Raw genomic sequence first — 114103 nt, 5'->3', positions numbered from 1 at the left:
AGCAGCGCGGCGGTCCACCGCGAATCCCCTTCCAGCGCACGCAAACCCGAAACCCGTACGACCGGCAACTCCGCACCCGGGTAACCCTGGGCGCTGAGCAGCTCGCGCACCTCGAGCTCGATCAGGTCGAGCAGTTCCGGATCACCCGCGTCGGCCTTGTTGAGCGCGACCACGATGTGCTCCACCCCGACCTGACGCGCGAGCAGCACATGCTCGGCCGTCTGCGGCATGACGCCGTCCTGCGCCGAGACCACCAGGATCGCCCCGTCGAGCTGGGACGCGCCGGTGATCATGTTCTTCACGAAGTCGGCGTGCCCCGGCATATCGATATGCGCGTAATGCCGTGTGGCGGTTTCGTATTCGACGTGCGCGATATTGATGGTTATGCCGCGCAACGCCTCCTCCGGCGCCCGGTCGATCCGGTCGAACGGCACGAAGCTACCGCCGCCGCGCTCGGCGAGCACCTTTGTGATGGCGGCGGTCAACGTGGTCTTGCCGTGATCGACGTGACCCATGGTGCCGATGTTCAGATGCGGCTTGGTCCGCACATACGTCTTCTTGGACATGACTTTCCCTGACTTGGAAAAGATTTCCGGCGATATTGCCGTGGGACCTCTCTGCGACGGGCCACCTTCCCCGTCAGAGGTCCCGGGACATCCCGGGGAAGGTCAGCTTCGGGCGCCGTCGAAGTGCGCCGCAGCCACTGCTGCGAACGCTGCCAGGGCAGCCGCCATCGCGTCCGCGACCGCGGACTCCAGAGCGATGGTGTGGCCGAACATGCGCAGAACTGTACGGGCCGAGTGGAACCGGGCGCGAGCCATTTTCCGCGCCCGGTTCGGCTCTCAGTTCAGTGGGGCCGAGCGCCACCAGCGCAGGACCTTGTCCTGAGCACCCGCCAAACCGTCGGCGTACATGAGGAATTGGGCGCGCTTGCTGTCGCCGGTGAACGCGGTGACGATCTTCGGCCCGTCGTTGACGAACTTGTAGTTGGTGTAGGTTTTGCCGCCGTTGGTGTCGGTCGACTTGGTGGCGTCCGAAGGCAGGTTGCTCAGCGCCTTCTGCACATCGGAGGCATTCTTGTAGACGTAGATCGTGTAGAACGGGTCGTCGTTGTCACCGCCGCCGTAGCAATCCCACTGCGCGGCCCAGGCACCGAAGTCCGGCGTGCCCGGCGTGGGCAGCGTCAGGTCGCCGGTCTTGTGGGCATTGCATTTCGCGCCGTTGTAGCCGACCGAATCGGATTCGCTGGCGGGCACCATGCGCGGGAACTCCTTGCTGATCGCGGCCGCGGTCGCATCCATCGAGCCGCTGCCGCCGGTGGAGTAACTCGACGAGGTCGTCGTGCTGCCGCCACCGGAGTTCGACGAACCACCATTCGATACCACGCCGATGATCACGAGCACGATCACCAACAGGATCACCAGACCGACGCACAGCGCGACGATCAGCCCGACATTCGATTTGCGCTGCGGCGGTGCGGGCGGGCGCGGCCCGCTCATCGGCGGCCGGGGTGCGAATCCGAGCGGCTGCTGGTTGTAGGGATTGCTCGGATGCGGTTGCTGTTGGGTCGGCGCGGTCTGCACCGGCTGCGGACGCGGGGTGCCCTGCGCAGCGGGATTGACGGTCGTCGGCGCCAACGGCTGCGGCTGCACGGTGTGCGGTGCGCTCGTCTGCGGGTACGGGCCGCTGGTCTGCGGATATGGTCCGGCGGTCTGCGGGTACGGACCGTTCGTCACCGGATGCGGCGTACCGGTCACGGGCATCGGCTGCCCGGTGACCGGCCGCGGTGCACCCGTCACCGGAATCGCCGGTCCGGTACCCGGACGCGGGCCGACCACCGGCATCGCCGGGACGCTCGGATTGGCGAATGCCTGCTTGGCGGCTTGCGCGAACTCCGAGCACGAGGCGAACCGCTCATCGGGTCGCTTGGCCATCGCCTTCGCCAGCACCCCGTCCAATTGGAAGGGCAGTCCGGGACGGACGCTGCTCAATGCCGGAGGCGTGCCCTGCAGATGTCCCTGGATCACCGCCGCCGGATTGGTCGCGGCGAACGGACCGGACCCGGTGAACAGCCAGAACAGCGAGCAGGCCAGCGAATACTGGTCCGAGCGGTGATCGAGCGAAGCACCGGTCAGCTGTTCGGGCGAGGCATAGGCCAGAGTCGCGGTGAAGGTGCCGGTCTGGGTGAGGTGGCCGGTGTCGTCGCGCAGCCGCGCGATACCGAAGTCGGTCAGGTAGACCCGCTCACCGCGCCCTCCGCCGGAGCGGGCCAGCAGGATATTCGCGGGCTTCACATCACGGTGCAGTACGCCCATGCCGTGCGCGTAGTCGAGCGCATCGGCGGTCTCCTTGACGATCTGGACCGCGCGCTCCGGCGGCAGCGACTTGGGATCGACCGATGCGGCATCGATGCCATCGATGTACTGCATCGAGATCCACAGCTGCTCGTCCTCGAGGCCGCGGTCGTAGACGGTGACGATATTCGGGTGATCGAGCTGGGCGACCAGATCCGCCTCCCGCTCGAACCGCGCCCGCACCTCCTTATCGAAGAACATCTCTCGATTCAGCAGCTTCAGCGCCGTCATCCGCGGCAGTCGCGGATGTTTTGCCAGGTACACCGAACCCATGCCACCGCGACCCAATTGCCGATCGATGACATAACCGGCGAATACGTCACCGCTGGCCAGCATGTCTGCTCCACTTCCCGCCGCCCACCGGGACCCACCGATGAACGCGCGTACAGCATAAGAATGCGCGATCAGGACCTCCTGACCACGGAAAACATCGAAACCTTAGCAGGATTCGCTTAAGCCCTGGTTATCGTCGACTTATCGGTATCGACGTCGTTTCCGGCTATGGCGGAGGGCGCGGCGTGGGTCCGGGCGGCGTTCTGCCGGGGCGACGTGGGATATCGGGCAGGGCGATGGTGCCGGGTCGCGGCGAACGGCGCGGCGGCAGCGGCAGGCGCGGCTGGGACGTTCTCGGTGACTCGGGGGCACCGCGGCCGGGCGGCTCGGTCGGCCGGGCGGTTCTGCTGCTGCCGACCCGCTCGGAAGTGTTGGGAGGCACCGCGTTTCCGGACGGCACCGGATTTCGGGCCGGACCGGTATCGCGAGGAGGTTCGGTGCTGGGACGCGATTCGGGGCCCATCCCCGTCGGCGGGCGATACGGACCGTTCGCTCGAGGCGGGTGCGGCGCGGACGACACCAGCGCCCGCCGAGCCGCCACGGCGAATTCGGTGCAGCTGCCGAATCGGTCCGCGGGCCGTTTGGCCATGGCCCGCGCCAGCACCGCATCCAGCGCGGGCGGCACGTCGGGGCGATACCGGCGCAGCGACGGTATCGCCCCATACAGATGCCCGTTGATGACGGCCATGGGATTCGCCCCTTGAAACGGCCCGACACCGGTCAGCATCCAGAACAGCGAGCAGGCCAGTGAATACTGGTCGGCCAGGTAGTCCGGCGTACCGGTCAGTTGTTCCGGCGCGGCGTATGCCAGTGTGGCGGTAATGGTTCCGGCCGAACTCAGCGTGGACTCGCCGTCACGCATGCCCGCGATGCCGAAGTCGGTGAGCAGCACCCGTTCCGGCTGCCCGATCGGCGCCTTGGCCAGCAAGATATTGGCCGGTTTCACATCGCGGTGCAGTACGCCGTTGCCGTGTGCGAAATCCAGCGCGGCCGCGGTATCGACGACGATCTGCACCGCGCGACCCGGCGCGAGCACATTGACATCCGCGCAGGACGCATCCGCGCCAGGCACGAACTGCATCGAGATCCACAGCTGCTGATCCTCGGCGCCGCGGTCGTAGACGGTGACGATATTCGGATGGTCGAGCTGAGCGACCAGATCGGCCTCTCGCTCGAAGCGGTGCCGGATCTCGGCATCGGTATACAGCTCGCGCTTCAACAATTTCAGCGCGGTCAGGCGCGGAAGGCGCGGATGCTGGGCCAGGTAGACGGTGCCCATACCGCCCTGGCCGAGCACACGTTTGATCGTGTATCCAGCGAAAACATCGCCAGTTCGCAGCACAGTGGATTCACCCCCCGTATCGGGTCGAGCACCTGGATCCTACCGATGTATCTGTTCGCACGGCCCGGACGCAACATGTTCGTTGCGGTGGGCGAAGACGTTGTCGGTGGCACTCGTTAGGCTCGGCCCCATGCGCATTGGAGCACACGTCCGGCTCGACAGCGATCCGATCGGCTTCGGTGAGAAACTCGGCGCCGATGTCATCCAACTGTTCGTCGTCGACCCGCAGAGTTGGGACAAACCGACCCCGCATCCGCGGACCGAGGAGATCCTCGCCAGTCCGATCGATGTGGTGGTGCACTCGTCCTATCAGATCAATGTGGCGAGCCTGAACAATCGCCTGCGCATGCCGTCGCGCAACGCGGTCGCACAGCAGGCGAAGGCCGCCGCCGATATCGGCGCGTTCGGTCTGGTGGTGCACGGCGGACATGTCCGCTCCGACGGTGAACTGGAGACCGGAATCGATAACTGGCGCAAGCTGTTCGAGCGTCAGCAGGACAAGGGCGGCTTCGCGGTGCCGATCCTGATCGAGAACACCGCGGGCGGCAACCACGCCATGGCCCGGCATTTCGATTCGATCGCCCGGCTCTGGGACGCGGTCGGCGATTTCGGCGCGGGCTTCTGCCTGGACACCTGCCACGCCTGGGCGGGTGGTGAGGATCTCGTAGGCGTCGTCGAGCGGATCAAGGCCATCACCGGCCGCATCGACCTGGTGCACCTGAACTCCTCCCGCGACGAATTCAATTCGGGCGCGGACCGTCATGCCAACTTCGCGGACGGAACGATCGATCCGGAGTTGCTCGCCGAGGTGTGCCGGACGGCGGATGCCCCGGTTGTTCTGGAAACGCCCGGCGAAGGGGTTGCCGAGGATCTGGCGTACCTGCGGGAGCACGTCGGCTGACCCTCCCGCATCCGCCGCCTCCGTCCAGGTGTCAGCAAACCCAACCGAACAGCTCACCGGGGGTAATGGCCGGAAACGCCATCGGCAATCGCCATTTGACTACCGTCGACAAACGCTCGAGAACGCAACCACAGGTCGAATGGCGGGCTCTGCGACACGCCATATAACTCCACCCGGCGGGGCGTGGCGTTGCGATCATGGCGACGAAAACACTGGTCGGCGTGGGTGTTTCGGTGATGTGCTCCAGGAGCATCAACCGATTCAACCCAGCGAAGGTGATCTCATGACGGTCGACTACGCCCAGACAACCGCCACCGTGACCAAAATCGGCGCTCGCATCGGCGCCCAGGTCGACAATGTCCGGCTCGGCGGCGATGTGGACGCGGCAACCGTCGCGGTGATCCGGCGCGCGTTGCTCGAGCACAAGGTCATCTTCTTCCGCGGCCAGGACCATTTGACCGAGGACGGACAGTACGAATTCGCGCAACTGCTCGGCACCCCGACCACCCCGCATCCCACGGTCACCTCGCACGGCGTCAAGAGCCTGGCCATCGACTCGGAGTACGGCCGCGCCAATAGCTGGCACACCGACGTCACCTTCGTCGACCGGATCCCGAAGGCCTCCATCCTGCGCGCGGTCACCCTGCCGATCTACGGCGGCTCCACTACCTGGGCCTCTACCGTCGCCGCCTACGATTCGCTGCCGGAGCCGCTCAAGCGCCTGGCCGAGAGCCTGCGGGCGGTGCACACCAACCTCTACGACTACGCCGCCACAGACGTCAACCGGAGCAACGCGAATACCGACGCCTACCGTGCCGAATTCCAGTCCGACTACTACGAGACCGAGCACCCGGTGGTGCGGGTGCACCCGGAGACAGCTGAGCGCGCCCTGCTGGTCGGGCACTTCGTCAAGCGCTTTGTCGGGGTCTCCACCAGCGAGTCCCAGGCCCTTTTCCGCCTGTTCCAGGACCGGGTGACCCGGCTGGAGAACACCACCCGCTGGAACTGGCAGCCCGGTGACGTCGCCATTTGGGACAACCGCGCCACCCAGCACTACGCCGTCGACGACTACGACAACCAGCCGCGCAAGCTGACCCGGATCACTCTCGCCGGAGATATCCCGGTCGGCATCGACGGCGCCGCGAGCACCTCGCGCCACGGCAATGCCGAGCACTATTCGATCATCGAGGAAGTTTCCCCGCCGGAAGTGTGACGACGATCGCACGGCTGCCGCAGTACGCCGATTGTGCTGCGGCAGTTGAGGGGCCGTGCGGTTGCGGTCTCGGCATACGCCGAGGTACGAGGTCGGGCCGTTGCCGGGCGGCACGATAGTACAGACTGATGCCATGAGTATCAGCCCGCTGGACGGGGTTCGCGTCCTGGAACTCGGCAATTACATCGCCGCGCCGACCGCTGGTCGCATCCTGGGCGATTTCGGTGCCGAGGTCATCAAAGTGGAGCGCCCGAAGGTCGGCGACGAGCTGCGCAACTGGCGACTCTACAGCGGCGATACCTCGATGCTGTACCGCACCATCAACCGGAACAAGAAGTCGATCACGCTGGATCTGCGCACCGAGGCAGGCCGGGGCATCGTCCTGGATCTGCTCCGGCACTGCGATGTGCTGCTGGAGAATTTCCGGCCGGGCATGCTCGAGAAGTGGGGCCTCGGTCCGGAGGTGCTGAACGAAGTCAATCCGGATCTGGTGATCACACGGATCTCGGCTTATGGGCAGACCGGGCCGCTGGCCGCGCGCCCCGGTTTCGCCGCGGTCGCCGAGGCGGTCGGCGGGCTGCGCGAACTCGTCGGTGATCCGGATCGGCCGCCGGTGCGGGTCGGCGTGTCCATCGGTGATTCGATCGCGGGGATCTACGCGGCGTTCGGCACAGTGATGGCGCTGTTCCAGCGGCAACGCACCAACGAGTCGATCCCGCTGGGGGAACGCGTCATCGATGTGGCGCTGAACGAGGCGATCCTGTCGGTGATGGAATCGCTGGTGCCCGACTATCTCGCCTACGGCATCAATCGCGAGCGGGTCGGCGGGCGGATGGAAGGCATCGCGCCGAGCAATGCCTACCCGACCAGCGACGGTGCGAGCATCATCATCGGCGGCAATGGGGATGCCATCTTCCAGCGCTACATGGAGGTGATCGGCCGTCCCGATCTGGCCGCGGATCCGGAACTGCGGGACAACGCCGGACGCTGGCGCAATCGCGAACGGCTCGACGCGTCCATTGCCGAATGGACCGTGCGGCACACTCGCGACGAGGCGCTGAAACTGTTGGAGGCGGCGGCCATTCCGTGCGGCCCCATCTGCACCGCCGCCGATATCGTCGACGACGAGCAATACAAGGCGCGCAATATGATTCAGCCGTTCCCGGTGGATGTCGGTGCGCCGCAACCGAAGACGGTCGGCTTTCCCGGCATCGTGCCGGTGATCGGTGAAAAGTCCCTGCCGATCCGCAATGTCGGACCGGACCTGGGTGAGCACACGCGAGAGGTGCTGTCGGAACTGCTCGGAATGAGTGATGCCGATATCGCCGGATTGGAGGCGTGATGCGCGCCGGTATCGATGGAGTGGAGGCGGTATGACGCGACGGGTATACGGCAGGCGTCGACCGCCGGGGCGCGGTGCACGCGAAGTGAGTGCGCCCGGACACGCGCGCCCGACGGTGCATCCCACCCCGGCCACGAATGAAAAGCCCTGCGGCGGGGTGATGTGCGTGCCGATGCATGTGCGTCAGGCGCCGCCGACCCGGGATGCCCCGGAGGAGGAGTGATGCTACGCGATGTGACCTTGCGCGACGGGCTGCAGTTGACCGGAAAGGTGCTGCCGGTCGAGCGCAAGGTGGATATCGTGCGCCAGCTGCTGGCAGTGGGCGTGCCCGCACTGGAGATCGGGTCGATGGCGCGTCCCGATCTGGTGCCGCCGATGGCCAACACCATGGAACTCATTGCCGCGTTGAGTCCCGAAGAGCTGCAACACTGTTGGATCTGGGTGGCCACGCCGCGCCATGTGGAGAAGGCCGCCGCTGCCGGCGTGCGCAATTTCCAGTACTGCTTCTCCGCATCGGACGCGCACAACAAGGCCAATATCGGCCGCAGCACCGAGGACAGTGTCGCCGCGATGCCGGATGCCGTCCGGTTGGCGCGGGAGTCGGGCGGCGAAATCCAGCTCTGCCTCGCCACCAGCTTCACCTGCCCCTTCGACGGTCCCGTCGATCCCGAGCGAGTTCTGGCCATTGCCAACGACCCGCGCACCGAGGGCGCTTCCGACATCGTCATCGCCGACACCCTCGGCCAGGCCCACCCGACCCAGGTATCGGAGCTGATCTCGGCCGTGCGCGACCGAACCCCGCACCGCCGCATCGTCTTCCACGGTCACGACACCTGGGGCATGGGCGTCGCCAACACCCTCGCCGCCCTGCAGGCCGGAGCAACCATGGTCGACGGCTCCCTCGGCGGCCTCGGCGGCTGCCCGTTCGCCCCCGGCGCCAGCGGCAACACCTCCACCGAAGACATCCTCTTCGCCACCCGCCCCACCTGGTTCACCCCACCGATCCTGGCCACCCTGGTAACCCTCACCGAATCCCTGCTCGCCGACCTCGGCGAACCCAACCGCTCCCGCACCGCCGAAGGCACCCGCTCCAAAGCCTCCGCCTTCGAATGGGTCACCCCCGCCCCCTGACCGCCGCCCAGGCCGTGCGTACCTCGCAAAAGCCACAGCCTCTGCGAGGTCACCAATGCCTATGCCAGCTACTCGCTCAGTGCGGTTGCGGCCGAGGTGAATTGGTAATGCACGAAATCGCGGACGGGTTCGAAGCCGATGGTGCGGTAGATGTGGTTCGCGGTGGAGTTGGCGATGTCGGCGAAGAGGCAGACGTTCAGGTTGTTCCAGCGCAGGGTGCGGGATAGGTGGGCGGTGAGGATGCCAGCGTAGCCGTTGCCGCGGTGGGCGGGTGGGGTGTAGACGGGGCCGATTCGCGACCAGCCGAAGACCGGGACCTGGTGCGCGGCAAGGGAGACGGGCTCGCCGTCGCGTTCCCACAGCCACCAGCGACCGGTCGCGATCCGGTTCCGGATGGCGATGGCGGTCAGGGCCGGCGGCGGCATACCGGATTCGAGGCGCATTGCTTCGGCCCATTCGACGCACAGCCCGACATCGGAATCGGTTGCGCGACGGGCCGATCCGGCGGCCTTCGGAAAGTTCAGGTCCGCGAGCCGGTAGAGGCGGGTCGTGTACACCTCCCGGTAGCCGACACCGTGCCGTTTGCCCCAGCGCTCGGCGAATTCGGTGGCATCCGCGGTCGCGCCCTCGACCCCGCCCGCATCCGCGGCGACCTCGGCCATCGCATCGGCAGCGGGCACAACACTTCCCTCGGGCAACTCACCGAGATACACCCCGCGTCCGGCCGCACGCATGGCAACGCCGATCACCGTCGCGTCGTCGTCGTGGACGGACAGGAACCGCGAGCGGTCGGCATCGACCTGCATGCCCGTCACGTGATTGGCGATGCCCGTGGTGATCACCGTGTGCCGCAACGGATCACGTCGCAGAAACGGCTCGGTCAGCGACCGGAACCGTGCGGCATCGGCGGTGATCTCGATCCTCATGCCGAATTACGCTAGAGCCCGAAAGCCCTGCGCGCTCTCGATTTTCCGCGCCGCCGCGGCACGGTTCAGCTGGTTCGATCCGCGCGTAGCTTCAACAGCACCAGACCAGCTGTGCACGCCAGAATCAGTCCGGCGACAGTGATTTCGACGTGCAGTCCGGCGATGCCGAGCACGGCTCCGACGATGCCGCCGATGAAAATCAGCCAGGCCGTTATCCGCGACAAAATCGTGGACAGGGTGCGCACTGGCGGGTTCGACACGACTTGCTGCGAAGTTTCCGGGGCGGCCGATTCGTCGGCCGTGGCGGAGGCTCGCAACGGAGTTGTCGAGTAAGCTCCCATCATCAACTCCTCGATGACGCCGATCAGAGTATTGCCGTCGCCCGGTTTCCACCGCGCGTCTCTCATCTAGGTACTGGCGTCTCACGCGTAACTTTGATCACACACGCTACGGCCCCGGAACGGGGTTCGACCACGACACGTGCCCGCGACACGCCGAAGAGATCAATTCGATATCTGAGTCACCACTGTTTAATTCACGCTGGCACCGCACGTGCGCAAGCGTGCGCTCGTCTGGCCGGGTCGACCGGCCTCGATTATTGTGAGCTCACTCGAACGGACGAGGAGTGTTACCGATGGAGAGCAGCAGGGCCAAGATCGCCGGTCCGGTAATCGCCGCGGGCGCGGTCTCTCTCGGACTCGTTCTCATCGGCGCCTGCGGAATCGGCAAGCACGACACCTACGTCGCACCTCCGCCGATCAAATCCGCCAATGACGACGCCGTCCCGGCCGTGCGCTACGGCACCAGCACCTCGGCGGCGCCGAAGGTGTTCATCCCGCCGTCGCCGAGCTGGCAGGTCGCGCGCCCGGGACCGCCACGCAAGTCGGTCGATTTCACCGTTCCACCGTCGGCCCTGCCGGAATCCACGACGCGAGGGCCACAGAGCTCCCCGTCGTTCGCCGCCCCGACAGCCGTACCGTCACCCGCTTTCACCACCGAGATCGAGCTGCCGCCGACCACCCAGCCGCGTCCTGCCGTCGACCCGACCATCGAAGAGCCGCCGACGACGCGCCGCGTGCCGACGGCCACCTCGCCGGGCCTCAGCGACGACGAATAGCAAAACGGCGGCGCGTACCTCGTACGCGCCGCCGTTCGGAACTACCGGACCCTACAGCTCCGGCAGGTCGTAGTCACCGATCTGCGCACTGAGCACCCGCAGATGCTCCAGCCCGCCGCCGAGCGTGCGCTCGATCGCGGTGAGCCGTGCGACATAATGGCTCACCGGATACTCCGCGGTGACGCCGATGCCGCCGTGCATCTGGATCGCCTCCTGGCCGATATGCCGAGCCGACCGGCCGACCTGCAGCCGAGCCCGCGACGCGACGACAGGGTCGTCGGCGCCATCGGCCAGCGACGCATTCGCGTAGAGGCTCATGCTGCGTGCCAGTTCCAGCGAGACGTACATATTCGCCGCCCGCTGAGTCAGCGTCTGGAACTTCGACAGCGTGACGCCGAACTGCTTGCGCGTCTTCAGATAATCCGTCGTCAGCCGCAGCGCCTCCTCCATCGCACCGATGGACTCCGCGCACAGCGCGGCCTGGGCGTGCCCGATCGTGATCTGCACCGCCTCGGCGGCGTCGATATTGTCACCGAGCAATTCGCCTGGGACGTTGTCGAATTCGATCTGCGCGCCGCGCTGACCGTCGAGCGTCCGGTACGCCTTGCGCTGCACCCCGGCGGCATCCACCAGGAACAATCCGATGCCGCCGGTCGGCAGCACCGCGCTGACCACGAGCTCATCGGCGCTGTCGCCGTGCGGAACCGGATTCTTCAGACCCGTCAGCACCCACGAATCCCCCTGCTGCACAGCGGTGGTCGCGAGTTCGGTGGACGGCCAGCGCACGCCGGGCTCGGCATGCGCGAACGCCAGCAGTTTGGTGCCACCGGTCACCTCGGGCAGAATCCGCTGCCGCTGTTCGGCACTGCCGACCCGCGCGACCAGGCCGCCCGGCACCAGCACCGCATCCAGCAGCGGTTCGGGTGCGAGTCTGCGCCCGATCTCCTCGAGCACGACCATGGTCTCCACCGGACCGGCGCCGACGCCGCCGTCCTCCTCCGTGAAGCTCAGGCCGAGCACGCCGAGTTCGGCCAGCTGGTTCCAGACATCGCGGCTCCAGCCGAGTTCGGTGTCGGTGACCTTCAGGCGGGTCTCGGGATCGTAGTTGCGGGCGAGCAGGTCGCGAACCGTGTCCCGCAGCATGACCTGTTCATCGGTGAGTTCGAAATCCATGGCGGCGCCTCACAATCCGAGGATCGTGGAGGCGATGATGGTGCGCTGCACCTCGCTGGAGCCTCCGTAGATGGTGGTCTTGCGGTAGTTCAGATAGCTGGGGCCGCTGCGCTGTGCCCAACCGGGCGAGGCGATATCGTCGGCGTCGACCGGGAGTGCGTCCTGGCCCGCGATATCGAGCAGCAGCTCGGTCGTGGCCTGCTGCAGTTCGGAACCGCGCAGCTTGAGCACCGACGAGGCCGGATTCGGCTTACCGTCCGAGGAGTTCGAGACCACGCGCAACTGGGTCAGTTCCAGTGCGAGCAGTTCGTTCTCCAGTTCGGCGATGCGCGCGGCGAAGACCGGATCCTCGAGCAGGGTGCCCGAACCCGACTTGGTCTGGCGCGCGTAATCCTTCGCGACGCAGAGCTTGACCTTGGTACGACCGACACCGGTGATGCCGGTGCGCTCGTTGCCGAGCAGGAATTTCGCGTAGCTCCAGCCCTGGTTCTCCTCGCCGACCAGCTGATCGGCGGGCACCCGCACATTCTCGAAGAAGACCTCGTTGACCTCGTAACCACCGTCGATCAGCTTGATCGGGCGAATGGTGACGCCGGGAGACTTCACATCGAACAGCAGGAAGGAAATGCCCGCCTGCTTCTTCGGTGCGTTCGGATCGGTGCGGACAAGGCAGAAGATCCAGTCCGCGTACTGGCCGAGCGTGGTCCAGATCTTCTGGCCGTTGACGATGTAGGAGTCACCGTCGCGCACCGCGGTGGTGCGCAGCGAGGCCAGATCGGATCCGGCGTCGGGCTCGGAGAAGCCCTGACACCACCAGATATCCAGCGCGGCCGTCGGCGGCAGGAAGCGCTCCTTGATCTCCTGCGAGCCGAATTGCGCGATCACCGGGCCGACCATCTGGGCGTTGAACGTCAGCGGCTCGGGCACCGAGGCCAGCTGCATTTCGTCCTGCCAGATATGGCGCTGAATCGGCGTCCAGTCCTTGCCGCCCCAGGCGACCGGCCAGTTCGGCACGGCCAGACGGTTGTCGTTGAGGATCTTGTGCGAAGTGACGATGTCCTCGCGGGACAGTTCGTGGCCGTATTTGACGCGGTCACGGATGTCTGCGGGGATCTCGGTCCGGTAGAAGTTCCGCAGCTCGTCGCGGAAGCCCACCTCGTCGGGCGTCAGACTTAGTTTCATACACATCTCCCGGTGTGTCTCGTACGTCCGCGTCAAACCTACCCCCCGGTAATCTCTCACTGTCGAGTGGGTCACAAGGGCGGATCGGGTATGTGTCGCGAGTCGGCCTCAGCGGCCGGTGCGGTTGGTTGTGAGTCCCTGGGCGGCGTAAGCGACGAACTGGTACGTTGCTGCACGTGGGGCGGGGCTATCCCGGTGTTCGGTATCGAGGAGAACGAGTGAACGGCAGATCCATCGCACGCGCCGCCGCGGCAGTGACCTCTCTCGGCATCGGCGCGGTCCTGGCCCTCACCGGTACGGCGGTCGCCGAGCCATCCACCGTCGATACCGGACTCGAACAGCTCACCACCGACGCCGGATCCGATCCGGCCGCACAGGCGGGCGTCGGCGCGCTCAGCCAGTTCACGAAGCTGGTGGATATCGCCGAGCTGCGCAATGTCTCGGCCGCCTTCACCCCGTTCGCCTATGCCGCGCCGACCTTCGGCTGCGGCAGCATCGGCCCGGTCACCACGATCATCGCGGCGGCCTCCACCGACGGCTCCAACCCCAATGGCGCCGCGGACCCGCTGCCCGGCACCCTGCGGTTCAGCGCGACGCCCGCGCATTCGGGCGCACCGCTGTCCTCCGGGCTCGTCGTGGCCTGGCTGAACGTCAATACCGGTGCGAGCGGCCTCACCACGCTCGACGACCGGACCGAATACAACACGCCGACGCTGTCGAAGACCGTGACCAGTGGTCCCGGCACGGTCATCGCCTCCATGTGGGGCATGATCGACTACCCGTTCGCGCACTGCCTGATGACGCCGACGGTCGGGACGTTCTACGTTCCAGATCGTCCGGTGCTGCCGCCGGCACCGGCGCCCGAGGGCGCCGCACCGGCACCGGCACAGCCCGCCTCGACTCAGGAACCGGTGGCGCCCGCCGTCCCGAACCACGCGGACTCCGTATCACGGGACGAAATCGCGCACCAGAACAACTGATCGCTCAAGCCACCTTGCCGAAGAACGCCCGGATATCGGCGACGTGCATATCCGGCAGTTCCATCGGCACGAAGTGGTTTCCGGTATTGCCTTCGGGCCAGTGCGCGATGGTGTTGTCGCGCTCGGCGAGCCGCAGCATGAGTGCGGAACCGCCCGCATAGACGCCCGTCGGTACCGCCTTTTGGCCGGTAGGCCAGACGAATCCGCCGTCGCCGAGTCCGTTGTACATCGGCCAGGACGACGTCCCCGCGGTGTTGGTGAACCAGTACAGGCTGATGTTGGTCAGCAGATGATCGCGGTCCATGACGTCCTCGGCCAGTTCGGCCAACGGAGTGAACTCGTTGAATTTCTGCATCAGCCAGGCGAGCAGGCCCACCGGCGAATCAGTCCAGGCATGCGCGAAAGTCTGTGGCGCGGCACGCAATAGCACGTGGTGGTTCACTCCGCCCGACATCCAGCCCTGCATCTGATCCCATTCCGCGCGTTCCTCCGGCGTCATGGTCGGCACGTCGGCCTCGGTCGGCATGCCGATACCGCCATCGATATGCACACCTACCACGCGATCCGGTGCGATACGGGCGATTTCGGGTGCCACGTAGGCCCCGAGATCGCCGCCCTGGGTGCCATAGCGCTGGTAGCCGAGCCGGTCCATCAGCTCGGCCCACATCTGCGCCACCCGACGCACCGTCATCCCGGTCTCCTTCGGCCCCTCGGAGAATACGAAACCGGGCACCGACGGGACCACCACGTGGAACGCCTCCGCCGGATCGAGTCCGTGGGCGCGCGGATCGGCCAGCAGACCAATGGTTTTGGTGAATTCGACGAACGAATTGGGCCAGCCGTGGGTCAGGATCAGCGGCAACGCATCCGGTTCGGGCGAACGCACATGCAGGAAATGCACGTCCAGGCCGTCGATTTCGGTGACGAACTGGGGGAACTCGTTCAACGCCGCCTCCTGTGCCCGCCAGTCGAATCCGGTTCGCCAGTACTCCGCCAGCTCCCGCAGATAGTCGACCGGGACACCGCGCTCCCAGCCCTTGCCCGGCAGTTGCGCCGACCAGCGGGTGCGGGCCAGCCGGTCGATCAGATCGTCGATATCGGCCTGCGGAATGTCGATGCGGAAGGGGCGAATCTCGTTCATCGGGTTTCCTCCTAGCTCTTGGGTACGGCAACTACGTTAGGAGCCAACTAGGACAATCCAAGTCCTAGTTATCTGGAATCCTGAAAATCATGAACGACACCCCCGCCCGCCTGCTGCGGCTGCTCTCCCTGTTGCAGACACCACGGGAATGGCCGGGCAGCGAACTCGCCGATCGGCTCGGCGTCACCGACCGCACCGTACGCCGCGATATCGACCGGCTGCGCGAACTCGGTTATCCGGTCGAGGCGACAATGGGCGCGACGGGCGGTTACCGGCTCGTCGCCGGTACCGCGATGCCGCCGCTGCTGGTCGATGACGATGAGGCGGTCGCCATCGCGGTGGGGCTGCGCGCCGCCGCCGGATCGGCCATCGTCGGCATCGAGGAGGCCTCGGTCCGCGCACTGGCCAAGCTGGAACAGGTGTTGCCCACCAAATTGCGCCGCAGGGTGCGGGTGCTCGGCACCGCCCTGATGCCGCACACCGACGACGCCCCGGCGGTCGATCCCGAGGTGCTGACCGCGCTGGCCGCGGCCGTAACCAACAGGGAGCGGGTACGTTTCGCGTATCGGGGCGAATCCGGTGCCGAAACCCGTCGCCATGTCGAACCGGTCGGGCTGGTGCCGTCACGGCGCCGCTGGTATCTCGTCGGCCACGATGTGGACCGCGACGACTGGCGCATCTTCCGAGTCGATCGCATCGACCGACCGCAGCCCACCGGAGCCCGCTATAGCCCGCGAGCGCTACCCGCGGCGGATCCGGCCGCCTATGTGGCGGGTCGCCGAACCGATTGGGGCACGCCGTCCTTCCGCGTCCGCGTGACGATCCAGGCCCCGATCGGCCGGGTCGCGGGCCGTCTCGGCGACTCCCCCGGCGATATCGCACCCATCGACGACGACTCCTGCCGACTGGACGCCACCCGCGACGACGACCCGACCTGGTTGGCATACCGCCTGATCGAACTCGGCGCGGACTTCCGAGTCCACGAGCCGCCCGTCCTGGTGGAGCGGTTGCGCACGATCGCGTCCCGCATAACCGACGCCGTCACTTGATGGCCGACGAAGCGATGTGCACGATAGGAGTCCGATTTCCGAACCGGAGGCTGAACCGTGCTCGACGCCGACGACGTGCGCCGCATCGCGTTGTCCTTTCCCAAAACTGTGGAGAAGGAACGCTGGAACCATCCCACCTTCGATGTGGCGGGCAAAATGTTCGTCACCATCCCTGACGATCAGACCTCGTTCGCCATCCGCTGCCCCCGACACGATCGCGCAGAACTCATCGCCGCCGAGCCGGACAAGTTCTGGGTCCCGCCGCACGAGGCCTCCTCGTCCTGGGTCCGGGCCCGGCTGTCCGCCGTGGAAGATATCGACGAGCTGTGCGACATCCTGCTGGATTCCTGGCGTCAGGCCGCGCCCCCCGAACTCGTCGAGGACTGACAGATTCGCTCAGTGCGGCAAGCGGATCCGCAGGATCGTACCGCTCTCGGTACCGGCGATGAGTTCGTCGGAACGGCCGGGCACGGCGACCACCGATGTCATCGGTTCGCCGGTCAGCACCGCGCATGCGGTATTCGCGCTCGGATCGACCCGAACCAACTGGCCGGTCAAGGTGGTCACGTAGAGCACACCCGCGTCATCGATGACCAAGTCGTCTGCGAAATCCGGAATTCCGGGTGACACCGTCAAGTCGGCGATCACGGCGACGCGGTCCGGGTCATCGATCGGGAAGCGCACGATCCGGCCGAGCGGATTGCCGTTCATGCTCAGGTAGATCGAACCATCCCGCACCACAATCCCATTGGCGCCGGTGTACTTCGCCCGCGCGGTCCAGTCCGCGTCGACGCCGCCGTCCGGACGGATCCGGATCACGCCGAGGCTGGAGGCGACGTACAGGTTGCCCTGCGTATCGAAGGCGGCACCGTTTGGCATGGTGAATCCGGAGGCGAATACCGCTGGCCTTGGATCGTTGGGGTCGAAGCGCAACACGCCACCTGGACGCACCACGCTCGTCGGTGATACGCCGAAGACGACATAGAGCAGTCCGTCCGGGCCGAGCCGAATCGCGCCCGGGAATTCGACCGGCACCGTCGCGGTCAACCGGCCCGCGCTGTCGTAGCGCTGCACCTCATTGCGGTACAGCCGCGATACCCACAGGCTGCCCTGCGCGTCGTACCCCACGTTCTCCGACCAGTCGAGCACCGGCAGACCGGCGGGCACGGCCGTCGCCGACTGGGCCTGCGCGCATGCCGCGACCGCACCCGGCTGGGGCTCGGCCATGGCGGCCGACGCATCCACACCGGCACAACTCAGCGCGAATGCGGCGACCCACACTCGCACGTTCGGACGATAGGGCTTCCTCAAAGCGAACCTCGACTCTCTTGCCCGACCCTCGGCCGGGAGTCTATCCACTTTGTCAGTTATGAACTCACCAGTAGTTATGTCAGGAACTCGACTCCAACTCAGTGAGTTGCCAGTATTTACGGATGCCTTTCTTCGACGGCGCGCGGGGCCGGATGCACTATCGGCGATGGCCGGTCGGCAACCCGACGGCAGTTGCCGTGCTCTTGCCCGGAATGGGCCAGCACAGCGGTCACTATCACCGCTTCGCTCGCATCCCGAAATCCGCCGGGATCGAGGTGTGGGCGCTGGACACCGCGGGGCACGGGTTGAGCGAGGGCGATCCGAATAATCCCGGCACGCTGGTGGAACTGGTGGCCGATGCGATGCAGCTGATCGAGCTGGTCCGCGCGGAACTACCGGGTACGCCGCTGATCCTGATGGGCCACTCGCTCGGGGCCGTCACCGCCCTGGGCATCCTCGGCGCGGCGGTGCCGGATCAGACCAGTGCGGCCGACGACTTGCACGGACTCGAGGCCAAGTACCCGCTGCAGCCGAGCCTGCCGCCGAGCGAGCTGATCGGGTTGGTGCTGTCCGGGGTGCCGAAGCGAGCACTCGGTGGCGGCGCACCCGGTGCACCCGGCACGCCGTTGCCGAGCACCCTGCCCATCCTCGCGGTGCACGGCATCGAGGATCGACGGGCGCCGATCGATGCGATGAAAGTCTGGACTCGCCGCCACGATTGGGTAAGTTTGCGTGAGTACGCCGACGCCGGGCACGACCTGTTGCACGAGCCGGTGCACGCGCGGGTCGCTGCCGACATCGCGGACTGGATGCAGGGTGTCGTCGTGGGGTTGGCGCACCGGTGAGTTGATCACGGCTGCGCGGGCAGCACGACGAGGAAGGGGGCGGCGAGATGTCGGACGTGACAACTCTGAATCAAGCGATCGACGACGGCCAGCTCTGGATCGATGGGGTACTGGTCGCCGAAGGTGCGCACGAACAGTGCGCCAAGCGCTATGAACAACTCGCCGATGAGGTCGATGCGCAGATCGCCGTATTGGGCGGGGCCACTTCACTTCCCGGCTTCGGCGGCTTCGATTCCGGTGCGGCGCTGCGGCGCGGATTCGAAGACAAGGCCGACGGCGCGATCACCCGATTGCGCGCATACGCCGACGCCGCGCGGGCGCTCGCGCAGACCTTCCGCGCGGCCGGAGCCGCGTACGCCCAAGCCGATACGGAGCTGGCAGCCGCGGTCGGTCGGGTCGAGGTGGCGGGAGCCGCGCATGCGTAAGATGCCGCACTCCGGTGAGAAGACGCCCATTCGGTATGCCGACCCCAGTTATACGGACCCCAACTACGCGCAGAGCGTCGAAATCTTCGACAACCTGTCGCATCGGGAAATCCACGACGGTGTCCAGCTGATGAATCCGGTTGTCCTCGCCGCCGGACAGCAAGCGTGGCACGGCAGTTCGACCGGGCTCGCCACCGCAGTCGAGCAGGCGCACAGCGAGATTCGGGCCGCGATGGCCGACGGTTGGCGCGGTGCCGCGGCGGATTCCGCCGCCGACGCGGTGCGCGAATTCGAGCGGCAGGGACAGCAACTCGCGGATGTCATGGCCGCGGTGGGTCAGCGGCTCGGCCAAGCGGGCGATGCCGCCGAGGCACTGCGCGCGGCCGTTGTCGAACCATCCAGCCAGACAACGGATCTGGCTGGCGCACTGCTGGATCCGGCCAGGGCGACCGAGAACACCGCCACCCAGAAATCCGCCGACGGCAGCCGTCAGGATGTGGTGCAGGCGATGGACAGCATCTACACGAATGTGTTCATCTCGACCGGCTCCGGTGTGCCCGCCTTCCCGGACGCGGTGAGCGCCGATGTGCCGCAGCCGTCCGACACCACACCGGCCGCGCAGGTGGCCACGCTGCCTGTGCTCGACACCGGTACGCAAACCCTCACCACCCCAACGATTTCGACCACCGCGCCGGTGCCGACCACACCGCACACCACCGTTGAGCCAGCCGCCGCGACGACCCAACCAGCGGCTGCGCAGACCACCGTCACACCGGTGAGCACCGCTGCCGACACCGCACCTGCCGCAGCCAAACCCGTTGTGCCGACGACAGATTCCCCCGCATCGACCACACCCGCCGCAGCCACCACACCGGCGACCACACCGGATCGCCCCATGCGACCGGGTACCGCCGCGCCGGTGACCACCGCCGCGTCCACCTCGGTGGTCGCCCCGACCGTTCCCGGCACCTCGAACACCGACGACGAACGCAAACGCGATGAGCGCAAACGCGATGCGAGTGGCGACGCCATCAACGGCGTCGGCGCGGGCGCGGTCGGCGGACTCATGGGCGGCGCCATGGTCGCGGGTGACAGCCCGCGCTCCGGCATGAGCACCAGCGCGGCCGCCGCCCGCGCCCAGGCCCGCGAAGAGGACGAGTACGAGGACGATTACCACTTCTTCGACGACGATCTGACCTTCCTGGAACCGGCCGATGACGGCGGTGAGCTGATCGGCGATATGGATCCGACGACACCCCCGGTGGTCGGCGAATGGACCGAGCTGGAGTGAACTGGACGCTGACCCCGGACCAGTTCGCCATGGCCTGGGCCCGCACCGATGGCGACCGCATCCCCTACCCGCTCGCCGTGCGCCTCTCGGCTCGCGACACCGCCGAGCGCGCCGCGCAACTCCCCGCCCTGCATCGTTGGTGCGACGAGACTCTCGACGCCGATCTGGAGGGGGCACTGCGGGTGCTCGCACGCCCCACCGTGCGCATCGAGGTCATCGGGGAGCGCGGTTCGGCAGGGTCGTCGGCGGTCGATGGCGGGCCGAACGGCACGGTCGAGGCGACGGGTTTGGTCGAACAGACCGGTCCCGTAGTCGCGCAGCCGGGCGTCGCGGCCGAATCGCGTCCGGTGCGTGTACTCGGTGCGATCGCGGGGGATATCGCGGTGGTCGCGGCGCAACGTGCGGGTGCGACCACCGATCGCGGCGGCGATATCCGCCTGTTCGTCGATCGCGTGAAAAACCTTTCCGCACGGATTATTTCGGTGCTACCGGAGAATTCCCCCGGCACCGCACCGCAACTGACCGCACCGCTGGCCCGAGTCACCGAGGACAGCCGGGATCTGGTGACCGTGCCGGTGGCCGGACCTACCATGCCGACCCGGATTCGCAAGCTGCTCAGGCAATCTCGCGACGGCATCGGCCAGATCGTGGTGTCGGTGCGCCGAGCCGACGGCGAGTTGCGTCCGTTCGGCGTGCTGTGCTGGATCGACGTGATCGACGACGGCAGATACTCGGTGCGCACCGGGGTCGATGTCGATATCGTGCCGGTCACCGCGCAGCGGTTCACCGCACAGCTGCGGCCGATGGTCAACGCGGCCGAACGCACCCTCGCCTTGGCCGAACGCTGGTGAAGTTTGCCTACGTGACAACTGATTTCGCAAGCACATGGGTAACTCGTCGGGTACGCCCAAAAATTTGCGACAACTAGACCGCCAGCCCGCGACGAAACCGTCTGCCCACACGACGACCGGCAAAAGGCCCGGGGAGGCGGGGGAGCCCCGGGTCGATCCGACCGCGTTCATCGCGCCGACCGCGACCCTGATCGGCGATGTGCGCGTCGAGGCGGGCGCGTCCATCTGGTACGGCGCGGTGCTGCGCGCGGACCTGGCGCCGATCACCATTCGGGAACGTGCCAATGTCCAGGACAATGCGGTCCTGCACGTGCCGCCGGATGTGCCGATGGACATCGGCCCCGGCGCGACCATCGCCCACAGCGTGGTCTTCCACGGCGCGTCGGTCGGTGCGGAGGCCATTGTCGGCAATGGCAGCACGGTCCTCGACCTGGCCGAAATCGGCGCGGGCACAATGATCGCCGCGCACTCCCTGGTCCCGCCGCACGCCAAGATCCCCGCGGGCGTACTCGCCGCCGGTTCCCCCGCCGAGGTCAAGAAGTCCATCGAGGGCACCCAGGCCGAAGGCTGGGTCGAACTCAATCCGGGCTTCTACACCGAACTCGGCCAGCGCCACCGCAAGGGCATCACCGAAGTCCAGTCCTGACCCAGACGACGAGGCATCTCATGCAAGGAGCGCGGTGACCTCGTCGTCGTCCAGTTGATGGAAGTCGCGGTACGCCATTCCGACACCGCCGAGCGAGCGCGGCACCCACGGGCAGACCACCTCATCCGCCTCGGTGGCCGCCCGGCGCAACGCCTCGGTGGACGACACCGGCACCGCGACCACGATCCGCGTCGGCTGGTGCAGTTGGGCGACCCGGCAGGCGACGGCCATCGTCGCCCCGGTCGCCATGCCGTCGTCCACGATCACCGTGGTGCGGCCGGAGATCGGGATCGGCTTGGCATCACCGCGCCACATCTCGCGTCGGCGCTCGAGTTCGGCGCGTTCCGCATCCTCGATCGCGGCGAGCTGCCGCGTCGTTATCCCGGTGTGCGACAACACATCCTGATTGAGCACCCGGATCCCTTCCTCGCCGATCGCGCCCATCGCCAGCTCCGGCTGCCACGGCACACCGAGCTTGCGGACCAGCATGATGTCGAGATCGCCCCCGATGATTTCGCACACCGCGGCCGCCACCGGAACCCCGCCGCGGGGTAGTCCGAGCACCAGCGGTTGCATCGCACGCAGGTGGCCGAGTTCCAAACCCAGCGCGCGACCGGCCGCTGTCCGATCGGAGTAGATCATCAATTCGAACGCTACCGCATTGTGCGCCGGGTCACCGCAACTTATACTTCCGTGGTTCGATACTCGCCGCCGGGCAGGCGGAGAGGCTAAACGCTTGTGGAGCTGACGTAAGACTCGGATCCGTCCCAGCTGTCGGCTGTGAAGCAAGAACCCGTCGAGGGCAGCGCGAGCTGCCGGTAGAAGTGTCCGACACAGTCGGACATGGATGTCAATCCGGTGCGCGCTCGGTGATCGAGAACCGACGCAAGATCAAACTCGGGTTAGCTGTGCGCACCGCGACCAAGTGATCGAAGTCGATGGCCGCGGTGAGTACGCCGGGTTCGTCGCCGAGTTCGGCGAGGACGACACCGGTCGGATCGATGATCATCGATGCGCCCGCACCCCGTGGTGCGCACTGATCGGCGGCGGCCACATAGACGGTGTTCTCGATGGCACGCGCGCGCAGCAGCGTCGTCCACTGATCCACCTTCGCCGGACCGGGGATCCACTGCGCGGGCAGTACCAGCACCTGGGCTCCGGCGGCCGCGACGCGACGGCAGCCTTCCGGGAAACGGAGATCGAAACAGGTCTGCATGCCGAATGTCACAGCACCGACCGTGAAGGTCGCCGGGGCCTCGATCGCACCCGCCTCGACGACATCGGATTCGACATATCCGAACGCGTCGTAGAGATGCACCTTGCGGTACTTCGTCACCAGGTTCGCGTCGGGTCCGAGCACGACGAGGGTATTGCGGATCCGCCCGGCCGCCGCCACCTGCTCCACCGTTCCGGCGACCAGATACACCCCGAATTCGCGCGCGATTTCACCGAGACCGGTGACGAACGGGCCGGTCAGCGGTTCGGCGACGGCCACGACCCGCTCGTCGAGCCGGGTCACGGCAAACATCGAGTATTCGGGCGCTACCACCACCTTCGCACCCCGTTCCGAGGCCGCGCGAACGTGCGCGCGCAGGGTTTCGAGATTGCCGGACGGATCGGTTCCCGGCGCGAATTGGACCACCGCCACAGCCACCGCCGACGACTCCGGATCGTGATGCACGGACACGTTTTCGGGTTGCATACGTCTCACCGTATTGGCCCGGTGGCCGGGACGACCACCGCGAGGCAGTAAACTGCTGGTCAATGAGTACCAATCAGGTCGACAGCGTTCCTGGCGACAACGACAGGGACAACGACGGCCCGACCTTCGCCGATCTCGGCATCGATGACCGCGTCCTCGCGGCCATCGCCGATGTGGGCTATGAGTCGCCGTCTCCCATCCAGGCGGCAACCATTCCACCGCTGCTCGAAGGCGCCGATGTGGTCGGGCTGGCCCAGACCGGCACCGGCAAAACCGCGGCATTCGCCATCCCGATCCTCATGGGTATCGAGGCGACCGGCAAACTTCCGCGCGCCCTCGTGCTTGCCCCGACGCGCGAGCTGGCGATCCAGGTCGCCGAGGCGTTCGGCCGCTACGCCACCCATATCCCCGGACTGCATGTGCTGCCGATCTACGGCGGCCAGGCCTACGGCGTCCAGCTCTCCGGCCTGCGCCGCGGCGCGCACGTCGTGGTCGGCACGCCGGGCCGGGTGATCGATCATCTGGAGAAGGGCACGCTCGACCTGTCGCAGCTGCAGTATCTGGTGCTCGACGAGGCCGACGAGATGCTGAAGATGGGGTTCCAGGAGGATGTCGAGCGCATCCTCGCCGACACCCCCCGCGAGAAGCAGGTCGCACTGTTCTCGGCGACCATGCCCTCGGCGATCCGGAACATCTCCAAGAAGTATCTGCGCGATCCGGTCGAGATCACGGTCAAGTCGAAGACCTCGACCAATACCAACATCACCCAGCGCTGGGTGCAGGTCTCCCATCAGCGCAAGCTCGACGCACTCACCCGGATCCTCGAGGTCGAGTCGTTCGAGGCGATGATCCTGTTCGTGCGCACCAAGCAGGCCACCGAGGAACTGGCCGAAAAGCTGCGCTCGCGCGGTTTCTCCGCCGCGGCGATCAATGGCGATATCGCGCAGAACCAGCGTGAACGCACCATCGGCCAGCTGAAGTCCGGTGCACTCGACATCCTGGTCGCCACCGATGTCGCCGCGCGCGGTCTCGATGTGGACCGGATCTCGCATGTGGTCAACTACGACATTCCGCACGACACCGAGTCCTATGTGCACCGCATCGGCCGCACCGGCCGGGCCGGGCGCAGCGGTCAGGCACTGCTGTTCGTCGCGCCGCGGGAACGTCATCTGCTCAAGTCGATCGAGCGCGCCACCCGGCATCCGCTGACCGAAATGCAGCTGCCCAGCGTCGATGATGTGAACACCCAGCGCGTCGCCAAATTCGGCGATTCGATCACCGAGAACCTCAGCTCGACGAATCTGGCGCTGTTCCGCAAGCTCATCGAGGACTACGAGCGCGAGCACAACATTCCCCTGGTGGATATCGCGGCGGCGCTGGCGGTCAGCGGCTACGACGGCGACAACTTCTTCATGGAGCCCGAGCCGGAGCCGGTCGAACGCCCGCAGCGCGACCGCATGCCGCGCGGGGATCGGCCCGCCCGCCGGTTCGAGGGCGAGGATCGCGGCCCATCGCATCACCGCGGGACCGGAGCCGAATTGGCGACCTACCGAATCAGCGTCGGCAAGCGGCACCGGGTGGTACCCGGCGCGATCGTCGGCGCCATCGCCAATGAGGGCGGACTGCGCCGCAGCGATTTCGGCCATATCAGCATCCGTCCGGACCACAGCCTGGTCGAACTGCCCGCCGACCTATCCTCGGAGACGCTGGATGCGTTGCGGCGCACCAGGATCAGCGGCCAGCTGATCCAGTTGCAGCTGGATTCCGGTCCGCCCGGCGGACGTCCGTTCCGCGCCGGACCGCGTCGCGATCGCGACGGCGGCAAGCGACCGGAACGGCGTAAGCCACGCTCCTGAACCGGGGAGGGGTAAACCAAGGTCAACGCGGCTAGCTACAGTGTTGCCGTCCGTGTCCGGCGAAGACACAGGAGGCCGCGTTTGATCGTGTTCGGTGATCGTGTCGTCTGTTCCGCCGTCGACCTGGTGCGCGCGGCGCAGTGTGAATTCGAGTTGCTGCGTGCCCTCGATACCGAACTGGGCACCATCGCGGGCACGGCGGATGTGGCGCCGGATCATGCGCAGCACAGCGCATTCGACGATGCGCGCACACGCAGGCTCGCCGACTTCCGTGATCGGTTCGGCAGTCGGATGGTGGAGATCCATTGCGCCGCGCACGATCCGGCGGCCGAGCCCGAAAGCTATATCGCCGCGCTGCGGGCCGCCAATGCCGAGACTGTCGCGGCACTGCGGGCCGGTGCGCACGTGATCCACGGCGCCACCTTCTTCGACGGAAAATTCGTCTGTACCAGCGATTTTCTGATTCGGGCCGGTCATCGGGTGCGCTATACCGTGCACGGCACCGCGGCGGGACCACCGGATCGGATCGACGCCGCACTCGAACTCGCCGCCTGCGCCGACGCTTTGGACCGCAGCGGGGCGCTCACCGCTCCCCTGGTCCGGTTGTACCTGGACGACAACAGCGAGACCCTCACGCTTACCGATCTGCTGCCGGTGTATCTGGCTCGGCGCGGTCGGGTGGAACGGATCCTGGAAGACAAACTGAGCGAGTTGCTGCCGGCGCAGTGGGGCGATCCACGCTATCTCGCCTGCGGCCACTGCCCGACCTGCACCAGCGCGATCTCGGCGGCACGCGACCTGCTCCTGGTCGCCGGTATGCAGCGCACCGCGCGGGCTAGATTGCGCGAGGCCGGGGTGAGCACCATCGACCGGCTGGCGAGCAGCACCGCGACCGTGCCCGGCCTACCGCCGCGCACCTTCAGCGCATTGCATCGCCAAGCCGAAATCCAGCTGGCTCGAGAAGATTCCGGTCGGCCGACCCACACGCTGGTCGACGCGATCGCGCTGGGCGCGTTGCCGCCACCGTCGCCGGACGATCTCGCACTGACCATCGAGGAGGACTCGTCGGGTCGGCTGCTCGGTATCGAGGTGGGCGGCAACGGCACGGTCCATCTGGCCTTCCGCGCCCCCTTCGGCGCGGCGCGCGCACCGTATCGGGCGATGACCGATATCGCCGACGAGGAGGCCGGGCAGCGGCGTGCTTTGGACGAGGTGCTCGACTTCGTCGCGCAAAGGCTGCGGATGTATCCGGATATGCGTGTGTACCACTACACCTCCGGCGTGCGCTCCGCGCTGCTGCGGTGGACCGGTCGGTACGGGGTCGGTGAGGAGACCGTCGAGGATCTGCTGCATGCCGGTGTGCTCGTCGATCTGTATCCGATCGTGCGCAATGCCCTGCTGATCGGGGAACGTTCCTATCGGCTGAGCCGAATGCGGCGGCTGCTGCCGAATGCCGCGGGCCAGGAACGCGATTGCGTCACCGTGCTGCGGCTACGCGACTGGCTGCTGGATCGGGTGACCGAACGGCGCGTGGACTCGGATGCGGTACTCCTGGATCAGGCGAGTTCGTGGTGCCTGGTGCCGACTCCGGAGGAGCCCGATCCGCTGCCGCCGTCGCGGCCGTCGTCGATCGAGGCCGCACTCGCGGAATTCGCGGCGGCACAGCGCGAGCCACGCCATCCCGCGGCATTGATGGCGGCGGCGCTCGGCTATCACCGCCGTGAGCGGCAGCCGCTGTGGTGGGCACATGCCGACCGGCTCAGTCATCCGGTCGACGAATGGGCCGACGCACCAGGGGTATTGGTGGCCGATTGGGGCACGGTCGACACCAAATGGCATCGCAGCCCACACCAGCCGACCATGCGCAGATACCTCACGCTGACCGGACGGATCGGCATCGGCTGGGGCGGCAGCGATACCGCGGGTGGCGCCGCGACCGGCACGGTACTGACGCCGGGCGCCACCGTTTACACCTTCTACGATCAGCCGGTCGCCGCGGGGATGATCACCGCCGTCGGCCGACGCGCGACCGCCACCGCGACCGTGCTCGGCTGCTCGGTGGACGCGCACTTCGACGACACCGTGCGGCTGGAGGAACTGCTGCCGCACGGCTGCGAGCCCTACGACGAGTTGCCGACCGCGATCGCACCCGGCCTGCCCGCCTGGGACGAGAATATCGAGACCGCGGTCGAATACGCCGCCCAGCAACTGCTCATGGCGCTACCGGAGATCCCGGCGGGCGCGATCTTCGACATCCTCGCCCGCCGCCCCCCGCGCCTGCGGCGTGCCGAGCGGCTACCGGATGTGCACGGCGACCACTCGGCCGCCATCACGGCCGCGCTGTGCGATCTCGACGATTCCTACCTCGCGGTGCAGGGACCGTCGGGCACCGGCAAGACCTCCACTGTCGCCAGGGCGATCGAACGTCTGGTCACGAGGCACAAATGGCGCGTCGGCATTGTCGCGCAGACGCATTCGACGGTGGAGAGCCTGCTCGACATGATCGTCGCGATGGGCGTGCTACCGGAACTGCTGGCCAAGAAGGATGTCGAGGCGGTGGCGCCGGAGTGGTCGGTGATCGACGGCACGCGTTATCCGCGGTTCCTGGACAATGCGGTCAACGGCTGCGTAGTCGGTGGCGTACCGGCCGATTTCGCCGATGACGAGGTGGTGCCCGGCGACAGTCTCGACCTGCTGGTGATCGCCGATGCGGGCCGCTTCCCACTCGCCGATACCGTCGCCGTCGCGGTGAGTGCGCGCAAGCTGCTGCTGGTCGGCGATCCGGCGCCGTCCGCGGCGCGCAGCGCGCATCCGGAACCGGTCGACGAATCGGTGCTCGGCTGGCTCACCGAGGGTCGCGACACCCTGCCCGCCGACCGCGGCTATTTCCTGGACCGCACCTGGCGGATGCACCCGCGCGTCTGTGATCCGATCTCCCGGCTGTACTACGACAACCGGCTGCGCTCCAACGAAACCCTCACGCTCGCGCGGCAACTGGAGGGCATCGAACCCGGCATCGAGACGGTGCTGGTGGCACACAGCGGCGATTCGACCGAATCGGTGGCCGAGGCCCGCGAGGTGGTCCGCCGGGTGCGCGCCCTGCTCGGGGTCTCGTGGATGACCGGTGCGATGACGCGACGGCTGCATCCGCACGACATCCTCGTGGTCGCGCCCTACAGCGCCCAGGTCGGACTGATCCGAACGCTGCTGGCCCGGGCCAAGATCGAGGATGTGCTGGTCGGCACCGCCGAGCGATTCCGCGGTCGGGAGGCGGCGGTGGTGCTCATGTCGATGACTACCTCCAGTCCCGCCGACGCGCCCTATGGTATGCGGTTTCTGCTGTCGCGCAGTCTGGTTCAGGCGACGCTGTGTCGGGCCATGTGGAAGGCCGTCATCATCCGGTCGCCATTGCTCACCGAATATCTGCCGAGTACGCCGGACGATCTGTCGGATCTGGCGACATTCCTACGACTCAGCTGAATATTTCTTTCAGCATTTGCTCGATTCGTGACCGAAATATTCAGTCCGAACCGGTTGGTTCTTTTAGTGGAATTCGATCTTGAAATTGCGGTCACGCGCAATTCGCAATTAGCAGTCGGCTCAGCCGAAGCAGTTGCCCTCACCGCGATAAGTGGGCGCCGTTGTCCGCGTGCCATCCGCATCGACGAAGTGGACGTGGTTGAACCGCTCGCACAACTCCCCGGCCTTGGCATGCCGGAACCACACTCGATCGCCGATCCGCAGCTCGGTGGCACCCGAGAGCGGCGTCTGAACCTCACCCGCCCCCTCGGTGCCGAGCAGCTTCAAGCCGGTGGGCCACGTCGGCTTCGGCACCCGCGACGACCCGGTCGGACCGGAGGCGATGTAGCCACCCGCGAAAACCGTTGCGATGGACGGGGTCGGCTTGCGCAGCACCGATGTGGCGAAGAACAGCGCTGGGCGCGGGGTGAAGGCGCGGTAGTGATCGAAGAGCGTCGGCACATACAGCCCGGAGCCCGCGGTCACCTCGGTGACATCCGGATCGGTGACGCTGACCTCGATGGATCCCGAGCCACCGCTGTTGACGATCTCCAGCTTGCCGACCACCGAGCGCACCGCGTCCAGAACTTGCCGGCGCCGCTTGCCGATTTCGGCCGCCGAGGCCCGCTTCACCAGGCGCACAGCGATATTGGAGTCGGGCAGTCCGGCGATCTGCGCCTCATAGGTCATCACGCCGACCACATCGAATCCACGGTTCACGGCCTCGCGCGCGAGCGCGGCGGCCTGTTCGGGAGTACGCACCGGCGAGCGCCGAACACCCAAGTGCAGCGGTCCGATTCGCAGTGAGGCGTCCACATCGAGGCAGATCCGGGGCCGCGCCAGATCGGTGCCGACCGCGGCGCGGATCAGGTCCAACTGCGCGACATCGTCGACCATCAACGTAATGGATCGACGCAGCGTGTCATCGGTGCCGAGTTCGGCGAGCGCCGCGCGGTCGACGGTCGGATAGCCGAGCAGTACATCGCGCGCGCCGAGACGGACCAGCCAGACGGCCTCCGCCAACGAGTAGGACATGATGCCAGCGAAGCCGCCGGACGCGGTGAGCTCGGCGCCGAGCACCTCTTCGAGCACCGCACGGCAGCGCACCGATTTACTCGCGACCCGGATGGGCATTCCACCCGCACGACGGACCAGGTCGGCGGCGTTGGCGCGCAGCGCGGTCAGGTCGAGGGCAGCCAGCGGCGGGTCCAGCTCGGCCGTGGCCGCACGCAGTGCGACAATCGGCGACGTGTGTGTCACCGGACCCACTCAACCACCAAACTGGTCAAACGTCCAGTATTGCGGGAATCAGACTTCGGCGGCCCGGGCGGCCAGGCTGCTGACCAGGTCGTCGAGCACCACCAGCATCGTTTCGTCATTGCAATCCGCGAGCCAGCGCAGCACCGTGCCCTGCAGCATCGAGACCACATAGGCCGCGATGGCATCCGTCGGCTCCAACCATTGCGCGCCCGAACGGTCGGCGCAGAGATCCAGGAAGCTGGCGACCTCGGAGTCCATCTCTTGGAACAGAGCCGTGGCCTGCGGGTCGGCGACACAATCGGTCTGCGCCTCCCACCGCTCGGCCAACTGATGCGCGGTCGCCTCGTACCTGCGGGCCTGCTTGGCCGGAGCCGCCTTGACCAACGGCCAGTACGCACTCACACCGGCATGCAGCAGCACCCGAAGTGCTCGCACTCCGGTGAAATCGAGTGAGGCGGCCGCCTTCTCGACGGCCTCGCAAATGGTCGGCCGCAGCCTGACCGCCGCTATTTCTCCACGTACGCTCAACGACGACTCCCTCGAGGAAAGAACTCGCGCACCCTCGTCGGCACGACTCGCTGAACATGACAGGCTGCTCTCACGAATCCCGCGTCAGGGAATTTCCTGGATGCCCAGTCCAACATTCATCAATGGTAGAGGGTTTCCAGGGTTTAAGAACGGGTTCGTTGGGTATTTCCAGACTGGAAGAATGTTTTGTTACCCAACCGGAATCCCGCTGCGATCGAGCGGTCTTCACCGGAATCGCCTCCGAGGGCGTCACTCTCGCGTCTGCCCCACGCAAGATAGACCATCGACCAGACTACGGTACATAACGGTACCGCCCCGGGACCCTGTGGCGGATCCCACACCAATACCTCGCAAACTGGACGGCCGACGGTTCCGCGATCGACACCGTGCCGACACCGCGAGGTAGCTAGCCTGGACCGGTGACTCTCTCGCCCTCGGCTGACCAGTTCTATCTGACCGGCACGTTCAACTTCCGCGATCTCGGCGGTCTGCGCACCCTCGACGGTGCGCGGATCCGCTCCGGCGTGCTGTTGCGCTCGGCCCAGCTGAGCGGCCTCGATCTGCCCGGACACGCGATCCTGCGCGAACTCGGCGTCATCGACGTCTTCGACCTGCGCGGGCTGCGCGAGATCGAGCACATCGGCCACGACAACCTGCCCGAGGGCGTGCGACTCAATGTCACACCGTTCGACTCCCGGATGGCCGAGGCGCCGCCGCACGATGCGCAGACCGACGCCGCGTTCCCGCACATGCTCGACGTCTACCGCGACTTCCCGTCCCGGCCCGAGGCCAATACCGCGATCATCGCCATCGCCGAGACGATCGCCCACGGCGACGGCGCGGTGCTGGTGCATTGCGCGGCGGGTAAGGACCGCACCGGGTGGGCGATCGCGACTCTGCTGCGCGCGGTCGCGGTCGGCGAGGCCGATGTACTCGCCGATTTCATGGCCAGCAATGACGCCGTCCCCGCCCTGCGCGCCATGATGGCGCCGAAACTCACTGCGGGAGTCGAACTTTCCATCGATATCCTCGGTGTACGCGAGGACTACCTGCGCATCGCGACGGATACGGTGCACGAAAGCCACGGCGATTTCGAGACCTACCTGACCGCCATCGGATTCACTGCCGACCTGCGCGCGCGATTGCGCGACCGCATGCTCGAGTGAGTCACCCCGCCTGAACCTGCTCACGTCGGACCAGACCGTCGGCGTCGATGCTGACCTGATCGCCGGTGTGGAACCAGCTTCCGGTGAAGCGGTCCGCGGTGGTCTCCGGATCATTCCAGTAGCGGTGGGTGACATTCGGTCCGCGACACAGCAATTCGCCGTGTCCGGTCTGCGCCTGCGGCCCCCACAGCGCCAATTCGGTACCGCCGAAGGGGAATCCGAGCACCGGATCGGCGCCGGGCGCGGTGTCGGTGTCGTCGTCGACGACCAGACCGATGCCGCTGGTTTCGGTCGCGCCCCAGACCGACCACCGCCGCGCGGCCGGGAACATATCCCGCAGGGGGGCGGCCAGGTCCGCGGGATCGGTGGGAGCGGCGGCACGTTCGCCGCGATGGCCCGCATTGCTGACCCGGACAATGCCCTCGGTACACAGGCCCTCGGTGCGCAGCGCCGCGAGTTCGGGCAGCAGGCGGGCGAAGATGCGCGGTGTCGCGGAAACCATATCGATCCGTTCGGAGACAATGGTTTCCGCGAGACTGCGACTATCCGGCGCGAGAACCACGGTGCCGCCGACCGCGAAAGTCGGCAGCAGCTGGTCCACACAGCCGCTCGCATGCGCCAGCGGCAACAGCACCAGATTGCGCAGTCCATCGGTCGGCAGATCCAGCGCCGCGACGACGGAGCGGATCGCGGAGAGCAGATTTTCGTTGGTCAGCTCGACGCCCTTGGGCGCGACGGTGGCGTTGACCGGACACGGCCCGGTGCCGCTGGTGTAGCAGAGCAGCGCCAGATCGTTCAGGGCCGCACCGTCATCGATGAAGGCGGCGCCGTCGGGCAGTTCGTCGCTGCCACCGCCGAGTACGAAATCGGTACTGCTGTCCGCCATCACCCGCTCGGCCACCGCATCGGGCAGTCCGTCGTGCACCAGCACCGGGACCGCGCCGCTGAGCAGCGCCCCGAGGAAGGCCTGTACCCAGCGCGCGCCCGTCGGCATGTGGATGGCGACCCGGTCGCCGTAGCCGATGCCGTGTTCCTGCAGACCGCCCGCGATGCGGGAGGCAGAGTGCCACAGTTCCCGATAGCTCAGCCGGGGGCCGCCGATCTCCACAACCGCCTCCCTGGTCGAGAAGGCGTGCACCTGCAGATCCAATAGTTCGGTCAGCGCGGGGGTGAGATTGCCGTAGCGCAGCACCCCATCGGCGCCGCGGGCCAGCGGGGCGTCGCAAGCATGCGGACGGTTGAGTGGATATTCGACCAGAAACTGCGACATGGGTCCTCCGCACACGCCTCGAGCCTGCAGGCTCTTGCGACTATATGACGCGAGTCACATTTTCGCTGGCATAGGCGGTGAACTCGCCGACGCCCGTTCAAGCGCGGGGCTGATGGCGGACTTCGTCCGGCAGCGCCCGATCAGGTGACGAACGTGTCCTCGCCGTCACCGACCGGTGTAGGTCGCCTTTCCCGGTCCGGCCTCCAAGAAGCTGCGCACCGCGCCGCGCAGATCCGCGGTGTCGAACAGCGCACCGGACACCTCCGGCGTCACCGAATCCGCGTGCGCCACACCGCCGGATCGCCACGCCTCGATGATCTGCTTGGTCGCGGCATGGGCCCGGGTCGGGCCCTGGGCCAGGCGATTCGTCAAGTCCTTCGCGGCGGCATCGACATCGTCGTGGATGGCGTTGACCACGCCCCATTCGGCCATGGTCGCGGCGTCGTAGAGGTCACCGGTCATCACGAATTCGCGGGCGCGGCCCGAACCGGCGCGCTCGGCCAGTCGCTGTGGCCCGCCCATCGACGGCGTAAGGCCGACGACCGTCTCCACCAGCCCGAATTTCGCCTTCGGCGCGGCCAGGATGATGTCGCAGGCCAGGGCCATTTCGAAGGCGGCGGTCAGGGTCAGGCCGTGCGCGGCGAAAACCACCGGACACGGCAGCGCCTCCAGCGGATGGATGATCTGCGCGAACAGGGTGCGCCACAGCTCGGCGCCCTGGTCGACCGCTGAGGGGATGGCAGCCGACGGAGTCGGCGGGGTGGGTGAGAGGAGCCCGTCGAAGACGTGCACATCGACACCACCGGAGACCAGCTTGCCCTCGGCCCGCAGCAGCACCGCGCGCGGCGGATCGGCCGACAGCTCGGCGAGGTCCTCGACGAGCGCGTCGAGCATCGACTGGTCGAATAGATTCAGCGGCGGATTGGCCAGGGTGAGGGTCGCGACCTCGGCGCCGGCGTCGGTGGTTTCCCGGATCAGCCTGGTGGCCTTCGTATCACTCATGCGGCAAGGGTAAGGCGTCGATCTGCCAGACTAGGCGGGTGACCAAGTCGGTATCGGAAAACGGCTCCTACGTCGAGCCCGGTGAGTTCAACCGGGACACGAACTACATCACCACACGTATTACCGCCGACGGACGCGACGGGTATCCGGTCGAGTCGGGCCGCTATCGGCTGATTGCGGCGCGGGCCTGTCCATGGGCCAACCGCACGCTGATCGCGCGCAGGTTGCTGGGGTTGGAAGACGTCATATCGCTCGGGCTGTGCGGGCCTACGCACGACAAGCTCAGCTGGACCTTCGATCTGGATCCCGGTGGGGTGGATCCGGTGCTCGGCATCCCCCGGTTGCGCGACGCGTACCTCGCGCGGTTCCCGGCGTACCCGCGCGGCATCACGGTGCCCGCGATCGTGGACGTCCCCACCGGGCAGGTGGTGACCAATGACTACGCGCAGATCACCCTCGACTTCTCCACCGAATGGACCGAACTCCATCGCCCCGGCGCGCCGCAGCTGTACCCGCGTGAGCTACGGGCCGAGATCGACGAGGTGAACCTGGCCGTCTTCCGTGATGTCAACAACGGCGTCTATCGGTGCGGATTCGCTGGTACGCAGGAGGCGTACGAGGCGGCCTACGATCGGCTCTTCGCTCGGTTGGACTGGCTGTCCGAACGGCTCGCCACCCAGCGTTACCTGGTGGGCGACACCATCACCGAGGCCGATATCCGGCTGTTCACCACACTGGTCCGCTTCGATCCGGTTTATCACGGCCATTTCAAGACCAACCGCTCCAAACTGAGCGAAATGCCGGTGCTCTGGGCCTATGTGCGCGATCTCTACCAGACGCCCGGATTCGGCGACACCATCGATTTCGGGCAGATCAAGGCGCACTACTACGTGGTGCACACCGATGTGAACCCGACCCAGATCGTGCCCAAGGGTCCGGAGCTGACCAACTGGCTGACCCCGCACGGCCGAGAAGCGCTGGGCGGCAGGCCATTCGGCGACGGCACCCCGCCGCCACCACCACCGCTCACGGAAAGGGTCCCCGCCCTGCGCGAACCGGCGTGATCGAACCGACACCGGGCACACCCACCCCGCCGGCTCCGCCGGCTGCCATCCCCCATCGGGAACCCGGCCGACCGGGTACATCGTTGTCATGACGAGTTGATAGCGGCCGGTGCAATAAGGTCGTTCCGTACGGGCGGAAGAGGAGGATATCGCCGTGTTCAAAGGCACGTTCGAGAAGACGGTGGTCCAGCTACTCGATACCGGGTCCCGCCTGCAGGCTCCCGCGGTCGCCAAGTACGTGGACCGGCTGCGGCGTTCGCATCCGTCGGAGAACCCCGCGCAGATCATCGAGCGGCTGGAGCACCAATACCTGCTCGCGGTCACCGGCAGTGGCGGTGCGGTCGGCGCGACGGCCGCGGTGCCGGGGGTCGGCACCATCGCGGCACTCGCGGCGGTCAGTGCCGAGACGACCTTCTTCATGGAGGCGTCCGCGGTGTTCACACTGGCCGTCGCGGCCGTGCACGGCATCTCCCCGGAGGACCAAGAGACGCGGCGGGCGCTGGTGCTCGCGGTCGTGCTCGGTGAGAGCGGGATGGAGATCGTCGAGAAGACGGTCGGTCATTCGGCGAAGAACTGGGGCACGTTGTTCGCCAATAGGATTCCCGGCCTGTCGAGCATGAACGATTCGCTGCTCAAGCGATTCATCATCCGCTTCATCACCAAGCGGGCCGCATTGATGGCGGGCAAGGTGGTGCCCGCCGGTATCGGAGCGGTGATCGGCAGCGTCGGCAATCGGGCGCTCGGTAAGACCACGATCGGCAACGCGCGCAAGGCATTCGGACCCGCGCCGGTGACCTGGCCCGCCGATCGGCAGCTCGTCATCGACGCCGATCCGCTGCCCGCCCTGGATCCGGCCAAGCCGCAACCCCCGACCACGCCACGATGAGCGCGGGCCGACCGCTCGCCTTCTCCGTCCGCGGCCTGACCAAGCGCTACGACCTGGTCACCGCGGTCGAAAACGTGAGCTTCACCGTGCCTTCCGGCACCACCGCCGCCCTGGTGGGTCCGGCGGGCGCGGGTAAGTCGACGATCATGCGGATCCTGCTCGGTCTACACCAGCCGACCTCCGGAACCGCCGCGGTCGGCGGGCCGGGCTCGCGGCGGCGCGACGGATCCGCGGTCGTCGTCGGCGGCATGTTGCAGCCACGCGGGCTGCATCCGGCTCGAAGCGCGCGTGATCATCTGCTGGTGTATGCGGCGGCCGCGGGAGTCGAGGACGCGCGGGTCGACGAGGTGATCCAGCTGGTCGGCCTCGGTGAGTCGGCGAGGACACGGGCGGGCGAGCTGTCGGACGGATCGCAGACCCGGCTGGCCCTGGCGACCGCGCTGCTCGGTGATCCGCAGCTGCTGATTCTCGACGAGCCCTTGGCCGGTCTCGACGCGGCGGAACGCACCTGGCTGGCGGACCTCCTGCGGCGGCACACCCGTCGCGGTGGCTCGGCCCTGTTGTCCAGCGAGAGCCTCGCGAACGTGATTCCGATGGCGGACAACATCATTGTCGTGAGCGAGGGCTCGGTGGTCTATCAGGGCACCCCTGCCCGGATTCGGCGCGGCCACCCCGATCGACTGGTCGTCGCCGCATCGACCCCGATCGCACTCGCGACCATGTTGGCCGCACAGGGCTTCACCGATGCGGTGATCCGCCCCGACGGACGCCTCGCCGTGGCCGAAGCGACCGAAGCGCAGATTCGCGCGGCGGCGACAGCGGCCGGTGTGCGCGTGGACAATATCGCCGCCGACCAGATCCATCCCGACCGAGTGCTCGCCTCATTGGTCAAACCGGCCCGCCCGCCCCAGCCCGCCCCCTATGCCGGGATCGCACCGCAGCAACCGACCCCCCACGGGATTACACGATGATCGCCGTTCTGCCACCGGACCTCGTTCCGGCCGTCAACTCCGAGGTCCGCAAGGTCAGCACACTGCGCGCCAGCAGAATCCTGGCCGCGTTGATTCCCGCGGTCGCCCTCGTCGCGAGCGCGGTGACCGCACTGCTCGCCGGACCCGCCGATCCGAAATCCAATCCGGCCACGGGCGCGGCGACCATCGGGCTCTATATCGGTCTCGCGGTCGCGATCGTGCTGGCAGGCGCCTTCGGCGCGGCCGGTGCGGGAGCCGAATACCGTTACGCGACAATGCCGACCACTGCCCTGTTCACCTCCGACCGGGACCGGCTCGTCGCCGCGAAGTTCCTCGTCACCGCGGGTTTCGCCCTGGCAGCGACCTTCGTCGTCGAACTCATCGCCTTCGCCTGCCTGCTCGGTTTCGGCCGCGGCAAATTCGACTTCGGAGTGCGCTTACTCGCCGTCCTCGGCGGCGGGCTGCTCGCCGCGGTCTGCTGGTCCCTGATCGGCGCCGGCCTTGGCCTGCTGCTGCGCACCTCCACCACCGCGGTCGTGGCGATGCTCGGCTGGCTGGTGATCATCGAGCCGTTGATCTGGGTCGTCGCCAAGGCGATCGGTTTCGCCGGAGTGGTCACCGTCCTGCCCGGCTCCGCCACCGTCAGCACCGTCGCCGTCGGTTCCTTCAAAGACAGCGACTTCTTGGCCCCCACACCTGCCGCCTTGGTGGTCCTCATTCTCTGGACGATCGCCGCCGCGGGCGGTGCGTGGTGGTTGCTGCGCACCCGCGACATCTGATCCAGCCCCGGCCGCGGGGAACAAACAGCGGTGCGGCACGTGTCATTACCGTCGGTACCAGCACGACAAGACGGGGTGAGCAGCGGAGTGACCGAGCGCGATATGGGTTGGATGCGCAGACTGTGGACCGAGTGTCGGGGGCACCGGGGCACGGTCACGGGCATCGCGATCGCACTGGCGGCCGGAGCACTGGTCGAGATCTCCGCGCCACTGCTGACCAAGCGCGCGGTCGATGCGGCCGGAGTCGGTGACACCTCCGTCATCGGGACCATCGCGGCCCTGCTCGCCCTGGTCGCATTCGGCCGCTTCTCGGCGGCCTTCGGACGCCGCATGTTGGCCGGGCGGCTTTCCCTCGATGTGCAGCACTCGCTGCGTGTCAGCCTGCTCGCCTCGCTGCAGCGGCTGGACGGCGTCGGGCAGGACACGCTGCGCACCGGACAGGTGGTGTCTCGTTCGATCACGGATCTGCAGTTGGTGCAGGGCCTTTTGGCGATGACGCCGCTGTCCGGGTTGGCATTGCTGGAGTTCCTGCTGGCCGCCGCGGTGATGGTGTGGCTGTCGCCGCCGCTGGCCGCCGTCGCGTTGCTGGTGGTTCCGGCAATCGCGGTGCTGGTGTATCGGATGCGGCCCCGCCTCTACGCGGCAACGTGGTCGGCGCAGCAGCGAGCCGCCGAGGTCGCGCAACATGTCGAAGAGACCGTCACCGGCGTCCGGGTGGTCAAGGGTTTCGGGCAGGAAGCCCGGATGGTGCGGGTGCTGGAGAAGCACGGTCGCGTTCTCTACGCCGAGCGCATGCGCGCCGCCAAGATCAATGCGCGCTTCGCCCCCGTGGTGACCACGATTCCGCAAGCCGGACTGGTCGCGGTGATCGTTGTCGGTGGGCTGCTCGCCCTGCACGGCGTCATCGGCATCGGCACTTTTCTCGCCTTCTCCGCATATGTCACCACCATGACCGTCACCACCCGCACCATGTCGTCGGTGGTGATCATGGCCCAGCTGACCAGGGCCGCCGCCGAGCGCGTCTACCAGGTCATCGATGCCGCGCCCGAAATCGCCGACCCGCCCGTTCCCGCCGAGCTCCCCGATGGGCCACTGGGTATCGAAATCGATTCGCTGACTTTCGGATTCGAGACCTCGCAGCCCATTCTGCGTGACCTCGATCTGACCGTGCGGCCCGGCGAAACTGTTGCCGTCATCGGGCCCGCAGGCTCTGGAAAGTCAACGCTGTCACTGCTTCTCCCCCGCTTCTACGCCCCGGATTCCGGCACCATCCGCCTGTTCGGATCCGCGGAAACCACTGAGCAGGTGGATATCGCCGACCTGCGCGCATCCGATTTACGCAGCGCGGTCGGGGTGGTGTTCGACGACCCGTTCCTGTTCAGCGACACCATCGCCGCGAATATCGCGCTCGGTCGACCGGAGGCCACCGACGCCGAAATCCGCTATGCGGCAAAGCTTGCCGCGGCCGACGAGTTCATCGCCGAACTCACCGACGGCTACGACACCGTGGTCGGCGAACGCGGATTGACGCTCTCCGGCGGGCAGCGGCAGCGAATCGCGTTGGCCAGAGCGCTATTGGCGCGGCCACGGATTCTGGTGCTCGATGACGCGACCTCCGCGGTCGACGCGGTGACCGAGGCGGCCATCTTCGAGAAACTGCCCGATGCGGGCGGACGCACCACATTGATCCTGGCGCATCGGGAATCCACACTGGCCCATGCGGATCGGGTGATCCGGCTCCCCGGGCCGGTCTCATATGCCAACGATGAAGCCACAATCGCTGACATTCCAACGGCAGCCGGTTCCAGGCGCACCAGCGCTTTCGGAAGCGCCACCACCGATGCCGGACACGCCCCAGCCACCGATTCCAGAGGCACCGCCGCTACCAATCCCGGACGGGCCACCGCTAGCGGCCCCGGACGCACTACTACCAGTTTCGCCCGCACCACCACACCAACCAGCGGCCCGGGCGGATTCTCCGGCGCAGCCGCCGATCTCAGCGAAACCCCGGAACTGCGCCGCACCATCGAACGTCTGCCACCGGCCACCGAACAACCCGGCCTGGACGACGAACAGCTGCGCCAACCCGAACCCGGATTCCGGCTCGCCCGCCTATTGCGTCCGGTGCGCTGGCTGGTTCTGACCGTAATCACCCTGCTCGCACTGGACACCCTCATCGGCGTCGCCTTCCCGCCGATCGTCCGCTATGCCATCGATTCCGGTGTGAGCGGCCATGATTCAGGAGCACTCGCCCGGGCCGGAGTGCTCGGCGCGGTGCTGGTGGTGCTCGGTCTAGCGGTCGGCGCGGCGACCACCGTCCTCACCGCCCGCAGCGGCGAACGCGTCCTCTACGGGCTCCGCGTGCGCAGCTACGCCCATCTGCAACGGCTGGGATTGGACTACTACGAGCGCGAGCTGTCCGGTCGCATCATGACCCGGATGACCACCGATGTGGACGCACTCTCGACCTTCCTGCAAACCGGCGTCGCGACCACGCTGATCGGCGCACTCACCCTGGTCGGTATCGCGGTGGCACTATTGATCATCGATGCCTCGCTGGCCGCGGTGGTGCTGATCGCGCTGCCGCCGCTGCTGGTGGCGACGGCGCTGTTCCGTCGCGTGTCCTCCACCGCCTACACCGTCTCGCGCGAACACGTCTCGACCGTCAACGCCGATTTCCAGGAAAATGTCGCCGGACTGCGCGCCGTCCAGGCCAACCGGCACGAGCCGGTCGCCGCCCGCCGCTTCGCCGAATACTCCGATCGCTACCGCGCCAGCCGGATGCGCGCCCAGCGCGCGATCGCCATGTACTTCGCGTTCGTCATCGCCTGGGCGGATCTGGCGCTGGCCGCGGTCGTGTACTTCGGCGCGCGTGAAGTCGCCGAGAACACCACGACCGCGGGCACCCTCATCGCCTTCGTGCTCTACCTGCAACTGCTCTTCGGCCCGATCCTGCAGCTGTCCCAGGTTTTCGACGGCTACCAGCAGGCGCGCGTCGGCCTGCGCCGCATCGGCGACCTGCTGCGCACCCCATCCTCGATCGCCGCCGATCCACCGGACGCGATCGCGATCGACCACGGATTGCGCGGCGAGGTCGTCCTCGACGACATCCGATTCCACTATCCGAGCACCGAGAAGCCCGCCCTCGACGGAGTGTCACTGCGGATTCCGGCCGGATCCACGCTGGCCTTGGTCGGACCGACGGGCGCGGGCAAATCGACCATCGTCAAGTTGCTGGCCCGCCTCTACGACCTGCCCGGCGACAACCCGGGGGCGATCGCCGTCGACGACATCGACATCCGCGACTACCGCCTCACCGATTACCGCGCCCGGCTCGGCATCGTCCCCCAGGAAGCTCACCTCTTCACCGGCGACGTCGCCAGCAACATTGCATTCGGGAAACCTTCCGCGACCGAAGCGGAGATCGCGGCGGCCGCCACCGCGGTCGGTGCGGCGGACATGATCGCCGCGCTACCGCAGGGCATGCGTCATCCGATCGGCGAGCGCGGCCGCGGCCTCTCGGCGGGCCAACGCCAACTGATCGCACTCGCCAGGGCCGAACTGGTCCGTCCGGATCTGCTGTTGCTCGACGAGGCCACCGCCACCCTCGATCCGGAGACCGAAGCATCGGTGCTGGTAGCGAGCCGATCGCTGTCCCGCGGCCGGACCACTGTCGTCGTGGCGCACCGGCTGGGCACCGCCGCGCGAGCCGATCGGATCGCCGTCGTGGAACGCGGGCGAATCGCCGAAATCGGGCCGCACGAGACATTGGTTGCGGCTGGCGGCCGCTATGCCCAGCTCTGGGCGGCGGCCAGCGAAACGGGGGGAATATTCTCGGGTGAGGACGGGTCGTCATCTTTGGGATCGGGGTTGTCCGGCGGTCAGTCGATCCACTGATTTGCTGCTGGGCCTATCCTCAGAGAGGGCGCATCGGCGCGCATCCGCTGATCCCCGTGCCGGGCACGTCACAAACGTCGCAGCGCGAAGAACGAAATGAGGCGAACACCTGCTGTGAGCAGCTCAACTTCCCAGTTCGGACAGAACCAGTGGCTAGTCGATGAGATGTATCAAAAGTACAAACAGGATCCATCTTCCGTCGATGAAAGTTGGCACGAGTTCCTCGCCGATTACACGCCCGAGGTCCCGGGTGATTCCGGTAACAGCAGCGCCGCGCCCGCGCAGGTGGCCACCCCGGCACCGGCCCCCGCGCCGGTGAACGCGGCCCCCGCCGCTGCGGCCCCCGCTCCGGCAGCGCCCGCACCCGCCGCACCCAAGCCTCCCGCGCCCGCGAAGCCCACCGCCCGCGCGCCGCAGACGACGCCCGCGCCGACCTCGAATGCCGCGCCCACCTCCGGCGCGCCGAAGCCCGCCGACACCGCTGCCGACGAGGCAAAGGTTTTGCGCGGCCCGGCCGCCGCCGTGGTCAAGAACATGTCCGCGTCGCTGGCCATCCCGACCGCGACCAGCGTGCGCGCCATTCCGGCGAAGCTGATGATCGACAACCGCCTGGTCATCAACAACCACCTGGCCCGCACCCGCGGCGGCAAGATCTCCTTCACCCACCTGCTCGGCTACGCGATCGTGCAGGCGGTCAAGTCGTTCCCGAATCTGAACCGGCACTTCGCCGAAATCGACGGCAAGCCGAACTCGGTCACTCCGGCGCACACCAACCTCGGTCTCGCCATCGACCTGGCGGGCAAGGACGGCAGCCGCTCGCTGGTCGTCGCGGCCATCAAGGGCTGCGAGGCCATGACCTTCGGGCAGTTCCACACCGCCTATGAGGACATCGTGCGCCGCGCCCGCGACGGCAAACTCGGCATCGACGACTTCACCGGCGTCACCATCTCGCTGACCAACCCGGGCACCATCGGCACCGTGCACTCGGTGCCGCGGCTGATGCCGGGCCAGGGCGCGATCATCGGCGCGGGCGCGATGGAGTACCCCGCCGAATTCCAGGGCATGAGCGACGAGCGCATCAACGAGCTCGGCGTCGGCAAGCTGATGACCCTGACCTCGACCTACGACCACCGCATCATTCAGGGCGCGGAGTCCGGCGACTTCCTGCGGACCATCCACAACCTGCTGATCAGCGACGAGTTCTACGACGAGATCTTCCACGGCCTCGGCGTGCCGTACGAGCCGGTGCGCTGGCGCAAGGACGTCAAGGAACGCGGCGTCGACAAGAGCACCCGCGTGCTCGAGATGATCGCGGCCTACCGCAACCGCGGCCACCTGATGGCGGACACCGATCCGCTGCGGCTGGTCAAGGACAAGTTCCGCAGCCACCCCGACCTCGATGTCACCCAGCACGGCCTCACCCTGTGGGACCTGGACCGCACCTTCGATGTCGCGGGCTTCCACGGCCAGGAGCGGATGAAGCTGCGCGATGTGCTCTCGGTGCTGCGCGATGCCTACTGCCGCCACGTCGGTGTGGAGTACACCCACATCCTGGAAACCGAGCAGCTGCAGTGGATTCAGGAGCGGGTCGAGCAGAAGCACGTCAAGCCGACTGTCGCACAGCAGAAGTACATCCTGAACCGGTTGAACGCGGCCGAGGCCTTCGAAACCTTCCTGCAGACCAAATACGTCGGCCAGAAGCGCTTCTCGCTCGAGGGCGCCGAAGCCGTCATCCCGATGATGGACGCCACCATCGACCAGTGCGCCGAGCATTCGCTCGACGAGGTCGTCATCGGTATGCCGCACCGCGGTCGCCTCAATGTGCTCGCCAATATCGTCGGCAAGCCGTACTCGAAGATCTTCACCGAGTTCGAGGGCAACATGAACCCGGCCGCCACCCACGGCTCCGGCGACGTGAAGTACCACCTCGGCGCGCGCGGCACCTACCTGCAGATGTTCGGCGACAACGAGATCGAGGTCTCGCTGACCGCCAACCCCTCGCACCTCGAGGCGGTCGACCCGGTGCTCGAGGGTCTGGTCCGCGCCAAGCAGGACCTGTTCAACAAGGGTGATGGGCCGGAAGGCTTCTCCGTCATGCCGCTGATGCTGCACGGTGACGCCGCATTCGCGGGTCAGGGTGTGGTCGCGGAGACGCTGAACCTGTCGGGGCTGCGCGGTTACCGCGTCGGCGGCACCATCCACATCGTGGTGAACAACCAGATCGGCTTCACCACCGCACCGGAGAACAGCCGCTCCACCGAATACTCCACCGACATCGCGAAGTTCATCGGCGCGCCGATCTTCCACGTGAACGGTGACGACCCGGAGGCCTGCGACTGGGTGGCGCGTCTGGCGGTCGACTTCCGTCAGAAGTTCCGCAAGGACGTCGTGATCGACATGATCTGCTACCGGCGTCGGGGCCACAACGAGGGCGACGACCCGTCGATGACCCAGCCGTACATGTACGACGTCATCGACACCAAGCGCTCGGTGCGCAAGGCCTACACCGAGAGCCTGATCGGCCGTGGCGACATCTCGCTCAAAGAGGCCGAGGACGCGCTGCGTGACTACCAGGGTCAGCTGGAGCGGGTCTTCAACGAGGTTCGCGAGCTGGAGAAGTACGTCCCGGAGCCGAGCGAATCGGTCGAGGACGACCAGCAGGTGCCTGCGACCGTCGTGACCGCCGTGGACAAGACCGTGCTGCAGCGCATCGGCGACGCCTTCCTCGGTGTCCCCGAGGGCTTCAATGTGCACCCGCGCGTCAAGCCGGTGCTGGAGAAGCGGCGCGAAATGGCGTACGAGGGCAAGGTCGACTGGGCCTTCGCCGAGTTGCTCGCCTTCGGCACGCTGATCGACGAGGGTCGCGCGGTGCGCCTGACCGGCCAGGACTCGCGTCGCGGCACCTTCACCCAGCGCCACTCGGTGATCATCGACCGCAAGACGGCCGAGGAATACACCCCGCTGCACAACATCGGCAGCTCCACCCCGGGCTGGTTCGCGGTACACGACTCGGCGCTGAGCGAATACGCCGCCGTCGGCTTCGAATACGGCTACTCGCTCGGCAACCCGGACGCACTCGTGTTGTGGGAAGCGCAGTTCGGTGACTTCGTCAACGGCGCGCAGTCCATCATCGACGAGTTCATCTCCTCTGGTGAGGCCAAGTGGGGTCAGCTGTCGGAGGTCGTGCTGCTGCTGCCGCACGGTCACGAGGGTCAGGGCCCGGACCACACCTCCGGTCGCATCGAGCGCTTCCTGCAGCTGTGCGCCGAGGGCTCGATGACGGTCGCGGTGCCGTCCACCCCGGCGAACTACTTCCACCTGCTGCGCCGCCACGCACTCGACGGCATCCGCCGCCCGCTGATCGTCTTCACCCCGAAGTCGATGCTGCGCAACAAGGCTGTGGTCTCGGACCTGAAGGACTTCACCGAATCGAAGTTCCGCTCGGTCTTCGACGAGCCCACCTACGAACAGGGCGTCGGCGACCGCAGCAAGGTCAAGCGTGTCCTGCTCACCAGCGGCAAGCTCTACTACGAGCTGGTCGCCGAAAAGGCCAAGCAGAAGCGCGAAGACGTCGCGATCGTCCGCATCGAGCAGCTCTACCCGCTGCCCAAGTTCCGCCTCAACGAGGCGCTTGCCGGTTACCCGAACGCGACGGATATCGCCTGGGTCCAAGAGGAACCGGCCAACCAGGGCGCCTGGCCCTTCTTCGGCCTGAACCTCCCGGAACTCCTCCCGGAGCGCTTCACCAAACTCCGCCGCATCTCCCGCCGCGCCATGTCGGCCCCCTCCTCGGGTTCGTCGAAGGTGCACGCCGTGGAGCAAGCCGAAATCGTCGCCGAGGCCTTCGAGCCGACCGCGTAGCTTCCCGCTGACCCGACGCCGGGCCGAATCCACTCTCCCCCAGAGTGATTCGGCCCGGCGTTGCTCGTGGTAGCCAGTTATCACCGTGGGGCCGGTGGCGCCCCAGCGCTGCCGGGGGCGGCGCCGGGGTCAGGGCGCGAAGCTGGCGTGACGCCTGGGATTCGGTCTTGTACGACGAAACTCGCGCGGGTTCGGATGGGGGCGCCTGGGTGGCGGATGTAGGGGACGGTGCGGAAGTCGGTGTGCCACAGGGTGTGGTCGAGGTGGACGCGGACGTATCCGCGTTGGGAGTTGAAGAATTTCATGTCGGGGTTGGCGGCCAGGAGGTTGCGGCCGGTGGGGTTCATGTCGGTGCCGTCGCCGCCGGTTGTTATCGAGGTGCCGGTGAATTCGGCTGCTACGACCGGGGATTCGGGAGTGGCGTAGTCGGGGCGGAGGTCGGCGACGTAATTGTGGTGGCGGTCGCCGGTGATGACGACGAGATTGTGGATATCGCGGGCGACAGCGGTGGCGAGGACGGTGTTGCGGTCGGCGACGTAGGCGTCCCAGGCATCGGTACCGAAATTGGTCGCTGGGCCGGGGTCGTAGTCGGATTTGGCCATGGCCACCTGATTGCCGAGGATCTGCCAGCGGGCGGAGGAGCGGGTCAGGCCGTCGAGCAGCCAATCGCGTTGTGGTGCACCCAGAATCGAGCGATCGGGCGAAAGTCGGCCGGGGCAATCGTCGCCGATATTGCCGTTGCCGCATGCTCCGCCGGTGCGGTATTGGCGGGTGTCGAGCATGGTGATGTCGGCGAGGTCGCCGAAGGTGTAGCGGCGATGAATGCGCATGGTCGGGCCGGACGGCAGGGCCGCGATGCGCAGTGGCTGATGTTCGTACATCGCTTGGAAGGCGGCGGCTTTGCGGCGGCGGAACAGTGTGGGGATGCGGTAGATGTCGAGGCCGAGGCCGGGATGGTCGGCGAACCAGTTGTTGTCGATCTCGTGGTCGTCCATGGTGACCAGCCACGGGAAGGCCGCGTGCGCGGCGCGCAGCGGTTGTTCGGCCTTGGCCTGGGCGTAGCGCAGCCGGTAGCCGGGTAGATCGACGGCTTCGGCGGCCAGATAGGGCTCCACCGACATCCCCGCACGGCCACGGTTCCAGCCGCGTTCGTAGATGTAATCCCCGAGGTGCACCACGAGATCGAGGTCTTCGGCGCTCATGTGCTCATAGGCGGTGTAGTAGCCGGAAGTCCACGATTGACAGGATGCGAACGCGAATCGCATTCGCGCAGTGGGCTGTCCAGTCGATGGAGCGGTTCGGGTGCGACCGATCGGCGAAATCGCCGAGCCCGCCCGGAACCGGTAGAAGTACCAGCGATTCGGCTCCAGTCCCCCGACCTCCGGATGCACGGTATGTGCGAGCTCTCGCGTGGCGACCGCACTCCCCCGCGCCACCACGTCCCGGAACTGCTCGTCGTGCGCAACCTCGTAATCGACGGTCACCGGATGCTGCGCCATGCCCCCGAGCCCGTCCGGCGCCAACGGATCCGGCGCCAACCGCGTCCACAACACCACCCCATCCGGCAGCGGATCCCCCGAGGCCACCCCCAACGCGAACGGATCCCCCAACCACCGCGGCGCCCGAAACCGCCCACTGCTCGCCGCCGATGCCCCCACCAACACCGCAACCGATCCAGCCGTACCCACCCTCAACAGCTGCCGACGAGACAGACCCATACGTCAGGATATCCGCCGCAAGAGCGCTCTCACGGATGTTCTGTTGTCCGTTTGCCAATGGCAGCGCTCAGAGCATCCAACTCGGCCAGGACATCGACTGCGGCCCAGATGCGGTTGCGTTTGCTGGTGGAAAGTACTTCGAGGATGCCCGCCTCGGTCAACCGGCCGAGGGCTCGATACGCATTGGCATCAGTGGTACCGGTGATCTGTTGAGCGGTATCCGCGTTGAAGATCGGGGTGTCCAGCAGGGCGGCGATGAGCGCTTCGTCGGCCGAGTTCGCGCGTGGACGGGCAATAGCGCGCCAGTGGGCCGGTAGTCCGGCCAGGACACGGGCAGAGTCCTGCGCGGCCTCGCTCGAGTGGATCGCGGCGACGGCGACGTATTCGACGAATGCGTCGGCGCGCCCGTCCCGGTAGGCGGTCAGTTGGGCGAAATAGCGTCCGGTGTCGGCGAGCATCACCGAGGCGAGCGGCACGGTGACCCGCTGTGTCAGGCCGCGGCGGCGCAGGATGGCGCTGATGAGTGCGCGGCCGATGCGGCCATTGCCGTCGGTGAACGGGTGAATGGACTCGAATTGTGCGTGCGCGATGGCCGCCTGCGCGAGGATCGGTAGGTCGGTGCGGTTGACGAAAACCAGCAGGTCGTCCATTAACTCGACCACCAGTTCCGGTGGCGGCGGGATGTATTCCGCGTCGATCGGGGTGTAGTCGCTACCACCGATCCAGTTCTGCACATCGCGCAGGCTGCCGCTATCACGGGCGGCGTAATAGTCCGGGGCCATCAGCAGCCGATGCGCGTCGAGCATTGTGTCCAGGGTGATCGGGCCGGCACCCGCCGCATCGACCATCGCGATCAATGCTTTGACCGCCGCCAATTGCGATTGCGCCTCGTCAGTTGCTTTGCCACCGGCGACGGCCTTACCGAAGGCACGCCAGCCCGCGTCGATGTGCTCGATCTTCGATGACGCAACGGACTCGCTGCGCAGGAGGAAGTCCGCGAGCGGGGCCAGATGTTCGCCGAAGCCCGCCTCGAGGCGGGCGACCGCGATCACCGCCGCTTCATGGGCACGAGCGACCGCGCCGGTGGCGTCGTAGTCGAGGGCGGCAATGCGCGCCGGAATCGACACGGCGATTCGCTCGAGAGTACGGTCCGCCCGCGAACCCCGCCGCTGACGCGAATTCCAAGCCTGGTCCTCGATTCGGCACGATGGCCAGTCCACGACACTCCTTCGGCTGGAAAACGACAACATAGGTGACGTTAACTTCGTTTATACATACTAAACGCAGTTATACGCCGGGTTGTTGTCGTTTGCGCGATCTTCCAGAAGTACTCGCAACAGCAAATCGCCCGCAGCTCACCCGCGAAGCGCGGCGGCCAGCGCGGGGTTCAGCGAAAGGGCCAGGGCCAGTAGGGATTCGACCAAGAGGTCGACCAGTTGTTCGCGGGTGATGGTTTCGTGGCGGAGCCAGGTGAGGGTGGTTTCCTCTACGAAGGCGATCCAGCCGCGCATGGCGAGGGTGAGGCGGGGCCGGTCGGTGTCCGGAATGTCGACGGGCACTTCGGTCAGGATGATGCCGATGATGGCGTTGCGGGTCTGGTCGACGAGCGGGAGCACCTCGGCGCTCACACTCGCCGGGCCGCGCAGCAGCGATACGTACGAATTGCGGTTCTCGCCGACGTACTCGATGTAGCGCTCGATCGAATCGCGCAGCATCTCGAACACGCCGAGGGTGCGGTCCGGTGCGACGCGCTCCAGCAGCTCGGCATTGGCATGGCGGACTATCGCCAGCTGGAAGTCCTGTTTGGTCGGGAAGTAGTGGAAGAGCAGGCCACGCGAGATCCCGGCTTCCCCGGCGATTTCGGTGATCGAGATGTCTTCGATGGCGCGGTCCCCGAGCATCTTGGCGCCCAGGGTGATCAGTTGTAGACGGCGCTCTTCCGGGCTGAGCCGGGTGCGCTTGACAGTTTCTCCGGTGCCTCGACTACTCACGGGCCCATCTTACTGAACGCTGCTCAATACTGTTGACTCGTGCTCAATAGCGTCGTAGTCTGCATTACATGAGTCGCAAGGTTACAGACAAAGCTGTCGGCAACCGCCACGTCAAGACCATCATCATCGGCAGCGGTTTCGCTGGTCTGGGCCTGGCAATCCGGTTGAGCAAGCAGGGCCGCAACGATTACCTCGTATTGGAACGCGGCAGCGATGTCGGCGGCACCTGGCGCGACAACACCTACCCGGGCGCGGCCTGCGACGTGCCGTCGCACCTGTACTCGTACTCGTTCGCGCTGAACCCGAACTGGTCGCGCTCGTTCTCCAAGCAGGGCGAGATCCAGCAGTACATCCAGGGTGTCGCGCGCGAGTACAACGTGCTCGACAAGCACCTGTTCGACTGCGACGTGACGGCGGCCCGCTGGAACAACGCCACCAACCTGTGGCATATCGAATCGACCCGGGGCAGCTTCACCGCCGACACCGTCGTGTCCGCCGTCGGCGCACTGTGCGAGCCCGCGCTCCCGGATATCAAGGGCATCAACGGTTTCGAGGGCGAGATCTTCCACTCCGCGCGCTGGAACCACGATGCCGATCTGACCGGCAAGCGCGTCGCCATCATCGGCACCGGAGCCTCGGCCATCCAGATCGTGCCGTCCATCGCCCCGAAGGTCGCGCACCTGGACGTCTACCAGCGCACCGCGCCGTGGCTGCTTCCCCGCATGGACCGCCCGTACACCCTGCCGGAGCGTTTCGCCTTCCGGCACATCCCGGGCTTCCAGCGACTATCCCGCGCCGCCATCTACGCCGCCCGCGAAACCCAAGTCGTCGGCCTCGCCAAGGTTCCGGCACTGATGCAGGCCTTCGAGCTGATCTCCAAGGCCAAGCTCCAGCTCGAGATCCGCGATCCCGAGCTGCGCAAGAAGGTCACCCCGAACTTCCGGATCGGCTGCAAGCGCATGCTGATCTCCAACGACTACTACCCGGCGCTGAGCCGCCCGAATGTGGATGTGGTCACCGACGGCATCGCCGAGGTGCGCGCGAATTCCATCGTCACCAAGGACGGCACCGAACGCGAAATCGACGCACTCATCGTCGCGACCGGCTTCCACGTCACGGATTCGCCGACCTACGACGCCATCTCGGGCAAGGACGGTCGCACGCTGGCGGAGGTATTCGACGAGATCGGCCAGCAGGGTTACAAGGGTTCGGCCGTCGCCAACTTCCCCAATATGTTCTTCCTGCTCGGCCCGAACGTCGGCCTCGGCCACACCTCGATGGTGTACATGATCGAATCCCAGATCAACTACATCGCCGACGCTCTGGCCACTGTCGATCGCCTCGGCCTGCGCACGGTCGAGGTGAAGCGCGCGGTGCAGGACACCTACAACAAGAACCTGCAGGGCAAACTGGTGAAAAGCGTGTGGAGTACCGGCGGCTGCGCCAGCTGGTACCTGGACAAGCACGGCAACAACACCACGCTCTGGCCGGATTTCACCTTCGAATTCCGCAGGATTACAAAGAATTTCGACGTCTCCGCCTATGAGACGACTAGCGTCGAAAGCTCCCGAGACGATCTGAAAGTGGTGGCACAGTGAATGCAGCATCGCGAAGCGATTCCGTGGGGGGTGGCGGTCGGGCGACTGGTGGGCGCAATGATGCTTACTTCAAAGGCAAGGTCTGTGTGATCACCGGGGCGGGTTCCGGCATCGGCCGCGCCCTCGCGGAGAACCTGGCCAGGCGCGGCGCCGAACTCGCGCTCTCCGATATCGATACCGACGGCCTGGCCGAGACGGTGCGCCGCTGCGAGGCGTACGGAGCCGAAATCAAATCCGATCGGCTGAATGTGACCGAGCGCGAAGCGGTACTGCTGTACGCCGACGCCGTGAAAGCGCATTTCGGCAAGGTGCACCAGATCTACAACAACGCGGGCATCGCCTACCACGGCGAGGTGATCCGCTCGGAGTTCAAGGACATCGAGCGCATCATGGACGTCGACTTCTGGGGCGTCGTCAACGGCACCAAGGCCTTCCTGCCGCTGCTGATCGAATCCGGCGACGGCCACGTCGTCAATGTCTCCAGCCTGTTCGGCCTCATCGCCGTCCCGGGCCAGAGTGCTTATAACGCAGCCAAATTCGCGGTGCGCGGGTTCACCGAGTCGCTGCGCCAGGAGATGCTTGCCGGTAAGCATCCGGTCAAGGTGACCTGTGTGCATCCCGGCGGCATCAAGACCGCCGTCGCCCGCAATGCCACCTATGCCGAGGGCATCGACAGCCAGAGCGCCGCATCGCTGTTCGACAAGAAGCTGGCCATTCACACACCGGAAATGGCCGCGCAGACCATTACCGAGGGCGTCCGCAAGGGACACGGTCGCGTGCTGATCGGCTGGGAGGCCAAGGTGCTCGACCTGTTCGTCCGGGTCACCGCCTCCGGCTACCAGCGCATCGCCGCCGCGGTGAACCGTCCCTTCCTACCCTGAACGAGCCCGGGGAATCGAGGAAAACCCATGCGTGACATCAACATCCCGCTACCCGTCGCGCGAGCGCTGCTGAGTCCGATTTTCCGGGTCTCACTGAACGCGCGACTGCCGTGGCAGATGCAGCGGCTGCTGCTCGATATCGGTTCGCGCGCACAGTTTTTGCCATCGGGCACGACCGTGCACCGGCTCCGCCTCGGCGGGCGACCCGCGGAACGAATCACGGCGGGTTCGGCCAGGCCGAACCTGAACGCGGGCGCAGTGCTCTACCTGCACGGCGGCGGCTATGCGATCGGATCGCTGGCGACGCACCGTTCACTGGCCGCCCGGCTGGCGCACGAAACCGGTTGCACCGTCTATGTTCTCGACTACCGATTGGCGCCGGAGCACCCGTTCCCGGCCGGACTGGAGGACGCCGAGTCGGCCTTCCTGGAGCTGGTCGGCAATATCGGCTACCGCCCCGAACAGATTGCGCTGTCGGGTGATTCGGCGGGCGGCGGACTGTCGCTGGCCACCGCGCAGCGGCTCATCGCCCAACACGGCTACACCCCGGCGGCGCTCGGCCTGATCGCGCCGTGGGTGGATCCGAATCAGGTCCCGGACAAGTTCCGCGATCTGGTGATCAATCGGCCGTGGTCGCGCGCATGCGCCGCGGCCTATCTCGGCGACGGCGACGGCAAGGACACCGGCTACGCACCGCTGCACGGTGAGCTGCGCGGTTTGCCGCCGACGTATGTACAGGTCGATGTCAGCGAACTGCTGCATGCGCAATGTGTCGAATTCGTGACGGCACTGCGGGTTGCGGGCGTCCATACCAGGTTCACCGAGAGCCAGGGGCTATGGCACGTCGCCCAACTGCAGGCCGCGCTCGTCGGGCCCGCCGCGGCGGCACTGACCGAACTTGCCGATTTCCTGCGGGAAGCGGTCCAACCGATCTCGCTGCGCCACCTAGGATAGATAGTGGCTCACCTGCGCTAGTTCGAACGCACGAAACTCGAGACCGACTCCGTCCGACGACCACACATCGGGGCCCCGACGAGACTGCAGACGTGCCGCCGAACTGAACCGGACCGGTTTTCCGGTGGCCGGAATGACGTCCCGGTCACAGGTGTCGTAGATTACTGGCGAGTAAACCCACGTGGAAGGGCACTGATGCGAGAGTTCGAAGCCCCGGCTTCCTACACCGTCCCGGAAGATGCGAACAATTCCGATAACGTCTTCCGGCATGCCGAGGAGTCGCCCGGCGCGGTGCTGTTCAACGTCACCGAAGGTGGCGGCTGGCGGGAAATCAAGGCCGCGGAATTCGCCAAGACGGTCACCGATGTGGCCAAGGGCCTCATCGCCTCCGGTCTCGAGCTCGGCGATCGCGTCGCGATCATGGCCCCGACCCGCTACGAGTGGGTGCTGCTGGACTTCGCCATCTGGGCCGCCGGTGGATGCACCGTCGCCATCTACGACAGCTCGGCCGCCGAACAGGCCAAGTGGATCCTGCAGGACTCCGCCACCAAGCTGCTGGTGGTCGACAGCGATAAGCACCGCAAGGTCATCGATGAGATCGAGGCGGGCGCGCTGCCGGATCTGAAGGAGACCCTGCAGATCGACAAGGGCGCCGTCGACGATTTGATCGCGCGCGGCGCCGACCTCGACGACGCGACCGTGCACGCGCGCCGCGCCGAGGTCAATGCCAAGTCCCCGGCCACCCTGATCTACACCTCGGGCACCACCGGCCGCCCCAAGGGCGTCATGCTCTCGCATTCGAATCTGTACGCGGAGTCGAAGTCCGACCGGATCGCGCTGAACAAGTACGTCGCCGAGGGCAAGAAGACGCTGATGTTCCTGCCGCTGGCGCACGTGTTCGCGCGTGCCGTCACGCTGGCCGCATTCGACGCCAAGGTGATCGTCGCGTTCACCGCCGACTGGTCCACCCTGGTCGAACAGTTCGGCAGCTACCGCCCGCACTTCATCCTCGCGGTACCGCGCGTCTTCGAGAAGGTGTTCAACAGCGCCAAGCAGAAGGCCCACGACGGCGGTAAGGGCAAGATCTTCGACGCGGCCGCCGAAACCGCCATCGCCTACAGCCAGTCCATCGACAACGGTGGGCCCGGACTGGTGCTCAAGCTCAAGCACACGGTTTTCGACAAGCTCGTCTACAGCAAGCTGCGGGTCGCGCTCGGCGGTCAGTGCGAGGCCGCGGTCTCCGGCGGCGGACCGCTCGGTGCGCGCCTGGGCCACTTCTTCCGCGGCGTCGGCGTCACTATCTACGAGGGCTACGGCCTCACCGAGACCACCGCGGCCATCACCGTGAACACTCCCGGCAATATTCGCGTCGGCACCGTCGGCAAGCCGATCGAGGGCCATGCGGTGAAGATCGCCGAAGACGGCGAACTGCTGCTGCGCGGATCGGTTGTCTTCAACGGTTATTGGGGCAATGCCGAGGCCACCGAGGAGGCGTTCACCGACGGCTGGTTCAAGACCGGCGACCTGGGCGCCGTCGATGGCGACGGGTACGTCACCATTACCGGCCGCAAGAAGGAAATCATCGTCACCGCGGGCGGTAAGAACGTCTCCCCCGGTCTGATGGAGGATTCGCTGCGCGCCCACCCGCTGATCAGCCAGGTCATGGTGGTCGGCGACGGACAGCCCTTCGTCGGCGCGCTGATCACCCTCGATCCGGAGGCGCTGCCGGGCTGGAAGGAGCGCAACAACCTGCCCGTCGAGACCCCGATCGAGCAGATCATCGAGAATCCGGCGCTGGTAGCGGAGATCAACGCGGCGGTCGCGGAGACCAATAAGAAGGTCTCGCATGCCGAGGCGATCAAGAAGATCCGCATCCTGCCCGTCGACTGGACCCAGGAGACCGGTGAGCTGACGCCGAAGATGTCACTGAAGCGGGCCGTGGTGATGAAGCAGTACGCGTCCGAGGTGGAGAAGATCTACAGCTGACGCTGATTTTGCGAGGCGCCGTCCGCGAGTTGCGGACGGCGCCTTTGCTTTTCGTTCAGCTGGGGAGGCGGTCCAAGAAGTCGGCGATGAGCGGCGCGATCTCGCCCAGGTGCGTCTCCAACGCGAAGTGGCCCGTATCGAAGACGTGCAGCTCGGCGTCCGGGAGATCGGCGAGGTAGGCGTGCGCGCCGGGCTCGGGGAAGAAGGGGTCGTTCGAGCCCCAGACGACGAGGGTGGGCGGGGTGTACTTGCGCAGCCACTGCTGCCATTCGGGGTAGGCAGCGACATTCGACTTGTAGTCGAAGGCCAGGGCTACCTGGGCCTCCTTGCGGCCGGGCAGGTCGAGGAAGTACTGATCGAGGATCCACGATTCGGGGCTGAGCACGGTCGCGTCGGAGACGCCCTGCTCGTACTGACCGCGGGTTCCTTCCAGTGTGAGCAGACCGCGAATCGTGTCTTCGGCTCCTTCGTCCTCGGGCCGCAATGCGGTGAAGTCGCGAGCGAGATCCGACAGTCCCGCCTCGTAGGCATTGCCGTTCTGGACGATGAGGCCGTTGACCCACTCGGGGTGGCGCAGCGCGATCCGGAAGCCGACCGGAGCGCCGAAATCGAAGACGTACATGGCGAACTCGCGCAGTTCCAGCCGTTCGACGAAACCCTCGACGACATCGGCCAATCGCTCGAACGAGTAGTCGAAATCGGCTGGTTCGGTGGTGTTTCCGAAGCCCGGGTAGTCCGGGGCGAGCAGCCGGTACTGCGCGCCGAGCACATCGAAGAGCCTACGGAACTGGTGCGAGGCCGACGGAAAGCCGTGCAGCAGAAATAGCACGGGAGCGTCCGCGCGGTTGGGGACCGATTCGCGGTAGTGGACCTCGACGCCGTCGACATCGATGTGGCGGTGGTGGATGACTGGCAGCTCGATCATGGCTTCACATGCTTTCTTTACGTGATGTTGCATTAGTTCTAGCGGATCGACTTCTAATGTGTCAACTGCTAGATGTAGCATTAGAACCATGACTGAAGCTCTGCTGGTCGGCGAGCCGTTGGCATTGGACCTGGTCAATACCCGGCCGACCGGTGTCGATCTGCTGGCGACCCCGGATGACCTCGCGAATTGGCTTGCGCTGCAGGCCGACCGGTTCCCGGAGCTCGCGGTTGTACACCCCACTCCCGGCGACCTCGTCGCCGTTCATGCGGTGCGCGACCTCACCAACACAGCCTTGGACGCACTGCTCCATGAACGACGCCCGCCCACCGATGCATTGCGCGGACTCAATGCCGCGCAGGCCGCCGCGCCCTCGATCCGACAGCTCGAGTGGGGCGGCGATGCGGTGATCGCGACGGTGCGCCGCAATGGCACGGCGGCCGAGAAGCTGGCCGCGGTCTTGGCCGAAGCCGCCGCCGACCTGCTCGCCGATCCATCGATCGGCAAGCTGAAGCGCTGCGAGGCCGACGACTGCGTTCTGCTGTTCCTGCCCGCACACCCGCGCCGTCGCTGGTGCTCACCCGAACGCTGCGGCAACCGGGTCCGCGTCGCCCGCTACTACCAGCGGCACAAGTCCGCGGACTGAGGTTCACGTCACCGAATGGTCATACTCCCCGACCGCACCCGGCAGTAGGCTCGGACCATGGCTGAACTGCGCTTTCGGGTGGCGGCGGGCATTGTCGCCGCCGGTCTGGCACTCGGCGTGTCCGAGCTCGTTGCCGCCTTCATCGGCCCCGACAGCGCGCCACCGAACGCTCTCGGCTCCACCGTCATCGACCACACCCCGGACGGCCTGCGCGAATGGGTCATCCAAACCTTCGGCACCAATGACAAGACCCTGTTGTTCGTCTGCATGGCACTCGTGGCCGTGCTGGTCGCCGGATTCATCGGAGCCATCGAACGAACAGATCACCCGCGCGGATCCTGGCTCCTGGCCGCGCTCGGCCTGCTCACCGCGGCCATCGCCTTCGGCCGCACCGGACTCTCCACCGTCTGGCCCACCGTAATCGGTGTCGCCGCAGGCATTTACGCCCTCCGCGCCCTGACCTCCCGAATCGACGACGCAGCAGCCGCACACATGGCCCGGCCCGCCGCGCCTTCGCCGAAAACCACTGCCACCGAAGCCGAATCATCCAGCACCGACGTGTCGGCTGCGCCCGGTAAGGGGGTTGGACAGAGCGCGGCAGCATCATCAGCGATACCGGAACCGGCTGCCACCCAACATGACTCGGCCGACCAGGGCACGGCGGGGATACTGGATGCCAGTCCGGTCACGGCGGAAGAACCAGCGTCGAGCGACGACGGGACGGCGGCCCGCTCGACCGCGGCGGCGGCCGAGAAGGAATCTGCGGCTTCGGGACCGCAGCGGCGACAGGTGTTGCGGGGCATTGCGATCACGGGTGGGCTGGCGTTGCTCAGTGGGGTGGGTGGGCGGCTGATCGGGGCACAGCGGCGGGATGTTTCCGGTGAGCGTGCGGCAATTCAGTTGCCGGAGCCGAGTGGGCCGACCGTTTCGCTCGCACCCGACGCGGATTTGAAATTGCGGGGGCTGACGCCGTATCTGACATCCAATAGCGACTTCTATCGGATCGATACCGCGCTGATCGTGCCGCAGGTATCCGTTGACGATTGGTCGTTGCGGATCCACGGGATGGTGGATCACGAAATCCAGCTCAGCTGGGACGATCTCGCCAAACGCACACCGGTCGAGACGCTGGTGACGCTGGCCTGTGTCTCGAATCCGGTCGGCGGCGATCTGATCGGCAATGCGAGCTGGCGCGGCTACCGCCTGGACGAACTGCTCGCCGAGGCCGGACCGCATCCGGATGCCGATATGGTCCTGTCGCACAGCATCGACGGCTTCACCGCGGGCAGTCCGCTGGCCGTACTCACCGACGGTCGCGATGCGCTGCTCGCCGTCGGCATGAACGGCGAACCCCTCCCGGTCGCGCACGGCTATCCGGCCCGGCTGGTCGTCCCCGGCCTCTACGGCTACGTCTCCGCCACCAAATGGGTGACCGAATTGGAGATCACCCGCTTCGACCGCGCCACCGCCTACTGGACCCGTCGCGGCTGGTCCGCCTACGGCCCCATCAAAACCGGCACCCGCATCGACACCCCGCGCGCCCGCGCCAAACTGCAACCGGGCAGCACCGCCATCGCCGGCGTCGCCTGGGCCCAACACCGCGGTATCCGGGCCGTCGAAGTCCAAATCGACAACGGCCCTTGGCAACCCGCCCGCCTTTCCACCGAACAATCCATCGACACCTGGCGCCAATGGGTCTACGACTGGAACGCCACCCCCGGCCCCCACACCATCCGCGCCCGCGCCACCGACGGCACCGGCGAAACCCAAACCGAAGCCCGCGCCCCCGTAGTCCCCGACGGCGCCACCGGCTACCCCTCCACCACCATCCAGGTCGGCTGACGATTACGGCGCATAAGACAATGTTTTTGACCCGGTGCGCGCTTACCGGCCGGTTGCGCTTGCCACGATAGGATCGGCCCGATACTCGTTGCCGGTCCCGAGGAGCAGCATGTCCGCCGTATTCGATTGGGCGCGGGAAGAGAACCTGCAGCCGGAGCCGATCACGGTGGAGATTTGGAAGGAACTGCCCGAAGACTTCTGCCGCCTGGTTGAGGTGGAGAACGGCGAAGCGGTCCGGGCGGAAGCACCGAGTCGACCGCATCAGACAGCGACGTTCAGACTTGCACACATGGTTGACCGAGCAATCGCCGAGCACGTCGACCAGTATCGGGACGAATGCCTGGACACCAGTATTGACTTCGACTTACTGCTGTGGGAAACGCCGCGAACAACCATCAGGCGACCTGATCTCGGCATTTACGACTGTGCACCCCCGGATCTCCGACCGCTGCCCGCTCACCTCGTAAAGCTGGTCATCGAGATCGTGTCACCGGGCACCACGAGGATCGACCTGGTCGAGAAGAAAGCGGAGTATGCAATTGCCGGTATCCCGTGGTATTGGATTGTCCGAATTGGCGACAACAGCGTCTCAATGATCGAGATCTTCGTTCTTGATCATGTCCTCGGTCAGTACCGACCTCATGCGAAGTTGACGCCGAACGAGCCGCAGACCACCGTCGACCTACCGATTCGGATAACCATCGATTGGACCCAGCTGACGGGTCTGGCCCGCTGACGGGTGTGCCCCGTGCGCGAATTACGCACGGGGCACACAGAACTCAGACGCCGACGGCGTCGGCTTTGGCCAGGTCGGTCTTCGAACCGGATGCGGCAGAATTCCCGTGGCGGATGAAAAGGGCCGAGGCGATTACCCCGATCAGGAGGATGCCCGCGGGGAGCAGGATGGCTTGGCTGAGGGCGGTGCTGAAGGCGTCCTTGACGAATTCGGGGATGGGCCCTTGGCCCGCACCGCCTTCGGAGACCTTGCCGCCGCCGAGGCCGTTTGCGCTCATGCGGGCCGCGACCAAGGCGCTGATCGCGGCGCTACCGAGCACCGAACCCACCTGCCGGGTGGTGTTGTAGACACCCGCGCCCGCACCGGCCAGCTGGATCGGCAGGTTGTGCGTGGCGGTGGAAGCCAGTGGCGCCCAGATGCAGGCGTTGGCGAAACCGGCCAGCGCGGCCGAGATCAGGAACCACACCAGTGACGAATGCGGTGTCATCACTGCCGCGAACCAGAAGATCGATGCCGAGAATCCGATGAATCCGATGGTGGGCACAAGACGCGGGTGCAGCTTGTCGGAGACCTTGCCGATGATCGGTGCGAAGACGCCCGTGACGATCGCCATCGGCGCGAATACCAAGGCGGACTTGGTCGGTGACATTTCGCGCACCGCTTGCAGGTAGAAGTACGTCGGCACCATAAACGAGGTGACCGCCGCGCCCATGGCCGCGATGGCCACATTCGACATCGCGAAGTTGCGATCACGGAACAGCCCCAGTGGCAGCAGCGGCTCACCGGTATTGCGCGACTGATTCACCAGGAACACCGCCAGCACAACAACACCCGCGCCGATCATCAGCCAGATGCGCAGCGACCAATCGTAGGTATTGCCCTCCTGGATACCGAAGACCAGCAGGAACAGACCGATACCGCTGAGCACCACACCCGGGATGTCGAACTTGTGCTCATGCGTCGGCAACGCCGGAACCAGCCAGACCGCGAGCGCGAAGGCGACGATGCCGACCGGAACATTGACGATGAAGATCCACTCCCAGCCGAGCCCGTCGACCAGCACACCGCCGAGGATCGGGCCGACCAGCGTGGCCAGACCGGCGACACCGCCCCACAGACCCATGGCCGCACCGCGCTTGTCCGGCGGGAAGGTCCTGGTGATCACCGCCATGGTCTGCGGCGTCATCATCGCGGCGCCGAGACCCTGCACGGCCCGCGCGGCGATAAGCATGGTGATCGATCCGGACAGACCGCACCACAGCGAGGCGGCGGTGAAGACGGCCAGACCGATCAGGTACAGGTTCTTGGGCCCGTAGCGATCACCCAGCCGACCGGTGACCAGCAGCGGCACCGCATAGGTCAGCAAGTACGCGCTGGTCACCCAGATGACCTGGGAGATGTCGGCCTGCAGATCCGTCATGATCGCCGGGTTCGCGACCGCGACGATGGTCATATCCAGCAGGATCATGAAGAAGCCGACGACCAGCGCGAACAGCGCTAGCCACGGATTACGTTGTGTGGTCATGGATTTGGTTCCTATCTCGGATGTCTGTTCCGGAGGGCGTGCGCACACCGGTACACATCAGGGCGATGACGCGCTGGTCTCGTTCCAGCGGCGCGGCACCGGGGGTGGTTCGGAATGTTCCTGGTCGGACCAGGGGTGCTGATGCTCGGTTATGCGGACGCCGGTGGCCGGATCGAATTCGTCCCACTCCATCTCGCCGCTGTCCAGTTCGGAGATCAGGTTGTCGACCCACGCGATCTCGGCGGCGATGGTGGCATGCAGATACGGGAGCACGATCCAGTAGCGCCGCGGTACGGCGTGCAACCCCGCCCACTGGCTCATCATGTCGACATCGGCGAGATCCTGCGCCAATCGCTCGACCCGCTCCCGCAGTAGCCCGAGCACTTCCGGCGCGGGCAGGTTGTGCGCCTCCGCGAGCGCGACCGGGAATACCGGGTATTCCCGCCCGGGATTGCGCAGGATCTCGGCGACCCGGGAACGCAATGCCTCCCGGCCGCTTTCGGTGATCCGGTAGGTGGTGCGCTCCGGCCGATTCCCGTCCCGGTCGACCCCCTCGGCCTGCACCATTCCTTGGTCGGCCAACCGCGTCACCGTGTGATATAGCGAGCCAGGACGCACCTTCACCAAGATGTCCTCCCGACGGGCGATCAGCAGTTGATACGCCTCGTAGGGATGCATGGGCCGCTCGTCGAGCAGCGCGAGCACGGCGATCGCCAATGGCGTCACCGACGGGCGCGCGTGCTGCCCCATTTTCGGTCACCTCCTGCAGAACACTCGCGGATGCGAGATCGAATTCCCGGAGCACGATAGCCACGGCCACCGACATACTCCGCATCAAATACTCCACGTGGAATATACGAGGCGGAACAGTCCGCCCACAAGACCGCGGTATCGAACGGAAATGTGATCGGCGACATAGCAAACGGCCCGAGCGTCAACGCTCGGGCCGTCGTGACCAGGGGGTTGCTAGAGCGCGTGGTTGTCCAACCAGGTGCGTGCCACCTCCGCGGCAGCGGCACCTGCGCGGACCTTGCGGATCATCTCCGCCAACTCGTCGGTCGTGAGCTCGCCCGCGACGTAGTTCAGTTTCTTGATCTGCCGATCATCCAGCAGACCCTTGCGGTAGACCGCGAGCACATTCTCGGCTCGCACCGCGTAGTCGCTATCGGCGAGGATCGTCAGCCCATCGGTCGCACCGGGGGTCAGCGCGGGCGGGCCGGTCAGGATTCCGGCCTGGATTTCGCCGTCCAGCAATGCCTTTCGCAACGCGGTCGCGTCGGGATAGGGCCTGGTACCGGCGAAGTCGCAACCGGCAATCCGCACGGGTGCCGCGGTCTGCAGCACGCCGGGCACCGGTGCCACCCCGGCCTGGATTTCGCCACACCGCGGTGCGAGCGCGCCGATCGACCGCACGTCCTTGCCCACCGCTTCGGTCAGCAGCACCCGGGCTCGCATATCCGTACCGTCGGCCGGATCGGAGACCGCCAGCCCTTCCGGCAACGACCGGTTCAACTCCTCGGTCACCGACAACCGAACTGGTGCGGACTTGTCCGCCACCTCGGTCGTCACCTCGGGCTTGCGCGCCTGCGCATCGGCATTCAGGAAGGTGAGCAGTTCGCCGCTGTGCTCGCCGACCACCGTCACCGTGCCCGCATCCAGTGCGGCCAGATAGTCCGCCCGATTACCGAGATCGGCGGTGACCGAGGTGCGCGCACCGGTCCGCGCCAACGCACCGGCATAAATTTGCGCAAGCAGATTTGATTCCATCGAATCGCCCGCGCCGACCGCTATCGTCGGGCCCGAATCGTCGCTTCCACAGGAAACAGCCAGCCCGACGGCCGTGACGACCACGATCCGTGCCAGCATCCGCCTCGACGCGGCCAACCCCATCCGGCGACACCAACCTTCGGTAGTGAACAGGAACTGCATGCAGCGGGCAATATGAACAACCAGAATGTACCGGGTGGCCGTGCGAGCACGGCTTCTCGCACCGCCCGTCATGCCGGAAGGACTCCAGTGAAAACCACGATCAACCCCGATGCCGCGCGGCACGGGCGGTTCGCGCTGCGGCTGACGCTGCGCGCCGCCCGCATTCTCGTCGCCGCCGCGGCATTGGCCGCCGCCATGATCCTGTCCGCCTGCGGCAACTCCGATCCGCTTGCGGCCAAGGGCAATTGCGAGGGCGACGGGCTGACCGTCGGCTCGGCGAACTTCCCGGAATCGGAAACGGTTGCGAATATCTACGCGGAAGTGTTGCGCGCCAACGGATTCAATGTCGACACCAAACTCAATATCGGTAGCCGCGAAGCGTATATCCCGGCACTGCGCCAGTGCGCGATCTCGGTGATTCCGGAGTACAACGGCAACCTGCTGCAGTACCTGGACAAGAACGCCACCGCGGCAAGCTCAACCGATATCGACGCCGCCCTCATCACGGCACTCGGTTCCGATCTCGCCGTCGGCACCCCGGCCCCGGGCCAGGACTCGGACGCGGTCGTGGTCACCAAGGCCACCGCGGAGCGCTGGAACCTGCACAGCATCGCCGATCTGGCCGCACATTCGGCCGAGGTGAAATTCGGTGCGCCCGCCGAATTCCAGGAGCGCGCGGGCGGTCTGCCCGGCCTGAAGAAGAACTACAACCTGGATATCGCCGCGAACAATTTCGTGCCGATCGCCGACGGCGGCGGACCCGCGACGGTGCGCGCGTTGGTCGAGGGCACGGTGACCGCGGCCAATATCTTCACCACCTCCCCGGCGATCGCGCAGAACAATCTGGTGGTCCTGGAGGATCCGAAGCACAACTTCCCCGCCCAGAATGTGGTGCCGCTGTTCAATTCCGCCAAGAAGACCGATAAGGCGCTCACCGCCCTCAACGCGGTCTCCGCGAAACTCACCACCGGCGAACTGCTGAAGCTCAACGAGGCGGTCTCCGGGAGCAGCAAGACCGAACCCAAGGCCGCAGCACAACAATGGGTCGCCGCCCAAGGGCTGAACAAGCCCACCGGGTAGGAGCCAGCGTGTCCGATATCGAATTCAGCCGTATCAGCAAGACCTATCCGGATGGCACGCACGCCGTCTCCGACCTCGATCTACGCATCGAATCCGGTTCGTTCACCGTCTTCGTCGGACCGTCGGGCTGTGGCAAGACCACCTCGATGCGCATGATCAACCGGATGATCACACCCAGTTCGGGCACCATCACCGTTGGCGGCGCGGATATCTCGACGGTGAATCCGGTCGAGCTGCGGCTCGGTATCGGATACGTGATCCAGAGCGCCGGACTCCTGCCGCATCGCACCGTCGTCGACAATGTCGCGACCGTGCCTGTGCTGCAAGGAGTTCGGCGTCGCGCGGCCCGCGCGGCGGCACTCGAGGTACTGGACCGGGTCGGGTTGGACCGATCGCTGGCCAACCGGTATCCCGCCCAGCTCTCCGGCGGACAGCAGCAGCGCGTCGGGGTGGCCAGGGCGCTGGCCGCGGATCCGCCGGTGCTTTTGATGGACGAACCGTTCAGCGCGGTCGATCCGGTGGTGCGCGAGGAGTTGCAGGCCGAAATGCTGCGGCTGCAAGCCGAATTGCGCAAAACCATCGTCTTCGTCACCCATGACATCGATGAGGCGGTGAAACTCGGCGACCGGATCGCGGTGTTCGGGCCGGGCGGCGTCCTCCAGCAGTACGACGAACCACAGCGCGTACTGGCCGCGCCCGCAACAGATTTCGTGGCGGGCTTCGTCGGACGTGATCGCGGCTATCGCGCGCTGTCGTTCCGCAGTGCGGATAGCCTGACACTGCACGAGATTCACACAGCGACCGAACCCGAACTCACCGAATTGCGGCTGGACCGCGGCGAATGGGTATTGGTGGTCACCGATTCCGGCGTGCCGCGCGGGTGGATCGATGTCACCGGCGTAGAGAGCATTCGGGCCGGGCGGGCATTGCACGACAGCATCGCCGCGGGTGGCTCGCTCTTCCCACCGGACGGCGACCTCCGGCAGGCACTGGATGCGGCGATCTCCTCACCGTCGGGAATCGGTGTCGCCGTTGACGATTCCGGTGCGACTCGCGGCGGTATCCGGGCTCCCGAGGTACTCGAACAACTCGCCGGGCAGCGCACGGTGGAGGACGACGAGCGCAATCGGCATTTCTTCGAAACCGAAAACGCATGAAGTATCTGATCGACAACTTCTCCGAGATCATGGGTTTCACCAAGACCCATCTGTATCTCGCGTTGGTGCCGCTGCTGCTCGGGCTGATCATCGCGATTCCGGTTGGTGCGTTGGTGCGCCGGATCTCCTGGCTGCGGCGCGTCACGGTGACGGCGGCCAGCCTGTCGTACACCATTCCATCGCTGGCCCTGTTCGTGATCATCCCACCGCTGGCCGGGATTTCGACCATCGATCCGCTGAATGTGATCATCGCGCTCACCGTGTATTCGACGGCGCTGCTGGTGATCGCGGTACCGACGGCGCTGGATTCGGTGTCGCCCACCGTCATCGATGCCGCCGACGCCGTCGGCTTCAGTTCGCTGCGGCGCACCGTGACCGTCGATATGCCTTTGGCCATACCGGTTTTCGTCTCCAGCCTGCGCGTTGTGGTGGTCACGAATATCGCCATGGTTTCGGTCGGCGCGCTGATCGGTGTCGGCGGGCTCGGAAAACTCTTCACCCAGGGCTATCAGCGCGACTACCCGGACGAGATCATCGCGGGCATCGTCGTGACGCTGGCGCTGGCCCTGATCTTCGACCGCCTGGTGTACGCCATCGGACGCTGGGCGACCCCGTGGACGCGCGCGGACACCAGGACGGCGAAAGGCGCTGCGGCATGAACCTTTTCATCGATGCCTGGCACTACTTCACCGACAGCGCGAACTGGAGCGGCCCGGCGGGTATCCAGCACCGCATCGCCGAGCACCTCTGGTACAGCTTCCTGACCGTCGTCGTCTCCGCGGCCGTCGCGCTTCCGCTCGGGCTGGTGATCGGGCACACCCGTCGCGGTTCCGCACTGCTGGTCGGATTCGCCAATGCCATGCGCGCCCTGCCCACCCTCGGCCTGCTGACCTTCCTGGTGCTCGGCCTCGGACTCGGCCTGATTCCGCCGCTGCTCGCACTCGTCACGGTCGGCATTCCGCCGCTGCTGGCCGGTGCCTACGCCGGAATCGCCAACGTTTCGGCCGATGTCGTGGACGCCTCACGCGCCATGGGCATGACCGAGCGCCAGATCCTGTTCCGCGTCGAGGTCCCCAACGCACTGCCGATCCTGCTCACCGGCCTGCGCGGGGCTACCCTGCAGGTCATCGCCACCGCCACCATCGCCGCCTTCGTCAACCTGGGCGGTCTGGGCCGCTATATCTTCGACGGCATCGCCGTCTACCGCTACGACCGGGTGCTCGTGGGCGCCCTGCTGGTCGCGGTCCTCGCCATGGTGATGGACGGCCTGCTGGCTTTCGCGGTCTGGGCCAGCGCACCCGGCACGGGTCGCTTGCGCCGCCCCTCTCAGCTGCCCGTCACCCCTGCCGGAATCCTGCAGGCGGCGGACTAGAGCTCAGGCATAGGGATCGGTGATCTCGCGCAACAGAGCCAACGTCTCGCGCAGCTGCCGCATGCGCTGCGCACCGAGGTGCGTCGCCCACTCGGCCTCGATCCGGTCGGCGACGGAGTTCGCGTATGCCGCCATCTTCGCTCCGCGTTCAGCCAGCACGACCAACCGTGCCCGACCGTCGCTCGGGTCCGGCACGCGCTGCACATAGCCGGCGCGCTCGAGCTGATCGACCAGGAATCCGGCGGTCTGCTTGGTGACCTGAGCCTGCTCGGCCAATTCGGTCAGGCGGCTGCCATCGGGACCGATGCGCGCCGCGAGCCGCCCCTGGGCGACAGTGACGTCGTCGTATCCGGACTCGGCGAGATCGGCGAAGATCCGGTCCTCCATCGATCGGTGCGCAATGAACATCAGCAGGCCCACATTCATATCGTCGTCGGCCATCCCACTCCTTGACGTTGGTCAGATAAGCTTACTATATTGGTAAGCCTATCTGACCAACCCTACAAGAGGTCCGAAACCCGGGAGCGCACCATGGACCGCGAAACCTGTTGGCAGACCATCGAACAGCAGCGGCGCGCGATTGCCGACCTGCTGGCCGATCTATCGGCCGACGAGTGGGAAACACCGTCATTGTGCGCGGGCTGGCGAGTCAAGGAGGTCGCCGCACACATCGCGCTGACACCGCAGCCACCCTCGATCGGCGTCATGCTCGGCACCGGCATCCGCGCGCGCGGCAACTACAACCGGTTCATCGATGACCTCACCAGGCGCTACGCGAAACATCCAGCCGCAGAACTCGTTTCGGCGATCCACGGCAACACCGGCTCCCGGAGGCTGCCCAAGCTCACCAACTATCGCAATATCCTGTTCGACACGATGGTGCACGGTCAGGACATCGCGATTCCGCTCGGTCGCACGATCGAGATCGAACCGGCGGCCGCGGCCGCCGCGGCCGCCCATGCGGTAACCGTCGGATGGCCGGTGTGGGATAAGCACCGCCTCGACGGCATCCGCCTGGTCGCATCCGACGTCGACTGGACACATGGCAGCGGACCGGAGATCCGCGGCCCGATCACCGCACTGTTACTCCTGGTCACCGGCCGCCCAGCGGCAATGGACCTGCTGGTGGGCGACGGCGTCGCGCTGATGACCGCTCGCCTGCGCTGACCGCCCCGGCATTGACCAATGATGTGACATGGGTCACGATGTGACGTGGCCGCAGGAGTTTGCTTCGCGGATGCTCGACGCGATCGCGGAGCCGAATTCTGCGGGATCACTCATCCGAGACCAGGAGGCGTACCGTGAACAGTCGCTCTATGAAGGCACGCGACATCATGCACGAAAACGCGGAGTGGATCCCCGCCGACGAAACGCTGGATCGGGCCGCGCAGATGATGCGCAGGCTGGATATCGGCGCACTGCCGATCGGCAGCGACGACCGGCTCGTCGGCATGCTGACCGATCGCGACATCGTCGTGAAATGCATTGCGATGGGCCATGATCCGAGCAAGGTACGGGCCGGGGATCTGGCCGAGGGCACCCCGCGCTGGATATCCGCCGATGCCGATGTCCGCGAGGTGCTGGACATGATGGAGCATGATCGGATCAAACGGCTGCCGGTGATCGACAACAAGAAGCGGCTCGTCGGCATGATCTGCGAATCCGATATCGCCAAGAACCTCAGCGACGCCGAAATCGCAGAATTCGTCTCGGCCGTCTTCGTTCCACACTGATCAACCCGCACAACGCGATACGGGGCCGCTCACCTGAGTGAGCGGCCCCGTATCTGCGGGTCGAAATTACGCGACGCCCTCCGCGCGGGCGGCCGCGGCCACGGCCTCGGCGACGGCCGGGGCGACACGCGGGTCGAGCGGGCTCGGCACGATCTTGTCCGCGGCGATCTCATCGGCGACCACGCTGAGGATGGCATCGGCGGCGGCGATCTTCATGCCCTCGGTGATGCGGCGCGCGCCCGCGTCCAGCGCGCCCTTGAAGACGCCCGGGAACGCGAGGACATTGTTGATCTGGTTCGGGAAGTCGCTGCGCCCGGTGGCCACGATCGCGGCGTACTTGTGCGCGACATCGGGGTGGATCTCCGGATTCGGGTTCGACATGGCGAACACGATCGACTCCGGCGCCATCGAGGCGATCAGCTCCTCGGCGATGGTGCCCGCGGAGAGTCCGAGGAACACATCGGCGCCGTCCAGCGCCTCGGCCGCACCACCGGCGAGCCCGCGCGGGTTGGTGCGCTGCGCCAGTTCGGCCTTCACTTCGTTGAGGTCGCCGCGCTCACGGTTCACGATGCCCTTGGAATCGAGCACGGTCACATCCTTGACGCCCGCGGCGAGCAGGATGTTCGTGCACGCGACACCGGCGGCGCCCGCACCGGACACCACGACCTTCATGCCGTCGATGGCACGACCCTGCACCTTGGCCGCGCCGTTGAGGGCGGCGAGCACCACGATGGCGGTGCCGTGCTGGTCGTCGTGCATGACCGGGCAGTCCAGCGCCTCGATGAGCCGCTGCTCGATCTCGAAGCAGCGCGGCGCCGAGATGTCCTCCAGGTTCACCGCGCCGAAGCTCGGGCGCAGCCGGATGACGGTCTCCACGATCTCGTCGACGTCCTTGGTGTCCAGGACGACCGGGATCGAGTTCAGTCCGGCGAACTTCTTGAACAGCGCCGCCTTGCCCTCCATCACGGGCAGCGAGCCGCGCGGGCCGATGTCACCGAGACCGAGCACCGCGGTGCCGTCACTGACCACCACGACGAGCCGATCGGTCCAGGTGTAGCGCTTGCACAGCGCCTCGTCTTCCGCGATGGCCAAGCTGACCTTCGCCACACCCGGGGTGTAGGCGATGGAAAGGTCGCGCTGGGTGTCCAGCGGTGCGGTGAGTTCGACCGAGAGCTTGCCGCCTAGGTGGCCCGCGAAAATTTCTTCCTGGGTGATTTCGGAAAGGCTTGCGGTGGCATTCACTGCGTCAGTCACAGATGACACGATTTCACTCCTGATCGGGTCGGACAAGCCGGAGGGACGGTTACCGCCGGGTACATGGGTATGAGCTGTTTCACACGCTCATCGAGTGCGCTGACCGGGACATTTCGGGTCGAGCCGAGAGCATCGGAAATGCGACGATCTACTACCGAAACGTGGCGCGGCACTGATCCGCAGAGCGAAGGTCGGACGGGTGTGTCCGTACAAAACGTGCAGGTCTTTTCGAGCGACCTGCAAGCAGTCGCTAACGATCGGCGACCTCGGGTCGCGACGGTGCGTCGCGAGGCAATGATCGCCGTTGTTCCCGAACCCGGCGGTGGCGTAGGCGGGAATCCGTAGCATTCTGCCAGCCGGGAGGACGCATTGCCAAACCGGCGTGTCGTGTTCCGGTCGAGCGTCATCTTTCGAGGGTAGGTCGCGGGAATTACCAGGGGGTAAGCAGAAACTCGCAGTTCGGCAGCGGAATCCGGTGAGCTGTCACAACGGGAGCGGATCGGCCGCGGTGAGGTCCGGCCGCGCCGGAGGCTCGGGCATCATATCGGCAACCCCGGTGCGCACCCACACCGCCTCGAGTCCGCCGGAGGTCAGCCGCACCCGCCAATCCGCCGCTGCGCCTGGATGATCGGTGCGGCGGTGCATCCCGCGACTCTCCGTGCGCGCGAGCGCACTGTATTTGGTCCAGCGCGCCACCGCGAGCAGCGCCGCCGCCTGCCTGGCGCGCAACCGGTCGACGCCGAAGCCGCCGAGATCGAAGTCGGCGCCCGGCCACATGGCGTCGAGTTCGCCGATGCTGTCGCGCAGACTTCCTGCGCTGCGCCAGTAGCTGCGCCGCAATGGCAGCGTGTGCTCCTGCACCAGCCCGACCACCGCGCGCGGATCGATGCGGGCCACCGGATTCAGTCCGGCACCGGCCACCTCGCGCACCGGCCCCGTCACACCGCGCCCACGTGCGAAACGCGCGGCGCCCTTTCCGGCCCACACACCCGAGGCGATGGCCCATGCTCCACCCTGACCACCGAAGCCGCTGACCGCGCCGGTGATCGGCTCGCGCGTCATCACATCGCCCGCGCCGTAGAGTCCGGCCACCGTGGTCGCGCAGTCGGTCCCGCCTATGCACAGCCCGCCGGTCCCGCGGACCGTCCCTTCCAGCACCGCGCGCAGCGGTACCCGGCGGGTGTGGTCGACCAGCCCTTGTCTGGAGAGCCAACGCCGGACCGGGTACGGCACATCATCCAGGGCCGCGTAGATCCGGCGACCATCCGCGATCGCGGTGAATGCCGCCGAGCGATGACCGGTGATCTCCGCACCGGATTCGTCGTAGAGCGTCGCGAAATGCAGGGCCAGCCCGGGAGCGAAGGCGGCGGCGCGGGGCGCGGGCACATCCGGTACCAGACCGTAGGCGCTGGAGAATTCCATACCCGACAGTTGCGCGCCCGCCTCGGCGGCCAGCAGCAGTCCGTCGCCGGTATCCACATCGGTACCCGCGCCGCCGGAGAGGAAGGCGCAGCCGCCGGTGGCGACGACGACCGCCCCGGCTCGGATGGTCCAGGTCCGAAAGCCGTTGTGCCGCTGCACACCGACCGCACCGGCGACCGCGCCGTCGCGATCGACGAGCAGTTGCAGGGCGGGATGGTGATCGAGAATGCGCACTCCGGCTTCGAGCAGGCTGCGCCGCATCCGGCGCAGATAGCCTGCGCCGTCGAGGCATACGCGCAAGGGCGTTGCGCCGTTGCCTTCACCGGGAAACCGATAACCCCACGTCACAAGCTGTTCGACCCGCCGGTGCGTTTCGTCGAGTACGCGCAGCATCCATTCCGGTTCGGCGAGCCCGCCGCCGTGCGCGTATGCGCGCCGCACCGCCTCGTCTCGTGCGGTCCCCGGCGGGATATTCCACAGCGAGGTTGTCCCGGCGGCGGTCGGCCCGCTCGCACCGCAGCGGCTCTTGTCGACGAGCGTCACCCGAGCGCCCGCGGTGGCGGCGGAGATGGCGGCCCAGGTCCCGGCGGGACCACCGCCGAGCACGAGCACATCCGTCTCGAATTCCGTCACAAAGAAAAATATTCGACCACAATTCATGTTGCCGCAACCGTTACGGATATATCAGCTCCACCACTGCGTCCACAGCAATATCCCGGCGACAACAAAAACGACCACCGATCCGGAAAAAGCTGCCAAACCCCGATGACGATCTGAAAAAATTTGTGCGCCGAGGCCGATCGCCGAGGCAGCGACATGCCATGTCACCGATTCGCCGCCGGGTCCGGGAAAGCCGCGTCGAGCAGCGATTACCGCGGTACCGATAACGACGAGGGCCAGCACGAACATCCCACCGGCCACGATTCCGCTGAGTCCGCGCAGCACTCTCACGGGGCGATCACCGGTACGCCCGTCGCTTTGCCCGCGAGTTCCTCGAATTGCGCGGGGTCGGTGGTGAATTCACCTAGCCGGATGGTTTTGTTGGATCCGTGATAGTCCGACGAACCGGTCGTGATGAGACCGAGTTCCGCGGACAACTCCGTCAGCAACACGCGATCGGCCGCGGAATGGTCCGGGTGATCGATCTCGAGCCCGCCGAGTCCGAGCGTGGCCAGTTCACGAATATCGTCGATCGCCAGCAGGCGCCCGCGCTTACGCGCCCGGGTGTGCGCGAGCACGCTGACCCCGCCTGCGGTCGCGATCATTTCGACGGCCCGGCGCAGCGGTGTATCCGCCTTCTCCGCGTAGTAGGGGCCGTGCGGGGCCAGCAATTCGGTGAAGGCCGCGTCCACGGTCGGCACCACACCGGCCGCGACGAGTGCGCGCGCCAGATGCGGACGCCCCGCCGACGGTCCGGCCGAGGCCAGGACCGCATCCGGATCGATGGGTAGTCCGTCGTCGCGCATGCGCTCGGCCATCGCGCGCAACCGCTCGACGCGTTCGGCGCGCAAGCGTTCCCGCTCGTCGGCGAAACACCGGTCGGTCGGGTCGAAGAGGTAAGCGAGCAGATGCACCGGGACCGGCCACCCGTCCTCACCGAGCCCGATACACGACATCTCCATGCCGCGCACCAGCGTCAATCCCTTCGGTAGCGCGTCGACCGCTTCGGCCCACCCGGCGGTGGTGTCGTGGTCGGTGATCGCGACGATGTCCAAGCCGGCCGCTGCCGCGTTCCGGACGAGTTCGGCCGGAGTATCGGTGCCGTCGGACGCGGTCGAATGGGTATGCAGGTCGATGCGCACGCCTTCTTTCATACCGTGCGCTCACCCGGCGCATGCACGCGCACGCGACGTAGCATCGGTCGGTGCCATCAATTCCGCCGCTACCGTCGTTCCGGAGCCAGAGCCGAGCACGTAGGCAACTACCCCGTATACCGGTCCCCACCGCGCGTGCGGTGGTCGACTGTGCCGTGTACGTCGACGGCAGGCGGCTGCCCGGTCACTTCAGCCATGCGGACGCGATGGCCGAGGTCAGCAATCGCGGAGCCGGATTCGTATGGGTCGGACTGCACGACCCGGACGAGTATCAGATGGCCGATATCGCCAAAGTCTTCGACCTGCACCCGTTGGCCGTCGAGGACGTCGTCCATGGTCATCAGCGACCGAAGCTGGAACGCTATGACGACACACTGTTCCTCGTCCTGCGCACTGTCAGCTACGTTCCACACGAAATCCATTCGGTCAGTGAAATCGTCGAGACCGGCGACCTCATGGTCTTCACCGGTCCCAATTTCGCGGTGACCGTTCGGCACGGCGAGCACACCGGACTAGCCGGTGTCCGAAAGGAATTGGAGGATCACCCCGACCAGCTCATGCTCGGTCCCGGTGCGGTGCTGCACGCGGTCGCCGACCACGTTGTGGATTCCTATGTGGCGGTGGCGCAGTCGGTCGAGAACGATATCGACGAGATGGAAGAAGAGGTCTTCACACCGCGCAGCGCGGTGGCCGTCGAATCGATCTACCAGCTCAAGCGAGAGGTTGTGGAGCTGCGTCGGGCGGTGAATCCGCTCGGCACCGCGCTCGAAGCACTCGGCCGCAACACCACGATGCCATTGCCCAAAGAGATTCGGCGTTATCTGCGCGATGTCGCCGATCACCACACGGCGGTGGCCGAGCGGATCAACGATTTCGACGAGGCGCTCAGCGCTCTGATCACCGCGGCGCTCGCCAAGGTCGGTGTCCAGCAGAACACCGATATGCGCAAGATCTCGTCCTGGGTCGCCATCGCGGCGGTGCCGACGATGATCGCCGGGATCTACGGGATGAACTTCGAGCATATGCCGGAGCTGAAGCAGGTCTGGGGCTATCCGGCCGTGTTGGTGGTCATCGTGACCATTTGCACCGGTCTATACATCAATTTCCACCGCAACAACTGGCTCTGAGAACTACAGCGACGCAGCGCCTCTCGCCGGATCGTGCACATCGATCCCGGCCTCGGCCCACGCATCACGCAACGCCTGCGCCCCGCGCACCCGCACCCAGGCCGCCTCGGTCGCGGTCACCGGAACCACCGCGAAATACCGCACCGGTTCGGCGGGTTCGGGCAGCGCGACCTCGGGAATATCGCTGTCCCCCAACAACACCGCGGTGAACGGCGCATCCCGCCACATCGGCTCGCCCAGATCGAGCAGCGCATCGGCTTGCAGCACAACACCTTCCACGGCGGGCGCCGCGACGAGCACGCCGAGGGTGCGGGCGAGTCCGGAACTCGGGCCGACCCCGGCACGCAGCGTCAGCACCAATTCGGCCCGCGGCCCACGCACCGGATCGGCGTGCAGGTCACTGGGATCGCCCATGGGATGACGTGATCCGCCGAGGGTCACGTAGTGCACCAGCTCGTCGCCGGGAATGCGCAGAATCTCGATGGGCTCCAGGCCCAGAAAAGTCACCGACGCGGAGTCGACACCCGTCGAGGCCGCACCGAAGTGATCCAGCACCTCGGTGCGCACCTTGTCCACAACTTCCATGCGCTCAGATCGCCAACCGCGCCAGCATGTCCCGAGCCTGCTCGGCCGACTTCGGGTCGCACAGCACGTCATAGCGGCCCGCCACCAACTGCATGGTGGAGGCGAAATCGCGCTGTCCCCTGGTCGCCGCATAGGGGATCGAGGTGGAGATGACGCCGAAGATGATGCCGCCGACCAAGCCGACCAGCACCGGCGCGAAACCGCCGCTGGTGGTGAACAAGCTCAACAGCAGGCCGAGGAACAGGCCGAGCCACGCGCCCGAAACCACCCCGCCGCCGATCACCTTGCCCCAGGTCAGTCGGTACAGCACGCGTTCGACCTGCATCAGGTCCACGCCGACGATGGTCACGTCTTGCACAGGGAACTCGTTGTCGGCCAGGAAGTCGACCGCTTTCTGAGCCTCGGCATAGGTCGGATACGAGCCGACCGGCCAGCCCGATGGCGGTGTCGGCAGGCCCTGCCGCCCGCGATTCGAGTTCCCCAAGGGATTCGTCATATCTCTATTCTGCTATTCCGAACCGGAGTTCGGGGGTGTGAAACGCGTGGTCCTCGTCATCCCCGCAGCTCGGCCCTTATCAGCGATTACCTGAGCCATCTTCGCGCTTGCCTCATCGATCATTTCGTCGCCGAGCATTACCGCTCCGCGCGCACCGCCTTTTTCCGAGGTGTGGAAGGCGTAGGCATCCAGAATCAGCTCGGCGCGATCGTAATCGGCCTGGCGCGGACTGAAGATCTCGTTCGCGGCCTCGATCTGTCCGGGATGCAACACCCATTTACCGTCGAAACCGAGTGCCGCGGTGCGCCCGGCCGCCCTGCGGAATCCATCGATATCCCGAATTTGCAGGTAGGGGCCGTCGATTGCCTGCAGGCCGTGCGCGCGGGCGGCGAGCAGGATGGTCATCAGAATGTGGTGGTAGGCATCGCCGGTGTCATAACCCTCGGGCTGTTCGCCGACCACCAGCGTGCGCATATTGATACTGGCCATGAAGTCGGCCGGGCCGAAGACCAGGGTCTGCACCCGCGGGCTCGCGGTGGCGATCTCATCTATATTGCGCAATCCCATGGCGTTCTCGATCTGCGGTTCGATACCGATCCGCCCGACCTCGAGCCCGCTGGCCTTCTCCAACTGCGTGAGCAGCAGGTCCAGTGCCTGCACCTGACCGGAATCGGTCACCTTCGGCAGCAGAATCGCGTCCAGTGCCGCACCCGCGCCCTCGACCACCGTGATCACATCGGCGTAGGTCCACTGGGTGGTCCAATCGTTGACCCGCACCACCCGCAGCTGATCGCCCCAGCCGGTGTCGTTCAGCGCGGCCACGATATTCGCGCGGGCCTCGGCCTTGGCGGCGGGCGCGACCGCGTCCTCCAGATCGAGAAATACCTCGTCGACCGGCAAGCCCTTGGCCTTATCGATCATCTTCTTGCTGCTACCGGGGCAGGCGAGCACCGAGCGGCGCGGCTTCATGATCACTCCCGTCGATCGTGGCATGGTGTGAGTACCGGTCCGCGCACCCTCTAACCTGACAGCCATGGCAGCAACCAGGGTGTACGTCGCCAGGCTCGCCGGACTGGTGGTACTCGGCCCGGACGGCGAGTCTATCGGCCGCATCCGCGACGTCGTCGTGGCCGTCCGCTACGACCGCCAGCAGCCCCGGGTGCACGGCCTGGTCGTCGAATTGCCGACCCGGCGCCGCATATTCGTACCGATGCTGCGGGTGACCACGATCGAACCCGGTGTCGTCGCGCTCAATACCGGCACGGTGAGCCTGCGCCGCTTCACCCAGCGTCCGGGCGAGATGCTCGCCCTCGCGCAGATCGTGGATTCTTCGGTGCGCGTTCATGATCCGGATCTGCTCGACCTCGCGGATGTCGATGTGCTCGTGGTCGATCTGGGCATCGAACAGACCCGGACCAGGGATTGGCGGGTCACCAGGGTCGCGGTGCGCGGACATCGCAGGCTCGGCCGCCGCCGGACCGTGCACGTAGTGGACTGGATGCAGGTCAGCGGGCTGACGCCGTACGAGATCGGCAGGCCGGGCCAGGACGTCACCCAACTGCTCGAGCAGTTCGAAGGCCTGCGTCCCGCCGATGTCGCACACATGCTGCGCGAACTTCCCGAGAAGCGGCGCATCGAGGTGGCGATCGCACTCGACGACGAGCGACTCGCCGACGTCGTGCAGGAACTCCCCGACGACGATCAGGTCGATCTGCTCGGCCACCTCGAGGTGCGCCGGGCCGCCGACGTGCTCGAGGCGATGGATCCCGACGACGCCGCCGACCTGCTCGGCGAACTGCCGAAGGGCGAGCGGGAATCGTTACTGGCACTGATGGATCCGGAGGAGTCAGAACCGGTCCGCAGGCTGCTGGAGCACTCCCCCGACACCGCGGGTGGTCTGATGACACCGAAACCGGTGGTCCTTACCCCGGCCACCACCGTCGCCGAAGCGCTTGCCCGAGTGCGCAATCCGGATCTGACACCCGCGCTGGCCACCATGGTGTTCGTGGTGCGGCCGCCGACCGCAACACCGACCGGCCGCTTCCTCGGCTCGGTGCATTTGCAGCGACTGTTGCGCGAACCCCCGGCACACCTGGTCGGCGGCATCCTCGACACCGATCTGGCTCCGCTGCGTCCCGATGCCCCGCTCGGTGCGGTGACCCGTTATTTCGCCACCTACAACCTGGTCTGTGGTCCGGTGGTGGACGAGGAGAACCATCTGCTCGGCGCGGTCAGCGTGGACGACGTGCTCGATCATCTACTACCGGAAGATTGGCGCGAGCAAGAAGATACGGCCCACGACGCGATCGCGGGGCACGAGGGGGTAACCGATGCCGAGTGAGAAGAATCCGGCGCGCCAGCGCCTGGAGACGCCGGTGGAATCGCGGTTCCGCTTCGACTACGACGCCGAGGCGCTGGCCCGCTCCAGCGAGCGGGTCGCCCGATTCCTCGGCACCGGACGCTATCTCGCGATCCAGACGATTGTGGTGATCGTCTGGATCCTGTTGAACATCTTCGTGATCGCGCTGCGCTGGGATCCGTATCCGTTCATCCTGCTCAATCTCGCGTTCTCGACCCAGGCCGCCTATGCCGCGCCGCTGATCCTGTTGGCGCAGAACAGACAAGACAATCGCGACCGTGTGTCGCTGGAGGAGGATCGCACCAGGGCCGCCCAGACCAAGGCCGATACCGAATTCCTTGCCCGCGAGCTCGCGGCGCTACGGATCGCGGTCGGCGAGGTTGCTACGCGCGACTACTTGCGCAGGGAATTGGAGGAAATGCGAGAGGTGCTGGACCGGATCGAAGCCGCGCGGTCACCGGATTACGAGTCGAGCCCCGATAAATCGCCGAAGGCCAATCGCAAGAAAAGCTCCGGCAGAAAGCCGGGCACAGTTCAGGTTTCACCGCCAGTTGCTGACGATTGACAGGAAATGCTCTACAAGGTTGTGACCCACGGGTAACCTGGACGACGTTGTCCCGAGCGGACGGGCAGGGGATGTCCCGGACAGGCGCTCTCACGACGTAGAGGATTGGTGTGGCCGAATGCGAATCTCTGCTCCGATAACCGTCTCGGCCCTGGTCGTCGCAGGTCTTGTGGCCACCGGCTCGGGTACCAACACCACACAATCCACCACTCCCGATACCGCGCCCGAGGCTTTACTCGCGGCATCGAGCGGCCCGTCCGCCGCCGACGGAACATCCGGCAACACCAGCGAAGGCGCATTGTCCCGGACAGTTGGTCTCCTTCCGGTAACGCCGGAGGCTCCCCGCAAACTTCGAGCAATGACTCCGCTTGCTGACGGCACCCCGCTGTTCGCGGGTTCGGTGCCGTTGCACGACATCGCCCTGCCCGCCGCCGGCGGCGCGCTCGGGATCCCGGAAATCGTGCTCGCGGCCTATCGCAATGCCGAACTCGCGCTGGAATCCTCGATGCCCGGCTGCGGTCTGTCGTGGAGCCTGCTGGCCGGGATCGGGCGGATCGAATCGCTGCACGCGGGCGGCGGACGCACCGACGCCGCGGGCACCACCGTGACGCCGATCTTCGGACCCGCGCTGGACGGCTCGCTGCCGGGCAACGAAGTGATCAAGGCCGCCGACGGCAGTGCGGTGCGCGCGATCGGGCCGATGCAGTTCCTGCCCAGCACCTGGAGCCGGTACGCCGCCGACGGCAACGGTGACGGAATCGCCGACCCGCACAATGTCTTCGACGCCTCGCTCGCCGCGGGCAATTACCTGTGCTCGGGCGGGTTGAACCTGCGCGATCCGCAGCAGGAATTGCGCGCGGTGCTGCGCTACAACAACTCGCTCGCCTACGCCGCCAATGTGCTGAGCTGGTCGGCGGCCTACCGTACCGGCGGCACCCCGAGCCAGGTGAACATCTCCCCCGATCTCATCCCGCCGGGTACCGCGCCGATCACGGCAGGCCCGGACATGTTGGCCGCCTCCGCATCGGCACCGACGACCACCGCCAAGCCCGAACTGCCGCCGAATACGGTGACCATCCCGACCCCGACCGAGGTGATGATCACCATCCCCGGCCTGCCACCGATCCCCTGCGGCATCTTCTGCCCGCGGCCGGTGCCCAAGCCGCCGTGCGATCCACAGCAGGTGGCGCCGGCGCAGCTGCCCGCACCCGGCGATCCGGCACAGTCGCCCATCGCACCGGCACAGACCTACGGTGCGGCGGAAAACGGCGAGCCGAAGGATCCGCAGCAGCAAGACCAGCAGCACCCGAATCAGCAGCCGCCGCAACAGCAGCAACCCGCCAATTGCACTCCGGCCCAACCGGATGCGGCCCAGCCCGGTGCGCCCCAGCCCGCGCCCAATGCGCAGGCACCCGCGCAATCGCCGGGCGAAACGGTGCAGAACTCCCCGGAGAAGACGCCGGAGCCCGGCGTGGCCGAAGCGCCGGAGCCGCCCCAGATCGAAGCAGCCACCCCGCCGCCCGCACCGGGCATCACGCTCCCGTTCGGCATCGTGATCCCGCTGCCCGCCCCGGCACCGGCCCCGCAGGGCTGAGACCAGGCCTGATATCGAACAGATGACGCCACACGGAGACCCGATAACGAAGCAGTAACAAAAAGGTCTCGAATGCGGTACCCTCTACTTCGTCCATCACGAAGGGCTCGTTATCGAGTCAATGGGAGGGTCACCGCACAGTGGGGCGTCACCGAAAGCAGTCGCCTGCGACGATCAAGCGCAGCTCCGTAATCGCATTGACCGGATTGGTCCCCGCTGGACTCGTGGCCGTCGCCGCGTCCGCAGGCACCGGCGATCCGACCGCATCGTCTGTCCTGCAGCACATTCCGGGGGACGATCAAGACGACCAGGCGGCCAGACTTTCGGTCGCCGCGGAACCGGCGGCGACCGAATTCGTCGCGAACGCAATGGCAAAGCAGGCACCGAGTGCACCGCCGATCGTGAAAACCGTTGCGCTGCCGGATGGTAGGCAACCGGCCGCACTGCCGGCCGGTCCGCTCGGCATTCCCGGCGTGGCCGTCGCGGCATATCAGAACGCCGAAAACATACTCGCCGCGGAGAATCCGGTCTGCGGAATGCCGTGGTCTATGCTCGCCGGCATCGGGCGGGTCGAATCGACGCACGCCTTCGGCGGTAAGGCCGACGCGGACGGCAATCCGCTGACGCCCGTCTACGGTCCGGTGCTCGACGGCAGCCTCGCGGGCAACCACGTCGTTCGCGATACCGACGGCGGCGCGCTGGACGGACTCAGCGGATACGACCGGGCCATCGGCCCGATGCAGTTCCTGCCGGAGACCTGGAAGCGCTACGGCGCCGACGGCAACGGCGACGGAATCGCCGATCCGCAGAATCTGTTCGACGCGGCACTGACCGCGGGCAGGTATCTGTGCGACGGCGGGTTGAATATGCGCGATCTCACCCAGCAGACCCGGGCGATCCTGCGCTACAACAACTCCATGGCCTATGTCGCGAATGTGATGGCGTGGGCCGGGTCCTACGCCTCCGGCATCGCACCTAAGCCCGGCGACCTGCCGCGAATCTGAGACAACGTAAAATTCATGTCATGCCAGTGGTAACGGAAACGGATGTGCGGGGAGCCCTCGCGAAGGTCGACGACCCGGAGATCCGCAAACCGATCACCGAACTGGGCATGGTGAAGAGCATCGCGATCGGTGCCGATAGCAATGTCCATATCGAGGTCTACCTGACGACGGCGGGCTGCCCGCTGCGCACCGAGATCACCCAGCGGGTCACCAAGGCGGTGGCCGACGTCGCGGGCGTCGGCGCCGTCACGGTCGACCTCGACGTGATGAGCGATGAGCAGCGCACGAATCTGCGCAAGCAGTTGCGCGGCGACTCCGCCGATCCGGTCATCCCGTTCGCCCAGCCCGGTTCGCTCACCCGCGTCTATGCGGTGGCCTCCGGTAAGGGCGGCGTCGGAAAGTCCAGTGTCACGGTCAATCTCGCCGCCGCGATGGCCGCGCGCGGTCTCTCGGTTGGTGTGCTCGACGCGGACATCTACGGCCACTCGATTCCACGGATGCTCGGTACCGACGCGCGACCGACTCAGGTCGAGCGGATGATCATGCCGCCGCAATCACACAATGTGAAGCTGATCTCCATCGCGCAGTTCACCCAGGGCAATACGCCGGTGGTGTGGCGCGGTCCGATGCTGCACCGGGCACTGCAGCAGTTCCTTGCCGATGTGTTCTGGGGCGATCTCGATGTACTGCTGCTGGATCTGCCGCCCGGCACCGGCGATGTCGCGATCTCCATCGCGCAACTGATTCCCAATGCGGAGATCCTGGTCGTCACCACCCCGCAACCGGCGGCCGCCGAGGTCGCCGAACGCGCCGGTGCGATCGCGCTGCAGACCCGGCAGCGGATCGCGGGCGTTATCGAGAATATGTCCTGGCTCGATCTGCCCGATGGCACCCGGATGGACCTCTACGGTTCCGGTGGCGGCCAATCCGTCGCCGACCGTCTGACCCGGGCCGTCGGAGCGAACGTGCCACTGCTGGGCCAGATTCCGATCGAGCAGGAGTTGCGTGAGGCAGGCGACGAGGGCACCCCGATCGTATTGCGCGATCCGGAGAATCCGGCCGCCAAGGCACTGCTCGACGTCGCCGACAAACTCGCGGTACGCCGCCGCGGACTCGCGGGCATGTCACTCGGAATCGATACAACGCGCCACCTGTAACCGCGGGCCGCGCGGCCGAGCGCTGCTGATATCACCTACAAACTCGCGATGCGCCCCCACGGGCTCGCGGGCACACGTCACTGCGGGCCAGACCCGTCACTGCGGGCGGCACCCGGCACCGTGGAACGAACGCGTCATCGCGCGCCCAACCGGCGCTGGATGAATCCCACCTGCGTACGGTGTGGCCGCCCTACAGCGTCTCTACCATCGCGGGTCGTTGTTGGGTCGCGACAGCGCCGTGCCGACTCGGATGATGGGGCGATCGCACAGTTCGGGCGGCCGATGACATGGCCGGTCGCAATTCGAGGTCCAATTTTCGCGGGCGTGCGGATGTCAGGTGTCGGCGTAGGCCAATAAGCTCGGGGACATGCTCACGCTGCTGTTGTACGTGCTGATCGTCGGCTTGGTCGCCGCGGTGCTGTTCCTGCTCGCCAGTGCGGTCTTCGGGCGAGCCGAGGAACTCGGTCCGCTGCCCGAGGGAACAACGGCGACCGTGCTGCCCGCCGAAGGCATCAGCGGCGCGGATGTGCGCGCCCTACGGTTCCAGCAGGTGGTGCGTGGCTATAAGGCCGGTGAAGTCGACTGGGCGCTGACCCGGCTCGCGGCAAGAATCGACGAACTGCAACTCCAACTAGCCGAGGCGCGCGGCACCCAAACCCCGAGCGTCCAGCTTCCGAAGCAGCCGCAGTCGAGCGCACCGCACCAGCAGCCCCAGGCAGCGACCCCTCAACCGACCGGCACGATCGCCCAGTCACCGGCCCCGACCGGCCAACCCCAAGCACCGACCGGCCAGTCCCAGGTGCCGACTGTCCCGCCGAATGGCTCGATCACCCCGCAGGCACCGACTGTCCAGCCACCTCCGGCCCCGCCGCAGCGACCCACCGACCCACCGAACGGCACAGCGACCCAGGCACCGATCGGACAGCCATCGGTCGCCCCGCCGAATGGCACAGCGCCCGACGCACCGATCGCACAACCATCGGTCGCCCGGCCGCAGCCACCGACAGCCCAGCAAGCCACGCTCCTCCAGCCGAACGGCACGATTGATCAGCCAGCCGCGACCGGCCAGCCCCAAACGCCGACCATCTCGCCGAACGGCACAGCACCCAGAGCACCAATCGCACAACCATCAGTCACCCCGCCCCAGCTGCCGTCTGCTCGGCGGACCATGCCCGTCCCGTCGAACGGCACGATTGATCAGCCAGCCCCGACCGGCCAGCCCCAAGCACCGAACGGCACAGCGACCCAGGGACCGTTCGGACAGCCATCGGTCGCCCCGCCCCAGCTGCCGTCTGCCCGGCGGACCATGCCCGTCCCGTCGAACGGCACGATTGATCAGCCAGCCCCGACCGGCCAGCCCCAAGCACCGAACGGCACAGCGACCCAGGGACCGTTCGGACAGCCATCGGTCGCCCCGCCCCAGCTGCCGACTGTCCAGCAGGCCGCGACTGTGCCGCAGAACAGGGTGATCGCCCAGCCGCCGACCCTGCAGCCCTCTGTCACCGCCTCGCAAGCTCCGACCGCGCAGCAGCTCCCGGGCGTGCAGCAAATCCCGACCGCACAGCAGACCCCGAACGCGCAACAGACCCCGACCGCGCAGCAAGTCCCAACCGCACAGCAGGCCCCGGCCGCCCAGCAGGCCCCGGCCATCCAGCAAGTCCCAACCGCCCAGCAGGCCCCGGCCATCCAGCACGGCCCAACCGTGCAGCAGGTCTCGGCCGCACCGCACCTCCCGGGCGCGCAGCAGCACACCCCATTCGGGCTGGATCAGAAATGACCGCCGAAATCACTGTGTCCGCACAGCACACGACCGACTCCGACGGCAAGATCCGCTGTCCGTGGTCGGAGGGCTCCCAGCTTTATCGGGACTATCACGACAACGAATGGGGCAAACCGCTGCACGGCGATGACGCCATGTTCGAGCGCATGTGCCTCGAGGCATTTCAATCGGGGCTGGCGTGGATCACCATTCTGCGCAAGCGTCCGGCCTTCCGAACCGCATTTGCCGGGTTCGCGATCGCGCGGGTGGCGGCGTTCGGCGATGACGATGTGGCGCGGCTGTTGGCCGACCCCGGCATCGTGCGCAACCGGGCCAAAATCGAAGCGTCGATCGCCAACGCGCGGGTGGCCGCCGACCTCGATATCGGACTCGACGAGTTGATCTGGTCCTTTGCACCGGCCGCCCGGCCGAGGCCGCGCGCGATTACCGAGGTGCCCGCGACCACCCCCGAATCCATAGCTCTGGCAAAAGAATTGAAGCGGCGCGGGTTCCGCTTCGTCGGCCCGACAACGGCCTACGCGCTGATGCAGGCGACCGGAATGGTCGACGACCACTTGGCCGATTGCTGGGTCTAGGGAGGACGGCCCAACACAGGCCGAGCGGTCACATTTCGAACTCAGGTATCCGTCCACTCCGGCGATAGGGAAGAATGGGACGGGTGTAGCTCGCCAAATGCCGGCGAGCTCACTAGTTGGTGACAACTGGAGTTCCAAGAAAGTGCGCAGCATATCGCGCAGATCTGGAGGGAGCAGAGGATGGCGGCCATGAAGCCCCGCACCGGGGACGGTCCCCTCGAGGCAACCAAGGAAGGGCGTGGAATCGTGATGCGGGTTCCACTCGAGGGTGGCGGGCGTTTGGTCGTTGAGCTCACGCCGGATGAAGCGGCAGCGCTCGGTGACGAACTGAAGAGTGTCACCAGCTAATCCCACACTCGCTGATGTGGCCGGTCTGCTGGCCTGTCCGGAATGCGGCTCGGAAATGGAGTCGCGGGATCGGGCGTTGCGCTGCGGACACGGGCACAGTTTCGACATCGCCAAACAGGGTTATGTCAGTCTGTTGACCGGTGCGTCGACGAAAATGACCGGCGATACCTCGGCGATGCTGGACGCACGTGCCGCGTTCCAGGTCGGGGGACATTTCGCGCCGATCGCCGATGCGGTGGCCACGGCCGTCGCGGCCGACGATCCAGTGCTCGACGACGCGGCTGTACTCGAGGTCGGTGCCGGAACCGGCTACTACCTGGCCGCGGTACTCGATGCCGTTCCGGCCATCGGGATCGCTTTGGATGTGGCCAAACCCGCGGCCCGACGCTGTGCCCGCGCCCATCCGCGTGCCGCCTCGGTACTAGCCGACGCCTGGCGCGGACTGCCGGTTCGAGACGGTGCGCTGCATCGAGTGGTCTCGGTATTCGCACCTCGTAATCCGAGCGAGGTCGCCAGGGTGCTCACCGCCGACGGCCGGTTCGTAGTCGCCACACCTACCCCACGTCATCTGGCCGAGCTTGTCGCCCCACTCGGCATGGTGACGGTCGACCCGGACAAGGATCGCCGTCTCACCGACGCCATGTCCGGCCACTTCGACGCGATAGACCGCACCGTCGTCGAATACCCGATGAAGCTCACCCGCACCGATATCGGCAACGTGGTGGCGATGGGCCCGTCCGCCCACCACGCGACCAACCACCTGGACGGCCTACCGGACACGTTCGAGGTGACCGCCTCGGTCCAGGTCTCGACCTTCCGGCGTCAGAACTTGCGAACCTGGTCGTAGATCGCCACGGTTTGGGCGGCGATCTGCAGCCAGTCGAATTCGGCGATGGCGCGGTGGCGTCCGGCGGCGCCGAATTCGGCGACGAGCACCGGATCACCGGCGACCTCGTTGACCGCCGCGGCCAGATCGTGTTCGTACTGCTCCGGCGCATTCGCGTCGTAGTGCACCAGGCGACCGGTCCGGCCGTCCACGACCACCTCCGGAATGCCGCCGACATCGGAGGCGACCACCGCGGTCGCACACGCCATGGCCTCCAGGTTCACGATCCCCAGCGGTTCATAGACCGAGGGGCAGACGAACATCGTGGCCGCGGCCAGAATCTGGCGAATCTGCTCGGTCGGCAGCATCTCGCGCACCCAGAACACATTGCCGCGCGCCTCGGTGAGTTCCACGACGGCCGCGGCGACCTCGGTTTCCAGCTCGCGGGTGTCCGGCGCGCCCGCACACAGCACCAACTGGATCTCCGGATCGAATTCGCGGGCGGCGGCGAGCAGATGCCCGACCCCCTTCTGCCGGGTGATGCGACCGACGAAGGCCACCATCGGCACGTCGCTACGGACGCCCAATTCGTCCAGGATCGTGCGGGCGCCGCCGACGGGCGGTCCCGGATGCCAGACAGTCGCGTCGATGCCGTTGTGCACCACATGAACCCGGTCCGGATCGATCGTCGGATAGGCGTCGAGCACATCGTGGCGCATGCCCTCGCTCACCGCGATGATCGCGTCGGCGTACTCCACGGCGTTGCGCTCCGACCAGGACGACAGCCGGTAGCCGCCGCCGAGCTGTTCGGCCTTCCACGGCCGTCGCGGCTCCAGCGAATGCGCGGTCAGCACATGCGGTATCCCGTAGAGGGTGGCGGCGAGATGTCCGGCGAGCCCGGTGTACCAGGTATGCGAATGCACAACGTGCACCTCACCTGCGGCATCGGCCATCCGCAGCTGGGCCGACAGCATCTGCATCGCGGCATTGGCGGCGTAGAGCATCGGATCCGGTTGGTGCACTACGGCATCCGTGCGTGGCACGCCCATGCAATGCACGGTCACCTCGCACAACTGCCGCAATTGCGCGGCCAACTGGGTGACATGGACGCCTGCCCCGCCGTACACCTCGGGGGGATATTCGCGCGTCAACATAGCAACGCGAAGCCGGTCGTGATCGCCGGCTTCCGCCCCCGCACCCCCACCGCCCGTGCCGAAACTCACGGCTTCAAACTAGACGTTCACTTTGGCATGGGCCACCTGTACCCGCGTCGCGCGGTAGTTTGGCAGGTGTGAGGAGCCAGCCGCACGTACTCGGGATCGTGCTCGCCGGTGGCGAGGGTAAGCGCCTGTTCCCCCTCACCGCGGATCGGGCAAAACCAGCTGTCCCCTTCGGCGGTGCGTATCGACTGATCGATTTCGTTCTCAGCAATCTCGTCAACGCGGGCTATCTGCGCCTGTGCGTGCTCACCCAGTACAAATCGCATTCACTGGACCGGCACATCTCGCAGACCTGGCGGCTTTCCGGTTTCGCGGGTGAATACATCACACCGGTGCCCGCGCAGCAGCGGCTCGGTCCGCGGTGGTACACCGGCAGCGCCGATGCGATCATGCAGTCGCTCAACCTGATCTACGACGAGGATCCGGACTACATCGTGGTCTTCGGTGCGGATCACGTGTACCGGATGGATCCGGAGCAGATGGTCCAGCACCACATCGACTCCGGCGCGGGCGTCACGGTCGCGGGCATCCGGGTGCCGCGCAGCGAGGCGAGTGCCTTCGGCTGCATCGACTCCGACGAGTCCGGGCGGATCACCCAATTCCTGGAGAAGCCCGCGCATCCGCCGGGCACACCGGACGATCCGAACGTCACCTTCGCCTCGATGGGCAACTACGTCTTCACCACCAAGGTGCTGGTCGATTCGATCCGGGCCGACTCCGACAACTCCGATTCCGATCACGATATGGGCGGCGACATCATCCCGGCGCTGGTCGCCGCGGGCGAGGCTTCGGTCTACGACTTCGCCGACAACGAGGTGCCGGGCGCGACCGAGCGCGATCGCGGCTACTGGCGCGATGTCGGCACGATCGACGCGTTCTACGAGGCCCATATGGATCTGGTCTCGGTGCATCCGGTCTTCAATCTCTATAACAAGCACTGGCCAATTCGCGGCGCAGCGGAGAATCTGCCGCCTGCCAAGTTCGCGCAGGGCGGGCTCGCGCAGGAGTGCGTGGTCGGCGCCGGGTGCATCCTGTCGGCCGCGACCGTGCGCAATTCGGTGCTCAGCTCCAATGTCATGGTCGACGACGGCGCGACAGTCGAGGGCAGTGTGATCATGCCCGGCGTCCGGATCGGGCGCGGCGCGGTGGTGCGGCGCGCGATTCTGGACAAGAACGTGGTCGTCGGCGAGGGCGAGATCATCGGCGTGGATCTGGACCGGGATCGGGATCGCTTCGCGGTCAGTAACGGCGGCGTGGTGACCGTCGGCAAGGGCGTCTGGGTCTGACTACGTCGGATTCGACGGACAGAACGGCGCGCAGGCACCGGGTGTTTTCGGCACTGTCGTGGCCGGTGACTTATCGCCGAAATCGGCGGTGACGACCAACAGCATCAGCACAACGGCGAGACCGAGCACCAGCACGAGAAAGATCGCCGACCAGCCCCAGTTGATCGGGTCTCGATCATCGTTGTCGCGAAACACGCTGAACCTCTCCCCGATCGCCACTCCCGGGACATCCTCTACTCCTTGATACCCAGTCGGCGGCGGTTTCGCGCGAAATGTTTCCGAGGGTTATCGCGGGCCGGGTTCCGGCGGCGCGACGGTGACCGTGCAGAACGGTTCGCAGGGACCGGGAGTCCGCGGAACTTTTGTGCGCTCGGTGCCGAAATCGGCATTGCTGACCCACAACAGCACCACCACGGCCAGCACCATGATGAAAATCAGAAAGCCGAGAGCGGGCAGCAGACAACCGCCGCGTGCTCGTCCCTCTTTGATCGTGTGGCCGAAATGGCCGATTTCTAGGATCTGGGATCCGCGCTCCCACACCATGGGCGTACCTTGCCGTCGTCGAACCTGGCATCAGCTCGAATACCCGTCCGGCGGCGATGAAATCAGCACACAGCGAATGAAATCCACACGCTCCCAACGCTTGTGAATAGCCGGGCGGTTACTAGCCCCGAGATGCGCAGAGCAGACCGTCGCCGACCGGGATCAGCACGCTGGTGAGTTCGGGATCCTCGGCGATCGCCCTGGTCGCGGCGCGCACGGCCTGGGTCGCCGGATCGCGCTGGCTCTGGTCCGGAACCCGGCCGCCGAGCAGGGCATTGTGCAGCAGGATCGCGCCGCCCGCGCGCAGCAGCCGCACGGCCTGGGTGACGTATTGCGGATGCTCGAGCGGGGCCGCATCGATGAAAACCAGGTCATAGGCGCCGTCGGCGAGCCGGGGCAGCACATCGAGGGCTCGGCCGTTGATCAACCGGGTACGCGCGGGCAGGATCTCGGCGGTCCGGAATGCCTCCTTGGCCGCGCGCTGATGCTCGGGTTCGGAATCGATGGTGGTCAGGGTCCCGTCCTCGCGCATGCCATCCAGTAGCCACAGCCCGCTGATCCCCGCGCCCGTCCCCACCTCGACCACCGCACGCGCACCGAGCAGCTGGGCATACATGCTCAGCAGGGCGCCGACCGAGGGTGGTACGGGTAACGCACCGAGTTCAGTGGCCCGCTCACGCGCGCTGACGAGGACCTCGTCTTCCACGACGGATTCCTCCACGTAGGAGAGATTTCGCTCCAGATTCGATGCCACGCCTATGAATCTAGGGCACGAAGTCGCAAGTTTGGCTCATCGGTGAAGCGTTATCGCGTGGCCGTGCGATTAATTGTTTGTCGGGGGCGGGGGCGGATTCTCAGGTGTCCCTCAGGATCTCCACACCCTCGGCATATCGAGGCAGGAAAGAGTATGGGCAAGCAAGACCAGCCGACCGTTCGGCACGGGGGCGCGGGAACAACGACATACCGATCGTCTGTTGTAACCGTACGTGACGATCCGAGACCCGGATCGCCACCAGATCCGCAGCCACGGTCCCGAGTAGGAGGTATCACCATCCACATGGTCGATGCGGCGCGCGAGTTCGCCACCCTGCCAGCGCAAGCTATCCCGACGGAAGCGGCGCAAATTCTCCCGACGGAGGCCGAAATGCACGACGAGGACATCACCGAAGTCGAGCTGACCGGCACTGCGGCCTTCGACGCGACGGGCGACCGTTCCGCGATGCCGTCCTGGGACGAGTTGGTCCGCGAACATGCCGACCGGGTGTACCGCCTGGCCTACCGACTTTCCGGCGACGCGCAGGACGCCGATGACCTGACCCAGGAAACCTTCATTCGGGTATTCCGTTCGCTGTCGAATTACCAGCCGGGCACCTTCGAGGGCTGGCTGCACCGCATCACCACGAACCTGTTCCTGGACATGGTGCGCAGGCGCAACCGGATCCGGATGGAGGCGCTGCCCGAGGATTACGACCGGGTGCCCGCCGAGGGACCGAGCCCGGAGCAGGCTTATCACGACTCCCGCCTGGATCCCGACCTGCAATCCGCCCTGGATTCGCTGGCTCCGGAGTTCCGCGCGGCGGTCGTGCTCTGTGATATCGAGGGTCTGTCCTACGAAGAGATCGGTGCGACCCTCGGTGTCAAGCTCGGCACCGTGCGCAGCCGCATCCACCGCGGCCGTCAGGCACTGCGCGACTACCTTGCGCATAATGGAAGTGAGCAGCGGTTCGCCGCTGACGCGAACCTGGGGTGATCCGGCGCAAGCCGAACCGCACCCGACGGCCGGATATCCGTTCGGTCGAGCGCAGGAGTGGATGATGTCGGTTGGAAGGGTGAGCACCGAATGAGTGGCGACGCCAGCACGTCAGGTCGTCCCCGTTTCCGTCCCACCGAGCATCTGGCCAGCGAGGCGATCGCGGCCTATGTGGACGGCGAACTGCGGATGAATGCCTATCTGCGTGCCGCCCAACATCTTTCCGTCTGCCCCGAATGTGCGGCCGAGGTCGACGCACAGCAGCAGGCGCGGATCGCGCTGCGCCGGGCCGGTCAGGTGTCGATTCCGACCGATCTGCACGACAGCCTCACCCGCATCCCGCTCGCCGAACTGCCCGGCGGCGCAACCAGCGCGGCCGCCCGGCCGCCCGCCGGAAGCCCCCGCAACGAGGCGGTTTTCGGATTTCTGACCGATTCGTTCACCGCGACCCGGTGGACAACCTGGTGGCGCAAGTAGAGTTTGCCGAGTGACCACCGAATCGACGAATTCCGGGCCATCGGAATCGCGGCCCTCCGCAGGCGACACCAACGATTCGGCGCCCCGGGGGAACTTAAGGCCGTCGGACGCGCCCGTACTCGGACCGCGCCCGGTCTACCGGCCGCACGTGGACGGTCACACGGCGCATGCGTTCCGCCGTCCCTCGGGCCAGGCCGGTTCGTTCGGCGAGCAGCCCAAGTCGACCGGTTCGGACGTGCCACAGGTCGGCCCGGAACTGCACAACAGCCCGCCCGACGCGGTGCTTGCGGAGGCTTTCGGGCGCCCCGACGGCTCCACCGAACTTCTGCAGCGTGATCCCGACGCCGCCGACACCGGCGCACCGGTGGCCGGTCCGGCCGATCCGTGGCGCGATCCCGACGCCGCCGCACGGCTCGGCGCACCCGCCGTCGCGACCCCGCGACCCGCACCGCTGCCGCAGGCGCGAAAGCTGTCGGCCAGGGAGGTGCTCTTCGGCTCCCGGGTGGCGCCCAAGGCGCTGGCCCTGCTCGCGGCCGTCGCGCTGGCCATCGGCGTGCTCGGCGGACTGGTCGGCCGATTGAGCGCGGAAGCGACGTCCCCGTTGACCTCGCGCAAGGTCAGCCTGGAGCAGTCCGGCGAGATCGAGCGCCCGCACGGCCTGATCGCCAAGGTGGCCAATGCGGTGCTGCCCTCGGTGGTCTCGATCCGGGTCACGGTCGGCGACAACGGCGCGACCGGTTCCGGTGTGGTCATCGACGGTGCGGGCTACATCGCGACCAACAATCACGTGATTTCGATGGCGGCACAGGACAAGTCGAACCGGGCCGCCATTCAGGTGACCTTCTCCGACGGCAGCCGGGTGCCCGCGAATATCGTCGGACGCGATCCGAAGACCGATCTGGCGGTACTGAAGGTCGATGTGAAGAATCTCACTGTCGCCAATCTGGGCAAGTCCAAGGACGTCCAAGTGGGTGACGACGTGCTGGCGATCGGTTCGCCGCTCGGCCTGAGCAAGACCGTCACCTCCGGCATCGTCAGCGCGCTGCACCGTCCCGTCGCGCTCTCCGGTGAGGGCAGCGACACCAAGGCCGTCATCGACGCGGTGCAGACCGACGCCTCGATCAACCCGGGTAACTCCGGTGGCGCGCTGGTCGACATGGAGGGCCGGGTCATCGGCATCAATACCGCGATCCGCAGTGAGACCGGCGGTTCGGTCGGCCTCGGCTTCGCGATTCCGGTGGATATGGTGACCAATATCGCGCAGACCCTGATCCGCGACGGTCAGGTGCACCACCCGAAGATCGGTCTCAGCGCCCGCAGCAAGCAGGTCGCAAACGATGTGATGAGCGGCGCGGCCGTCGCCGACGTCGACCCCACCGGACCGGCGGCCAAGGCCGGAATCGTGGAGAACGACGTCATCGTGAAGATCGGCGATCGCGAGGTGACCGGCCCGGACGAGCTGGTGGTCGCCGTGCAGCAGCGCAAGATCGGCGAGACGGTGAACGTTCAGTTGATCCGCGATGGCAGGCAGGTGGACGTGCCGGTCACGCTGGAATCGGACTGAGCCGCGGATGGAATCCGGAGCGGCTCGGCTACGTCGGCCCAGGTAGCCTGGACTCGTGTTCAGCAACATCAGCTGGGGCGAGATGCTCATCCTCCTCGTCGCCGCCCTCGTGATCCTCGGCCCGGAGCGACTGCCCGGGGCGATTCGCTGGACCACGCAGAGCCTGCGCAAGGTTCGCGACTACGCCAGCGGTGCGACCCAGCAGCTGCAGCAGGAGCTCGGACCGGAATTCGAGGACCTGCGTAAGCCGCTGGCCGATCTGAACGAGCTGCGCCAGATGTCGCCGCGCCAGATGGTCACCAAACATCTTCTGAATGGCGACGATTCGGTTCTCCGCGAATTCGAGAAGGCGATCCCGGACAAGCAGGACCTGCTCGGCGCCGGCGGCGGCATGCCGGACTACCCGATGCCCAAGCTCGAAAAGCCCTTGGAGCACAACGAACGTCCGCCGATCGACACCGACGCGACGTAGCATTGGCCGCGCCTGCGGCGCGGCGTGTTCGCGGCCCCTGGTGTCTCGCGTCCGAGCCGTCGAGACTCGCACCTACGGCGCATGCGCTTCGACGACTCGGACGCGAGACGGGCCGCGAACGTCGCTCGTAAGACTCGCTCCATTGTGGTTGCCAAGGGCTGCAATGGGTCCGCTATGTCAAGAAGACTAGACGCTTGATCGTGTCGAGATGTCTAGACTTCGCACATGTCGGCCGATGACGTGGCGCGCGTTTTCGCGATCGAAGATAAAGTCGAGCGACTCAAGGCGGCCACCGATGGGGTGGCGGCGGCCCAGCAGACCATCAACGAACTAACCCGTATCCGCAGGGCGGTGATCAGGGAACTTCATGCCGATGGCTGGACCTTCGCCAGAATCGGTGCGGCGGCGGGACTTTCCCGCGCGCGGATCCATCAGGTGAGTACCCAAGGTCCCGCACCGGAAGGTCTGTTTTTCGGGCACGGATCGCTCACGGTAATCGCTCCGGAGGTGCGCGGCGGCCGACTGCTCGGCGCACCGGATCCGAGTGCGGCACAACGACTGGTGGAGCTACTTCGCGAACTCGGCTTCACCGCAACGGTCGAACACTTCCTGCCCGGCCGACCCGTCGACCTGAATCGCGACGGACTGATCGTGCTCGGCGGGCCCGAACTCTCGCCGAGCATTCGTCAGCTCATCGCGGCCGATCCACGACTGCGACGCGCGGTGGCGCGCGCCGGGGATGCCCGGCGCGGCATCGAAGATCGGGCGGCCCGGCGGGTATACCGGCCGGGAGGTCCGGAACCGCACGATATCGCCTATGTCGCGCGTCTGCCGCGTCCCGACGGACGCGGTACCGCCCTGATCATCGACGGCCTGCACCCACCCGGCTCGCTCGGCGCAATCCGTTTGCTCGCAACCAGATTGGCCACGCTGCACGAACGTGCTGCGACACATCTGTTTTCGGTGCTGGTCGCCGTCCGCTACGACCGTTCCACCGGGGAACCGGTCGATGCCGATCTGCTTACTCCGGTGTATCGGCACGACGCCGAACCCAGATCGATCTCCGGCCTTCGACGCTGAGTTGTTCGACTGCCGGAAACCTTTGGCAACCAGGCAGAGATCGCGACCGTCGGACGGCACCTGGGTTCAACGGAACCGCGCGATATTTCACTCGCGCCCGCAGAAGCCCAGGTGATTCACAGCCGTTCGCAATGAAACCGTGAGGCGTCACACATCACCCAGACCTTCCATCTTGGCTCGACAGCGGCAATGCTGAGTTAGCTAGTTGATAACTATGGTGGTAGGTGGGTTTCACATGGAGGTTCCGCGTCCGATGAGCGCGCGTACTGCAATCGGGTTGGGGGTCGAGCTCGAAGAGAGCGGTCCGACAGCGGAACCGGTGACCACCACCCATCGGCTCACCTACAGCAATCGACTCAGGGTCTTCATCGGGCCGGACGACTCCGTGATCAACTTCCTGCGCCCGCTGCGCAGACTGGACGGATTCGATTCCTACTCGGTGAATCTCACCCGGCTGCCACATCCGATGCCCGCAGCCGAGATCACCGCGACGCTCAGCGCCGCGCCGGGCAGGAACTCTGTGGAGTGCATCGGGTCGGCCGACGTGCTGGCCATCGAACTGCGCACCGACGATGGGATGCCACGCCGGTACCTGCTCGGCTTGCCCGGCGAGCGCGTCGGCTACCCGGGCGTCGACGTGCCGAACGGGACCGAGCTCCTGCGCGTGTACCCCGACGAGATCTTCGACGCCGAACATGCGGCGGAGATATTCGCGACCTACTTCCACACCGGCGATATCCCGGCGGGTTTCCAACTTCGTGAGGTTCTGGATTGATGCGCAACGTCTGGACAGGACAACCATGAATGTCACCGTGATCGTGAGTGTCGTACTTGTTGTCGTGGTGATCGCCGCGGTGGTCACCATGCTGGTGCGGCCGCGGCCCACCCGCACTCATCTGACGGTTGCCGATCCGCGGGCAAGGCTGGCCGAGGAGGATGAGCGGTTGCTTGTCGAGCGCGACGCAACGCATGAACTCGGGCGCAGCGCATAAGAACGGTCGGCGCGATCACCCGCACCGGCCGCCAGCCCGGCTACGGCGTCAGGTCCGCGAAACCTTCACTCGCCATCGGTCTCGGGGCACAATCAGCACACCTCGACGAGTTCATAGCTGCGGCTGTTGTCCTCGGGCAGCGCGATCCAATCATCCAGTGTCAGAAGATGATCTGGCCAATGCACAGTAGTCCCACCCCAGTTCGTTCTTACTGGATCTGAATACCGGCGACGCCTTGGGCGTTCTGTTGGTCCTGCTCGGTTAGCCGCGTGACCGATACCTTGATTGTGTCGCGGATCAGCTTCACCACTTCGATGTGCTCAGCTAGCGCGGAGTCGACATCCCCGTCACCGCCAATGGCTTTCTCGCCCAGCATCTTCGCCAGCTGGTCCGCGCATTCGAATCTACCCAGACCGGTGACACGGTTCATATGCCGAAGGAGCGCACGGCAGTCCTCGTAGAGATGAATCTGTTTCTCGCAGGCTGCGTAACAGTCGTTTGCGACCGATGGATCGAGGGTCAGCCGACCCGCCTGTGCTTCATCCGCGAGATGCCGCCAACCGGTGATCTCCTCGTCCATGGACACGGCGCCCCCTTCATCGCTCGGTCACTGTGGCAACAATGGAACCACAATCTCGGCAACCGCGGTAACGCGGTCGCACGGCGCCACCGGACTGCTTGCTTCCTGTTTCTGCACGTCTATCGAAAACGCGCCCTGCTTAGCTGGAAACAAAAGAATGCATTGGTCACCACGCTTGTCGACCGCCGGTCGGTACCGGAAACCGGCGCGCCCCGCGACATTGACAGAGACGAATTCGGTATTGGCTTCCTTCCTCTTATGGTCTTCCACCGTGTAAATGGTCGACCACACGTCAACGTCAAACGTCCGCTCAGGCTTGGTGTCGTAACCACCGCACAACTTGAATCCGGGCTCTTGCGTGCCGCCGATATCAGAACTCAGCGTGGATGGATCGACCCCGATCCTGCGCCACACGTCCCCGGCGATCTGGCAGGGATCCCACAATGCCGCCGTCGCGGCCGTGATGTCGGTGGTAGTGCTGGTACTCGGGGTCGGGGTTCCGTTCGTGCTCGACCCGCACCCCCCGGTCAACAGGACCACCCCCACAAAGACTGCGGCGGCTGTCGCTCGTTGTCGCATCTGCACCCCTCCGTCCGGCATCCACGCGCCGCCCCACAGTGTAGGACAGGCACGAGTTTGTCGAGATGGTCCATCAGGGCGGTCGGCGGCGCGGGTGATTCGGCATCCGGTGGTTCAGCAGCCCATTCGACCACGGCGGTGGCGAACCGAGTCATCAGCTCGATCGGCAGCAGCCTCGCCGGACCGGCCGGAATGTATCCTGAGGCACCCGGAACCCGTTGTGGCAAAGGGTTCTCCGTCTCACCCGCTGATGCGGCCGGTTCGGAACTCCGCCGGATAAGCCACCGGTCCAACCGATCCAGACTCCCGCTGCACCCAATCGCACCCGATCCGTCGACAAGATTCCACCCGTAGGGCGGACTCGGCTCGCGCTCGACGTGACAGCCCGCGCCAGCGGCATTCTCGATAGCGCGCAACCACTCTCGAATCGAGGGCAGTCGCCTAGCCATCAACCAACATCGAGCGGCCCTGTTCCGAGACAGGGCCGCTTGCAATATCTCTCGGCGTACCGGCGCGGGAGCCTTTTCCGTGGTGCTCAATTGTTCGAGATCGGCTCGGTCCAGGTGCGCGGTAATGCCGACGAGCGGATGGATCACAGACCCAGTTCGTCGCAGAGGTCGATGTAGCGGCCGAGGTATTCGGGTGTCGATCGGTGGGCGGCCAGCCCGACGGTGTCGAATTCGTCCAACCCTGGTGCGCCGGTGATGCCGAGCATGCGCAGCGCGGCGTTGATGCCGGAGGCCGAGCGGATGGTGCCACCAGCAGTACAGGTGGCTGCCCACTGATCGCCGACGCCTGCGTGGTAGTCCGTATACACCACGGCGAAGCTGGGATCGGGCCGGACCGAGAGATCGGCTGCGATGACTCGCACGACACCTTCTGTTGGGAAGAGTGTGGGAATCCTGGGAGACGGTTCGATATGTTCGGTAATACCAAGTGCCGCTTGCCAATACCTGGTGTAGTAATGCGTCAGGTGGAGCAGACTCAGGTCGTGGTGTAGCGGGATCGGCACCAGGTCCCATCGGGTGGCCGCATCGGTCTCGACCGATCCCGGAATGATGAGCGCAGTAATCGAATGTCCCACGGGCCGGAACCCTATCCTTCTCGCGACGCTTCGCGCCCCTCCGCTCGAGATGCCCAGCGCTGAGGGCATCCCGTAATGCGCGTGGCGCGCGTTGGTCGGACGTCCAAACCTGCTGGCTGACAGCACTTCTCAACGCGCGCACATGCCGAATTGAGTGCATGACGATTGCGGGCGTCACGCTGGTCGCGGCGCTGCCGCTGGCTGCGGCCTGCCCGCTCGCGCAACCCGGAAGGAACCGGCCGTCGAGTTACCGGCCCGTAACTATGCCGATCAGCCTGCGGGCAGGCCGATTTGGTCGCGCTCGAGCACGCCACGCAGCTGCGAAAGGGTCTGCGCGACAGCCGATAACGAAGAACCGGCGAGGGTGGTGCCGAGCAATTGGATCAGCCGCTCGGAGAAGGTTTCCTCCGCTGCCTCGACCACACTCACACCGTCATCGGTCAGGGCCAGAAGCGACGACCGGCGATCCGAAGGATTCGGTTGCCGCACAACCCATCCCTGTTTCTCCAAGCGGTCGACACCTTTGCTGATCGCCCCCACGCCCGCGGCGAACTCGCTCGCGAGGTCCGCCACCCTGGCATCCGGGTGATCACGCAGGAAGCGCAAGAATTCGAACTGCGAGGTGGCGATTCCGTGCCGCTCGCGCAGGCGATCGTTGAGCGCGTTGTACAGCCGCGTCTCACACCGGACGAGATCGGTGAACAAGCCCGGCAGGTCGACGGCATCGCCTCCCGATTTATATTCCATGACATATACTGTATAGGAAGATACTTCTCAGGAAGGTACATATGAGCCGGGAACAACGTGCGAAGATCGATGCGCTGCTGCGGCAGCCGCGGCCTGCTGGGCTCGGATCGGTCGCGGAGCTCCGCGCGGCATTCCGAGCGCTGATGGCCCAGATGAGCGTGCCGACCGGGATACGCACCCGAACCATGACACTCGGCAACCGGCCCGCCGTGCTCGTCGAACCGGTGAACACGGCGCGAGCCGGGACGATCCTCTATTTCCACGGCGGCGGCTTCGTCTACGGTTCACCTGACACGGCCATGTCGCTGACCGCAAACCTGGTGACCCGAACCAGATTCCGCGCCTTCTCGCTGGACTATCGGCTGGCGCCCGAACACCCGTTCCCGGCCGCGATCGACGACGCGCTGGGTGCCTACCGAGCGTTGCTCGAGAGCGGTGAACAGCCCTCGGCCATCGCGTTCGCGGGCGACTCCGCCGGCGGCGGCCTGACCGTCACCACCTGCCTCGCGGCCCGCGACGCGAGCTTGCCCCTGCCCGCCGCGATCGTGGCGTTCTCACCCGGTCTCGACATGACCCGCACGGGCCAAAGCATGGATACCAAAGCGGGGATCGACCCGTTGTTCACCCGCGAGAGCCTGGAACACACCGGTGCCATGTACCTCGCGGGTCAGGACCCGCACCAACCTCTGCTCAGCCCGGCAACCCTCGCCGACCTCAGCGGCTTTCCCCCGATGCTGCTGCAGGCAGGCACCAACGAAATGATCCTGGATGATTCCACCCGCCTGGCCGCCCGCGCGCGAGCGGCCAATGTGGACGTCGTCCTGGACATCACCGCAGACGTACCTCACGTGTTCCAGTCCTTCACAGGCATCCTCGACGAAGCAGACGAGGCCCTGGACCGCGCAGCGCTGTTCCTCGGCCAGCGCATCCGCGGCCGAGTCATCGAGAACTAGCCTGGGAACCTTGAAATCTATTGCGCAACAAGCCCTCTCATCTTCTCGCGACCGCTGTCGAGCTCGGGCTCATCGCGCTCTCAGTGGCGGCCGATCGCATGTATTCCGAGGCTGATCGAAGCTCCCGTGAACCCAGGGGCGACGCACCATAGCGCCGCATACCGCGCTGACCGAACCGGTCGGCGGATCCGCGGAAGATCAACGGACAGGTGTCATCTCGGGCGGATGACTGACCGCCGCCAGCAGCGCGCGCACATGCCGATTACCGGATGCGGAGCCCGTCGAGCACGACTGCGATCAATTGGTTCGGGGTGCCGCGCAGTCGGGCACGGCGTTCGGCTTCCACTGCGCCGATGAGTAGGTCCTGCACGTCGGCGATGTCGATATCGGGTCTTACTTCCCCTGCCGATTTCGCCTGTGCGAGCAGGGTTTCGAACGACTCGATGAAGTCGCGCCGGAGCTGGTCGGGGATGGCGATTGCGGTGCCGTCGTCGAGCGCTTCGCACAGCGCCTGGTTGAGGGCTACCTCGCCGACCAGATGGGCGAAGTAGCCGCGAAATGCCTCCCCCGGCTGGGTATCGGCTGCCGACAGCGCGCGTGCTCGTTCGACGAACTCCTCGATGCGGCCGATGACGACTGCCTCGAACAGCGCGGCGCGGGTGGGGAAATGCCGGTACACGGTGCCGACGCCGACCTCGGCGCGGCGCGCGATCTCGTCGAAGGACACCGACGAGCCGTCGACCGACAGCATCTCCCGAGCGACAGCCAGCACCTGATCGCGGTTGCGGCGAGCGTCTGCGCGCAGCGGCTTGGCGATCGGCCCGGCATCATCACCCATCGCTCGATCGTAGCTTCGACGCTAGGAAACGGAGAATCCTCTCCGTATAGTCATTAATCGGAGAATGCTCTCCGGTTAGTGTGGCTTCGGCCGCGACGACCCGAAACGACCACGGAGGACACAGTGGACAAGGTTGTTTTCGTCACCGGTGCGACCGGACAGCAGGGTGGGGCGGTCGCGGACCGCTTGCTCGCCGACGGATGGCAGGTGCGGGCGTTGACACGCCATCCGGACAGCACCAGGGCTCAGAACTTGGTAGACGCGGGCGCGCATGTGATCGCAGGCTCGCTGGAGGATCCCGGGTCAGCGAGATCGGCCCGGCCGGTGGACAGCGTCTCACGCAACTCCGCCTCGGTCCTGGCCAGGACAACCTGCAGCGTGTCGTGCACGTGCGCTGCGGTCTCTTCCTGCGACGAACCCAAGTCCTCGGTTGTCTGATTGCCTCGCCACAAGTGCGCGAGTTTGCGCATCGAAGCTTCGGTGCCGGACATGTTCCGATAGGTATTGAGGGCTTCATGCACAATCTGCTGCGCTTGTTCCAGTTCGCCGAGCCCGATCAACACCATGCCGAGCGCGGTACGCATCCGGTTCGCCTCAGGGAGGAAGTGGTGTTGCCCGGCACGGATGAGCTGCTCGTAGGTCTCGAGCGCGGTGCGGGCAGACGCCGCTGCCAGGTCCAGCTGCCCGTATCGCATGCGCAGATTCGCCAGCTGCTGGTAACTCTCTGCCACGTTATCGAGGCTCAGAATCTCGTCTCGTACAGCGGCAGCAGTCTCGCTTGCGCATGCCTGCGCCAAGTCGACGGCTCTGCGGTAGTCGCGGGTATCAGCGCAGATGTTCGCCATGGTCTCGATAGTGCGCAACCGCACGCTTATTTCGCCGGGTCGCGCTGGTTCCCCCAACATATCGAGTGCGGACAGGCACACCCGATAAGCCTCGGAGAATTGACCCCGGCGACGGTGGCAAACTGCCAATTGCCGAGATAGCGAGGCGCCGATCGGATCGCCCCGATCCGAGTGTGGATACCGAGGATCAGCCACCACTGCCAGTCCCGCGGAAAATTCCGCTTCCGCCTCCTCCAGTTGACCGGCATCGAGCAAAGCGGTTCCAGCCTTTTCCAAGGCTGCGGCAAGTTCAGACCCCCAGCAGTCCACGCCGTCCAAGCCGACCAAGCGACGCCATAGTTCGACCGCTTGTCGAGCCGAATCCGCCGCCTGCAAGGGATCGTCGAGTTCGCGTACCAACGTCGAATGGTGGTCGAATGCCGCAGCCAGCTCGCTGGACAACTCGGTCCTTCCGTCCCGCAACAGCGCGGTCTGGATGAGCTCGGAAGCACGCTGATAGGCGTCGAGCGCCTCGCGGTAGCGGCAGGCAAGCTCGAGGGCGCGGCCAAGCTGTAACTGTGCAGTGCCTAGTTCACCGGTTACCTCATACAAACCGTCGTCGTGGAGCAGAGCCGAAAGTAGATCAACAGCCCGGTGTGTGTAGTCGAGGTCAGGGCCCGCACCGGCACCACTGGTTCGGGCTCGTTCGAGCCACAGCGTGGCCTGTGTGATTCGGAGGTGGTGGTCGTGCAGCCGGGAGTGACTGGTCAGTTTGGCGTCCACCTCGGCCCAGAGGCGATCCGCGTGGTCGGCCTGTCCGTCCGACCCGGCCAGAATGGCGAGACTCGCCAATGCCTTGGCTTCGGCGGCAGTGTTGCCGGCCGAGCGGAATGCAGCGACGGCGGATTCGAGAAACCGTTGCCGCTCCTCCCGCTCCGATGTCGCGTTCGCCCTGGTCAACAGGGCCGATCCGAGGGTATCTCCAGCACCCGGCGACGGTGTCAGCACTCGCGCACCAGCGATTGCCTCGTCGGCGACCTCGCGGGAGTCGGTCACCGAGCCGCTCCGGCGCAGCACAATTGCCAGATTGTTGAGCACCCGGGGAAGAGCCACCCGAGCCAGTTCGGAGGGCAGGTCACGCAGGATCGCCGCAGCCTCGCGATAGCTGCTGACGGCACCGTCGAAGTCGCTCAACGCTTCCTGGATCTGGCCCAGGTTGGCGGCACACCGCACCCGGACTTCGGGCAGCTCCGGAGAGGAGCTGTCGGGGATCTGCGCCAGGACTCGCCGGATCTCCTGCTGCGCCCCCAGATTCATGACCAGCTGTGAACGTCGGGTGCTACCGCGCCCCGGCCAGAAACGAACAGCGTCGTGGGGGTCGAGACCCGCCATGCGGTATACACGGTCGAGCTCCGGTCGCGGATCATCCCAGGTACCTCCGCTGGCATTCCACCGAGACCAGATCGGCCCGGCGACGTCAGGTGGGGGTTGCTGCGCCGGTATCGCCCCTTCCCACGGCATCCCCGTCTCCTGCTCTGCGATCTGCACCAGCTCGTCGGCTACCTCGCGGAGCGATTGCGGTCGTTGCTGTGGCTGCTCTTCGAAGCATCTCCGCAGCAACAGCCCCAGCTTTGGAGGTATCGATACCACTTGGTTCGGCAGCCGATCCTGCTGTGCTGCCTCCAGCACATACCCCGCCACCGCCCCCGAGGTCCAGGTACGCTCGCCGATCAACATTTCGAGTACTGTGACCGCCCAACTCCAGACATCCGCCGCAGGGCCGACAGCGTGGCCTTCGGCCTGTTCCGGCGAGGCATAGGCGGTCGTGTGTCCAGCGGTATCGCGCACCAGAATCTCGTTGCCGACATCATCGCCGTGTTGCAACAGCTCGTTCAGCACGCCCTTGACGACTTCGCGCTGGCTGACGTCCAGCTCGGGATCGCCTGCGACGTAGTCCAACACCGCCTCTAGCTGAACGGTTATTTCCGGATCGCGCTGCGGCACAGCGGCAAGACCGAAATCGGTAATTCTGGCAATGCCTTCGGCGTCGAACAGCACGTTGGCCGGCTTGACGTCCAGATGCAGCATGCCAGTCGTGTGTGCGGCATCCAGCCCCCAAGCCACCTGGGCAGCCGAGACGAGAACGCGGCCTAGTGCGGTCCTGTCTCCACCCGAATAGAGGTCTCGGGAACGGATCCGGTCACTGAGAGAGCCCCCGGGTACGTACTCGCTGAAGACTGCCAATTCGCTGCCCACGGTACGCAGAAAATGGCACGCGGTGATATTCGGATGTGCGGGTAGCGCGATCCAGTGCCGGGCCTCCGCGATCAGCCTGCCCTGCTGGATCGAGTCGCTACTGCGCAGACGCTTGACGGCGTGGCGTTCACCGGACCGGCTGTCACGCACCAGAACCACACGGCCGAATCCGCCCGCGCCCAAAGTGCGTTCGACGACGAACTGTCCGAGCACCCGATCGCCGGGTTGCCAATCGGCCGACATGGGCCTCATCCTCCCGATCGTGGTTCAAACGGCTCCGAGAGCCTGACGAAACAGCTCCGCAGTGGCGAACCCCTGCCCGGGACCTTCGGTGAGCGCCCGATCGACGACGCGGGCCAACCTGTCCGGGACCGAGGCCTGTCGCTCGCCAACCGGTACCACCGATGCGGTGGCGACGGTCAACCAGGGATCGCGCCCGTCCGGGAAGTCTCGCGGCGTGTGGGCGGTGAGCGCGTAGTAGAGCGAGGCGGCAGTGGACCAGATATCGACATCAGGTCCCGCGTATTTGTAGTTGATTACCTGGGATCGTGGCATGAATGCCGGTGTGCCCGCAGCAGTGCCGGTCCGGGTCAGGCCGCTGAGCCCAGCACTCTGGTACGCCTTGGCCAACCCGAAGTCGGCCAGTTTCGCCACCAGTTCTCCAGTTGTACCGACGCCGAACAGGATGTTGTGCGGCTTGATGTCTCGGTGCACAGTCGCATGAGCGGCATGGGTGTAAACGAGGGCGTCGAGCACCTGGAGGAACAGTGGCACTGCTTGCCCGGCGGACAGCGGACCGTATCGGGCGACCTTGTCCGCGAGACTTCCGCCCGCGCACAGTTCCATGACGATGCCCCAGAGCCCGCCTTCTCGCAGGACTTCGTCCGTCCTGACCACGTGGGGATGATGCAGTTCCATACCGATTCGAACCTCCCTGCGGAACAGCGAGAGTGCGGTGGGTGATGCACCATCGGTATCGGCGCGGATGACTTTCAACGCACGGACATCTCCGGTTCGCGAGTTCCGTGCGGCATAGACGGCCCCCATCCCGCCGCGGCCGAGCTCGGCCTCCACCACCCAATCGGCGAGTGCCGCAGGACATTCATCACCGTGCGCCATGCCCCCACCCCGCATCATCGGTCCGCTATGGTCAATGCCCAGACTATGCCCGGACTCGGCCCACTGCTATGAGATCGTCGTCGGACGCATGAATAACTCGGCACCCCCAACGGGTGGCACAATGCACACAAGTGCCATCCGTGCAGTCGATGGAGAATTCAACATGTCGCAACCCGACTCCGTGGATCCATGGAGCACCTTCCTCAGAAGCGCACAGAGCGGTGACGAAGAGGATGAGCGCGACGCTTCCGCATCCCACACCACGACCTCCGGTCTCCGGCGTCGATCACTCGACATCCTTCGCGCGCTCGCCGTATCCGGGCCGACGCCGGTCGAGGACCTACGGCGCCAATTCGGTCTCAGCGCACTGCAGATCGCGCAGGAAGTGATCCATCTCGTCGAACGTGACCTGGTGGAGGTGCAGTCCATGAACGGCGAGGATTCCCTGCGGTTGACCGAGAGCGGAACGAGGCTGCTGGCCTGACAGCGTTGACTCACAAACCTGCGGACGGAGACGATGCTCGGATATCTGGTCACCTGCGGACTTGGGTTGCTTGTCGGCACAGCCGAACTGGTCTCCCGCTATCGCGATCGCCCGACGGCACTGTTGAGTGTGCCGAGCGCATGGGTGTATGCCGCCATCAACGCAGCCGCCGCGGGGAGCGCCCTGCTGCTGGCTCATGCGTTCGGTTGGACATTCGGCGCGACGCGCCCCGACAGTATTGCCGTGACTCAAGTCCTGGTCGCCGCCTTCGGAGCGCTCGCGATCTTCCGCAGTTCACTGTTCACTGTGCGAATCGGTAGTCAGGACGTCGGAATCGGTCCCAGTACTGCACTCACCATCCTGTTGACAGCCGCAGACCGTGGAGTGGACCGGGCACGCGCACGCGAACGGTCACAACAAGTTACAACGATCATGCGGGATGTCTCCTTCGACAGAGCACATCTCGCACTGCCGACGTTCTGCCTGGGTCTGCTGCAAAACTGCTCGATCGCCGAGCAGCAAGATCTCGGCAATGCGGTCAAGTCCCTTGCCGAAAGCCCCATGACCGATACCCAGAAGTCCTATGCGCTGGGAATCCTGCTGATCAACCTTGTCGGCGCCCCTGTCCTCACACACGGTGTAAGCGCGCTTCGAGACGAGATCTCCACATGACTATCGCCGCCTGGCGGGGCTAGTTGAAGGCATCGCCGATCGTGTACCGATGATCGGCATGGAGACCGGGCTGTCCACTTGCGGACAACCCGGCCCGACGCACCAATGACCGATGTTGCCGGTCACAAGAAATGTTCGGGGCGCTCGGAGCACCCGGGATTCGTCGTGGTTGGTTCAGGCCGCAGCCCAGGCCGGGCGCAGCGTATTCATCGGCGGGCGGTCGGCGAGGGAGACCTCCGTGCTGTGCGCGGTGAAGGCATCGCCGATCAGCGGGAACTGGGTCAGCGCCGCACCGGAGTCCTGGACGCCGCTGCGGCCGAGCACGGTGCCGAGGATCTGACGGCTCATTACGCCGAGATCGGCGAGCGGGCGGTTGCGGTGGGTGCGCACACCGAGATTCACCTGACCGATCGCGGACAGGCCGAGGCGGTCGTAGGTGTCGAGGAGGAGGCCGATCTCCACGCCGTAGCCGGGGGCGAACGGCACCGAGGCCAGCAGTTCGCGGGTGCCCGCGTATTCGCCGCCGAGCGGCTGCAGCACCTGCGACAGTTCCGGACGCAATGCGGCGAGCAGCGGACGGGCCACGAGTTCGGTGACGCGACCGCCGCCGTGCGCGTCAACGGCACCGGCCTGCCGCAGCGGCCTGCGGTAGTAAGCCTTCACCAGATGCATATCGTCGACCAGCAGCAGCGGGCCGAGCAGCTTCGGCACGAAGGCCGGATCCGGGTCGATGAGATCGGAGTCGACGAAGGCGATGACATCGCCGCTGGTCACCGCCAGCGAGCGCCACAGCACCTCGCCCTTGCCGGGCAGCGGATCGAGTTCGGGGACGGCCTGTTCCCGACTGATCACCTCGGCGCCCGCGGCCAGCGCACGTTCGGCGGTGGCATCGGTCGATCCGGAATCGAGCACGATCAGCTCGTCGACCAGGGTGCCGAGCAGCGGTCGAATGCTGGCCACCACATCGGCGACGGTGTTCTCTTCGTTCAGTGCGGGCAGCACCACGGAAACGGTGCGTCCACGTTTGGCGGCGATCAGTTCGTCGACCGTCCAGTCCGGGGTGTCCCAGGTATTTGTCGTCGCCCAGAGCGGGCTGTCGTGGTGATGGAAATTCATGCCAGACCTCGCAGGGTTCGTGCGGGGGGCCGGATGCCCTGTATCGCGGCGATCATGTCCACGACGCGCCGGGTTTCGGCTACCTCGTGCACTCGGAAGACTCGGGCGCCGGCGGCCGCCGACCATGCTGTTGCTGCCAATGTGCCCTCCAACCGTTCGGATAGACCGACACCTAAAGTCTCCCCGATAAAATCCTTGTTGCTCAGCGCCATCAAGACTGGCCATCCGGTATTTACAAGAACGTCTATTCCCCGCAACAACTCGAGCCCGTGGTAAGTGTTTTTGCCGAAATCATGGGTCGGATCGATCAGAATCGAATCCTTGCGAACCCCGGCCGCGGCCGCATCTTCTGCGGCGCGCTGCACTGTTTGCGTTACTTCTGCCACCACATCGGCATAGCGCACCCGATGCGGACGGGTGCGCGGGACGGCCCCGCCGGTATGGCTGCACACGATGCCGACCCCGCGATCGGCGGCCACGTGCACCAATTCCGGATCGGCGCCCGCCCAGGTGTCATTGATCAGGTCCGCGCCCGCGGTAACAGCGGCCTCGGCCACCTCCGCGCGCCAGGTATCGATGCTGATCAGTAGCTCCGGATACTTCTCCCGGATAGCCGCGACGAACGGGACCACCCGGCGAGCCTCTTCCGCCGCATCGACAACGGTGCCTGGACCGGCCTTCACCCCGCCGATATCGACCAGATCGGTGCCCTCGTCGACCGCGCGCGCGACCGCATCCATGGCGGCCGCGTCGGTGAAGGTGGCGCCCTGGTCGTAGAAGGAGTCGGGGGTGCGGTTGACGATGGCCATCACCAACGCCCGATCCGTCGCCACCGGCTTGCCGCACAAGGTGGGGAGCGGCGCTACGGTGGGGCTGAACATGCCCCGACTGTACCTAGTCCTGTAACACGGCCCCAGGGAACGGGTTGTGGACGGTGCATTCTTGGGACGGGCAACAACGGATTTCACCAGCACCTGGGCAACTCGTCGAGCGAGCCCAAAGCGCCGCCGTGCGATCGGCGCTAGTTCTTCGGCGCGCGAGCCGCGGCGACGTCGGCGGCGTATTCGTCGTACGCCGGGATGTAGCCATCGGTCCGACCGGCGAGCACGTACAGCCGACTGTCGGCGTCGGTTGCGTAGCCCTGCTTGCGGAGTTCGACCTTGCGGCTCTTGAAGGTGGAGGTCTGCGCGAGTTCGGCGACGACCCGGATGAGCAGCGGGACCGCATAGCCGGGCAACCGGGAGTAGGCCAGTTCGGCGAGCGCGCGACCGTCGAACTCGGCATTCGGGTGCAGCGTCACCGCCGCCATGCCCGCCTTGCCGTCGGTGCCAGGAATATCCACGCCGAAGACGACCGCCTGCGAGATCGCGTCGAATTCGGTGAGTACACCCTCGACCTCGGTAGTGGCGACATTCTCACCCTTCCAGCGGAAGGTATCGCCGAGCCGGTCGACGAAGGCGATGTGGTGCCAGCCCTGATCGCGGACCAGATCGCCGGTGTCGAACCAGATGTCGCCGTTCTCGAAGCCGTCGCGGACCAGCTTCGCCTCCGAGGCGGCCTTATCGGTATAGCCGTCGGCGGGCGAACGGTCGGTGACCTTGGCCAGCAGCAGGCCGACCCCGCCACCCGGCACGCGATGCAGCCGACCGTCCTTGTCGCGCTTGGCCTTGCCGGTCGCATCGTCGTATTCGACGATGGCATAGGGCAACGGCCCGAAGCCCGCGGTGCGATCCAGCCCGAAGGCATTGACGAAGGCGATATTCACCTCGCTGGCGCCGTAGAACTCGACGATCCGGCCGATGCCGAAACGGCTCTTGAACTCGTCCCACAGCTCCGGCCGCAGACCATTGCCGACGGCGAGCCGCACCCGGTGCTGCCGATCGGTCGGCTTGACCGGCTGATTGACCAGGTAGCGGCACAGTTCACCGATGTAGATGAATGCGGTCGCCTGCTCCCGGATGATCTCGTCCCAGAACCGGGAGGCGGAGAACTGCCTGCCGAGTGCGAAGGCGCCGCCCGCGGCGAGCACCGACGACAGCGCGACGGTCAGTGCGTTGTTGTGATACAGCGGCAGGCAGCAGTACAGAGTGTCGTTGCCGCGCAGGCGAATTCCGAGTCCGCCGAGTCCGGACATGCTCTTGGTCCAGCGCAGATGTGTCATCACGCTGGCCTTGGGCAGGCCGGTGGTACCGGAAGTGAAGATCAGGAAGGCGCGTTCCTTCGCGGTGATCTGCGCGCAGCTCGGCGGATCGGCCGGGTCGGCGTCCTCGGCCGCCTTGTGCAGATCCTGCGAAAAGAGCACGTCGGCAAGGGGTTCGGCGAGCGAGTCCAGTGCCGCCTGGCATTCCTCGCCGACCACATTGAGCACACTGTCGAGCAGTCCGAAGCTGTGGGCGAGCACCTGGTCGCGCTGGTGGTGATTCAGCAGGCCTACCGTCGCACCGAGTTTCACGGTCGCCAGCACCACGAACAGCGTTGCCGGACGGTTGGTCATCAGCACGCCGACCACGTCACCGCGCCGCACGCCACGGTCGGCCAGCACCCGCGCGTACCGGTTCACCTGCGCGTTGGCCGCGCCGTAGCTGAAGGTTTCGCCCTCGTACTTCAGGAACGGCCGGTCCGGATGCCGGTGCGCGTTGCGCTGGAAGTACAGCCCGACCGAAGATTTGTCATCCGGCCGCACCAGCATGCCGCGCGCGCCGCGCAGCATGGACGGTGCGTCGAATGCCATGAGCGGCAACCGCTTCGCGATATCGAATAGGCTGACCTGCGGGCGGGCGGGAGTGCTCAATGCGTCAGTTCTCCTCGTCGAGAGTGGTTCCCGGCTCCTGCGTCACCTCGGATACCCGCACCGGTTTCAGCGCCGCGAAGGCCGCGGGCAGGTCGTCGACCACGGTGATCCTGGCCATGGCAGGCTGGGACACGAACTTCCGATCGTAGAGTTGGTCCAGCCAGTCGAACAGACCCTGATAGAAGCCATTGGGATCGAGCACGACCACCGGCTTATCGTGCTGGCCCAGATAACCGCCGGTCCAGGTTTCGAAGAATTCCTCCAGCGTGCCGATGCCGCCGGGCAGGGTCAAGAAGGCGTCGGCGCGGTCCTCCATGACCTGTTTGCGCTGGCGCATGGTGTCGGTGACGATCAGCTCGTCGGCATCGACATCGGCTACTTCCTGGTGCACCAGATGTTTCGGGATCACCCCGACGGTGTGCGCACCGCCCGCGCGGGCGCCGGTCGCGACCGCGCCCATCATCGAGACATGACCGCCGCCGGAAACCAATTGCCAACCGCGCCTTGCGATCTCGGTGCCGACCCGGGCAGCGAGGGCGAGCATCGCAGGATCGGCGGTGCTGGCCGAACAGTAGACGCAGACCGCGTATCCGGCTTCGCTCATGCCTGCACCTCGCTGGCGCTCGGCTCCGGCATGCGCGAAGCGCGCTGTGACATGGTTCGCTCGCTCACCACTGATCCTCCGTCCCAAGGGCATCGGTGTCGGTGGCCCCGTCCGCGGTGGCCAGGATGATCTGCACGACCTCCTCCACGCTATCGGTCACATGCAGGAGGCCTAGGTCGCCGGGGGAGATCTTGCCGGAGCCGCCGAGCGAATCGCGCAGCCAGTCGACGAGTCCGGCCCAGTACTTGCTGCCGAACAGGATGATCGGGAAGCGGGTGATTTTGTGGGTCTGCACCAGGGTGAGCGCCTCGAACAACTCGTCCAGGGTGCCGAATCCGCCCGGCAGGCAGATGAATGCCTGCGAGTACTTCACGAACATGGTCTTGCGCGCGAAGAAGTAGCGGAAGTTGATACCGAGGTCGACCCATTCGTTGAGGCTCTGCTCGAACGGCAACTCGATGCCGAGTCCGATCGAGTATCCGCCCGCCTCCGACGCGCCCCGGTTCGCGGCCTCCATCACGCCGGGACCGCCGCCGGTGATCACCGCGAATCCGGCCTGTGCCAGCGCGCCGCCGATGGCCATGGCGGCGTGATACTCCGGATGGCCCGCCGGCGTGCGCGCCGAACCGAAGACGGTGACCGCGCGCGGCAGTTCGGCGAGCGCACCGAAGCCCTCGACGAATTCGGCCTGGATCCGCAGCACCCGCCACGGATCGGTATGCACCCAATCGCTCGGTCCGTGCTGGTCCAATAGGTTCTGGTCGGCGGTGCCGCCCGGTTTGCGATCGCGGCGGAACATGATCGGTCCGCGGAATTTGGGTGTCGACTTCGGCGTGCTTGCGATCTCGTTATCGGCGGCTTCGGTGGACATGGCGCCCACGCTACCGGGATACGCCGGTGAGGTAGCCGCGCAGCACGTCGGCGACCGCGCTGATCTGGGCGACCGGGACGTGCTCGTCGCGCTTGTGCGCGAGGTTGGGGTCGCCGGGACCGAAGTTCACCGCCGGGATACCGCGGGCGGCGAAGCGCGCGACATCGGTCCAGCCGTATTTGGCGCGCACGCTGTCGGCGCCGACCACGGTGATCAGATCCTTGGCGGCGGGTGCGGACAGGCCGGGCAGTGCGCCCGCCGCGGCGTCGGTGAGCTCGAAATCGAGTTCGAGTCCGTCGAATACCCCGCGCACATGCTCGGTGGCCTGGGTGACGGTGCGGTCCGGGGCGAAGCGGAAGTTCACATCGACCTCGGCCTCGTCCGGAATGACATTGCCCGCCACGCCACCGCCGATGCGGACCGCGGACAGGCCCTCGCGGTAGACGCAGCCGTCGATATCGACCTCGCGGGCCTTGTAGTCGGCGAGGCGTTGCAGCACCGGGGCCATGCGGTGAATCGCATTGTCGCCCTTCCACGATCGCGCCGAGTGGGCCCGCACCCCCTTGGTCGTGAGCCGGACGCGCAGGGTGCCCTGGCAGCCCGCCTCGATGACACCGCCCGACGGTTCACCGAGGATGGCCAGATCGCCGACGAGCCAATCCGGGAGGTCACGCTCGATGTGGTTGAGGCCGTTGTACTTTGCGGAGATCTCCTCGCAGTCGTAGAAGATCAGCGTCAGATCGTGCACCGGCTCGGCGACGGTCGCGGCCAGATGCAGGAAGACCGCGTCACCGGATTTCATATCGACGGTGCCGCAGCCGTAAAGCTGGCGCTCCCCTTCCTCGTCCACGAAAGTGCTCGGCACGTTGTCGGCGATGGGCACGGTATCCAAATGACCGGCGAGGATGACTCGCGTCGGCCGCCCCAGACTGGTGCGCGCGAGCACCACGTTCCCGTGCCGCAGCACCTCGAATCCCGTTGTCTGCTCGCGCAGCGCCCGCTCGACCAGGTCGGCGATCACCGCCTCATCCTTCGAGACGCTGGGGATGTCGACGAGAGCCGCGGTCAGAGTGATGGGGTCGGCGCGCAAGTCGAGGGTCACGGCTGCCAGCCTACGACCGCGATGTTCCACTGCGATCGGGTCCGTCGCCATTTCGGCGACGCGGTGGCCGATCCGCGCCGCGGGCCGTCGCGGTCGACGTGGCTCACCACGAGTGCGGATGGGTGGGTAACCTCTGATGACGTGAGCATTCAGGGAGCAGCAGCAGTCGGTATCGCCAATGTGACCGCGGACGGGACCGTACTGGATACGTGGTACCCGAATCCGGAGCTGGGCGCGTTCGGTGACACCGGCACGAAGCGCCTGGATGACGCGCCCGCGGAATACGCGGCGCTGCTCGGATTCGACGAGGCGCGCGGGGTCGATGTGATCGCGGTGCGGACCACGATCACCGATCTGTCGGCCGCTCCCGTGGACGCGCACGACGTCTACCTGCGGCTGCACCTGCTCTCGCATCGGCTGGTCAAGCCGCACGAGGTGAGCCTGGACGGGCAGTTCGGACTGCTCAGCAATGTGGTGTGGACCAACCACGGTCCGGCCGCGGTGGATGGCTTCGAGGCGACGCGCGCCAAGCTGCGCGCCCGCGGCCCGGTCACCGTGTACAGCATCGACAAGTTCCCACGGATGGTCGACTACGTCGTGCCGTCGGGTGTGCGCATCGGTGACGCCGACCGGGTCCGCCTCGGCGCGCATCTGGCCTCCGGCACGACCGTCATGCACGAGGGCTTCGTGAACTTCAACGCGGGCACGCTCGGCGCCTCGATGGTCGAGGGCCGCATCTCCGCGGGCGTCGTCGTCGGCGACGGTTCCGATATCGGCGGCGGCGCCTCCACCATGGGCACCCTGTCCGGCGGCGGCACGACCATCATCTCCATCGGCGAGCGCTCCCTGCTCGGCGCCAACTCCGGCCTCGGCATCCCCTTCGGCGACGACTGCGTCCTGGAGGCCGGGCTCTACCTCACCGCGGGCACCAAGGTCACCACCCCCGACGGCACCGTGGTCAAGGCCGCCGAGCTCAGCGGCCAGAACAACCTGCTCTTCCGCCGCAACTCCACCACCGGTGCCGTCGAGGTCGTGCACCGCAAGGGGACCGGCATCGAACTCAACGCCGACCTGCACGCCAACGACTGAACTAGGCTCCCCCGCCTCCCCGAACCTTTAGTCGCCGGACTCATCCCGAGAAACCGACGGACCGTCAGGGATGATCCGCACCCCTTGCGAGTAGGGCGGCACGCTCGTCGGCGGGTGAGCCAGCGCAAGGCCAGCGCCTGCCAGGGGTGAGAGCGACCAACGATCCATTCGCCGTAGAAGGGCCTCCCGGAGGACCCGGTCGGCGTCGGACATCGACGCCTCGGCGACTTCGGCGTCGAATTCGCGCATCTTGTCCGCGCGAATGGTGATAGCCCAAGGGATTTGCCGATCAAATCCTGTGCGTTCCGGCCATCCCTCGGCGCGGGCGGCCTCGGCATGCGCGCGATCGTTGCAGCTGCGTTCCCGCCCCGGCGACGTCGCCGATATCGCTCTGCACGCCGCGTTCCACGGGATCGGCGTCCACGTTGTCACTCCAGACGGGATCGAGCTGCTCGTGGCGCCGGACCCGTATGTGCCGCAGCGGCACAGCACGGCGCGGTGGAGAACGGAGCCGCGGTTGGACGGTCCAGATCCCGGCGTCTCGGTGGATTCGAGCAGCACGGTGAGCAGGGCCAGGCCGCCGCCGTGGCCGCGGTGTTCGCCGAGACGGCGCGGGTGTTGGTCCCGGGCGGGGCGGATCAGGATCTGCGACGTTGTCGCCGAGGACGCCCTGAGTCCGGACGATCGTGCTGAGCGCGGGGACTACGTCTCGATTGGCGTGTCGGGACACACCACCACGTCATCCCGTTACCGTGCGGGGGTCGACCACAAATGTCTGCCCGGCGGCCAGCGGGTAAGAGTTCCCTTGGCAGCCCGGTACTGGCGTAGACCGATTGAGAGGATCTGAACCTTGAGCGATCTTTCTCGCCGTGACCTGCTCAGGACGTCGGCGGCCGCTGGCGTCGGAGTAGTCGTTGTCTCGGGTCTTACGGCCGCAGATACGCCGGATATTGCGGACGTAAGCGCGCCGGGAATTGTGGCCGCGGACCACCCGGGTAAAGGCCCGGGATGCCCGCCCGCGACGCTGACCGGCCACATCGTCCGCCCCGGTGACGCGTCGTACACGGATGCGCGACTCGGCTGGGACCAGCTCTTTTCTCACTATCCGCTGGTCATCGCCTTCGCACAGGAAACCCAGGACGTGGTGAACGCCCTGACGTGGGCGCGGCAGCACAACATCGCACTGCGGGTGCGGAGCGGCCGCCACGCCCTCGAAGGCTGGTCGAACGTCGACAACGGCATCGTGATCGACGTCAGCCAGCTGAAGTCGGTCCAGATCGACCCTGGCGCTCGTATCGCGACGGTCGGTGCCGGGCTGAACCAACTGGAAGCGGTGACGACGCTCGCGAAGCAGAACTTTGCGGTCACAACCGGGAGCGAGGGCAGCGTGAGCTTGTGCGGTGCGACGCTCGGCGGTGGCCTCGGTCCGCTCAACCGCTGGCTCGGCATGGCCTGCGACAGCCTGACTGCGGCCGAGGTCGTCGTCCCGTCGGGTCACGACTGCGCCAAGGTGATCAACGCGGACTCGCAGCACCACTCGGACCTGCTCTGGGCGCTTCGCGGGGCGGGAAACGGCAACTTCGGGATCGTCACACAACTCACCTATAAGGTGTATCCGCTCGAGCATCTCGCCTATGTGCAGGCGACATGGGATGGACTCGGCGACCTGTACGGGGTCTTCGAAGCGTGGCAGGGTACGGTGCCGTCCGCCGACGACCGTCTGGGATCCGAGCTCGAGATCCACAAGTCCCAGATCCAGCTGTCCGCGTGGCTTGCGGACGGGACAGCGGCACAGGCCACAGAGATGCTGGCTCCGATCCTGTCGGTCGGCACGCCCGATGTCACGGTGCAGGTCGGTAACTGGGGCGACTTCTTTGCGGGAGCCCAGGTCCCGCTCGCGCAAGAGCCCGCGAACTGGAAGTTCTTCTCGCAGTTCGTCAAAGAGCGGTTCCCGAAGAAGGCGATCGACATCATCGGCGACTTCATGCGAAACGCTCCCACAGAGGAGAGCAACTACTTCGTCGATGCCTTCGGTGGGGCGATCAAGCGGGAGCCCCCCGGCGGTACGGCGTTCGCGCATCGCGACGCGCTTTTCTACGGCGAGATCGGCGCAGCCTGGGGGACTCGTTCAACACAACCAGGCGTCGGCGACCCGCTGACCGCGCAGGCCCAGGCCTGGACCGCTGAGTTCAGCCAGGCGCTGCGGCCCTACGCGGACGGCGCCTACGTCAACGTGCCGAACGTCGGAATGCAAGACTGGCAGACCGCCTACTGGGGAAGACAGCACTTCGAGCGGCTGCGCAGGATCAAGGCGAAGTACGACCCCCACAACGTCTTCCAGTACGAGCAGAGCATCCCGCCAGCGTCACACTGATCGACCACTGACGGCGAAAGGCCCTACCCGTGGGTGACGCCTGCCTCCAAGCCGAAAGCGATCACTCGGGTCGGATGGATACGGATCATTTCTCGGGAGACGCCCGAGATGTAAGGCTCCACGTCGGTCAATTGCTCTGCGGTGCCGCGGATTTCGAGGCAGCGCACGCGCCAGGGCTGGACCGAGGCGACGTCGTCGACGACGAAGGCGATGCGGTTGTTGGTGGCGATATTGCGGAATTTCCAGGATTTGCCCATATTCCAGCCCGCGATATCGATGGTGCCGAGTTCGGCGTTGTAGCGGAAGCCGACCGGGCTGTTCTGGGGGGAGCCGTCGGGGCGTA

The 114103-nt window shown here is 66.3% G+C and carries 105 protein-coding genes and 2 pseudogenes (2 of these 107 cut by a window edge); 59 read left to right on the top strand and 48 right to left on the bottom strand.

Annotation, left to right across the window (positions count from 1 at the left end; translation table 11 throughout):
- The 3 genes from tuf to ACQPZ2_RS09040 form a co-directional block, all read right to left on the bottom strand.
- Nucleotides 1-566 carry the beginning of an elongation factor Tu gene (gene tuf, locus ACQPZ2_RS09050; protein WP_433525137.1) on the bottom strand. 604 nt of this gene lie to the left of the window's left edge, so only the first 566 of its 1170 coding nucleotides appear in the window; the start codon lies at nucleotides 564-566; its stop codon lies off the left edge, out of view.
- A 276-nt stretch (nucleotides 567-842) separates the two neighbouring features.
- Nucleotides 843-2690: a protein kinase domain-containing protein gene (locus ACQPZ2_RS09045; protein ID WP_433525136.1), complete on the bottom strand. Its 1848-nt coding sequence runs from the start codon at nucleotides 2688-2690 to the stop codon at nucleotides 843-845.
- A 163-nt stretch (nucleotides 2691-2853) separates the two neighbouring features.
- Nucleotides 2854-4029 carry a protein kinase domain-containing protein gene (locus ACQPZ2_RS09040; RefSeq protein ID WP_433525135.1) on the bottom strand — a complete coding sequence of 392 codons (1176 nt, stop codon included), beginning with the start codon at nucleotides 4027-4029 and terminating at the stop codon, nucleotides 2854-2856.
- Nucleotides 4030-4159: 130 nt separating this feature from the next.
- Here ACQPZ2_RS09040 and ACQPZ2_RS09035 point away from each other — a divergent pair, with 130 nt between their 5' ends.
- From ACQPZ2_RS09035 to ACQPZ2_RS09020, 4 genes are all read left to right on the top strand, one after another.
- On the top strand, nucleotides 4160-4930 hold the full coding sequence (locus ACQPZ2_RS09035) for a deoxyribonuclease IV (RefSeq protein WP_040695028.1): 771 nt from the start codon (nucleotides 4160-4162) through the stop codon (nucleotides 4928-4930).
- A gap of 283 nt (nucleotides 4931-5213) precedes the next feature.
- Nucleotides 5214-6143, top strand: a complete 930-nt coding sequence (locus ACQPZ2_RS09030; protein WP_433525134.1) for a TauD/TfdA dioxygenase family protein — start codon at nucleotides 5214-5216, stop codon at nucleotides 6141-6143.
- A gap of 133 nt (nucleotides 6144-6276) precedes the next feature.
- Entirely contained in the window at nucleotides 6277-7485 is a 1209-nt protein-coding gene (locus tag ACQPZ2_RS09025) for a CaiB/BaiF CoA transferase family protein (protein ID WP_433525133.1), read from the top strand.
- A 222-nt stretch (nucleotides 7486-7707) separates the two neighbouring features.
- Nucleotides 7708-8616 carry a hydroxymethylglutaryl-CoA lyase gene (locus ACQPZ2_RS09020; protein ID WP_433525132.1) on the top strand — a complete coding sequence of 303 codons (909 nt, stop codon included), beginning with the start codon at nucleotides 7708-7710 and terminating at the stop codon, nucleotides 8614-8616.
- A gap of 68 nt (nucleotides 8617-8684) precedes the next feature.
- Here the strand turns inward: ACQPZ2_RS09020 and ACQPZ2_RS09015 are convergent, their stop codons facing one another.
- Entirely contained in the window at nucleotides 8685-9542 is an 858-nt protein-coding gene (locus tag ACQPZ2_RS09015; RefSeq protein ID WP_433525131.1) for a GNAT family N-acetyltransferase, read from the bottom strand.
- A gap of 65 nt (nucleotides 9543-9607) precedes the next feature.
- The gene (locus ACQPZ2_RS09010) at nucleotides 9608-9949 is read right to left on the bottom strand and encodes a hypothetical protein (RefSeq protein WP_433525130.1); all 342 of its coding nucleotides are present in this window, start codon (nucleotides 9947-9949) and stop codon (nucleotides 9608-9610) included.
- A gap of 227 nt (nucleotides 9950-10176) precedes the next feature.
- Here ACQPZ2_RS09010 and ACQPZ2_RS09005 point away from each other — a divergent pair, with 227 nt between their 5' ends.
- Nucleotides 10177-10659 carry a hypothetical protein gene (locus tag ACQPZ2_RS09005; protein WP_433525129.1) on the top strand — a complete coding sequence of 161 codons (483 nt, stop codon included), beginning with the start codon at nucleotides 10177-10179 and terminating at the stop codon, nucleotides 10657-10659.
- A 51-nt stretch (nucleotides 10660-10710) separates the two neighbouring features.
- Here ACQPZ2_RS09005 and ACQPZ2_RS09000 read toward each other — a convergent pair whose 3' ends face one another.
- Together ACQPZ2_RS09000 and ACQPZ2_RS08995 are read right to left on the bottom strand one after the other, a co-directional pair.
- Entirely contained in the window at nucleotides 10711-11832 is a 1122-nt protein-coding gene (locus tag ACQPZ2_RS09000) for an acyl-CoA dehydrogenase family protein (protein WP_433525128.1), read from the bottom strand.
- Nucleotides 11833-11841: 9 nt separating this feature from the next.
- On the bottom strand, nucleotides 11842-13014 hold the full coding sequence (locus tag ACQPZ2_RS08995; protein ID WP_433525127.1) for an acyl-CoA dehydrogenase family protein: 1173 nt from the start codon (nucleotides 13012-13014) through the stop codon (nucleotides 11842-11844).
- A gap of 218 nt (nucleotides 13015-13232) precedes the next feature.
- On the opposite strand from ACQPZ2_RS08995, the gene ACQPZ2_RS08990 reads away from it, so the two are divergent.
- The gene (locus ACQPZ2_RS08990) at nucleotides 13233-13994 is read left to right on the top strand and encodes a hypothetical protein (RefSeq protein WP_433525126.1); all 762 of its coding nucleotides are present in this window, start codon (nucleotides 13233-13235) and stop codon (nucleotides 13992-13994) included.
- A 4-nt stretch (nucleotides 13995-13998) separates the two neighbouring features.
- On the opposite strand, the gene ACQPZ2_RS08985 is transcribed toward ACQPZ2_RS08990, so the two are convergent.
- Nucleotides 13999-15135: an epoxide hydrolase family protein gene (locus ACQPZ2_RS08985; protein ID WP_433525125.1), complete on the bottom strand. Its 1137-nt coding sequence runs from the start codon at nucleotides 15133-15135 to the stop codon at nucleotides 13999-14001.
- A gap of 89 nt (nucleotides 15136-15224) precedes the next feature.
- Between ACQPZ2_RS08985 and ACQPZ2_RS08980 the strand changes: the two genes are divergently transcribed.
- Entirely contained in the window at nucleotides 15225-16184 is a 960-nt protein-coding gene (locus ACQPZ2_RS08980; protein ID WP_433525124.1) for a helix-turn-helix transcriptional regulator, read from the top strand.
- Between the two features lie 57 nt (nucleotides 16185-16241).
- The gene (locus ACQPZ2_RS08975) at nucleotides 16242-16571 is read left to right on the top strand and encodes an MmcQ/YjbR family DNA-binding protein (RefSeq protein WP_433525123.1); all 330 of its coding nucleotides are present in this window, start codon (nucleotides 16242-16244) and stop codon (nucleotides 16569-16571) included.
- 9 nt (nucleotides 16572-16580) lie between these two features.
- Here ACQPZ2_RS08975 and ACQPZ2_RS08970 read toward each other — a convergent pair whose 3' ends face one another.
- Nucleotides 16581-17471: an SMP-30/gluconolactonase/LRE family protein gene (locus ACQPZ2_RS08970; RefSeq protein WP_433525122.1), complete on the bottom strand. Its 891-nt coding sequence runs from the start codon at nucleotides 17469-17471 to the stop codon at nucleotides 16581-16583.
- 146 nt (nucleotides 17472-17617) lie between these two features.
- Between ACQPZ2_RS08970 and ACQPZ2_RS08965 the strand changes: the two genes are divergently transcribed.
- From ACQPZ2_RS08965 to ACQPZ2_RS08945, 5 genes are all read left to right on the top strand, one after another.
- Complete coding sequence (locus ACQPZ2_RS08965) at nucleotides 17618-18340, top strand: alpha/beta hydrolase (RefSeq protein WP_433525121.1); 723 nt, start codon at nucleotides 17618-17620, stop codon at nucleotides 18338-18340.
- A gap of 47 nt (nucleotides 18341-18387) precedes the next feature.
- On the top strand, nucleotides 18388-18765 hold the full coding sequence (locus ACQPZ2_RS08960) for a hypothetical protein (RefSeq protein ID WP_433525120.1): 378 nt from the start codon (nucleotides 18388-18390) through the stop codon (nucleotides 18763-18765).
- Complete coding sequence (locus ACQPZ2_RS08955; RefSeq protein WP_433525119.1) at nucleotides 18758-20056, top strand: WXG100 family type VII secretion target; 1299 nt, start codon at nucleotides 18758-18760, stop codon at nucleotides 20054-20056. Before ACQPZ2_RS08960 ends, ACQPZ2_RS08955 begins: the two co-directional genes overlap by 8 nt.
- Nucleotides 20038-20907 (top strand): ESX secretion-associated protein EspG, encoded by an 870-nt coding sequence (locus ACQPZ2_RS08950; protein WP_433525118.1) that lies wholly within the window; start codon nucleotides 20038-20040, stop codon nucleotides 20905-20907. The genes ACQPZ2_RS08955 and ACQPZ2_RS08950 overlap by 19 nt, the downstream gene beginning before the upstream one ends.
- 169 nt (nucleotides 20908-21076) lie before the next feature.
- Complete coding sequence (locus tag ACQPZ2_RS08945; RefSeq protein ID WP_433527368.1) at nucleotides 21077-21553, top strand: gamma carbonic anhydrase family protein; 477 nt, start codon at nucleotides 21077-21079, stop codon at nucleotides 21551-21553.
- A gap of 18 nt (nucleotides 21554-21571) precedes the next feature.
- Here the strand turns inward: ACQPZ2_RS08945 and ACQPZ2_RS08940 are convergent, their stop codons facing one another.
- Both ACQPZ2_RS08940 and ACQPZ2_RS08935 read right to left on the bottom strand, forming a co-directional pair.
- Nucleotides 21572-22195: a phosphoribosyltransferase gene (locus ACQPZ2_RS08940; RefSeq protein ID WP_433525117.1), complete on the bottom strand. Its 624-nt coding sequence runs from the start codon at nucleotides 22193-22195 to the stop codon at nucleotides 21572-21574.
- Nucleotides 22196-22403: 208 nt separating this feature from the next.
- Nucleotides 22404-23255, bottom strand: a complete 852-nt coding sequence (locus ACQPZ2_RS08935; protein ID WP_433525116.1) for a carbon-nitrogen hydrolase family protein — start codon at nucleotides 23253-23255, stop codon at nucleotides 22404-22406.
- Between the two features lie 62 nt (nucleotides 23256-23317).
- On the opposite strand from ACQPZ2_RS08935, the gene ACQPZ2_RS08930 reads away from it, so the two are divergent.
- Together ACQPZ2_RS08930 and ACQPZ2_RS08925 are read left to right on the top strand one after the other, a co-directional pair.
- Complete coding sequence (locus ACQPZ2_RS08930) at nucleotides 23318-25111, top strand: DEAD/DEAH box helicase (RefSeq protein ID WP_433525115.1); 1794 nt, start codon at nucleotides 23318-23320, stop codon at nucleotides 25109-25111.
- Nucleotides 25112-25198: 87 nt separating this feature from the next.
- Nucleotides 25199-28591 (top strand): AAA domain-containing protein, encoded by a 3393-nt coding sequence (locus tag ACQPZ2_RS08925; RefSeq protein WP_433527367.1) that lies wholly within the window; start codon nucleotides 25199-25201, stop codon nucleotides 28589-28591.
- A 120-nt stretch (nucleotides 28592-28711) separates the two neighbouring features.
- Here the strand turns inward: ACQPZ2_RS08925 and ACQPZ2_RS08920 are convergent, their stop codons facing one another.
- Together ACQPZ2_RS08920 and ACQPZ2_RS08915 are read right to left on the bottom strand one after the other, a co-directional pair.
- Nucleotides 28712-29899 carry an amino acid deaminase/aldolase gene (locus ACQPZ2_RS08920; RefSeq protein ID WP_433525114.1) on the bottom strand — a complete coding sequence of 396 codons (1188 nt, stop codon included), beginning with the start codon at nucleotides 29897-29899 and terminating at the stop codon, nucleotides 28712-28714.
- A 39-nt stretch (nucleotides 29900-29938) separates the two neighbouring features.
- Nucleotides 29939-30418: a TetR family transcriptional regulator gene (locus ACQPZ2_RS08915; RefSeq protein ID WP_433525113.1), complete on the bottom strand. Its 480-nt coding sequence runs from the start codon at nucleotides 30416-30418 to the stop codon at nucleotides 29939-29941.
- A gap of 419 nt (nucleotides 30419-30837) precedes the next feature.
- Between ACQPZ2_RS08915 and ACQPZ2_RS08910 the strand changes: the two genes are divergently transcribed.
- Complete coding sequence (locus ACQPZ2_RS08910) at nucleotides 30838-31584, top strand: tyrosine-protein phosphatase (RefSeq protein ID WP_433525112.1); 747 nt, start codon at nucleotides 30838-30840, stop codon at nucleotides 31582-31584.
- A 1-nt stretch (nucleotide 31585) separates the two neighbouring features.
- On the opposite strand, the gene ACQPZ2_RS08905 is transcribed toward ACQPZ2_RS08910, so the two are convergent.
- Together ACQPZ2_RS08905 and ACQPZ2_RS08900 are read right to left on the bottom strand one after the other, a co-directional pair.
- On the bottom strand, nucleotides 31586-32854 hold the full coding sequence (locus tag ACQPZ2_RS08905; protein WP_433525111.1) for a class I adenylate-forming enzyme family protein: 1269 nt from the start codon (nucleotides 32852-32854) through the stop codon (nucleotides 31586-31588).
- Between the two features lie 165 nt (nucleotides 32855-33019).
- Nucleotides 33020-33856 (bottom strand): enoyl-CoA hydratase/isomerase family protein, encoded by an 837-nt coding sequence (locus tag ACQPZ2_RS08900; protein ID WP_433525110.1) that lies wholly within the window; start codon nucleotides 33854-33856, stop codon nucleotides 33020-33022.
- 38 nt (nucleotides 33857-33894) lie between these two features.
- Here ACQPZ2_RS08900 and ACQPZ2_RS08895 point away from each other — a divergent pair, with 38 nt between their 5' ends.
- The 6 genes from ACQPZ2_RS08895 to ACQPZ2_RS08870 all read left to right on the top strand — a co-directional run bounded on the left by ACQPZ2_RS08895 (nucleotide 33895) and on the right by ACQPZ2_RS08870 (nucleotide 45314).
- Nucleotides 33895-34920 carry a glutathione S-transferase family protein gene (locus tag ACQPZ2_RS08895; protein WP_433525109.1) on the top strand — a complete coding sequence of 342 codons (1026 nt, stop codon included), beginning with the start codon at nucleotides 33895-33897 and terminating at the stop codon, nucleotides 34918-34920.
- 154 nt (nucleotides 34921-35074) lie between these two features.
- On the top strand, nucleotides 35075-35806 hold the full coding sequence (locus ACQPZ2_RS08890; RefSeq protein WP_040695046.1) for a membrane protein: 732 nt from the start codon (nucleotides 35075-35077) through the stop codon (nucleotides 35804-35806).
- Complete coding sequence (locus tag ACQPZ2_RS08885; protein ID WP_433525108.1) at nucleotides 35803-36777, top strand: ABC transporter ATP-binding protein; 975 nt, start codon at nucleotides 35803-35805, stop codon at nucleotides 36775-36777. The genes ACQPZ2_RS08890 and ACQPZ2_RS08885 overlap by 4 nt, the downstream gene beginning before the upstream one ends.
- Entirely contained in the window at nucleotides 36774-37556 is a 783-nt protein-coding gene (locus ACQPZ2_RS08880) for an ABC transporter permease (RefSeq protein WP_433525107.1), read from the top strand. Before ACQPZ2_RS08885 ends, ACQPZ2_RS08880 begins: the two co-directional genes overlap by 4 nt.
- Before the next feature lie 102 nt (nucleotides 37557-37658).
- Nucleotides 37659-41453: an ABC transporter ATP-binding protein gene (locus ACQPZ2_RS08875; RefSeq protein WP_433527366.1), complete on the top strand. Its 3795-nt coding sequence runs from the start codon at nucleotides 37659-37661 to the stop codon at nucleotides 41451-41453.
- A gap of 96 nt (nucleotides 41454-41549) precedes the next feature.
- Nucleotides 41550-45314 (top strand): multifunctional oxoglutarate decarboxylase/oxoglutarate dehydrogenase thiamine pyrophosphate-binding subunit/dihydrolipoyllysine-residue succinyltransferase subunit, encoded by a 3765-nt coding sequence (locus ACQPZ2_RS08870; RefSeq protein WP_433525106.1) that lies wholly within the window; start codon nucleotides 41550-41552, stop codon nucleotides 45312-45314.
- Between the two features lie 80 nt (nucleotides 45315-45394).
- On the opposite strand, the gene ACQPZ2_RS08865 is transcribed toward ACQPZ2_RS08870, so the two are convergent.
- The 3 genes from ACQPZ2_RS08865 to ACQPZ2_RS08855 form a co-directional block, all read right to left on the bottom strand.
- Nucleotides 45395-47032, bottom strand: coding sequence for an alkaline phosphatase D family protein (locus ACQPZ2_RS08865; RefSeq protein WP_433525105.1), 1638 nt, complete (start codon nucleotides 47030-47032; stop codon nucleotides 45395-45397).
- A 29-nt stretch (nucleotides 47033-47061) separates the two neighbouring features.
- A complete protein-coding gene (locus ACQPZ2_RS08860) occupies nucleotides 47062-48282 on the bottom strand; it encodes a Fic family protein (protein ID WP_433525104.1) in 1221 nt (406 codons plus the stop codon).
- Nucleotides 48283-48387: 105 nt separating this feature from the next.
- Nucleotides 48388-49023: a TetR/AcrR family transcriptional regulator gene (locus ACQPZ2_RS08855; RefSeq protein ID WP_433525103.1), complete on the bottom strand. Its 636-nt coding sequence runs from the start codon at nucleotides 49021-49023 to the stop codon at nucleotides 48388-48390.
- A gap of 68 nt (nucleotides 49024-49091) precedes the next feature.
- On the opposite strand from ACQPZ2_RS08855, the gene ACQPZ2_RS08850 reads away from it, so the two are divergent.
- The 4 genes from ACQPZ2_RS08850 to ACQPZ2_RS08835 all read left to right on the top strand — a co-directional run bounded on the left by ACQPZ2_RS08850 (nucleotide 49092) and on the right by ACQPZ2_RS08835 (nucleotide 54442).
- On the top strand, nucleotides 49092-50621 hold the full coding sequence (locus tag ACQPZ2_RS08850) for a flavin-containing monooxygenase (protein ID WP_433525102.1): 1530 nt from the start codon (nucleotides 49092-49094) through the stop codon (nucleotides 50619-50621).
- Between the two features lie 23 nt (nucleotides 50622-50644).
- Nucleotides 50645-51502 (top strand): SDR family NAD(P)-dependent oxidoreductase, encoded by an 858-nt coding sequence (locus tag ACQPZ2_RS08845; RefSeq protein WP_433525101.1) that lies wholly within the window; start codon nucleotides 50645-50647, stop codon nucleotides 51500-51502.
- Nucleotides 51503-51529: 27 nt separating this feature from the next.
- Entirely contained in the window at nucleotides 51530-52456 is a 927-nt protein-coding gene (locus tag ACQPZ2_RS08840; protein ID WP_433525100.1) for an alpha/beta hydrolase, read from the top strand.
- Between the two features lie 195 nt (nucleotides 52457-52651).
- Nucleotides 52652-54442, top strand: a complete 1791-nt coding sequence (locus ACQPZ2_RS08835) for an AMP-dependent synthetase/ligase (RefSeq protein ID WP_433525099.1) — start codon at nucleotides 52652-52654, stop codon at nucleotides 54440-54442.
- A 55-nt stretch (nucleotides 54443-54497) separates the two neighbouring features.
- On the opposite strand, the gene ACQPZ2_RS08830 is transcribed toward ACQPZ2_RS08835, so the two are convergent.
- Complete coding sequence (locus ACQPZ2_RS08830; protein ID WP_433525098.1) at nucleotides 54498-55367, bottom strand: alpha/beta fold hydrolase; 870 nt, start codon at nucleotides 55365-55367, stop codon at nucleotides 54498-54500.
- Nucleotides 55368-55455: 88 nt separating this feature from the next.
- Between ACQPZ2_RS08830 and ACQPZ2_RS08825 the strand changes: the two genes are divergently transcribed.
- The 3 genes from ACQPZ2_RS08825 (at nucleotide 55456) to ACQPZ2_RS08815 (ending at nucleotide 58591) form a co-directional block, all read left to right on the top strand.
- Entirely contained in the window at nucleotides 55456-56013 is a 558-nt protein-coding gene (locus tag ACQPZ2_RS08825) for a CGNR zinc finger domain-containing protein (protein WP_433525097.1), read from the top strand.
- 57 nt (nucleotides 56014-56070) lie between these two features.
- Nucleotides 56071-57855, top strand: coding sequence for a molybdopterin-dependent oxidoreductase (locus ACQPZ2_RS08820; protein WP_433525096.1), 1785 nt, complete (start codon nucleotides 56071-56073; stop codon nucleotides 57853-57855).
- Nucleotides 57856-57964: 109 nt separating this feature from the next.
- On the top strand, nucleotides 57965-58591 hold the full coding sequence (locus tag ACQPZ2_RS08815) for a Uma2 family endonuclease (RefSeq protein WP_433525095.1): 627 nt from the start codon (nucleotides 57965-57967) through the stop codon (nucleotides 58589-58591).
- A gap of 43 nt (nucleotides 58592-58634) precedes the next feature.
- Here the strand turns inward: ACQPZ2_RS08815 and ACQPZ2_RS08810 are convergent, their stop codons facing one another.
- The 3 genes from ACQPZ2_RS08810 to ACQPZ2_RS08800 form a co-directional block, all read right to left on the bottom strand.
- Nucleotides 58635-60116, bottom strand: coding sequence for a DHA2 family efflux MFS transporter permease subunit (locus ACQPZ2_RS08810; RefSeq protein ID WP_433525094.1), 1482 nt, complete (start codon nucleotides 60114-60116; stop codon nucleotides 58635-58637).
- A 57-nt stretch (nucleotides 60117-60173) separates the two neighbouring features.
- Nucleotides 60174-60866: a PadR family transcriptional regulator gene (locus ACQPZ2_RS08805; protein ID WP_433525093.1), complete on the bottom strand. Its 693-nt coding sequence runs from the start codon at nucleotides 60864-60866 to the stop codon at nucleotides 60174-60176.
- A 216-nt stretch (nucleotides 60867-61082) separates the two neighbouring features.
- Nucleotides 61083-62045, bottom strand: a complete 963-nt coding sequence (locus ACQPZ2_RS08800; protein ID WP_433525092.1) for a glycine betaine ABC transporter substrate-binding protein — start codon at nucleotides 62043-62045, stop codon at nucleotides 61083-61085.
- Nucleotides 62046-62192: 147 nt separating this feature from the next.
- Here ACQPZ2_RS08800 and ACQPZ2_RS08795 point away from each other — a divergent pair, with 147 nt between their 5' ends.
- From ACQPZ2_RS08795 to ACQPZ2_RS08780, 4 genes are read left to right on the top strand one after another with little or no spacing between them, the layout of a single operon-like run.
- Nucleotides 62193-63125, top strand: a complete 933-nt coding sequence (locus ACQPZ2_RS08795; protein WP_433527365.1) for an ABC transporter substrate-binding protein — start codon at nucleotides 62193-62195, stop codon at nucleotides 63123-63125.
- Nucleotides 63086-64282: an ABC transporter ATP-binding protein gene (locus tag ACQPZ2_RS08790; RefSeq protein WP_433525091.1), complete on the top strand. Its 1197-nt coding sequence runs from the start codon at nucleotides 63086-63088 to the stop codon at nucleotides 64280-64282. Before ACQPZ2_RS08795 ends, ACQPZ2_RS08790 begins: the two co-directional genes overlap by 40 nt.
- On the top strand, nucleotides 64279-64941 hold the full coding sequence (locus tag ACQPZ2_RS08785) for an ABC transporter permease (RefSeq protein ID WP_433525090.1): 663 nt from the start codon (nucleotides 64279-64281) through the stop codon (nucleotides 64939-64941). Before ACQPZ2_RS08790 ends, ACQPZ2_RS08785 begins: the two co-directional genes overlap by 4 nt.
- The gene (locus ACQPZ2_RS08780) at nucleotides 64938-65654 is read left to right on the top strand and encodes an ABC transporter permease (protein ID WP_433525089.1); all 717 of its coding nucleotides are present in this window, start codon (nucleotides 64938-64940) and stop codon (nucleotides 65652-65654) included. The genes ACQPZ2_RS08785 and ACQPZ2_RS08780 overlap by 4 nt, the downstream gene beginning before the upstream one ends.
- A gap of 3 nt (nucleotides 65655-65657) precedes the next feature.
- Here ACQPZ2_RS08780 and ACQPZ2_RS08775 read toward each other — a convergent pair whose 3' ends face one another.
- Nucleotides 65658-66095, bottom strand: coding sequence for a MarR family winged helix-turn-helix transcriptional regulator (locus ACQPZ2_RS08775; RefSeq protein ID WP_433525088.1), 438 nt, complete (start codon nucleotides 66093-66095; stop codon nucleotides 65658-65660).
- Nucleotides 66096-66185: 90 nt separating this feature from the next.
- Between ACQPZ2_RS08775 and ACQPZ2_RS08770 the strand changes: the two genes are divergently transcribed.
- Both ACQPZ2_RS08770 and ACQPZ2_RS08765 read left to right on the top strand, forming a co-directional pair.
- Nucleotides 66186-66821, top strand: a complete 636-nt coding sequence (locus tag ACQPZ2_RS08770) for a maleylpyruvate isomerase family mycothiol-dependent enzyme (protein WP_433525087.1) — start codon at nucleotides 66186-66188, stop codon at nucleotides 66819-66821.
- 149 nt (nucleotides 66822-66970) lie between these two features.
- On the top strand, nucleotides 66971-67387 hold the full coding sequence (locus tag ACQPZ2_RS08765; RefSeq protein ID WP_063047190.1) for a CBS domain-containing protein: 417 nt from the start codon (nucleotides 66971-66973) through the stop codon (nucleotides 67385-67387).
- Between the two features lie 66 nt (nucleotides 67388-67453).
- Here ACQPZ2_RS08765 and ACQPZ2_RS08760 read toward each other — a convergent pair whose 3' ends face one another.
- The 4 genes from ACQPZ2_RS08760 to ACQPZ2_RS08745 form a co-directional block, all read right to left on the bottom strand.
- Nucleotides 67454-68650 (bottom strand): NAD(P)-dependent malic enzyme, encoded by a 1197-nt coding sequence (locus ACQPZ2_RS08760; protein WP_433525086.1) that lies wholly within the window; start codon nucleotides 68648-68650, stop codon nucleotides 67454-67456.
- 474 nt (nucleotides 68651-69124) lie between these two features.
- Entirely contained in the window at nucleotides 69125-70696 is a 1572-nt protein-coding gene (locus ACQPZ2_RS08755) for an FAD-binding protein (protein ID WP_433525085.1), read from the bottom strand.
- Nucleotides 70697-70747: 51 nt separating this feature from the next.
- The gene (locus ACQPZ2_RS08750; RefSeq protein WP_433525084.1) at nucleotides 70748-71014 is read right to left on the bottom strand and encodes a hypothetical protein; all 267 of its coding nucleotides are present in this window, start codon (nucleotides 71012-71014) and stop codon (nucleotides 70748-70750) included.
- A complete protein-coding gene (locus tag ACQPZ2_RS08745) occupies nucleotides 71011-71865 on the bottom strand; it encodes a PHP domain-containing protein (RefSeq protein ID WP_433527364.1) in 855 nt (284 codons plus the stop codon). Before ACQPZ2_RS08745 ends, ACQPZ2_RS08750 begins: the two co-directional genes overlap by 4 nt.
- A 62-nt stretch (nucleotides 71866-71927) precedes the next feature.
- On the opposite strand from ACQPZ2_RS08745, the gene ACQPZ2_RS08740 reads away from it, so the two are divergent.
- Nucleotides 71928-73004, top strand: coding sequence for a magnesium and cobalt transport protein CorA (locus ACQPZ2_RS08740; protein ID WP_433525083.1), 1077 nt, complete (start codon nucleotides 71928-71930; stop codon nucleotides 73002-73004).
- A 3-nt stretch (nucleotides 73005-73007) separates the two neighbouring features.
- Here ACQPZ2_RS08740 and ACQPZ2_RS08735 read toward each other — a convergent pair whose 3' ends face one another.
- The 3 genes from ACQPZ2_RS08735 to ACQPZ2_RS08725 are packed head-to-tail and all read right to left on the bottom strand — an operon-like array spanning nucleotide 73008 to nucleotide 75054.
- Nucleotides 73008-73589 carry a suppressor of fused domain protein gene (locus ACQPZ2_RS08735; protein WP_084509616.1) on the bottom strand — a complete coding sequence of 194 codons (582 nt, stop codon included), beginning with the start codon at nucleotides 73587-73589 and terminating at the stop codon, nucleotides 73008-73010.
- Between the two features lie 4 nt (nucleotides 73590-73593).
- Complete coding sequence (locus tag ACQPZ2_RS08730) at nucleotides 73594-74085, bottom strand: general stress protein (protein ID WP_063047186.1); 492 nt, start codon at nucleotides 74083-74085, stop codon at nucleotides 73594-73596.
- A 12-nt stretch (nucleotides 74086-74097) separates the two neighbouring features.
- Entirely contained in the window at nucleotides 74098-75054 is a 957-nt protein-coding gene (locus tag ACQPZ2_RS08725; protein ID WP_433525082.1) for an HpcH/HpaI aldolase/citrate lyase family protein, read from the bottom strand.
- Nucleotides 75055-75118: 64 nt separating this feature from the next.
- Here ACQPZ2_RS08725 and ACQPZ2_RS08720 point away from each other — a divergent pair, with 64 nt between their 5' ends.
- The 9 genes and pseudogenes from ACQPZ2_RS08720 (at nucleotide 75119) to ACQPZ2_RS08680 (ending at nucleotide 84314) form a co-directional block, all read left to right on the top strand.
- Nucleotides 75119-76426, top strand: a complete 1308-nt coding sequence (locus ACQPZ2_RS08720; protein WP_433525081.1) for a magnesium transporter MgtE N-terminal domain-containing protein — start codon at nucleotides 75119-75121, stop codon at nucleotides 76424-76426.
- Complete coding sequence (locus ACQPZ2_RS08715) at nucleotides 76416-77009, top strand: DUF1003 domain-containing protein (RefSeq protein ID WP_433525080.1); 594 nt, start codon at nucleotides 76416-76418, stop codon at nucleotides 77007-77009. Before ACQPZ2_RS08720 ends, ACQPZ2_RS08715 begins: the two co-directional genes overlap by 11 nt.
- Nucleotides 77010-77367: 358 nt before the next feature.
- Nucleotides 77368-78603: a lytic murein transglycosylase gene (locus ACQPZ2_RS08710; protein WP_433525079.1), complete on the top strand. Its 1236-nt coding sequence runs from the start codon at nucleotides 77368-77370 to the stop codon at nucleotides 78601-78603.
- A 140-nt stretch (nucleotides 78604-78743) separates the two neighbouring features.
- Entirely contained in the window at nucleotides 78744-79607 is an 864-nt protein-coding gene (locus ACQPZ2_RS08705; RefSeq protein ID WP_063047181.1) for a lytic transglycosylase domain-containing protein, read from the top strand.
- Nucleotides 79608-79627: 20 nt separating this feature from the next.
- Nucleotides 79628-80764, top strand: a complete 1137-nt coding sequence (locus tag ACQPZ2_RS08700) for an Mrp/NBP35 family ATP-binding protein (protein WP_063047180.1) — start codon at nucleotides 79628-79630, stop codon at nucleotides 80762-80764.
- A 367-nt stretch (nucleotides 80765-81131) separates the two neighbouring features.
- Nucleotides 81132-81401 (top strand): annotated as a pseudogene (locus ACQPZ2_RS08695) (DivIVA domain-containing protein); the annotation flags it as partial.
- Between the two features lie 1136 nt (nucleotides 81402-82537).
- Nucleotides 82538-83119: a DNA-3-methyladenine glycosylase I gene (locus ACQPZ2_RS08690; protein ID WP_433525078.1), complete on the top strand. Its 582-nt coding sequence runs from the start codon at nucleotides 82538-82540 to the stop codon at nucleotides 83117-83119.
- Nucleotides 83120-83299: 180 nt separating this feature from the next.
- Nucleotides 83300-83467: a DUF3117 domain-containing protein gene (locus ACQPZ2_RS08685; RefSeq protein WP_011211259.1), complete on the top strand. Its 168-nt coding sequence runs from the start codon at nucleotides 83300-83302 to the stop codon at nucleotides 83465-83467.
- Nucleotides 83468-83483: 16 nt separating this feature from the next.
- A complete protein-coding gene (locus ACQPZ2_RS08680) occupies nucleotides 83484-84314 on the top strand; it encodes a putative RNA methyltransferase (protein WP_433525077.1) in 831 nt (276 codons plus the stop codon).
- Here ACQPZ2_RS08680 and glgA read toward each other — a convergent pair.
- A complete protein-coding gene (gene glgA / locus ACQPZ2_RS08675; protein ID WP_433527363.1) occupies nucleotides 84290-85447 on the bottom strand; it encodes a glycogen synthase in 1158 nt (385 codons plus the stop codon). The genes ACQPZ2_RS08680 and glgA overlap by 25 nt on opposite strands.
- A gap of 137 nt (nucleotides 85448-85584) precedes the next feature.
- Between glgA and glgC the strand changes: the two genes are divergently transcribed.
- Complete coding sequence (gene glgC / locus ACQPZ2_RS08670; protein WP_040695098.1) at nucleotides 85585-86799, top strand: glucose-1-phosphate adenylyltransferase; 1215 nt, start codon at nucleotides 85585-85587, stop codon at nucleotides 86797-86799.
- Here the strand turns inward: glgC and ACQPZ2_RS08665 are convergent, their stop codons facing one another.
- The 3 genes from ACQPZ2_RS08665 to ACQPZ2_RS08655 all read right to left on the bottom strand — a co-directional run bounded on the left by ACQPZ2_RS08665 (nucleotide 86800) and on the right by ACQPZ2_RS08655 (nucleotide 88096).
- Nucleotides 86800-86994: a hypothetical protein gene (locus tag ACQPZ2_RS08665; protein WP_040695099.1), complete on the bottom strand. Its 195-nt coding sequence runs from the start codon at nucleotides 86992-86994 to the stop codon at nucleotides 86800-86802.
- Nucleotides 86995-87084: 90 nt separating this feature from the next.
- Nucleotides 87085-87342: a hypothetical protein gene (locus ACQPZ2_RS08660; protein WP_433525076.1), complete on the bottom strand. Its 258-nt coding sequence runs from the start codon at nucleotides 87340-87342 to the stop codon at nucleotides 87085-87087.
- A 121-nt stretch (nucleotides 87343-87463) separates the two neighbouring features.
- The gene (locus tag ACQPZ2_RS08655; RefSeq protein ID WP_433525075.1) at nucleotides 87464-88096 is read right to left on the bottom strand and encodes an O-methyltransferase; all 633 of its coding nucleotides are present in this window, start codon (nucleotides 88094-88096) and stop codon (nucleotides 87464-87466) included.
- Nucleotides 88097-88486: 390 nt separating this feature from the next.
- Here ACQPZ2_RS08655 and sigE point away from each other — a divergent pair, with 390 nt between their 5' ends.
- The 7 genes from sigE (at nucleotide 88487) to ACQPZ2_RS08620 (ending at nucleotide 93677) form a co-directional block, all read left to right on the top strand.
- Nucleotides 88487-89092, top strand: coding sequence for an RNA polymerase sigma factor SigE (gene sigE, locus ACQPZ2_RS08650; RefSeq protein WP_433525074.1), 606 nt, complete (start codon nucleotides 88487-88489; stop codon nucleotides 89090-89092).
- Nucleotides 89093-89182: 90 nt separating this feature from the next.
- Nucleotides 89183-89569 carry a hypothetical protein gene (locus tag ACQPZ2_RS08645; protein ID WP_040695126.1) on the top strand — a complete coding sequence of 129 codons (387 nt, stop codon included), beginning with the start codon at nucleotides 89183-89185 and terminating at the stop codon, nucleotides 89567-89569.
- 10 nt (nucleotides 89570-89579) lie between these two features.
- Nucleotides 89580-91133: a trypsin-like peptidase domain-containing protein gene (locus tag ACQPZ2_RS08640; protein ID WP_433525073.1), complete on the top strand. Its 1554-nt coding sequence runs from the start codon at nucleotides 89580-89582 to the stop codon at nucleotides 91131-91133.
- A 55-nt stretch (nucleotides 91134-91188) separates the two neighbouring features.
- Nucleotides 91189-91605 (top strand): Sec-independent protein translocase protein TatB, encoded by a 417-nt coding sequence (gene tatB / locus ACQPZ2_RS08635; protein ID WP_433525072.1) that lies wholly within the window; start codon nucleotides 91189-91191, stop codon nucleotides 91603-91605.
- 225 nt (nucleotides 91606-91830) lie between these two features.
- Nucleotides 91831-92685 carry a hypothetical protein gene (locus ACQPZ2_RS08630; protein WP_433525071.1) on the top strand — a complete coding sequence of 285 codons (855 nt, stop codon included), beginning with the start codon at nucleotides 91831-91833 and terminating at the stop codon, nucleotides 92683-92685.
- A 253-nt stretch (nucleotides 92686-92938) separates the two neighbouring features.
- Nucleotides 92939-93460 (top strand): hypothetical protein, encoded by a 522-nt coding sequence (locus tag ACQPZ2_RS08625; protein ID WP_433525070.1) that lies wholly within the window; start codon nucleotides 92939-92941, stop codon nucleotides 93458-93460.
- Nucleotides 93461-93485: 25 nt separating this feature from the next.
- Nucleotides 93486-93677 carry a hypothetical protein gene (locus ACQPZ2_RS08620; protein WP_433525069.1) on the top strand — a complete coding sequence of 64 codons (192 nt, stop codon included), beginning with the start codon at nucleotides 93486-93488 and terminating at the stop codon, nucleotides 93675-93677.
- Between the two features lie 208 nt (nucleotides 93678-93885).
- Here ACQPZ2_RS08620 and ACQPZ2_RS08615 read toward each other — a convergent pair whose 3' ends face one another.
- The 4 genes from ACQPZ2_RS08615 to ACQPZ2_RS08600 form a co-directional block, all read right to left on the bottom strand.
- Nucleotides 93886-94257: a hypothetical protein gene (locus tag ACQPZ2_RS08615; protein ID WP_433525068.1), complete on the bottom strand. Its 372-nt coding sequence runs from the start codon at nucleotides 94255-94257 to the stop codon at nucleotides 93886-93888.
- A 27-nt stretch (nucleotides 94258-94284) separates the two neighbouring features.
- The gene (locus ACQPZ2_RS08610) at nucleotides 94285-94836 is read right to left on the bottom strand and encodes a DUF3558 family protein (RefSeq protein ID WP_433525067.1); all 552 of its coding nucleotides are present in this window, start codon (nucleotides 94834-94836) and stop codon (nucleotides 94285-94287) included.
- A gap of 592 nt (nucleotides 94837-95428) precedes the next feature.
- Nucleotides 95429-95920 (bottom strand): hypothetical protein, encoded by a 492-nt coding sequence (locus ACQPZ2_RS08605; protein WP_433525066.1) that lies wholly within the window; start codon nucleotides 95918-95920, stop codon nucleotides 95429-95431.
- Between the two features lie 270 nt (nucleotides 95921-96190).
- Nucleotides 96191-96667, bottom strand: a complete 477-nt coding sequence (locus tag ACQPZ2_RS08600) for a MarR family winged helix-turn-helix transcriptional regulator (RefSeq protein WP_433525065.1) — start codon at nucleotides 96665-96667, stop codon at nucleotides 96191-96193.
- 41 nt (nucleotides 96668-96708) lie between these two features.
- On the opposite strand from ACQPZ2_RS08600, the gene ACQPZ2_RS08595 reads away from it, so the two are divergent.
- Entirely contained in the window at nucleotides 96709-97620 is a 912-nt protein-coding gene (locus ACQPZ2_RS08595; protein WP_433525064.1) for an alpha/beta hydrolase, read from the top strand.
- Between the two features lie 262 nt (nucleotides 97621-97882).
- On the opposite strand, the gene ACQPZ2_RS08590 is transcribed toward ACQPZ2_RS08595, so the two are convergent.
- Nucleotides 97883-98458, bottom strand: a complete 576-nt coding sequence (locus ACQPZ2_RS08590; RefSeq protein WP_433525063.1) for a TetR/AcrR family transcriptional regulator — start codon at nucleotides 98456-98458, stop codon at nucleotides 97883-97885.
- Between the two features lie 78 nt (nucleotides 98459-98536).
- Between ACQPZ2_RS08590 and ACQPZ2_RS08585 the strand changes: the two are divergent.
- Nucleotides 98537-98716: pseudogene (locus tag ACQPZ2_RS08585) on the top strand (NmrA family NAD(P)-binding protein); the annotation flags it as partial.
- Here ACQPZ2_RS08585 and ACQPZ2_RS08580 read toward each other — a convergent pair.
- Both ACQPZ2_RS08580 and ACQPZ2_RS08575 read right to left on the bottom strand, forming a co-directional pair.
- Complete coding sequence (locus ACQPZ2_RS08580) at nucleotides 98704-101781, bottom strand: protein kinase domain-containing protein (RefSeq protein ID WP_433525062.1); 3078 nt, start codon at nucleotides 101779-101781, stop codon at nucleotides 98704-98706. The pseudogene ACQPZ2_RS08585 and the gene ACQPZ2_RS08580 overlap by 13 nt on opposite strands.
- Before the next feature lie 24 nt (nucleotides 101782-101805).
- Entirely contained in the window at nucleotides 101806-102657 is an 852-nt protein-coding gene (locus ACQPZ2_RS08575) for a serine/threonine-protein kinase (RefSeq protein WP_433525061.1), read from the bottom strand.
- Nucleotides 102658-102820: 163 nt separating this feature from the next.
- Between ACQPZ2_RS08575 and ACQPZ2_RS08570 the strand changes: the two genes are divergently transcribed.
- Both ACQPZ2_RS08570 and ACQPZ2_RS08565 read left to right on the top strand, forming a co-directional pair.
- Entirely contained in the window at nucleotides 102821-103141 is a 321-nt protein-coding gene (locus ACQPZ2_RS08570; RefSeq protein ID WP_433525060.1) for a hypothetical protein, read from the top strand.
- A gap of 144 nt (nucleotides 103142-103285) precedes the next feature.
- The gene (locus ACQPZ2_RS08565; protein ID WP_433525059.1) at nucleotides 103286-103813 is read left to right on the top strand and encodes a hypothetical protein; all 528 of its coding nucleotides are present in this window, start codon (nucleotides 103286-103288) and stop codon (nucleotides 103811-103813) included.
- Between the two features lie 174 nt (nucleotides 103814-103987).
- On the opposite strand, the gene ACQPZ2_RS08560 is transcribed toward ACQPZ2_RS08565, so the two are convergent.
- The 6 genes from ACQPZ2_RS08560 to dapE all read right to left on the bottom strand — a co-directional run bounded on the left by ACQPZ2_RS08560 (nucleotide 103988) and on the right by dapE (nucleotide 110348).
- Nucleotides 103988-104929 (bottom strand): glucosyl-3-phosphoglycerate synthase, encoded by a 942-nt coding sequence (locus ACQPZ2_RS08560; protein WP_433525058.1) that lies wholly within the window; start codon nucleotides 104927-104929, stop codon nucleotides 103988-103990.
- Nucleotides 104926-105810, bottom strand: a complete 885-nt coding sequence (folP, locus tag ACQPZ2_RS08555) for a dihydropteroate synthase (RefSeq protein WP_433525057.1) — start codon at nucleotides 105808-105810, stop codon at nucleotides 104926-104928. Before folP ends, ACQPZ2_RS08560 begins: the two co-directional genes overlap by 4 nt.
- Before the next feature lie 140 nt (nucleotides 105811-105950).
- Nucleotides 105951-107720, bottom strand: coding sequence for a long-chain-acyl-CoA synthetase (locus ACQPZ2_RS08550; protein ID WP_433525056.1), 1770 nt, complete (start codon nucleotides 107718-107720; stop codon nucleotides 105951-105953).
- 4 nt (nucleotides 107721-107724) lie between these two features.
- On the bottom strand, nucleotides 107725-108324 hold the full coding sequence (locus tag ACQPZ2_RS08545) for a TIGR00730 family Rossman fold protein (RefSeq protein ID WP_433525055.1): 600 nt from the start codon (nucleotides 108322-108324) through the stop codon (nucleotides 107725-107727).
- Nucleotides 108325-108388: 64 nt separating this feature from the next.
- Nucleotides 108389-109195: a TIGR00730 family Rossman fold protein gene (locus ACQPZ2_RS08540; RefSeq protein WP_433525054.1), complete on the bottom strand. Its 807-nt coding sequence runs from the start codon at nucleotides 109193-109195 to the stop codon at nucleotides 108389-108391.
- A 10-nt stretch (nucleotides 109196-109205) separates the two neighbouring features.
- Nucleotides 109206-110348, bottom strand: coding sequence for a succinyl-diaminopimelate desuccinylase (gene dapE, locus ACQPZ2_RS08535; RefSeq protein ID WP_433525053.1), 1143 nt, complete (start codon nucleotides 110346-110348; stop codon nucleotides 109206-109208).
- A gap of 90 nt (nucleotides 110349-110438) precedes the next feature.
- Between dapE and dapD the strand changes: the two genes are divergently transcribed.
- Nucleotides 110439-111386: a 2,3,4,5-tetrahydropyridine-2,6-dicarboxylate N-succinyltransferase gene (gene dapD, locus ACQPZ2_RS08530; protein ID WP_433525052.1), complete on the top strand. Its 948-nt coding sequence runs from the start codon at nucleotides 110439-110441 to the stop codon at nucleotides 111384-111386.
- Between the two features lie 850 nt (nucleotides 111387-112236).
- On the top strand, nucleotides 112237-113760 hold the full coding sequence (locus tag ACQPZ2_RS08525; RefSeq protein ID WP_433525051.1) for an FAD-binding oxidoreductase: 1524 nt from the start codon (nucleotides 112237-112239) through the stop codon (nucleotides 113758-113760).
- A gap of 23 nt (nucleotides 113761-113783) precedes the next feature.
- Here the strand turns inward: ACQPZ2_RS08525 and ACQPZ2_RS08520 are convergent, their stop codons facing one another.
- Nucleotides 113784-114103, bottom strand: partial view of a PPOX class F420-dependent oxidoreductase gene (locus ACQPZ2_RS08520; protein ID WP_357470839.1) — the 3' portion only. It continues 70 nt past the right edge of the window; 320 of the gene's 390 nt are visible here — the last part of the coding sequence; the start codon falls outside the window, past its right edge — the gene reads right to left on this strand; it ends in the stop codon at nucleotides 113784-113786.

The organism is Nocardia pseudovaccinii, from assembly GCF_050942345.1.
GTDB classification, from domain to species: Bacteria; Actinomycetota; Actinomycetes; order Mycobacteriales; family Mycobacteriaceae; genus Nocardia; species Nocardia pseudovaccinii.
This window is presented reverse-complemented; position numbering and strand designations above follow the sequence as displayed.

Excerpts from the sequence above, each read along its gene's own strand:
- ACQPZ2_RS08625 (WP_433525070.1), top strand. The coding sequence starts at position 92,939 with ATGAGCGCGCGTACTGCAATCGGGTTGGGGGTCGAGCTCGAAGAGAGC.
- ACQPZ2_RS08905 (WP_433525111.1), bottom strand. The coding sequence starts at position 32,854 with ATGTCGCAGTTTCTGGTCGAATATCCACTCAACCGTCCGCATGCTTGC.
- ACQPZ2_RS09045 (WP_433525136.1), bottom strand. The coding sequence starts at position 2,690 with ATGCTGGCCAGCGGTGACGTATTCGCCGGTTATGTCATCGATCGGCAA.
- ACQPZ2_RS08570 (WP_433525060.1), top strand. The coding sequence starts at position 102,821 with ATGTCGCAACCCGACTCCGTGGATCCATGGAGCACCTTCCTCAGAAGC.
- ACQPZ2_RS09000 (WP_433525128.1), bottom strand. The coding sequence starts at position 11,832 with ATGGATTTCGAACTCACCGATGAACAGGTCATGCTGCGGGACACGGTT.
- glgA (WP_433527363.1), bottom strand. The coding sequence starts at position 85,447 with ATGTTGACGCGCGAATATCCCCCCGAGGTGTACGGCGGGGCAGGCGTC.
- ACQPZ2_RS08720 (WP_433525081.1), top strand. The coding sequence starts at position 75,119 with ATGGCAGCAACCAGGGTGTACGTCGCCAGGCTCGCCGGACTGGTGGTA.
- ACQPZ2_RS09005 (WP_433525129.1), top strand. The coding sequence starts at position 10,177 with ATGGAGAGCAGCAGGGCCAAGATCGCCGGTCCGGTAATCGCCGCGGGC.
- sigE (WP_433525074.1), top strand. The coding sequence starts at position 88,487 with ATGCACGACGAGGACATCACCGAAGTCGAGCTGACCGGCACTGCGGCC.
- ACQPZ2_RS08580 (WP_433525062.1), bottom strand. The coding sequence starts at position 101,781 with ATGTCGGCCGATTGGCAACCCGGCGATCGGGTGCTCGGACAGTTCGTC.
- ACQPZ2_RS09030 (WP_433525134.1), top strand. The coding sequence starts at position 5,214 with ATGACGGTCGACTACGCCCAGACAACCGCCACCGTGACCAAAATCGGC.
- ACQPZ2_RS08875 (WP_433527366.1), top strand. The coding sequence starts at position 37,659 with ATGGGTTGGATGCGCAGACTGTGGACCGAGTGTCGGGGGCACCGGGGC.
- ACQPZ2_RS08995 (WP_433525127.1), bottom strand. The coding sequence starts at position 13,014 with ATGAAACTAAGTCTGACGCCCGACGAGGTGGGCTTCCGCGACGAGCTG.
- ACQPZ2_RS08800 (WP_433525092.1), bottom strand. The coding sequence starts at position 62,045 with ATGCAGTTCCTGTTCACTACCGAAGGTTGGTGTCGCCGGATGGGGTTG.
- ACQPZ2_RS08645 (WP_040695126.1), top strand. The coding sequence starts at position 89,183 with ATGAGTGGCGACGCCAGCACGTCAGGTCGTCCCCGTTTCCGTCCCACC.
- ACQPZ2_RS08560 (WP_433525058.1), bottom strand. The coding sequence starts at position 104,929 with ATGAATTTCCATCACCACGACAGCCCGCTCTGGGCGACGACAAATACC.
- ACQPZ2_RS08775 (WP_433525088.1), bottom strand. The coding sequence starts at position 66,095 with ATGGCCGACGACGATATGAATGTGGGCCTGCTGATGTTCATTGCGCAC.
- ACQPZ2_RS09015 (WP_433525131.1), bottom strand. The coding sequence starts at position 9,542 with ATGAGGATCGAGATCACCGCCGATGCCGCACGGTTCCGGTCGCTGACC.
- ACQPZ2_RS09010 (WP_433525130.1), bottom strand. The coding sequence starts at position 9,949 with ATGAGAGACGCGCGGTGGAAACCGGGCGACGGCAATACTCTGATCGGC.
- ACQPZ2_RS08545 (WP_433525055.1), bottom strand. The coding sequence starts at position 108,324 with ATGAGCGAAGCCGGATACGCGGTCTGCGTCTACTGTTCGGCCAGCACC.
- ACQPZ2_RS08600 (WP_433525065.1), bottom strand. The coding sequence starts at position 96,667 with ATGGAATATAAATCGGGAGGCGATGCCGTCGACCTGCCGGGCTTGTTC.
- ACQPZ2_RS09025 (WP_433525133.1), top strand. The coding sequence starts at position 6,277 with ATGAGTATCAGCCCGCTGGACGGGGTTCGCGTCCTGGAACTCGGCAAT.
- ACQPZ2_RS08785 (WP_433525090.1), top strand. The coding sequence starts at position 64,279 with ATGAAGTATCTGATCGACAACTTCTCCGAGATCATGGGTTTCACCAAG.
- ACQPZ2_RS08865 (WP_433525105.1), bottom strand. The coding sequence starts at position 47,032 with ATGGGTCTGTCTCGTCGGCAGCTGTTGAGGGTGGGTACGGCTGGATCG.
- ACQPZ2_RS08770 (WP_433525087.1), top strand. The coding sequence starts at position 66,186 with ATGGACCGCGAAACCTGTTGGCAGACCATCGAACAGCAGCGGCGCGCG.
- ACQPZ2_RS08715 (WP_433525080.1), top strand. The coding sequence starts at position 76,416 with ATGCCGAGTGAGAAGAATCCGGCGCGCCAGCGCCTGGAGACGCCGGTG.
- ACQPZ2_RS08885 (WP_433525108.1), top strand. The coding sequence starts at position 35,803 with ATGAGCGCGGGCCGACCGCTCGCCTTCTCCGTCCGCGGCCTGACCAAG.
- ACQPZ2_RS08575 (WP_433525061.1), bottom strand. The coding sequence starts at position 102,657 with ATGGCGCACGGTGATGAATGTCCTGCGGCACTCGCCGATTGGGTGGTG.
- ACQPZ2_RS08840 (WP_433525100.1), top strand. The coding sequence starts at position 51,530 with ATGCGTGACATCAACATCCCGCTACCCGTCGCGCGAGCGCTGCTGAGT.
- ACQPZ2_RS08620 (WP_433525069.1), top strand. The coding sequence starts at position 93,486 with ATGAATGTCACCGTGATCGTGAGTGTCGTACTTGTTGTCGTGGTGATC.
- ACQPZ2_RS08630 (WP_433525071.1), top strand. The coding sequence starts at position 91,831 with ATGTCGGCCGATGACGTGGCGCGCGTTTTCGCGATCGAAGATAAAGTC.
- ACQPZ2_RS08805 (WP_433525093.1), bottom strand. The coding sequence starts at position 60,866 with ATGGGGCAGCACGCGCGCCCGTCGGTGACGCCATTGGCGATCGCCGTG.
- ACQPZ2_RS08615 (WP_433525068.1), bottom strand. The coding sequence starts at position 94,257 with ATGGACGAGGAGATCACCGGTTGGCGGCATCTCGCGGATGAAGCACAG.
- ACQPZ2_RS08870 (WP_433525106.1), top strand. The coding sequence starts at position 41,550 with ATGAGGCGAACACCTGCTGTGAGCAGCTCAACTTCCCAGTTCGGACAG.
- ACQPZ2_RS08860 (WP_433525104.1), bottom strand. The coding sequence starts at position 48,282 with ATGTTGTCGTTTTCCAGCCGAAGGAGTGTCGTGGACTGGCCATCGTGC.
- ACQPZ2_RS08540 (WP_433525054.1), bottom strand. The coding sequence starts at position 109,195 with ATGTCCACCGAAGCCGCCGATAACGAGATCGCAAGCACGCCGAAGTCG.
- ACQPZ2_RS08955 (WP_433525119.1), top strand. The coding sequence starts at position 18,758 with ATGCGTAAGATGCCGCACTCCGGTGAGAAGACGCCCATTCGGTATGCC.
- ACQPZ2_RS08900 (WP_433525110.1), bottom strand. The coding sequence starts at position 33,856 with ATGAGTGATACGAAGGCCACCAGGCTGATCCGGGAAACCACCGACGCC.
- ACQPZ2_RS09035 (WP_040695028.1), top strand. The coding sequence starts at position 4,160 with ATGCGCATTGGAGCACACGTCCGGCTCGACAGCGATCCGATCGGCTTC.
- ACQPZ2_RS08950 (WP_433525118.1), top strand. The coding sequence starts at position 20,038 with ATGGACCGAGCTGGAGTGAACTGGACGCTGACCCCGGACCAGTTCGCC.
- ACQPZ2_RS08735 (WP_084509616.1), bottom strand. The coding sequence starts at position 73,589 with ATGGAAGTTGTGGACAAGGTGCGCACCGAGGTGCTGGATCACTTCGGT.
- dapE (WP_433525053.1), bottom strand. The coding sequence starts at position 110,348 with ATGGCGACGGACCCGATCGCAGTGGAACATCGCGGTCGTAGGCTGGCA.
- ACQPZ2_RS08730 (WP_063047186.1), bottom strand. The coding sequence starts at position 74,085 with ATGACGAATCCCTTGGGGAACTCGAATCGCGGGCGGCAGGGCCTGCCG.
- ACQPZ2_RS08880 (WP_433525107.1), top strand. The coding sequence starts at position 36,774 with ATGATCGCCGTTCTGCCACCGGACCTCGTTCCGGCCGTCAACTCCGAG.
- ACQPZ2_RS08980 (WP_433525124.1), top strand. The coding sequence starts at position 15,225 with ATGAACGACACCCCCGCCCGCCTGCTGCGGCTGCTCTCCCTGTTGCAG.
- ACQPZ2_RS08815 (WP_433525095.1), top strand. The coding sequence starts at position 57,965 with ATGTCCGCCGTATTCGATTGGGCGCGGGAAGAGAACCTGCAGCCGGAG.
- ACQPZ2_RS08725 (WP_433525082.1), bottom strand. The coding sequence starts at position 75,054 with ATGAAGCCGCGCCGCTCGGTGCTCGCCTGCCCCGGTAGCAGCAAGAAG.
- ACQPZ2_RS08610 (WP_433525067.1), bottom strand. The coding sequence starts at position 94,836 with ATGCGACAACGAGCGACAGCCGCCGCAGTCTTTGTGGGGGTGGTCCTG.
- ACQPZ2_RS08690 (WP_433525078.1), top strand. The coding sequence starts at position 82,538 with ATGACCGCCGAAATCACTGTGTCCGCACAGCACACGACCGACTCCGAC.
- ACQPZ2_RS08780 (WP_433525089.1), top strand. The coding sequence starts at position 64,938 with ATGAACCTTTTCATCGATGCCTGGCACTACTTCACCGACAGCGCGAAC.
- ACQPZ2_RS08960 (WP_433525120.1), top strand. The coding sequence starts at position 18,388 with ATGTCGGACGTGACAACTCTGAATCAAGCGATCGACGACGGCCAGCTC.
- folP (WP_433525057.1), bottom strand. The coding sequence starts at position 105,810 with ATGTTCAGCCCCACCGTAGCGCCGCTCCCCACCTTGTGCGGCAAGCCG.
- ACQPZ2_RS08765 (WP_063047190.1), top strand. The coding sequence starts at position 66,971 with ATGAAGGCACGCGACATCATGCACGAAAACGCGGAGTGGATCCCCGCC.
- ACQPZ2_RS08590 (WP_433525063.1), bottom strand. The coding sequence starts at position 98,458 with ATGGGTGATGATGCCGGGCCGATCGCCAAGCCGCTGCGCGCAGACGCT.
- ACQPZ2_RS08685 (WP_011211259.1), top strand. The coding sequence starts at position 83,300 with ATGGCGGCCATGAAGCCCCGCACCGGGGACGGTCCCCTCGAGGCAACC.
- ACQPZ2_RS08850 (WP_433525102.1), top strand. The coding sequence starts at position 49,092 with ATGAGTCGCAAGGTTACAGACAAAGCTGTCGGCAACCGCCACGTCAAG.
- ACQPZ2_RS08595 (WP_433525064.1), top strand. The coding sequence starts at position 96,709 with ATGAGCCGGGAACAACGTGCGAAGATCGATGCGCTGCTGCGGCAGCCG.
- ACQPZ2_RS08660 (WP_433525076.1), bottom strand. The coding sequence starts at position 87,342 with ATGGTGTGGGAGCGCGGATCCCAGATCCTAGAAATCGGCCATTTCGGC.
- ACQPZ2_RS08700 (WP_063047180.1), top strand. The coding sequence starts at position 79,628 with ATGCCAGTGGTAACGGAAACGGATGTGCGGGGAGCCCTCGCGAAGGTC.
- ACQPZ2_RS09020 (WP_433525132.1), top strand. The coding sequence starts at position 7,708 with ATGCTACGCGATGTGACCTTGCGCGACGGGCTGCAGTTGACCGGAAAG.
- ACQPZ2_RS08835 (WP_433525099.1), top strand. The coding sequence starts at position 52,652 with ATGCGAGAGTTCGAAGCCCCGGCTTCCTACACCGTCCCGGAAGATGCG.
- ACQPZ2_RS08830 (WP_433525098.1), bottom strand. The coding sequence starts at position 55,367 with ATGATCGAGCTGCCAGTCATCCACCACCGCCACATCGATGTCGACGGC.
- ACQPZ2_RS08820 (WP_433525096.1), top strand. The coding sequence starts at position 56,071 with ATGGCTGAACTGCGCTTTCGGGTGGCGGCGGGCATTGTCGCCGCCGGT.
- ACQPZ2_RS08710 (WP_433525079.1), top strand. The coding sequence starts at position 77,368 with ATGACTCCGCTTGCTGACGGCACCCCGCTGTTCGCGGGTTCGGTGCCG.
- ACQPZ2_RS08825 (WP_433525097.1), top strand. The coding sequence starts at position 55,456 with ATGACTGAAGCTCTGCTGGTCGGCGAGCCGTTGGCATTGGACCTGGTC.
- ACQPZ2_RS08965 (WP_433525121.1), top strand. The coding sequence starts at position 17,618 with ATGCCTTTCTTCGACGGCGCGCGGGGCCGGATGCACTATCGGCGATGG.
- ACQPZ2_RS08930 (WP_433525115.1), top strand. The coding sequence starts at position 23,318 with ATGAGTACCAATCAGGTCGACAGCGTTCCTGGCGACAACGACAGGGAC.
- ACQPZ2_RS08985 (WP_433525125.1), bottom strand. The coding sequence starts at position 15,135 with ATGAACGAGATTCGCCCCTTCCGCATCGACATTCCGCAGGCCGATATC.
- ACQPZ2_RS08790 (WP_433525091.1), top strand. The coding sequence starts at position 63,086 with ATGGGTCGCCGCCCAAGGGCTGAACAAGCCCACCGGGTAGGAGCCAGC.
- ACQPZ2_RS08940 (WP_433525117.1), bottom strand. The coding sequence starts at position 22,195 with ATGATCTACTCCGATCGGACAGCGGCCGGTCGCGCGCTGGGTTTGGAA.
- ACQPZ2_RS08810 (WP_433525094.1), bottom strand. The coding sequence starts at position 60,116 with ATGACCACACAACGTAATCCGTGGCTAGCGCTGTTCGCGCTGGTCGTC.
- ACQPZ2_RS08935 (WP_433525116.1), bottom strand. The coding sequence starts at position 23,255 with ATGCAACCCGAAAACGTGTCCGTGCATCACGATCCGGAGTCGTCGGCG.